Origin of the sequence: Streptomyces sp. MP131-18 (assembly GCF_001984575.1) — a bacterium.
Taxonomy (GTDB): domain Bacteria; phylum Actinomycetota; class Actinomycetes; order Streptomycetales; family Streptomycetaceae; genus Streptomyces; species Streptomyces johnsoniae.
In genome coordinates, this window is record NZ_LZNS01000001.1 from 487,139 (window position 1) to 572,903 (window position 85,765).

An 85,765-nucleotide genomic window follows, 5' to 3' on the forward strand; every position below is an offset into this window, starting at 1 on the left:
GCTGACCCCGCAGAGCAAATACCACGTCAGCTTCCCTCATCGAAGCGAAAGGGCACGTATGCGCAGAATCCGGGCCACCGTGTGGTCGTCCGCAACGGCGCCGAGGTGGGACTCAGCAGCGGTTCCTGGCGTCCGGTCGGGCGATCAGGACGGGCGGGCGGCAGGCCGCCGCCCCGGTTTCGGGTGACCGCCTGCGGCGAGGAGGTGCGGCTCAGTCCCCGGAGCCGACGATGGCGGTGACGCGGATTTCCACGCGCATCGCGGCGAGGCCGAGGACGGTGACACCGGTCTCGGTCCAGATCGGCGCGCGGCCGTCGAGGCGACGGCGGAACTGCTCGGCCATGACCATGTTGTGGTCGTCGCCGATGACGTCATCTCCCGGTGCGACCTTGTGGTACGAGTTGACGTGGATCACGTCCTTCCATGTCGCCCCGACCGTGGCGAGCGTGCGCTCCACATTGTCGAAAGCCTGGATGATCTCGTCCTCCAGCGAATCGGGGATCACCAGATCGTCATCCACCCCCGCCTGGCCGGAGATCTCGACCCGGTCGCCGACGCGGACGGCCCCGCTGTAGCCGAGGGCCTCGTGCAGTTTCTCGCCGTAGCCCGGAGTGATGCCGAAGGTGATGGTGCTCATGATGCTTCCTCTTCCCGTCCATAGGGGTGCGTCCCCTCTCGCATGAGTTCACGCGTAAAGTGACACTAGCAAGCGATGACTTCAAGCGCAAAGTGATGGCGGACTTCGCCGGAAGGGCGGTAAGAGCCGTGAGCAGCACGGAAGGGCCCATGAGCGGCACGGGCGAACACCAGGACGATGAGGAGCTGCGATGGCTCGACGAGCAGGAGAAGACGGCGTGGACGGGGCTGATCTCCCTTGTCCTGCTGCTGCCCGGCAAGCTGGAGTCGCCGCTGCGGCAGGAACACGGCCTCACCCTGTTCGAGTACCTCGTGCTCAGCCACCTCTCCGAGGCCCCGCGGCGCAAGCTGCGGATGGGAGAGCTCGCCTTCCTCGCCAGCGGGTCGCTCTCCCGCCTGTCCAACGTCATCAAACGCTGTGAACTGCGCGGCTGGGTCGTACGGACGCCCGACCCGGCCGACGGCCGTTACACCCTCGCCGAACTCACCGACGCCGGCTTCGACATCGTGCGCCTGGCAGCGCCCACACATCTGCGCGCCGTACGCCGCATCGTCCTCGACTCGCTCAACACGACCGACCAGAAGGCCCTCGCCCGCATCGCACAGAAACTCCGCATCGTTCCCGACGACTTCGGCTGACAGTCACCACAGAGCGGCAACTTCGGCCAGGTCAGGCAGATCGGCTCCGTCGACTTCGACTTCGACTTCGACGTCGTCAACGAGGAGCGGGGCCAGGAGGAACAGTTCATGCGGCGTCGGTTCAGCAGATGAGGGCGCGGCCGTGCCTGAGGCAGCAGCGCGGCGGCCCGTTCCGTCCGCCACGACGATGGCACGTTCCTTGATTGCAGCCCTCGCGACGCGGACAACGTGCGAGTCGCGTGCCGGAAGGCCGTGGCCTCGGGCAGCCGTTCCGCGGTTGCGGCCGAGGTGCAGACGTCGGCGAAGTGCTCGCAGGTGCGCCGCCGGCTCCGCCCGTGGTCCACCCCACACATCCCGCGGGCAGGAGCCTGCCCTCCGCCACACCGCCCTCCCGGCCCGACCGCGGGGCATGGCCGCGGGGCACCACCGCACGGGCTCCGCGCCCGCCGCCTGTGCGCACTTCTGAAGCAAGCTGGTACCCACGACGCCCCGGGGCGCCCCGCCCGGCCGCGCCGCGGCGTCGGGCCTGGCAGGGCGGCGGGACCGGTCGTGCCGGCTCCGCGGCCCACCCGGTCACCACGCGCGATCGGGGCTGCTCGCCGCCCCCGACCGGCGGTGCCTCGGACTCGCGTACGGTGCGTAGCGCTCGGGCCCACCGCAATTGAACAGCTTCGGCGGTGTTGCTTTAGGATGCTCAAAATCTGTTCATAGGAGGCGCCCATGGCCGACATGCTCGTCGCGCAACGACACGAGCTGCTGGTCAGAGAGCTCGAAGCATCCGGCGTCCTGAAAATCACCGAACTCGCCACCCGGCTCGGTGTCTCACGCGCCACCATCCGGCGCGACCTGGTCGACCTGGAGACCGAAGGCCGCGTCACCCGCGTCCGCGGCGGCGCCCTCCTCGCCGCGCCCACAACGCTTCAGGCCCCCACCGCCCCCGTGCCCCAGGGCAGCGGCCACACCCTCGGCCTCCTCGTCCCCTCCGCCACCTACTACTACCCCCGCGTCATAGCCGGAGTCCGTGCCGCCGCGGCCGAACGCGGAGCCCGCGTGATCATCGGTCTCACCGACTACGCGCAGCCCCGCGACCACGAGCAGATCGCGGAACTCACCGCGGCCGGCGCCACCGGCCTCCTCATCGTCTCCACCGGGGGTCACCACCTTCCCCCCACCACCCTCGACCACCTCACCACCGCGGGACTTCCCTACGTCCTCCTCGAACGCCAGCCCCAAAACCCCTACGTGGCTTGCGAATACGTCATTTCCGACCACCAGCAGGGCGCCTACAACGCCGTCCGCCACCTCGCGGAGCTCGGCCACCAGCGCATCGCCCTGTTCACCAACGGGAGCCCCACCGCTCCGCTCGTCACCCAGGGGCACGCCCAAGCCGTCCACCAGCTCGGCCTCGACCCCGCGGCCCCCACCACCGACAGCGGGCGCCCCACCCTGGGCAGCGCCGAGGCCACCACCCATTACGACCACTTCATCAACGCCTGCCGCACCACGCACACCCGTGCCGCCCTCATCCACTCCGACCACGACGCCATCGAGATCATGCGCCGCGCACGCACCCACCGCCTCCGCATCCCCGACGACCTGGCCCTCATCGCCTACGACGACGAGATCGCCTCTCTCGCCGAAGTCCCGCTGACCGCCGTCGCCCCCCACAAACACGAGCTGGGCGTCCACGCCGCCCACCTCCTGCTCGACCGCCTCACCCACCCCCGCCCCGACAGCCTCCCGATCCGGCAGCTCACGCTCCAGCCCCGCCTCATCGTCCGCACCTCCAGCGGCTCCCCGGCCCCCGCCTGACGCACCGCGCCACGTGCGCGGGAACCGTGGAAGATGTGCATCACGGCCCGTGCCAACGGCCCGCGCGACCGGGTCGGCGGCCCGCGCGACCGGGTCGGCGGAAGGGGACGTCGTGCGCCGGGGTCGTGCAACTCTCGCCCGGCGCTGCCGAATTCATTGACGGCCGGGCCCCGCATTGCCATACTCCCGGGCCACGGGCGCTGAGTAAGCGCTTGCGGCACGCACCTGTGCCAATCATCGAATCCCCCACATGCGGGCTTCGGACACCCCGTGAATGAATCGATTCACTCCCGGGGGCCCCATCCGGCGCCCGCCACATCCCCCACACACAGGAGCAACAATGGGAAGCAGAGCCGCATCCCCCGGCAAGAAGCGCAGGTTCACCCTCCTGGCCGCCGGTCTGCTGGCCGTGGTGAGTTCGGGCGTCGGCCTGACCGCGACGGCCGGCACCGCCGAGGACACGGCCGACGCGCCGGAGACGCTGGCCTGTGGCGACGGCAGCTACGACGCGGAGGTGGTCCTGGACGGGAGCACCTGGACCGCGCCGGGCTACAGCGGCAACTCGATGCTGGAGGCCATGCGCGCCGGCGTGGCCAGCCTCACCGAGGGCCGCACGAACATGGAGTCGGTCGTGGTACGCGGCTCCGGGGACGTGCCCGCCGACGCCTCGCTCGACCTGCCGAGTCACACCTCGCTCGAGGTGTGCGGAACGCTGAACGTCACCGGCGGCATGGCCGCCGACCAGGCCCCGATCCGGGTGCGGAACGCGGAGAACGTGGCCATCCCGTTCCTGGAGAACATGCACGGGGCCCCGTACTTCGGCATCTTCGTCCAGAACGCCCACGACGTGGCGATGGGCGATATCAGGATGGAGCTCTCCGGCGGCCTCGGCATCCGCATCGACAACCACGACAACACCGGCGAGCGCACCACCGGCATCAGCATCGACTCGGCGACCATCAGCGGGGCGGGCGCCCACGCGGTGGAGACCTACGGCGTCGACGGTTTCACGGCCGGGACCATCACCGCCACCGATGTCGGCGAGTCGGGGCTGCTGCTGAACGACACGGTCAACGCCGACATCGGCACCGTCAACGCCACGAACGCGGGCGCCGGGACCGGCTACGCGGCCTTCCGCATGGCCAACAACAACGGCGCCCTGAACGACTACAGCACCAACATCCACGTCGGCGAGGTCATCGCCCGCGGCGGCGGGCGCGGCATCTTCTGCGTCTCGGAGAGCGGCGGCGCGGTGATCGACCGGGTGGACATCGCGGACACCGGCAACAATGCGGTGCTCATCGAGAACTGCTACAACGTCACGATCGCGAGCGAGGGCGGCACCATCTCGGGCGGCGGAGAGGTTCGGCTCGCCGCACGTGCCGAGTTCGCGAACAACCGGGACATCACCCTGTCCAACTTCACGCTGATCGACTCCGCCCTCACGGAGAACCCGTGCGGCGACAACACCACGATCAGCAACGTCACGTTCGAGAACAGCGCCGACAACAGCTGCTGAGCAGCCGCATCCGCGCATGCACCGGCGGCAGGCCCCCGGGCCTGCCGCCCCCGGCGTTGCGGTACCCGACCGCACGTGAAACGGTTCCTGGCAGCCGTTTCGAACAGGGGGCCGTATGCATCTCGGCAGGGCGGCGCCGCCGGCTTCCGGCACGGCGCACATCACCGGGCTCGACGCCCGTCTGGTCCGGGTGCCGCTCAGCAGACCGTGGGGCCCCGACGTGCCGCGCGTCCATGTGATCGCGACCACGGTGTCGCTCTCCGACGGCACCGAGGGGCACGGCTTCTCCTGGACGCCGACCATCGGCGCCCAGGCGGTGCTCGCCCTCCTGAAGCACGACATCGCCGGGGCCGCGCTCGGCAGGACCGCCGATCCCGAGGCGGTCTGGCAGCCCCTGTGGGAGTACCTGCACGAGGCCGGTGGCGGCGGGCTGACGACGATCGCCCTCGCCGGCCTCGACCTGGCCCTGTGGGATGCCGCCGCGCGCCGCGCGGGGATGCCGCTCACCGGACTGCTGGGCCGGAGGCGGGAGAGCGTCGAGGTGTACGGCAGCGGAGTCAACCTGCACTACTCCCTCGACGAGTTGCGCGCCCAGGCCGAACGGTGGGTGGCCGCGGGTTTTGACGCGGTGAAGGTCAAGGTCGGCAGGCCCGACCTCGGCGAGGACGTCGAACGCGTCGCCGCGGTCCGGGACATTCTCGGGCCGACGCGCCGGCTGATGATCGACGCCAACCAGCGCTGGGACCTCGACCGCGCCACCCGGGCCGTCACCGCCCTGTCGGCGTACGCACCGGCCTGGGTCGAGGAGCCCCTGCGCGCCGACGACCTCGCGGCGCACGCCGAGCTCGCCCGGCGGATCGCGGTTCCCGTCGCGGTGGGCGAGAACCTGCACACGGAGTACCGATTCGCCGACTTCCTGCGTGCCGGGGCGGCCCGCATCGTGCAGCCCAACATCGTGCGCGTCGGCGGGATCACGCCGTTCCTGCGCATCGTCCGGCTCGCGCGGGAACACGGCGCGGCCTTGTACCCCCACCTCCTGCCGGAGCTGTCGGGGCAGCTCGCGCTCACCCTCGGAGCGGACGGAGCGGACGTCATGGTCGAGGAGGTGGAGGACGCGGGCTTCGGCGCCCTCGGCGTGCTGCGGGACCCCTCACCCGTGCGCGTGGCGGGCGGCCGCCTGACCGAAACCGACCACGCGGGCCTCGGACTTCGCTTCGCCGGACCCGGCGAGAACACCCCGGCAACCGCTCCTCACGCACCTGCCCCGTGACCGGCCCGGGTGGGCACTTATGGTTACTCGCTCACCGCAGGTAAGTAAGCTGTGTCCAGGAAGAACGCGCCTACCGGTGAGAGGAGTGCCCGTCGTGACCGAGCGGAGCAAGCGTCATCCCGACGACGCGGACGTGACGCGCGCCGATTCGCTGGCCCGTGAAATCTTCGTCGGCGTGGCCAATAAGTGGGCGTTGCTGATCATCAACGTCCTGGGCGACCGGACGCTGCGCTTCACCGAGCTGAGGACCGCGGTCGACGGCATCAGTCACAAGATGCTCACCCAGACCCTGCGCGGTCTCGAACGTGACGGAGTCGTGCACCGGACGGTGCACGCGACCGTGCCGCCGCGCGTCGAGTACCGTCTGACCGAAGCGGGCGAGGCGCTGCGCGAGACGGTCAACGGCATGTGCGCGTGGACGCACCGCTACCTCGACGAGATCGAGGCCGCCCGCAGCCGCTTCGACACGCGCGGCGCCGCACGCGAGTCCGCGCCCGCCCGCCGGTAACGGACGGCACGCGGCCGGCGGGCCGCACCCGGCGCCGCGGGACCGAACAGCCGGCCGCTGGAACTTCGTGGGGCAAGCTGTTTGAACGTGTGCAGATGTATTGACAGTGCGGCACGGGTTGGGAATGCTGCCAGGCACCCGGAGGACGCTTTCCCGGGTTGTTTCCGTCCACGGAAATGAATCGATTCAACACCATCCTCGACAAGGGAGTACGGATGGGCATGTTGCCGCACGGCAACCCATTGGTTCGCAGGAGACTCGTCGCGGGTGCCGCGGCGCTCGCGGCCGGGGCCGCGGTCCTGACCGCGCCCGCACCCGCGGGGGCCGCCGCCGGCGGGGGCGGCTCCCCGGAGCGGACGGTCAGGCAGATGGAATATCTCGACCGGGCACCCGTGGCGGTGCTGACGGACGAGGGGGTGTTCGTCAGCTGGCGGCTGCTGGGCCTGGACCGGAAGAACACCGCCTTCCACGTCTACCGTGACGGCGAGCGCATCACCCGCGGGCCGCTGCGCGACGTCACGAGCTTCACCGACCGGCGCGGCACGGCGGACTCGGTCTACCAGATCGCCGAGGTCCGCGGCGGTCGGCACGCGGAGCGCACCGAGGAGTTCGGGGTGTGGTCCCAGCAGTACCGGGACATCCCCGTCAACCGTCCGGACGGCGGCAGCACACCGTCGGGCGAGGAGTACACCTACCATCTCAACGACGCCTCGGTCGGCGATCTCGACGGCGACGGCCAGTACGAGATCGTGCAGAAGTGGGAGCCCAGCAACGCCCAGGACAACTCCCGTTCCGGCTACACCGGCAGCGTCATCCTCGACGCGTACACGCTGGACGGCGAGCAGCTGTGGCGGATCGACCTGGGCCGGAACATCCGGGCCGGAGCCCACTACACGCAGTTCATGGTGTACGACCTGAACGGTGACGGCCGTTCCGAGGTGCTGGCAAAGACCGCGGACGGAACGGTCGACGGCGCCGGGGTGACCATCGGCGACCCGGCGGCGGACCACCGCAACACCTCGGGCCGGGTGCTGGACGGCCCGGAGTACCTGACGGTCTTCGACGGCCGGACCGGCGCGGCGGTCGACACGATCGACTACACACCCGGGCGTGGCGACACCTGCTCGTGGGGAGACTGCTCGGGCAACCGTTCCGACCGTTTCCTGGCGGGGATCGCGTATCTGGACGGCGAGCATCCTTCGGCGGTCTTCGCGCGCGGCTACTACACGCGGGCGGCGCTGGTCGCGTACGACTTCGACGGCGAATCGCTGACGCAGCGCTGGATGTTCGACTCCGACGAGTGGGGCGAGGAGTACGAGGGGCAGGGCAACCACAACCTGTCCGTCGCCGACGTGGACGCCGACGGCAGGGACGAGATCGTCTACGGCTCGATGACGCTCGACGACGACGGCTCGCCGCTGTACAACACCGGTCTCGGGCACGGCGACGCCCTGCACCTGAGCGATCTCGACCCGTCCCGCCCGGGCCTGGAGCTGTTCGCCGTGCACGAGAGCATGTCCGCCTCGGGCAACCGCGGCGGAACGTTCCGCGACGCGGCCACGGGCGAGATGCTGTGGTCGATGCCCGCCGCCCGGGACATCGGCCGCGGTGCGGCGGGCGATATCGACCCGAGGCACCCGGGCGCCGAGTCCTGGGCGGTGACGACGACCGGCGCGTGGAACTCACGCGAGGGCGAACTGCGGGCGGCCGACGGCTCGTTGATCGGTACGGGCATTCCCCCGGCGAACTTCGTGATCTGGTGGGACGGTGATCCGCTGCGCGAGATCCTCGACCACGACTTCGACGAGTCCGCCGACCCGGCGGGCACGCCGTACATCGCGAAGTGGGACTGGGAGAACGCCGAACAGGACGTCGTGCTGGCCCCGGAGGGCGTCTACAGCAACAACTGGACGAAGGGCAACCCGGTGCTCCAGGCCGACCTGCTGGGCGACTGGCGCGAAGAGGTCCTCTTCCGTGCCCAGGACGAGTCCGCGCTGCGGATCTACACCACCACGGCCGAGACCGGCATGCGCCTGCCCACGCTGATGCACGACCCGGTCTACCGCCTTGGCGTGGCCTGGCAGAACGTCGCCTACAACCAGCCGCCGTGGACCGGCTACTTCCTGGGGAACGGGATGGAGCAGCCCGCCCGCCCCGCCATCCGCTACGCCGGCAGGTAGGGCACGGCACGCGGAGGCCCGGTTCCGCCCCGTGCGCGGGGCGGAACCGGGCCGGGAGGCCGCCTGTTCCTCAGCGGTCGAGGCGGGTGACGTTCCAGCGCTGGTTGTCGCCGGAGTTGGGTTGCCAGGCGCCTGCGGGGGCGCCGTCGTGGGTGGCCTGGCCCGGGACTTCGAGGAGTTCGCCGGTGGCGGCGTTGACGAAGGTCCAGGTGCCGTCGCCCGTGGTGGACATGATCCACTGGGCCGCGGCGCCGGCACGCCCGCGGTCGCGTTCCAGGACGAGCGCGCCGTCGCGCAGCGCCAGGCGCTGGTCGTCCGCGCTGTTGCTCAGCACATAGCGCTGTGCGTTGTCCGTGCCGCGCGTCACCTTCCGCACCTCCCACCGCTGGGCCTCGTCGGCCGGGTCGGCGGTGCGGATGACCGCGGCGCCCCCGTCGTCGGAGACGGACAGCGAACGGCCGCTCTGCACCCCGGTGAGGGAGTAGGAGGCGTCGCGCTGGATCAGCGCGGCGTCCCTGGCGACGCCGGAGGCGCCGTCCACCACGAAGGTGGTCACCGACTCGGCGGGCACGGTCAGGGTGGCGCGGTCGTCGGTGACGCGCACGGGCGAGCCGGTGACCAGCGCGCCGTCCGCATCGGTCACCACGGGCGTGACGGTCGCGCCGCGCGCGAGCCTGGCGAACTTCGACAGGTCGAGGGTCACCTCACGGTCCGAGGCGGAGTCGTTGACGTGGACCACGGTGGCCCCGTCCGCGCCGTCGACGGCCGCGACACTGGCCGGCTCGTCGGTGCCGATCAGCCGGTCCCCGGGGCGGATGAAGTGGGTGAAGTTCCGCGCCGTGTCGAACTTGGTGTTGGTGTGGATCGGGCAGCTCTCCAGCGTGTCCTCGTCCGTGCAGCTGAACGGCAGCTGGATGCTGCCCCAGTTGCCGCCCTCCTCGGACTCGCCGCCCGGCGCCATGTTGTCGAAGTCCTCCACGGGCTGCCAGAACACCCAGGCGGAGGGCTCAAGTTGGCGCAGGTCGTCGACGATGTGGCGGGCCAGGCCGAGGCCGGGGACCATGGACTCGAAGTCCTGCCCGATGTTGCCCCAGTCGCCGCCGACCTCGCTCATCCACAGCGGCTTGTCCTCCGCCTTGGCCAGGTCCCGGACGGTCGTGCGGCCGCCGGTGCCGTAGGTGTGGACGTTCATCTGGTCGACGAGCTCGCGCACGTGAGGAGGGTAGGACTGCCAGTTGGCCGCGAACGTCGTCGGGTTGGTTTCGTCCATCGCGGAGATGACGGCGTCGGTGCCGGCCGCGCCGAGTTCCCCGGCGAGGGCGCTGATGACCTCCTGCTGGAGTTCGGGGCCCATGTGAGCGCCCTCCTGCCGGCCGCCGACGGGCTCGCCGTCCGGGCCGAGCGTGGTGCTCCAGTAGTCGGTGTTGGGCTCGTTGAACGGGTCGAGAGTGTCCACCTCGATGCCGTGCGCGTCCTCGATCCGCTCGACGGCGCCGACGAGATAGGCGGCGAAGTCCTCGACCGAGTCGCGGCGCAGCTGGTCGGCGCTCGCGTCGAAGCCGCCGGAGACGTAGCCGCTCTCGGTCATGAACCACGGCGGGGAGTTGCTGAACGCCTCCCAGTGGTCGATCTCCTCGGCGATGCGGTCGATCCACCAGCGCTGGGTGGCGTCGGCGTCCGCGTTCCAGTGGGCCGGGTCTTCCGCGTTCCACCAGTCCGTGTCCTCGCGGGTGGTGCCCTCGGGCGCCTGCCACCAGCCTTCGACGGCCCCGCCGGCCCGCAGGTAGTCGGTGACGTCGGGGGCGTTGCCGCCGCCGACGTTGTAGCGGGCGATGTTGAGGGCCAGTCCTTCGTCGCCGAATACCAGCTCGGCCAGTTCCTCGCGGATCTCGTCCGGATAGTCGCCGGTGGCGTTGGCGAACCACACCAGGCTGGTCCCCCAGCCCTCGAACTCCTGGCCCTGATAGGACGGATCTGGTGTGATGGTGACCGCGTCGGCGGCCCCGGCGGTCGTCCCCGCGGCGCCCGCGGCGGGCAGCGGGCCGGCGGCGAGCGTTCCGCCGGCGGCGGCCAGCACGGTGCACGCGGCCAGGGCCCTGCGCCCCGTCCTGGCGCGGGGTGTGGTGCGGATTCTTCGGCTCATGGGTTCTCCCTCGTGCCTGTCGCTTCCTTGCGAGGTACTGCGGAGATCGTGCGGCGGCCGGGGTCAGGTGCCGGCCGGCCGCCGCACGACGATCACGCCCCGTGGGGGCAGCACGGGCCCGCCGTCCGCTCCGGCGGCGGGCCCGGCGACGACCTCGCCGGTGACGCCGTCGAGGGGCACGGGCTCGTCGGTGCGGTTCACCAGGAACCAGTAGTCCGCGTCGGGTCCGGTCCGCACGGTCAGCTCGGCGCGGCCCCGGACGGCCCGCGGCAGTTCGCCGCTCACACCGGCGGCGTCGAGCAGGCGGGTCAGCGTTCCGGCCAGCTGCCCGGGGCCGAGGCGGGTCGAGACATAGGCGGCCGAGCCCGGCCCCGCGGCGCGGCGGGTGATGGCGGGGCGCCCGGCGGCGTGGCCGGAGGCATAGCGGGTCAGGATCTCGGTGGCCGGGTCGGTGACGGTGACGAGGTCGGTCCACAGCGTGCCGGTGGTGCCGTCGTCGAGCGTGACGCGCTCGTCGTCCTGGAGCGGGGCGAACTCCTCGATGCGGATGCCGAGCAGGTCGCGCAGCGGTCCCGGGTAGCCGCCGAGCCAGACGTGGTCGTGCTCGTCGACGACGCCGGAGAAGTAGGTGGTGACCAGGTGGCCGCCGCCGTCGACGTACCGGGTCAGCTCCTTGGCGAGGGATTCGGGAACGACGTGCAGGACCGGCGCGACGACCAGGCCGTAGCCGTCCAGCGGGGTGCCGGTGGGCACCACGTCGGTGCGCACGCCCAGGGCGAGGAGCGCCGAGTACCAGTCCAGCGCCTCCTGCCGGTAGCGCAGCCGCGAGGAGGGGTGGGAGTCCTGCTCGCTGGCCCACCACGATTCCCAGTCGAAGAGGATCGCCGCGGGTGCGCGCAGCCGTTCCGTTCCGGCGGCCGGGGCGAGGTCGCGCAGGGTGGCGCCGAGGGCGGCGACCGAGCGGAACAGTTCGCTGTCGGGGCCGGCGTGGGGCACCATCGCGGAGTGGTACTTCTCGGCGCCGGCCGCGGACTGGCGCCACTGGAAGAAGCAGACGGCGTCCGCGCCGTGCGCGACGTGCAGCAGGGAGTCCCGGGCCAGTTCGCCGGGCTCCTTGGCCCGGTTGACGGGCTGCCAGTTGACGGCGCTGGTGGAGTGCTCCATCAGGAACCAGGGCTTGCCGCCCGCGAGGTTGCCGGTGAGGTTGGCGGAGAACGACAGCTCGTCCAGGCCCTGCGGGCCGGGGTGGACGTAGTGGTCGTTGGAGACGAAGTCGACCTCGGCGGCCCAGTCGGCGTAGTTCATGCCCTTGGTCTCGCCCATCACCATGAAGTTGGTGGTGACCGGCACGCCGGGGGTGATCCGCGTCAGCACCTCGCGCTCGGCGCGCAGGTAGTCCTTCAGCGCGTCGGAGGAGAAGCGCTTGAAGTCGAGCTGCTGCGTGGGGTTGGGGTGCGAGGCGGCGAGCCGGGGCGGCAGGATCTGCTCGAAGTCGGTGTAGCGCTGGGACCAGAACGCCGTGCCCCAGGCGTCGTTGAGGGCGTCGATTCCGCCGTAGCGCGAGCGCAGCCAGGTGCGGAAGGCGCGGGCCGCGTCGTCGGAGTAGTCGTAGATGTTGTGGCAGCCCAGCTCGTTGTTGACGTGCCAGGCGACCAGGGCCGGGTGGTCGCCGTAGCGTTCCGCCATGGTGGTGACCAGACGCAGGGCGTGGGAGCGGAAGACCGGGGAGGTGGGCCGCCAGTGCTGGCGGGCGCCGGGCCACACCGTCTCGCCCGTGGCGGTGACGGGCAGGATCTCGGGGTGCGCCGTGGTCAGCCAGGGCGGCGGGGAGGCGGTCGCGGTGGCCAGGTCGACGCCGATGCCGCCGTCGTGGAGCAGGCCCATCACCTCGTCCAGCCAGGCGAAGTCCCAGGTGTCCCGCGCCGGCTGGATGCGGGCCCAGGAGAAGATCGCGAGGGAGACGAGGGTGACCCCGGCCTCGCGCATCAGCCGGATGTCCTCGCGCCACACCTCCTTCGGCCACTGTTCCGGGTTGTAGTCGGCGCCGTATTCGAAGCGACGGGCGGTGCCGTCCGTGGCGGCGGGCCGGAGCGGCCAGCGGTGTGTCGAGGCGCGGGGCATGTGCTTCTCCTTGGCTGTGCGCGTGCGGTTCCCGGCACACCGGCCGGGGCGGGGCCCGGGCGGTGACGCCGGTGCACTCGAGGGTCGTTCCGGGGCCGGCCGTGGCGGGCCGCGGGCCGGGGCGCGGCCCGCCGCGGCGGTCACTCCTGGACGGTGAAGCCCTGCTCCGTGCCGTAGTCGGCGGACATCCGCTGCCAGGCGGCGAGCCCCTCGGTGAGCGTGGTCCCGGAGACGTACGCCTGGCCGACGGTGTCGTTGAAGACCGAGTTGGCGTAGACCTGGTAGGGGAGGTACGACCAGCCTTCGCCGACGTTCGCGGCGGACTCCGCGAAGATCTCGTTCGCCGTCTGACCGCCGAAGTACTCGAACTCGGTGCTCAGGAACTCCTCCGACTCCAGCTCGGCGATGGTCGCGGGGAACGCCCCGTCCTCGACGCGGACGGCGACGCCTTCACCGACGTTGGCGTACTCCAGGAAGGCGTAGGCCAGTTCCTTGTTGCCGGCGGCCGAGGGTATGGCGAGGGAGCTACCGCCGTTCTCCGCGCTGGCGTTCGCCCCCTCCTCCCACTGGGGCAGCGGCGCGACGCGCCACGAGCCGGCCGCGTTCGGCGCGCCGGACACCAGGTTGCCCGGCATCCACGCGCCCGTGGCGAGGGTGGCGATGGTGCCGTCGTCCAGGCCCTGGTACCACTCGTCGCTCCAGCCGGTGATGGGCGCGAGCAGGTCCTCGTCGAGGAGCTGCTGCCAGGTCTCGGCGAACGCCGCGGAGCCCTCGTCGGTGAAGTCGATCGCCACCTCGGTGCCGTCCACGGTGTAGGGGCGGCCCCCGGCCTGCCAGATCATGCTGGTGGCGAAGCCGGCGTCGCCGGCGTCGGCACCGATGTAGACGTCGGGGTCGGCCGCGTGGAGATCGCGGGCGGCCTGGACGTACTCGTCCCAGGTGGCCGGCACCTCGATGCCGTGCTCGTCGAAGACGTCCTGGTTGTAGAACAGCGCCATCGGGCCGGAGTCCGTGGGCAGTCCGTAGATGCCGTCCCCCACCTGCACGGTGCTCCACGGGCCGGGCGAGAAGGTGCCGTCCAGCTCGTCGGCGCCGAAGGAGGACAGGTCCGTGAGGGATTCGGAGATGGTGAACTGGCTGATGGCGTAGTACTCGATCTGCGCGACGTCGGGCACGCCGGAGCCGGCGGACATGGCGTTCTGGAGCGCGGTGTACTGGTCGGTGTTGGTGCCCGCGTTGACCAGGTCGACCTCCACGTTCGGGTGGGCGGCCTCGAAGTCGGCGACGACCTGTTCCAGGGTGGGGTCCCAGCCCCACACCGTGATCTCGCCGCCTTCCTCCAGGGCGGCCTGCACCGCGTCGGGCGATGACTCCTCACCGGCGTCGTCGTCGGAGGAGCCGCAGGCCGTGAGCCCGAGGGCCAGGGCGCAGGCCGCGGCCGCGCCGCGGACCAGGGGGCGTCTGAAGGTGGTCATGGTCGTCATCTCACTTCGTCGTCAGAGGAACCGTCAGAGAAACCGTCAGGAAAAAGGGGTGCGGACGGGGGTCGAGGGACGCGGCCGGCTCATCCCTTCACGCTTCCGGCGGCCAGGCCGGACTGCCAGTAGCGCTGGAGGAGGAGGAACGCGGCGATCAGCGGGACGATGGTGAGCAGCGAGCCGGTGATCACCAGGTTGAAGATGGCCTCGCCGCCTGCCGTGGATGCCTGCGAGTTCCACGCGTTGAGCCCCAGGGTCAGCGGGTACCAGTCGGGGTCCTTGATCATGATGAGCGGCAGGAAGTAGTTGTTCCAGGTGGCGACGATGGTGAACAGGGAGACCGTGACGATGCCGGGCGCCAGCATCGGCAGCGCGACCCGGAAGAACGTGCCGATCTCGCCGGAGCCGTCGATCCTGGCGGCTTCGAGCAGTTCGGTGGGGATCGCCTCGCTGGCGAACACCCACATCAGGTAGAGCCCGAACGGCGAGATCAGGGACGGAATGATCACCGCCCAGGGGGTGTTGGTCAGCCCCATCTCGCTGAACATCAGGAACGTGGGGACCGCGAGCGCCGTTCCCGGCACCGCGACGGCCCCGATGACCACGGCGAACACCCCGCGCTTGCCGGGGAAGTCGTACTTGGCCAGCGCGTAGCCGCCCAGTACGGCCAGGAACGTGGCACCGCCGGCGCCGAGGGCCACGTACATGAGTGTGTTCAGCAGCCAGCGGCCGAACACGCCGTCGTCGTAGGTGAAGGTGTCGGCGATGTTGCTGAAGAGGGCGAAGTCGCCGCTGAACCACAGGCCGAAGGAGTCGAGCAGGCTCGACTGCGTCTTGGTGGCGTTGATGAACAGCCACGCCAACGGCACCAGCGTGTAGAGCAGGACCAGGCCGGTGACCAGGGTCAGCGGGACGCTGCGGCGGCGCTGGCCCGGTCGGCCCGCGGCGCGGCCGGGACGGCGGGCGGGGCGCAGCCGCGGCGCGCGGCTCCTGGTGCCGTGCGGCGCGTTGACGGTCGGGGCGGGAGCGCTCATCGCCGCTCACGACTCCTTTCGCATGCCGCGCAGCTGCACGACGTAGGCGACGATCATGGTCAGCAGGCCCATGACGATGGCGACCGTGGCCGCGTAGTTGTGCTGCTGGCCGGCGAAGGACAGCGAGTAGGTCATGAGGTTGGGCGTGTAGTCGCTGGTGATGGCGTTCGGCGCCAGGCTCTGGAGGATGCTCGGCTCGTTGAACAGCTGGAAGGTGCCGATGATCGAGAAGATCGTCGCGATGACCAGCGCGCCGCGGATCGCGGGCAGTTTGATGGCGGTGATCACGCGCCACTGCCCGGCCCCGTCGATCTCGGCCGCCTCGTAGAGCGAGTGCGGGATGACGCGGAGCGCGGAGTAGAAGATCAGCATGTTGTAGCCGACGAATTCCCAGGTCACGATGTTGCCGATGGCCGCGAGTATCAGGTCGGGCGAGAGCGGGTCGGGCAGATCGGTGCCCAGGGCGTCGTTGATGTTGCCGACCAGGCCGAAGCGGGTGCCGTACATGAAGCCCCACATCAGGGTGGCGACGACGGCGGGCACGGCGTAGGGGAGGAAGATCGTGATGCGGAAGAAGTCCCTGCCGTACAGCCGGCCGCTGTCCAGTGCCAGGGCCACCAGCAGCGCGATGCAGAGCATGATCGGCACCTGGACGGCCAGGAATGTCGCCACCCGGCCCAGCGCTTCCCAGAACTGCGGGTCCTCCAGGGCGCGCTGGTAGTTGTCCAGGCCGACGAACGAGTTCCCGCCGACCAGCTGATCCTGGTAGAGGCTGAGGTAGAGGGAATACCCGATGGGGGCCAGGAAGACGAGCGCGAAGACCGCCATGAACGGTCCGACGAACGCCCAGCCCGTCCAGCGGCGCCTGCGGCGTGGCCCGGACGGGGACAGCGCGTTGCGTCCCGCTCGCGCGGGCGGGGACAGCGTCGTCATGCGGTACCTCGCTCGTCGTGTTGCTCGGCTCGTGCTGCTCGGCTCGTGCGGCCGGGGAAGATCCGCGTTCGCGCAAACATCCGGCCCGGGGCGGCGAGGGCGTTATGCGATGTTTACGCAAACATCGGTGTCGCGAGATGTTTACACTTCTCCCTGGAACGCGTCAAGACTTCGGGAGGCGGACGAACATGGCGGAGCCCGTGGACAGCGAGGGCAGTCCCTCTCCCCCGGCCGCGGGTCCGGCGGCCCGGCGGGTGCGCCGGGTCTCCATGGCGGACGTCGCACGGCTGGCCGGCGTCTCCTCGCAAACCGTCTCCCGCGTCTCCAACGGCCACCCGACCGTCGTCGAAGCGACCCGCCTCCAGGTGCTGGCCGCCATGAAGGAGCTCGGCTACCGGCCCAACAGCGCGGCCCGCGCCCTGAAGAGCGGCGAGTTCCGCACGCTGGGCGTCATCCTGTTCACGCTCTCCACCACCGGGAACGTCCGCACGCTCGAAGCCATCGCCTCCTCCGCCGCGCACGAGGGCTACGCCGTCACACTGCTGCCGGTGGCCGCGCCGACGCAGGACGAGGTGCGCGGCGCCTTCACGCGGCTCGGCGAGCTGGCCGTGGACGCCTTCATCGTGATCATGGAGGTGCACCTGCTGGACACGGCCACGGTCTCGCTGCCGCCGGGCGTGCAGGTCGTGGTCGCCGACTCCGACGCGGGCGACCGTTACAGCGTCGTCGACACCGACCAGGCCGGCGGCACCCGCGAGGCGGTGCGCCACCTGCTGGACCTCGGCCACCGCACGGTCTGGCACCTGGCGGGCCCGAAGGAGTCCTTCGCCGCGCAGCGGCGGGCCGACGCCTGGCGGGCCACCCTGACGGAGGCCGGCCGGGAGTCGCCGCCGCCGGTGCGGGGCGACTGGTCGGCCGAGTCCGGCTACCGCGCCGGGCTGCGCCTGGCCGACGAGCCCGGCTGCACGGCGGTGTTCACCGCCAACGACCAGATGGCGCTCGGGTTGCTGCACGCGCTGCACGAGAAGGGCCGGGCCGTGCCGGAAGACATCAGCGTGGTCGGGTTCGACGACATTCCGGAGGCGGCCTCGTTCATCCCGCCGCTGACCACCATCCACCAGGACTTCGCGCAGGTCGGCCGCCTGCTCGTGGAAGGCGTACTGCGCCAGCTCCGCACCGACGCACCCGAACGCGGCACCACGCTCGTGCCCACCCGCCTCGTCATCCGTTCCACCACCGCCCCACCGAACACAGGGAGTTGACGGCCCGCACGTCGACCGCACCGCGGTCCGACGGGACGAGCGGGCGGCGGGCTCGGCGAGGTGCCGCCGCGGAGGGGGGCGGCCCCCGCCTGCGGCACCCGCACCGGCACCGGCTACTTCAGGCTGCCGAGGGTCACGCCGGTGCGCCAGTAGCGTTGCATGGCGATCATGAAGAGGGCCAGCGGGATGATGGACAGCAGCGCCCCGGTGAGCACGAGCGCGGTGAGGTCGGTCCCGGCCTCGTCGCGCTTGGCGTTCCAGTAGTAGAGCCCCAGGCTGAGCGTCCACTTGTCCTCGCCGCGCAGCATGGTCAGCGGCAGGAAGAACTGGTTCCAGTTGCTGACGAAGGACAGCAGGAAGACCGTCGCGCTGCCGGTGGTCATCATCCTGGCGACGATCTGGAAGAAGATCCGCACCTCGCCCGCGCCGTCGATCCGTGCGGCCTCGATGATCTCCTCGGGGATGGCGCCGTCCACGTAGACCTTGGCGAGGTAGACGGAGAACGGACTGATGAACGTCGGGATGAGGACCGCCCAGACGGAGTCGACGAGGCCGACCTCGGCGAAGAGGAGATAGAGCGGCAGGGTCAGCATGGCGCCGGGAATGAGGAACGAGCCGATGACCGCGGCCATCGCGGCCTGCCGCCCGGGCCAGCTGAAGCGGGACAGCGAGTATCCGGCGGCGACCGAGATCAGGGTACAGACGGCGGCGCCGACTCCGGCGTAGAGCAGGGAATTGCCCATCCAGCGCACGAAGATGCCGTCGTTGTAGGTGAATACCTGATCAAGGTTGTCCAAGAAGTTGAGCTCGGCGAACCACAGGCCGTTGGAGTACAGCAGGTCCCGCTGATCCTTGGTGACCGACACGATCAGCCACCACACGGGGGCGACGGAGTACAGCGTCAGCAGGGCGAGGGCCACCAGTACCAGCACGCGGGACGAGGCCGGACGGCGGCCGCCCGGCGGGCGTTCGTCCCGGTCCTCCGCGGCGCGGCGCTGCGCCCGCCGGCGCCTGCGGTCACGGAACACGGTGGTGGTCGCGTCCTGTTCGGTGAGGGTCATGGCTGCGGCCTGTTCGTGAGCTTGTAGAAGGCGAAGGAGACGGCGCCGACGAGCATCGCGAGGATGATCGACAGGGCGGCGGCATAGCCGTAGTCGTTGCTGTCGAACGCCTGGAAGTAGATGAACATGATCGGCGTATAGCTCTTGGTCACCGTTTCCGGCGCCACCTGACGGAACAGCAGCGGCTCATTGAAGATCTGGAGCATCCCGATGATCGACAGCATGCTGGTCAGCACCAGTGCGCCCCGCACGTACGGCACCTTGATCGACATGGCGATCCTGAACTCCGAGGCGCCGTCGACCCGGGCCGCGTCGAAGATCTCCCGCGGCACCGCCCGCAGGGCCCCGTAGATGATCAGCATGTTGAAGCCGACGCCGTTCCAGGTGAGCAGATTGCCCATCGACACCCACAGCATCTCCGAGGCGAAGAAGTTGCTACTGATGCCGAGCCCGTCGAGGACGTCCGTGATCGGTCCCAGCCGTGGGCTGTAGAGGTACATCCACATGAGCGTGCCGACGATGCCCGGGATCATGTAGGGCACCAGGAACGCCAGCCGGTACCGGTGGGCGGTGCGCGTGGCGACGGTGTCGAGCAGCAGCGCCATCGTCAGGGCGAGCAGCAGCATGACCGGGATCTGGATACTCGCGAACGTCAGGACCCGCCCGATGGACAGCCAGAAGGCGCCGTCCTCGAAGCCGCGGGAGAAGTTGTCGAAGCCGACGAACACCCGCTCCCGGCCGCCGATGCCGAGGCCGGAACTCCGTTCGGAGAACAGGCTCTCGTACAGGGCGTACCCCACCGGGACGACGAACACGAAGAGGAAGCCGAGGAGGAAGGGGGCGGCGAAGCCCGCGCCCTTGGCCGCGCGCAGTGTCCGCCAGCGTGGCGATCGGCGACGAGCGGATGCGTCCGGTCCGGTACCAGCCGGCGCCGACTTGGTGACGGTAATCGTCATGGAAGGTGCCTCACCTTGTTCGGGAACCGGGTCACTCGACGACGTTGAGGCCCTGCTGTTCCAGATCGCGCACGGTCCACTCCTGCATGTGTGTCAGGACCGACTCGACGGTGATCTCGCCGTTCATCGCCTTCCCCCACTGATCGGCGAGTTCCTCGTACATGGCGGTGGAATTCGGCCCGTAGACCCAGCCCTCGGCGAATTCGGCCGCCGCCTCTTCGATGACCGGCACGGCCTGCCCGGCATGCTCGCCGAACAGATCGCGCGGTACGACGGCGTCGAGGTAGGGCCGGGAGTCGGCCACGGCCGGGTACCAGCCGGAGCCGTCGACGGGGTCGGCCATCGCGGTGACCGGCTCCTCCTGGGTGGCCAGCCACACGGCCGCCTCGACCGCCGCCTCCTGGTTCTCGCACAGCGAGGGAACCATGTAGCCCGCGGTGTCCGCCGCCGAGACCGGTGCGCTCGCGCCGGGGTCCATGAGGTTGGGCGCCGGCTCCCACTGGCCGAGTGACGCGTCCATGTTGCGCTGGTGGCCGGTGAGCTGCCAGGTTGAGACCTGCCGCATGGCGATCCTCCCCTGGTCGTACTGCTGCATCATCGCCGCGTACTCGGCGTAGGAGATGCGCTCGACCAGGTCCTCGTCCAGCAGCGTCTGCATGACGTCCGCGGCCCACAGCGACGCGTCGTTGACGAAGTCGATCTTCCAGGCGTCGCCCTCCACCTGGTACCAGCGCGCCCCGGCCTGCCAGGCGAGGCCCATGAACGTGGAGGGGTCTTCACCGGCCAGGTTGAAGATGTGGATGCCGTCCTCCTTCAGTTCCCGCCCGGCCTCGATCGCCTCCTCCCACGTCGTCGGGTAGTCGAGGCCGCGTTCCTCGAAGGCCGGTGCGTAGAACACCGAGAACAGCGGCTGGCGCTGGATGGGGACCCCGTAGACGGTGTCGGCGATCGTCAGGGCGTCCACGGCGCCTTCGGAGAACGCGTCCGTATGCGGCTCGACCTGCTCGCCGATGTCGGCGATCACCCCCTGCGCCAGCAGCATGGCGCCGTTGCGGTTGTCGGTCTGCGCCAGACAGGCGGTGCCGGAAGGATCGCCGGCCTCATGGGCGTTGTTGAGATTGTTCGGCAGGTCGGCGTTCGGGACGTTGACCCATTCGATCGTGACGTCCTCGTGCGCCGCGTTGAAGGCGGCGACCGCCGTCTCGGTGCCTGCGCGCTCACTCCACAGCTCGATCGTCACCGGGCCGGAGCCCGATCCGGAGTCGTCGTCGCCGCCCCCGCCGCACGCCGTGACGCCGACGACGAGACCGAGGGTCACGCCGCAGGTCAGGCAACGCCTCATCGCGCTCTTCATGCTCCTGCTCCCTGAGATTTCCGATCCGTGGTGCGGGCCGTCGCACGCCGGTCCCCGGCGCCGACGTGACCGTCCGTGGTGCACTTTGAAAGTAAACGTTTTCTCAAGCCGGGTGCCGATCCCCCTTCATCCATCGACGGGGAGTCGCCATCCGAGGGGGAACGCCACACCGACCCGCGGGTCGTACGGCACAGCCCCCGACGTAGAGAAATCCTTTTCTGCCGTCACGCACCGGGACCGTACCCCCGGATCGCGCCGTACCGGCACGGTAGACGCCCCTTTCACAGCGCGTCAATCCTCGTGCCCGAACTTCTCAGGCCAGGGTGGCCGGACGCGCAACGCGCGCTTACACTCGGCGAGATGGAGATTAACCTTTTCTATATGTCCGGCCGGTGAGTCCGAACGAAGGCCCCAAGACACTGCGGAACGTGGCCGAACGAGCCGGGGTGTCCGTCGCCACCGTCTCCCGGGTGCTGTCGGGGTCCTACCCGGTGACGCGGCACACGCGCCAGCGCGTGCTGCGCGCGGTCGAGGAGCTGGACTACGTGGCCAACTCGCATGCCCGCGCCCTGCGGGGGCAGGCGACCGAGTCGGTCGCGTTCGTCGTCAACGACGTGCGCGGCCCGTCCTTCGCGCTGGTCGCCCACGGGGCTGAGGAGGAGGCCGCCCGGCGCGGGCGGCTCTGCCTCATCTGCACGACCCAGGGGCACGCGGAACGCGAACTCGCCGTGGTGCGCACCATGCGCGCGCAGCGGGCGGGCGCGGTGATCCTGGTCGGCGGCGTCATGGACGACGAACGGTACCGGCGGCGGCTCGCGGAGGTCGCCCGCTCCCTGGAGGCGTCCGGTTCGCGGCTCGTGCTGTGCGGCCGGCCGCCGATCGGCGACGGGGTGCCCGCGACGGTCATCGAGTACGACAACGAGGCCGGGGCGCATGCGGCCGTCAGCCACCTCCTGGCCCGCGGGCACCGCAGGATCGTCTTCGTCGGCGCGGACCCGCTCGGCACGACGACGGCGACGGCGCGGCTGGCCGGATACCGCAGGGCGCTGCACGAGCACGGCGGCGATGCGGACGAACGGCTGGTGATCGAGTCGGACTTCGAGCGGGACACGGCCCATGACCGGATCGTCGGGAGCATCCGCGGCGGCCTGGCGTTCACGGCCGTCTTCGCCGTCACCGACAGCGCCGCGGCCGGTGCGCTGACCGCCCTGAACGACTGCGGCCTGCGCGTGCCGGAAGACGTGTCCCTGGTCGGCTACGACGATGTCGCGCCGGCCACCGATCTGCGCCCGCGCCTGACGACGGTGCACGTGCCGTACGAGGAGCTGGGCCGCGCGGCCGTGCGGCTGCCGCTGGGGCTCAGGGAGGGCACGATCTCCGCGGCGGACCAGCACCTCGTGCTCGGCACCCACCTGGTGGTCCGCGAATCCACCGCGCCCCCGCCGCCCCCGGCGCGCTCCTGAACGGCGGGCGACGGGGGCGGGGGGCGGTGCGGGGCGGTGCGGGCGTCAGACGGCGCGTTCCGCCAGTCCGGTCAGGGCCGCCAGCAGGCCGTCGGCGGCGGTGTCGACGGTTTCCTGGCCGCCGTCCGCCGCGTCGACCGCCTCCTGCGCGAGGGCGACGGCGGCGTCGAGAGCGGCCAGCGTGTCCTCGGTGTACCGGCCGCGGTCGACCGCGGCGGCGCGTTCGAGGAGCAGCGCGGCCAGGGTGAGGTCGCGTGTCCAGGACCGGAGTTCGACCTCGGCGAGGTTGGCCCGGCCGTCGTGGTCGTCGAAGATCCGGAAGAGCGGGCTGCTCACCTGCTCCGCCAACGCCACGTCGTACCAGCGCGGTTCGCCCACGCCCTGGACGGTGTGGAACGTCTCCCACGTCAGGCCGCCGTCGTTCGAGCTCTGGAGCCGGGTGCCGTTCGCCCGTGTCACCTGACCCGTGCGGGGGTGGAGGCGCACGGCGTCGACGCCGACCGGCCCGGCGTCGCCGAAGTCGACCGTGATCCAGCTGGTGGCCGCCGTGGTGTCGGTGAAGGTGGCGGTGTCGCCGTCGAAGGCGCGCCAGGCGTTGTCCTGCGAGGTGCCCCCGCCGCCCCAGGGCGGCGTGGAGGCGAGCACCATGTCCCTCGTCACCGGCACCGGCCGGAGCAGGGTGTCGCGGGGGACGAGCAGCCCGTAGGCGTCGTAGACGCGGTCGACCAGCGCGGGAACGTCGGCGTCCGGCCGGCTCGCCGCGGCCTCGACCGCGGCCAGCTCCTCGGTGAAGAGGAAGTGGCTGCCCCGGGTGTGGGCGCCCGGATCGACGTCCCCGGCACGGGCGATGACCTGTTCCAGCGGTTCGGCCTCGGCGGCGACGGGCCGGCGCGAGGTGCGGTGGCCGCCGTCGGCGAGCCGGGCGACGACCTTGTAGTACGCCTGACCGGTGCGCAGGTGGTCGGTGACGGAGGTGGCGGGGCCTTCGGCGACGCGTTCCCAGCCGTGCGGGCGGCGGGCGGGGTCGTACCGGGCGGTGCGCGCGTCGTCGGTGCGGTAGACCTCGAAGGCCACGGCGTCCTTGGGCTTGTTCCACGTCAGGGTGACGCGGTCGGCGTCCCGCCGGGCGTGGGGCAGGACGTCGTTCGGGGCGGTGCGGTCCACGTCGACGGCGGTGAACGTGCCGCTCCGGGCCGCGGTGACCCCCGCGTGGACGCTCTGCGCGAAGGGGGTGAACAGCTCCCCGGCGTACTCCCAGGTCAGGCCGTCCGCCGAGGCGAACGCGGTGACCAGGCCGGTTCTGGCGTCGCGTTGCAGGCGCAGCCAGGGGTGGGAGTCGGCGTCCATGCCCTCGGCGGGCAGGCTGAGGGGGCTGCGGACCTCGTCCTGCCAGTCGTGGCGGCTGTCGCGGGAACGGTTGGCCAGCACGAGGTCGCCGTCCTGGTCGGCGCCGAAGTAGACGTAGCGGTCGTGGCGTGTGTCCTGGTCGCGCGAGTCGCGCAGCATGACGCCGGTCGCCGGCCCCTCGTGCCCGTCGAGCCGCGCGGTGACGGTTCCCGAGCCGGTCAGCGGGCGGCTGACGTAGTGCAGCGAGTCGTCGATGTCGCGCGTGTGGAGCATGTAGTCGTCGCCCGCGCCCAGTCCTGAGCCGTTCCCGCCGGTGATGGTGATGCCGTCGCGGGAGACGCGGGCCCGTCCGGCGGTGAGGGAGCCGAGCCTGTCGTCGCGCCAGCCGGTGCCCGCGAGCCGCGGGGAGACCGGGTCGGTCAGGTCCGCCTCGACGGGATGCGACGCGGTGCCCCGGCCGTGCCGGTTGACCGGGGTCACGGAGTAGGAGTAGGAACGGCCGTCCCGCGCGTGCTCGTCCACGAAATCGGTGCCGGTGACGCGGCGGGCGATGGTCTCGAACTCGCCGTCGCCGCGGCTCGCGCGCCGGACGATGTAGTACTCGGCCCCCGCCGAGGGGTTCCAGCTGAGCGCGGTTTCGCCGTCGCCCGGGGCCGCGTGGGCGAAGTCGACGTTCGACGGCCGCCGCTCGGTGGCCGGGTCGTCGAGCCTCAGCACGACCGCGGAACGGGGCGGCACGACGACGGCGCCGTCGTGCACGCGCAGTTCGGTGCCGGAGACGAGGTCGAGCACGAGCCCGCGGGTGCCCGCGGGCAGCCGCACCTCGTGACTGGTCTCGTTGCCGTACTCGGGACGCGTGGTGTTGAACGCGAAGAAGTACTCGCCGTACTGGGCGGTCAGCAGATCGGGGTAGCCGGAGTAGGCGTGGTCCGCCTCGAAGTTTTCCCGCCGCACCTCGCCGACGCCCGGCTGGCGGACGATCGGCGCGATCTCGCCGGCCAGGGCCTGCGGGGCGTCGGCGCCGCCGGTCTGCTGGTCCTCCATGAAGTCGACGTCGATGTTGTCCATCCTGCCGTAGTAGTCCTCGTACGCGAAGACGCCCTCGGTCTCGACCTGCACGATCGCGTGGTGGTCGCCGTTCAGCACATGCAGCCGGCCGTTCCCCGCGTAGCCGCGCTGGCGTTCGTTGAGCGCGCCGAAGATGCGGGTCTCGCCGTCGCGGAGCGAGACGAACGCGTTGTCGACGTCCACCCAGGCGAACTGCTCGTAGTCGGCCGGGTCCACGCCGAGCGCGGCGATCTGGTCCTCGGTGTAACGGTCGAAATCCGTCTGCGGCAGCACCACCCGGGCGCGCGCCTCGCCGTCGAACCGCTCGTATGCGGCGCGCCCGCCGGTGACGTATGCGTAGGTCTCGGCCAGCCGCAGATCCTCGCGCCACTTGGCGCCGGTGTTGGTCGCGAAGTTGTTGAAGTACTGGTTGTCGGCGAGCTGTTGCTGCATGAAGCCGACGGCCTCCGCCGCGTACCGCCAGCTGTCCGCCCACTCCTCGCCCGCGTAGTGCCCGGCGTGGTCGGCCATGTGCTGTTCCAGGGAGGCGAAGTGCATCGGGCGGTCCACGCTGGTGTAGGCGAGCTTGCCGGGGAAGCCGGTGTTGCGCTCGTCGACGACCTGGTTCATCCGCATGACGCGGTTGCCGTCCGCGTCGGTGTCGCTGTAGCGGGTGTAGCCGCGGGCATGGAGGTTGCGCAGGGTGATCTCCAGGATCTCGTCGTTCAGCTCCTCGTCGCCCGCGTGCCCCCAGGTGCGGTGGAACCACTCGGGGAAGTAGTTGGTGGACTCGCCGTAGTTGCCGACGTAGCCGTTCTCCCGGGTGAGACCTGCCGCGGTGATCGTGGGGTAGTGCTCGCCGAGCGGGAGGCGGCGCCGGACGCCACCGTCCTCGTCGACCGCGCTGCGCGCCAGGCCCTTCATCACGATCTGCCGGTAGTCGTCGGTGTAGCGGGCGGTGCGGTCGTGCCAGAAGAGCGAGTGGAAGAGGTCGAGTTCCTCGCCCTCCGGGCCGACGAGCACCTCCTCGCCGAGGAACGGCGCGATGCCGAGCGACTCCCGCACGATGGCGTGGCTGCGTTCCTTGCCCTCGTAGAACTCGCTGCCGATGACCCGCAGACCCTCGTGGGCCTCCCAGGCTCCCTCGTAGGTGTACATGACCTGGTTGAATATGTAGGAGAGCCGGGAGCGGGCGAAGTCGAAGTTGGCCTTGAGGGTGCGCTCCCACGCCTCGCGGCGGGTCAGTTCGCCGCCGTCCCAGTCCTCGGCGGCCAGCGAGGTCTCGCCGGCCTCGGTGCCGGTGTCGAAGGGCTGGTCGAGGAAGGCGTCGAACCGTTCGCGGCCGTAGACCTCCTCGTCCGCGATGAGGTTCTCGACGATGTACAGCGCCTCGCCCAGCGCGCCGTAGTAGCCGCCCCAGTCGGACTGGTGGCCGCCGTTGCCGAGGAGCATGGTGTTGCCGTAGTAGTCGATGACGTGGTTGTCGATGGTCCGGAAGATCCGTTCGAGCGCCGCCGCCTTGTCCTCCGGTGTTTCGGCCGGTGACCAGTCCTGGGTGAGCGCGGTGGCGTAGAACCGCAGATCGTCCTTGTAGCGTTCGATGCTCAGCCGGGCGCTGCCCGAGGCGTCGACCGTCTCCGACATGGTGTGGAAGTTGTCGAGCTGGGTCTGCGTGTACCCGTCGATCAGAGCCTGCCGCTCCGCCGCCGGCAGCGCGTCCGCCACCTGCGTGGGCAGGTCCCCGGCCGGCAGTTCCTCGGCCGAGAGGTCCACCCGGGCGTCGGTGTGCGTGTATGCGCGGTAGAAGCCGCGCGAGGGCTCGGTCAGCGGGGTGGAGAAGTCGTTCGCGAAGGACGCGAGGGTGATCTCCACCTTCTCCTCGCCCTGGGTCATGGCCAGCGGCAGCATGACCGTCGCGTGGACGAAACGGTCCGGCACCGGGCGGGCGTGCCCGGGGTTGAGCGCTTCGTAGTCACCCGACCTGCGGTAGCCGAGCTGCTCGCCGTTGACGTACACGATCGACTTCTCCGTGCTGGTGTCCCCGCCCCAGAACTTGACCGTCAGGTAGTTCTGGTCGCGCGGGTCGACCGCCATGGTGAACGTCAGGTCCGCCGCCCGCGGGCCGGGCGGGTCCGGCGGCTGCGCCACCCGCGCCGTCTTCCCCGCCTCCCCGGTCTCCACCGTGGTGCCGGGCGCCACCAGGCCGTGGGCCGCCTCGGACGCCTCGTCACCGAAGGTCAGGACATCGACGTTGCCCCCGCCGGAACGGTCGTCGGCCCCCGCGGGGACCGCGGTCAGCAGCCCCGCAACCAGGACCAGCAGCGTCATCAGGCCGAGCACCGGCCGGAAGGGCGGGTGCTGCGGTCTCGGTGCGCCTCTTCGCGGCACGTGCATGTCGCTCCTCCGAACTGATGGATAGCAAACGTTTTCTAGAGGAGGAAGGTACAGGCACGCACCGACGAGGAAAACCACTTGGACACGGCTAATATGCGACCCGCTCAGGCAGTGAGAGAACGTTGATCCCAGCTCCACACGCCGGCGCGCCGCGCCGCGCGCTGTGCGCACGGGCACGGCGGGCCGGCCGCCCCGTGACGGCTCACTTCAGCACGTAGGTGAGGGTGCCGAAGCCGAGTTCGTCGAAGCCGCCGCTGGTGGTCCCGTAGTCGCCACCGCCGCCCTCCGGGCTGTTGGCACGGGCGATCTCCGCGACGTTCGGCGTGTTCAGGCCCTGCCGCCCCCAGTAGTGGTGGTAGATCCGCTCCCACACCGGCCGCACCTGGCCGCGCCCCGCGGCGGAGACGACGGTGTGCTCGCGGTAGGCGCAGTTCTGGCCCGTGCCCCAGCCGTACGTGGTGAACGGCACGTCGTGGCCCAGGTTGTAGCGGGCGACGTACTCGCACGCCTTCAGGAAGCGGTTGTCGTCCGTTCCGTAGAGGTCGACGCCCTGGTTCCACGCCATTTCGCAGATCGAACCCATCAGGCCGATGCCCATGAGGCTGTGCCCCTGGTCCCGGCCGCTCTCCTGCCACTGGGCGAGGTCGCCGTGCAGGAACGGGACGGCGTGCGGGAGGGAGCCGTTGCCCTCGCCGTTGTGGAAGTAGTCGACGGCGCGGTCGAACATGGCCTGGTCGTCGTTGAGGATGCCGATGGCCATGATGGCGGCCATGTTGCACAGGTCCCAGTTGGCCCAGTAGTTCGTGATGCACGCGTCGTTGTGGTTGACCAGGAAGTTGTCGCACAGCGGGTAGAAGACATCGGTCATCATGCGCTGGAAGCGGCCCAGGTCGAAGCCGGAGTAACCGCGCATGATCTCCGCGGCGTTGGCGAACTGGTAACCGTAGATGCCGGAGGCCAGGAACCGGTCGGCGTTGCCGGTCACCGTCGTCAGTGTGCCCGACCAGGCGTTGAGGATGTCGCGCGCCTTGTCGCCGTGCGCCGTGTCGCCGGTGACTTTCCAGCGGAGCGCGTTCTGGTACGCGGCGTGGATGTCGTTGTAGAGCTGCGGGTAGTTCTGGCCGTCGCCGCCGCGGATGATCGTCGCCGTGGGCCTGGGCGTCCAGCTCGCGGCGGAGTGGCCGTTGGCCGTGAGCCGGTTCCACCCGGCCAGCCACGGCTGGGTACCGGCCGCGACCCGGTCGGCCATCCGGTCGAAGTCGGACTGCCGGTGCAGCATCCCGGGGTGGGCGAACGCCAGCGGGCGGACGGAATCCGCGCGGGGCGCGGGCGCCCCGGCCCCCGTGGCGACCTGGGCGGTCGCGGTCAGGGCGACCGCCCCCGCGCCGAGGACGGAAGCCTTGAGCAGGCGACGGCGGCTCGTCGTCCGGCCGGGCTGCAATCGATTGTCCCGCATGAATGCGTAACCTCCTGTGTGGGGTGAGGGAGACGCCTGTCATCATCGCGCAGATGAACAGAAATCGTTCTCTGAAGTCACCATGGAAAACTTTCGATGCCCCGCGGGCGACCGCGTCCGCCGGCGCCGGTCCTGGCCCGCGGGCCGGACCGCGGAAACCAGTGGCGGCGGGCGGCCGGGTGCTGGTTGGGTCTCCGGCATGAGCGGACTCAACGACCCGTCGTTCTTCGACCGTTACGCACACGAGTACGACGAGGGAAATGCCCCCGACCCCGCGCCGGCCGTCGACTTTCTCGCCGGGCTGGTGCCCGCGGGCGGGCGGGCGCTCGAACTGGCCGTGGGCACCGGCCGGGTGGCCCTGCCGCTCGCCGCGCGGGGCGTCGCCGTCGAAGGCGTCGAGGGATCGGCGGCCATGGCCGAACGGATGCGGGCGAAGCCGGGCGGCACGGCGGTCCCGACCGTCATCGGGGACATGGCGGACGTGCCGGTGACAGGGCCGTTCGCCCTGGCATACCTGGTGTTCAACACCCTCTTCAACCTGCCGGACCAGGCCCGTCAGGTCGACTGCTTCCGCAACGTCGCCGAAGTGCTCCAGCCGGGCGGCGTGTTCGTGATCGAGTGCTTCGTCCAGGACGTGACCGAGTTCGACCGCGGCCAGCGCGTCGCGACCCGCGCCCTGTCAAAGGACGCGGTGCACATGGAGTTCCTGCTGCACGACCCGGTCGAGCAGGCGGTCACCTACCAGCGGGTGGCCTTCGACGCGCAGGGCACCACGCTGCGGCCGCTGCGGCTGAGGTACTGCTGGCCGAGTGAGCTCGACCTGATGGCGGAGGTGGCCGGGATGCGCCTGCGGCAGCGGTACGGGGACTGGGACCGCAGCCCGTTCACGGCCGCGAGCCGCAAGCACGTCTCGGTCTACGAGCGAGTCTGACGGCACCGGGGCCGAACGTTGAACGTCGATCGTCGAACGCGCGACAGGCCGGCCATGCGAAAGTTTTCGCCGCATTTCGGGGGGCCGGGGCGCCGCGCCGGGGACGAGGACACCGGAATAGTGCACACGACGCCCCTCATCACCCACACAACTCGGGCTTAATATCGGCACGCATGCCGGGTCGAGCGGAATTCCTCCGCAGGCATTGCACATGCTCCACACCCCCCATTCCTCGCACCACCTGCCGCGAATCGGAGAGATCATGCGCAGGACGAGCGCAAGGTTCACATTGGCCGGTATTGTCGCTTTCGCAACGGCGGTAAGCCTTACCGTCGGTGCGGCCGGATCGGGCACGGCGGCGGAAACGTCCGACCAGCACACCCTGGCGGTCGGCTCCCCCACCGGCTTCGGCGCCGCCACCACGGGCGGCGCCGGCGGTACCACGATCAACGTGTACAACGCCTCGGAGTTCACCTCCGCGGTCCAGCGGTCCGGTGCCAAAGAGGTGCGTGTCAACGGAACGATCAACCTCAGCAGCATGGTCAAGGTGTCCGCCAACACCACGATCCTGGGGGTCGGTTCCTCCGCGCGCATCAACGGGAGCGGAATCAACATCTCCCGCGTCAACAATGTGATCGTCCAGAACCTCACGTTCAGCAATTCGGACGATGACGGGATCAACGTCGAGTACGCGACGAACGTGTGGATCGATCACAACAGCTTCACCAACCCGAACGACGGCGCACTGGACATCAAGCGGGCCTCGGACCGGATCACCGTGTCGTGGAACCGCTCGTACGACGTCGACAAGAACATGCTGCTCGGCCACTCGGACAGCAATAGTTCGGAGGACTCCGGGAAGCTCCGGGTCACGTACCACCACAACTGGTTCGACGGGACCAACCAGCGCAATCCCCGGGTGAGGTTCGGCAACCCGGTGCACGTGTACAACAACTACTTCGACAGCGTCGGAAGTTACGGCGTCGCCTCCACGGAGAACGCGGGCGTCCTGGTCGAGGGCAACTACTTCGAGAACACCGACGACCCGTTCCACCTCGGTGAGGGCTCCTCCGACGATGGTTCGCTGGTGGCCAGGAACAACCACTTCGTGAACTCCGGCTCCGGTGAGACCGGCGGCTCGGTCGCCTCGATCCCGTACGGGTACTCGCTGGACAGCGCCAGCGGCGTCAAGTCCAGCGTCACCGCACGCGCCGGGGCCGGCAGGATCTGACCGCCCGTTTCCGCGCCCGCGGACGGCCGTTCCGTATCGCGATCGGCGATACGGAACGGCCGTATGCGCAGGCCCGGGTGCAGACCGCCACGGTGCGGACTGGACCTCGAAGGCCCCCTCGGCGTGCGGTCGTTCAGGCGCCTGCGGGCCGGGGCGGCGAAAGGAGTCCGGCCTGCTGGGCGAGCAGTCCGGCCCGCGTTCTGTTCGCACAGTCCAGTTTGACCAGGATGCGCGAGACGTGGCCCTTGACCGTCGCCTCGGTGAGGTGCAGCCGGCGGGCGATCTCGGCGTTGGACAGCCCGTGCCCCAAGCAGGCCAGGACCTCGTGCTCTCTTCCCGTCAGGGTCCCGACCAGCGCGGAGGTGCTGTCGCGGCCCGCTTGGCGGCCGACCGCGGTGTCGAGCAGCCGCCGGGTCGCGGCCGGAGAGAGCACGGTATGCCCGTCCGCCGCGACCCGGATCAGTCCGATGAGGTCCTCCGGCGGCGTTGACTTCAGCAGGAACCCGGCCGCGCCCGCACGCAGCGCCTCCAGCACGTGGTGGTCGGTGTCGAAGGTGGTGAGGGCGACGACGACCGGTGGTTTGCTGAGCGCGCTGATGTGGGCGATGGCCGTCAGGCCGTCGACGCCGGGCATCCGCAGATCCATCAGCACGACGTCCGGCCGGTACCTGGTGACGGCTTCGAGCGCTTCGGCGCCGTCGTACGCCTCGGCAGCGATCTCCATGCCGTCGGCAGTCCCAAGGATCGTCCGCAGATGTGCGCACACCAGGGGGTCGTCGTCGACCAGGAGAACGCGGATCACCGGCCCTCACCCGTCGCGCGGACGAACGAGGGCAGCCCGGCGTCGACCCGGAACCCGCCATCGGGGCACGGCCCGGCCCGCAGCGTGCCGTTGATCAGCTCGATGCGCCGCCGCAGGCCCAGCAGCCCGGCGCCGCCGCCGGCGGACGTCAACGCGGCGTCGCCCGTCCCGGTCGGCGCGGTGTTGTGAATGCTGACCTCCACTCCGGCGGGGAGATAACGCACCTCCAGCCGGACCCGCGAACCGGGCGCGTGCTTGGTCACGTTGGTCAACGCCTCCTGGACGACGCGGTACACCGTGCGGCCGACCGCGGGGGACACCAGGGCCGGGTCCCCCACCGTGCGGGTCTCCACGGGAATGCCGACCGACTCCGACGCCTCGACCAGCACGGACAGATCGGGCAGGGGCTCGCGGCCGGCGTGCGCCGAGGTCTGCGAGGGGCCGTCCGCGCTGAGCAGCCCGACGAGGTCCCGCAGCTCCGCCAGGGCCTGGCAGCCGGTGGCGCGCAGCTCCCCCGCCGCCCGCCGGGCCGACTCGTCGGCCGTGGTCAGGTGCAAAGCCCCGGCCTGGAGAACCATCACGCTCACCCGGTGGCTCACGATGTCGTGCACTTCGGCGGCCAGCCGCTGACGTTCCCTGATCCGGGCCCGCTCGGCGCTCAGCCGGTGCTCGCGTTCCCGGCGTTCTGCCCGGGCCCGGAGGTACCGGCCGAGCACCGCGGGCCCGCCGACCAGCGTCAGGACCGGGCCGATGACGATGCTGACACGTGCGGCGGGCGGCACGCCCAGGCAGGCGACGACGCCGACGACGGCCAGCGGCAGCAGGTCCGACCGACGACCGCGGCCGAAGACCTCCACGCTGTACGCGGCGAACGGTGCCGCCGCCGGCAGCAGGGTGCTGTCCGCCTCCGCCTGGGTCCCCGGCTCGGCGCCCGGCCAGATCCACACGGCTGCGACCAGCATGGCGGCGAGTCCCGCGATGAACCAGGCGACCGCGACGGGCGCCCGCCGGCGAAACCACAGCGACAGCGCGCCCGTCAGCAGCAGGCCGCCGACGATCGCGTCGTACGGCGCGCGGAATGCCGGGATCTGGGTCGCCATGTTCACCGAGGTGAGCAGGCCGGCGAGGGCCACCACCCCGACATCGACGATCTGCGCACGCCCCATGAGGGAGACGGTACCCAGCCGCGTCCGGCCGACGGCCCGGCCGCCGGTGAATCCCCTACCAAAGTCGGGTGTCCCGGTCCGTTCGAGGGGTCCTGGCCGCCGTGAACGGGTCCCTTGCGCGCTGTCGGCGGCGGCGGGTGACGGGGTGGAATCAACGCATGATCAACAGACGAGCAGTTCTCCTGGGTTCCCTGGCCGCCGCCGGGGCGATGACGACGGGCGCGGGCCGCGCAGGCGCAACGGGCGCCCGGCGGCCGGTGCGAACGGGGCATCTGCGGGTGCCGGGAGCGCGCCTGTACTACGAGATCCGGGGCTGCGGGCACCCCCTGCTGATGATCCACGGCGGCCAGCTCGACGCCGGTTCGTTCGCCGCGATCGCGCCGGTGCTCGCCGATCAGTACACGGTCATCACCTATGACCGCCGGGGGAATTCGCGGAGCCGGCTCCATGGTCCGGCGACCGACCTGCGGGTGGATCAGCAGGCGGACGACGCCCTGCGACTGCTGGCGGAGCTGACCGACGGGACACCACATGTGTTCGGCAGCAGCGGCGGAGGCGTCGTCGCGCTGGAACTGGCCGCCCGCCACGGACACCGCCTCGGCCGCGTGGTCTCGCACGAGCCGCCGTTCATCACCCTGCTCGAGGACGCCGCGGCGCTGCGGGCGAGGTACGACGCGGTCCACCACACGTATCGCACCGTGGGCGCGCTGGAGGCGTACGAGCAGTTCGCGGCGCTCGATCCCGGGGAGAAGGACCCGGCGACCGACCTGCCCTACCCGGGCGGTGACGCCGATCCGGACTTCGGCGACCGCATCGAGGGCAATCTGGAGTTCATGCTGGCGCACGAGATGCTCCCGTTCATCGGGTACCGGCCGCACCTCGACGGCCTGCGCGCGAAACTGCCGGAACTGGTGCTGGGAGTCGGCCACTACCGGGCCGAGATCGCGACCCGCATCGTCGTGGACGCGGCGGATCGGCTCGGCACCGAGGCCTTGGAGTTCCCCGGCGACCACGTCGGCTACATGTGGCGCCCGGACGAGTTCGCCGAGGGGCTGCACGCGACGCTGGCCTGAGCGGTGGCCCGGGCGGCGCCGTCAACCGGCCCCGCCGTCCCCGCTCGGGAGGCGGACGGTGATGTCGAGGCCGCCCGCGGGGCGGGCCTTGGCCGTGACCGCGCCGCCGTGGGCGGTCGCGACGGCGCGGACGATGGCGAGGCCGAGACCGGCCCCCCGCTCGGCGCGGGCGCGGTCGTCGTCGCCGCGGACGAACGGTGCGAACAGCCCGTCCGCCGCCTCGGCGGCGACGCGTGGCCCGGTGTTGGCCACGCGCAGGAACGCTTCGCCGGCGGCCGTACCGGCTTGGACGGTGATCCGGCCTCCCGGATGGTTGTAGCGCAGGGCGTTGTCCACCAGGTTGCGCGCCATGCGCTCCAGCAGGACCGGCTCCCCCCGCACGCGCGCGGGGCGGAGGCGGGCCCGCGGGGTGACGCCGCGGGCCCGTGCCTCGGCCGCCGCGTCGCCCAGGGCGGCGTCGGCCGCGTCCGCGAGGTCGGCGGGGAGCCGTTCGCGGGGCGCTGCCTGGCTGCCCGCCAGGGCGAGCAGCCCGTCCAGAGTCCGCCTGCTCTGCTCGACGGCGGCCCGCACGTCGTGGGCCATGGTGGTCAGCTCCTCGCGGCCGGGCTCCCCGTCGAGGGTGACGTCGATCGCGGTGCGCATGGTGGCCAGCGGGGTGCGCAGCTCGTGCGCGGCGTTGGCCGTGAACATGCGCTGGCTCTCCAGCGCCACGTCCCGCTCGTGGATGCCGCGCTGGATGCGGTCGAGCATGCCGTTGACCGTGGTCGCCAGGCCGGAAAGCTCATCGGCCGGGGCGTTGACGGGCACGCGCTCCGACACGTTCTCGGCGGAGACGCGGCGGGCGGTGACGGTCATGGCCCGGATGGGGCGCAGCACGCGCCCCGCCACCAGCCAGCCGAGCGCGGCGGCCAGCAGCGAGACCACCATGAGCGCGATCCCGGCCTGGGTCACGAGCGTGGCCAGTGCTTCCCCGCGCGCCCGTTCGGCGAGGCCGGGCAGCCCGGGCGGCTCGGGCGGCTCCTGCGCGGCGCCCGGGGCGGTGCGCCGTTCGACGAGGGTGCGGGTGCCCAGGCTGCGCCGCATCAGAAGGTAGATGAGCACGGTCAGCACCGCGCCCGCCACCGAGACCATCGCGGTGTGGAGCAGCGCCAGCCTGCCGCGGGCCGTGAGGCGGGCGGTCAGCCGGGGCCGCACGGCACGATCCGGTAACCGGCGCCGGTCACCGTGGAGATGAGCGGCGGATCGCCGAGCTTGCGGCGCAGGGTGCCCACGGTGAGGCGGACCGCGTTGGTGAACGGGTCGGCGTGCTCGTCCCAGACCTTCTCCAGCAGGGTCTCGGCGCTCAGCACGTCCCCGTCGGCGGCCAGGAGTTGCTCCAGCACGCCGAACTCCTTGGGGGTCAGGTGCAGCAGGCGGCCGTCGCGCTCGGCGGTGCGGCGTGCGGAGTCCAGGACGACACCGGCGGCGCGCAGCACGGGCGGCCGGGCGCGGGTGGTGCGCCGCGCGAGCGCGCGTACGCGGGCGACGAGTTCGGAGAAGGCGAACGGCTTGCCCAGGTAGTCGTCCGCCCCCAGGGCCAGGCCGTTGACGCGCTCCTGCACGGCTCCGGAGGCGGTGAGCATGAGGACGCGTGCGGTGCCGCGCGCGGCGAGCGCGCGGCAGACCGTGTCGCCGTGCACGGCGGGCAGGCCGCGGTCGAGCACGACCACGTCGTACGGGGTCAGCGCGCACTTGTCGAGCGCGGCCCGGCCGTCGTGCGCGAGGTCGACGGCGAAGCCGTGCTTGCGCAGCCCGGCGGCGATGTATCCGGCCAGGGGCCGCTCGTCCTCGACCACCAGCACCCGCATGGCAGGCAGCGTCGCAGGCGGCGCGTATGGCCCGCGTATGGAACTGCGATCGGCCGGCGAACGGCCGGGGGCCGTAGAAATGGGCCGCATGACGACGACTCGACGGTCGATTCTCGGCCTGATGGGGGCGGCTCCCGTGGCCGCCGGAAGTGTTGCGGCGCTCGCCCCGCGGGCGCACGCCGCGTCGGGGACGGGCTCGGGGCACGGGGGCGTGCCGGCCGATCTGCGTCCTGATGGCGCGCTGGACCGGTTCATCGCCGAACTGGCGGAGCGGGACGAGTTTTCCGGGAGCGTGCTGGTGGCCCGCCGGGGGCGGGAGGTGCTGGCCCGTTCCCACGGGTCGGCGAACAGGGAACGGTCGGTCCCGAACGGGCCGGACACCGCGTTCATCCTCGGTTCGATCAACAAGATCTTCACGGCGGTCGCCATCGCCCAGCTCGTCGAGCAGCGGGCCCTGCGCTACGACGACACGCTGGGTTCGCTGCTCGGCGGGTTCCCCGCGGGGACTGCGGAGCGGGTGACGGTCCACCACATGCTGACCCACACCTCGGGAATGGGCGACTTCCACGGCAGCGCGGCCTACCGGGAACGTTCGCCCGCGTGGGACAGCGCCGAGGAGGTCATGAACGGCATCACGGACGTGGTGCGCGAACTGCCGCTGCTGTTCGATCCCGGCGCCGGTCAGACGTACAGCAACTCCGCCTTCCACGTCCTGGGTGCCATCGTGCAGGAGGTCGCGGGGGTGCCGTACCACGACTACGTGCGGGAACGGGTCTTCGAGGCCGCGGAGATGGCCGGCGCGGCGTTCCTCACCCGCACCGAGTGGCGCGCGGACCCGGAGGTCGCGCGGCCCTACGCGCCGGGGCCGGACGGCGGGGAACTGGTCGAGGTGATCGACGCGCACGGCTTCATCGGCACCCCGGCGGGCGGGGCGTTCGCCACCTGCCTCGATCTGGTGCGCTTCGCACGGGCGCTGACGGCGGGCGAACTGGTCGGCTCCGCGCAGGCGGAGCTGCTGCTGTCCCCGAAGATGCCGTTGCCGGGCGGCGGGTCGGGCGGGCCCGGGGAGGGCGGTGGGCCGGGCGGCGGCGATCCGGTGGTCCCTGAGCCCGGCCGCGCCATGACGTTCGAGGGCTACGGCACGCCCTTGACCCTGTCGGGCGACACGTGGGTGGTCATACGCAGCGGCGGCTCGGCGGGCGTGTCGACGAGCCTCCAGGTCTTCCCGCCGGCCGCCGAGTGGGCCGTGGTGGTCCTGAGCAACTACGGCGAACGGGCCGGCGCGCCGATCGCCGACCTGGCGCGGCAGATCCTCACCTCCTGAGGAGACTCCCGCGCGTACCTGATGCCCATGTCCCCCGCCGGGTGGGGGACATGGGCATCGGCGATTCGGTGGCGCGGGGCGGGGGCCGCGGGGGTTCCTCTTCCGAGTGCCTCGTCTTCCGGCGACGTAACTCCGGGGCCCCCGGCGCGTTCTCACTGCGACCGGCCGGTGCGGAGCCGGGGCGAGGGCGAGGGTCTTCGGGTGGCGTCGGCCGTCGTGCGCAGCCTTCGTGCACGGTCGGCGCGGGTCCCGGCCGGGGACATCGGACCATAGGCTCGGACCACAGGCGCAGTGACGGGCTGGGGCGGTCGTTCGCGTCCCACGCCCCGCGTGGCGGCGGTCCCCGACTGTCCACCGCTCGTCCAGGAACCAGGAGCAGCCTCATGAGACTCGACCATCACCGTGTCGTCATCACCGCCGCCGGACGCGACTTCGGACGGACCCTGGCGCTCCGGCTCGCCGAGCTCGGCGCCGAGGTCTTCCTCTCCGCCCGCACCCTCGCCGCCGCGGAGCGCGTGCGCGACGAGATTGGCGACCGGGGACGGGTCCACGCGTTCGCCTGCGATCTGACGGACGCCGCCTCGATCCGTGACTTCGCCTCGCGCGTCGCCTCGCACACCGATCGGGTCGACGTGCTGATCAACAACGGGGCCCGCTATCTGGAGGGACCGGCCCTCCTGTCGGCCTCCGACGCCGACGTGGTCGACACCGTGGCCTCCGGCGCAACGGGCACCATCCTCGTCACCAAGAGCTTCCTGCCGCTGCTCCTCAACTCGGAGAAGCCGGACGTGATCACGATGGTCTCGGCCTGCGGCACCGCCGGCCATCAGCGCTCGGACGCGCACGACGCCTTCTACGCGGCCAAGAGCGCCCAGGCTGGATTCACCGAGATCCTCTCCAGGCGGCTGCGCCCCCAGGGGGTGCGGGTGATCTCCCTCTACCCACCCGACTTCGACAACGCCGACCCGCTCGCCGAGGCGTGGGAGACCGCGCCGCGGGGAGCCAAGGACGCTCTCACCGCGCAGTCGCTCGTCGAGTGCATCCTCTTCGCCGTGACCCAGCCCCGCGACTGCTTCATCAAGTCCTTCCACTTCGAGCAGGTCTGACACACCTACCGGGCCCGGCGGCGCGGCACTCCCGAGCGGCCCGACGCCTGACCGCGCGGTGCGGGTCAGCCGTCGAGGAGGGTGCCGACGCGGGCGTGTTCCTCGGCGAGGAAGCGGGCGAACGGCTCTCCTGTGAGGTAGGCGTCCTGCCAGCCGTTCTCCCGCAGGGCCTCGCGCCAGGCGTCGCTGGCGTGCAGGTCGTCCAGCAGGGCCAGCAGGTCGTCGCGCTGCCCGGGGGTCAGTCCTGGCGGGGCGAGCAGTCCGCGCCAGTTGACGACCTCAAGGTCGTAGCCCTGCTCGAGCAGGGTGGGCGCGGACAGCCCCGGCACCCGCTCCGCGCTGGTGACCGCGAGGACGCGCACTTCGCCCGCGGCGATGGCGTGGCGGTACTCGCTGATGCCGGTCATGATGAAGTCGACCCGGTGGCCGAGCAGCGCGCCGAGCAACGCGCCGCCGCCGTCGTAGCGTTCGACCGCGGCCGTTTCCTGGTCGATGCCCGCGGCCCGCGCGGTCTGGGTCAGCGCGAGGTGGTCCGGGCCGCCGAGGTGCGAGCCGATCCCGGCGGTCAGCTCGCCGCGGCCCCAGGAGCCGAGCAGCCCGCCGACCGTCGTGAACGGCGAGCCGGCCGGCACGATCAGCGCCTCCGGCTCGCCCACGAGCCGGGCCAGCGGGATGGCGTCGCTGATCCGCGCGGCGTCCGGCGTGGCACGGGTGCTGCCGACGAGCCCGAGGCCCATCAGGAGCAGCAGCCGGTCGTTGCCGCGTTCGTGCACCAGCCGGGTGAGTGCCACGGTGCCGGAGCCGCCGGTGAGGTTGAACGCCTGTACGTCGTCGGCGAGTCCGGCTTCGCGCAGCGCGATGACGAGCGTCCGTGCGGTGAGGTCGTAGCCGCTGCCCGCGGTGTTGGGCACGATCACCCGAAGCCGCCCCGCCGTGTCGGGCCCCACCGCGCAGGCGGCGACGGCGGCGAACGCGAGCAGTACGCACACCGCGGCCCGCCCCGCCCCGGCCGCCGCCACGTTCCGCCGCCTGCGCACCCGTTCAGCCCGCGGCGGCCGTGGCGCGCCGGCGCCTGAGCCGGGCGGCCACCGCCACGACGGCTCCCGCCACCAGCAGCCCGTAGAGGCCCAGCGCGATTCCACTGTCGAACAGCACTCCCACGTCGCCCTCGCCCACGGCGAGCGCCCGCCGCAGTTCGGTCTCCGCCAGCGGCCCGAGGATGACGGCGATCAGCACCGGCGCCAGGGGGAGCCCGTAGCGGCGCATCATAAGGCCGAGCAGGCCGATCAGCAGCAGGAGGACGAGGTCGAACGAGGAGGCGCTGGTCGCGTACACGCCCAGGCCGCAGCAGACGGTGATGCCCGCGTACAGGTAGTGCCTGGGGATCAGCAGCAGTTTCGCCCACAGCGGCGCGAACGGCAGATTGATGAGGAGCAGCACGCCGATGCCGAGGAACAGCGAGGCTAGCAGCGCCCACACCAGATCGCCGTTCCGCTCGAACAGCAGCGGCCCCGGCTGCATGCCGTACTGCTGGAACGCGGCGAGCATGATGGCGGCCGTCGCGGACGTCGGCAGTCCGAGCGCGAGCAGCGCGCCCATCGCGCTGCCCGCGGTGGCGTTGCCCGCCGCCTCGGGCCCGGCGACGCCCTGGATGGCGCCGCGGCCGAACATCGGCCGCTTCCGCCGCCGGTCGAGCCGCTTCTCCGTGGCGTAGGCGAGGAACGTGGGGACCTCCGAGCCGCCGACGGGGATCACGCCGAACGGCACCCCGAAGCCCGTTCCGCGCAGCCAGGCGGGGAACGCCAGCCGCACGTCCTGCCGCGACAGCCACGGCCGTCCGGCGAGGGCGGGCCGGCTCGCCTGCGGTTCGCGGTGGATGCGGGAGGCGACGTGCAGCACCTCGCCGAGCGCCAGCAGCCCCACGGTGATGACCACGATGGCGATGCCGTCGAACAGCGGCGCCTGGTCCAGGGTGAACCGGGCGGCGCCGGATGTCGGGTCGACGCCGACCAGGGCCAAGGCGAGGCCGATGGCGAGGGCGATGCCGCCCTTGACGACGGAGTCCGCCACGACGGTCGCGGTGGCCGCGAAGGCGAACGCGGCCAGCGCGAAGTACTCGGCCGGGCCGAAGAGGGAGGCCCAGTCGGCGAGCCTGGGCGCGAAGAACACCATGAGGGTGGTGGCGATCAGGCCGCCGGTGAACGCCCCGACGGCCGCGGTGGCCAGCGCCTGCGGCGCGCGCCCCGCCCGCGCCATCCGGTGGCCCTCGATGGTGGCGGCGATCGCCGAGCTGTTGCCCGGCGTGTTCAGCAGGATGCCGGTGGTGGAGTCGCCGAACAGGCCGCCGTAGTACACCCCGGCGAACATGATGAACGCGCCGGTCGGGTCGAGCCCGAACGTCACCGGCAGCAGCAGGGCCACCGCCATGGCCGAGCCGAGGCCCGGCAGCACGCCGACGGCGGTGCCGAGGAGCGCGCCCGTGACGAGCAGCAGCAGGTTGAGCGGGGTCAGTGCGGCGCCGAAGCCGTCGAGGAGCAGCGGGACGGTGTCCATCAGAAGGCTCCTTCCAGCACGCCGGCCGGCAGATCGAGGCCGAGCCCCGCGGAGAACGCCAGTTGGAAGGCGGCCGAGACGGCCAGCGCCACCCCGGTGTCGAACAGGGGCCGTTTCCCGTCCAGCGCGTAGGAGACGCCCCAGAACAGCAGCGCGGCGGACAGCAGCCACCCGGCCGGCGTCAGGAGCACGATGAACGCGGCGAACGCGGCGACCACGATGCCGACGGCCCGCCAGTCCGTGTAGGTGCGCGGGCGCCCGGCGGCGGGGGCGTCCGCGGGGGGCGGCGCCGCGGCCCGCGGGCGGCGCAGGATCTGGACGGCGAGGGCGGCGGCCAGCGAGAAGGTGAGGATGATGACGATGACGGGGAAGAAGCGCGGCCCCGGGGAGCCGGCGGTCGAGGGCACGGTCATGGTGACGGTGCCGTGGGTGAGGAAGGCGCCGAGGCCCAGCAGGAGGGCCACGACGGCGAGTTCGCCGCGCCCGGCGGGCGCGGGTGCCGGGCCTTCGGGCCCGTCGGGGCCTTCGTGGCCTTCGTGGCCTTCGTGGCCTTCGGGGTCCGGTGGGCGGCTCCCGCCGCGCTCGGCGGTGGCGCTCACAGTCCCAGCTCCTCGATCACCTGGTGCACGCGGGCGGTCTCCTCGTCGAGGAACGCCTCGAAGGTCTCACCGGTCATGAAGGTGTCGGCCCAGCGGTTGCGCTCCAGCACCTCGGCCCATTCCGGCGACCTGGCCAGCTCGGTGGCGATGTCCTCCAGCTCCGCCCGTTCCTCCGCGGTGAGGCCGGGGGGTGCCACCACGCCGCGCCAGTTGGGCAGGGCGACGTCGAGGCCCTGCTCGGCGAGGGTCGGCACGTCGATCCCGTCGATCCGCTCGTCCGCGGACAGGCCGAGCGCGCGGAAGCGGCCGGACTCGATCTGGTCGGAGAACTCGTTGTAGCCGCTGACGCCCGCCGCCACGGTGTGGGAGAGCAGCGATGTCGTCACCTCTCCCCCGCCCGGGTAGGCGATGTAGTTCAGCAGGTCCGGGTCCATGCCGGCCTCCCGGGCGAGGAGCCCGGCGAGCAGGTGGTCGGTACCGCCCAGCGAACCGCCGCCGATCGCCGTTCCCTCCGGGTCGCGCCGCCAGTCCGCCAGCAGGTCGTCCAGCGTCCGGTAGGGCGAGTCGGCGGGCACGACGACCACACCGTAGTCGTCCGCGAGGCGGGCGATCGGCGTCACGTCCCGGAGGGTGTCCTCGCTGCCGGAGACTTCGATGCCGCCGACCATGACGGTGCCGGTGATCAGCAGCAGGGAGGCGTCCCCCGCCCGGTCGACGGTCTGGCTGAGCCCGATGGTCCCGGCGGCGCCGGGCACGTTGACCACCTGGACGCTGTTGACGATGCCCGCGGAACGCATGGTCTGCTGGGACTCGCGCGCGGCGAGGTCCCAGCCGCCGCCGGGTGCCGCGGGGGCCATCAGCGTCAGGCTGTTGCGCGCGCCGCCGCCGGACTCGCCGAGTCCCGCGTCGAGCACGGCCAGCGAGACCAGCACGGTGACCACGACCCCGTAGACTCCGGCGGCCAGGGGCCGGCGGCGCGGGTGCGGATGCTTGGTGAACATGGTCGGTCATCGTGCCGCCGGGCCCTGGGGCTGTCAGTACCCGCGCGGGTTGCTGCCACTTGTGCTTGTTTTGGTCATTGTGCTCACGGGCGCGGTGGCCGCGGAGACGTTGCCGACAGGGGGTCAGGGATGGGCGTGCGGACGCCGGGTGCGCGTTTCTCCCTGCCGAGGCCCACCCTGGCCGGGCAGTTCCTGGTGCTCCAACTCGGCCTGATCGTCGTGGTGCTTGCCGTGATCGCCGCGGTGTCCGTCGCGCAGGCGGACCAGGAGTTCCGGCGCAGCGAGGGCGGCCGGCTGCTGAACGTCGCGGAGGCGGTGGCCTCGCAGGAGGCGGTCAGGGTCGGGCTGACGGACGTGGCGCGGCGCGGCATCCTCCAGGCCACGGCGGAGCACGCGCGCGGCGTCTCCGGCGCCTCCTCGGTGGAGATCGCGGGCCCGGACCTGCGGGCGCTGACCGCCGCCGACCCGCGGCGCGTGGGCCGCGAACTGCCGCTGGGCGGCAGCAACGTGCTGGACGGCCGGTCCTGGACGGGGACGACCACGGCGGACGGAGCTACGTCCCTGGTGGCGCACGTCCCGGTGTTCGCGGAGACCGGGTCGCTGCTGGGCGTGGTCGCGGTGGCGAGCGAGGCGAAGCCGCTCGCGGAGCGGGTCGCCGCCGCGGCGCCCGATCTGCTGCTGTATCTCTCGGTGGCCAGCGCGCTGGGCGCGGCGGGTTCGTACCTGCTGGCCCGGCGCATCAAGCGGCAGACGCTCGGGCTCGAACCGGGCGAGATCACCAGTCTCGTCGAGCACCGCGAGGCGATGCTGCACGGCATCAAGGAGGGCCTGCTCGGCCTGGACGGCCACGGCCGCGTGACCCTGGCCAACGACAGCGCTCGCGATCTGCTGCGGCTGCCGCGGCAGGCCACCGGCCGCGCCCTGGCGGAGCTTCTGGTGGAGCCGCGGCTGCACGACGTGCTGGCGGGCCGCGTCAGCGGGCGGGACCAGGTGGTGTTCACCGGCGAGCGCATCCTCACCCTGAACCGGATGCCGCTGGTCACGGGCGGCCAGCCGGCCGGCTCGGTCACCACCATGCGGGACCTGACGGAACTGGCGTCGCTCCAGCACCAGTTGGAGACCACGCGGAGCGTCACCGACACGCTCAGGGCGCAGGCGCACCAGTTCTCCAACCACCTGCACGTGATTGCCGGTCTGGTGGAGCTGGCCGAGTATCCGGAGGTGCTGCGCTACATACGCGGCGTCGGCGGCGCGCACGCCGAGCGCACCTCGGGCGTGCTGACGAAGGTGGCGGACCCGTCGCTCGCGGCGCTGCTGATCGCGAAGTCCAGCCTGGCCGCCGAGCAGGGCGCCACCTTGCGGATCACGGAACGCAGCAGTCTCGGCCCGGTCCCCGAGACGCTGTCCGCCGATCTGGTCACGGTGACCGGCAATCTGGTCGACAATGCGCTGGACGCGGTGCGCGGCAGCGGGCCGTCGGCGTGGGTGGAGGTGGACCTGACCGTGCGGGACGGCGCGGGCGGGCCCGAAGTGGCCCTGGTAGTCACCGACTCGGGTCCTGGGGTGGCGCCGGAGCTGGCCGAGGAGGTGTTCCGGCACGGCTTCACCACCAAGGTCGCCGCGGACGGCTCGGGCCGCGGACTCGGCCTGGCCATCACCCGGCTGGTGTGCGCCCGCAGGGGCGGCGAGGCGACCGTGGAGGGCGCCGCGTTCCGTGCGCGGCTGCCGTGGCAGGACGCCCGGCGGAACGGAGCGGGGGCGGCGCGGTGATCAGCGTGCTGGTGGTGGACGACGACTTCATGGTGGCCAGGCTGCACCGCAAGATCATCGAGCGGACCCCGGGGTTCACGGTGGCGAGCGAGGCGCACACCGGCGCCTCGGCGCTCGACGCCGTGGCCAGGCTGCGGCCCGACCTCGTGCTGCTCGACCTTTATCTGCCGGATCTCGGCGGCCTTGAGGTGCTCCGGCGGCTGCGGGCGGGCGCGGGCGGCGGCACCGAACCGGACGTGCTGGTGGTCACCGCGGCCAGGGAGGCGGAGACCGTCAGGAGCGCGCTGCGGGGCGGCGCGGTGCACTATGTCATCAAGCCGTTCGAGGCGCCGGTTCTCCAGCAGCGGCTGCGCGACTACGAGCGGCGCCACCGGCAGCTCGCCGCCATGCGGGCGCCCGGGCAGGAGGACGTGGACCGGATCTTCGGCACCCCCGCGGCTTCCCGCATGCCCAAGGGCCTGTCCCGCGAGACCGCCGCGCTGGTCCGCCGCACACTGATCGAGGCGGACGGCGACCTGTCGGCGGCCGAGTGCGCGGCCGTCAGCGGCCTTTCGCGGGGCAGCGCCCGCCGGTACCTGGAGTACTGGGCCGCCACGGGCCGGGCCGGGGTCTCCCTGCGGTACGGCGCGACCGGCCGCCCGGAGCGCCGCTTCCACTGGTCGGGCGGCTGAACGCGGGCAGCGCGCCGCCCGGCTGCCGGGGCTCCCGGGTCAGTCCCGGACGGCGTCGACGTAGCCGAGCCGCCGGTTCATCCCGATGGCGGCGGCGTTCGCCGGGTGGTGGAAGGTGCGAATCCGGTCCACGCCGCACAGCGTGGCGAAGTCGGTGCCGGCCGTCTTCATCGCCAGAGCGATGCCTCGGCCGCGGTAGGCGGCCCTGACGCCGGTCATCTCGCTGAAGACGAATCCGGCGGTGCGGTGGTCCGACAGGGCGGCGAGGCCGCACCAGGTGTCGCCGTCGAGCGCGAGCACGACCCCGCGGGGATCGTAGGAGGGGACCTCGAACCTGCGCTCCACGTACTCGGGGTAGGTGAAGAAGGCTCCCCGTTCCGGGATGTCGGCGGAGCACTCCCTGTTCAGCTCGTACAGCAGGCGCCGGTGGCGCGGGGTGTCCCCCAGCTCGGCCAGCGTGGTGAGCTGGATACCGGCCGCCCGGCAGCGTGCCACGCAGGGCGCGAACGAAGCGGCGTCGAAGGTGGACACATCGAGCTCCAGCCTGACCCAGTGGTCCGCCACGGTGCCACTCCCCCTCCCTGGGCCCGGGCGGCGCCCTCACGCGCCAGCTTCGCACGCCCGCGGCACGGCGGACAGCGCGTCCCGCGCAAACGCGTTGGCCGGCGGCACGTCCGCTTCCTACAATCGCGCCGTGATCATTACCCAGACGCCACCGGGGCCACGGAGCCGCAGGTTCCCGGCGCACCGCGTGCCGCGCCGTGTGCCGCGCCGTGCCGTCCGGTCCGGGAGGGCGGGCCGTTGACACCGGAACAGAACGTCGTCCGTCTCGTCCGCGGGGTGCTCGGTGCCGATGTCGTGGGCGCGTACTTGCACGGCTCCGCCGTGCTCGGCGGGCTGCGGCCGCACAGCGATGTCGACGTGTTCGTCGTCCTGCGGCGGCGCACCACCGCCGAGGAACGCAGGGTGCTCGTCGGCGAGTTGCTCGGCATCTCCGGGGAGAAGGCCCGCCCGGTCCCCGCCCGCCCGGTCGAGCTGACCCTCGTCGTCCAGGACGACGTGCGCCCCTGGCGGTACCCACCGCGCTGCGAGTTCCAGTACGGCGAGTGGCTGCGCGACGCGTACGAGCGCGGCGAGGTGCCGTCGCCGGAGCCGAGCCCCGATCTCGCACCGCTGATCACCATGGTCCTGCTCGGGAACGCCGTGCTCTTCGGGCCGCCGCCGGGCGAGGTGTTCGCCCCCGTTCCCCACGAGGACGTCGAGCGCGCGATCGTCGCGGGAGTGCCGGAGTTGCTGGCCGATCTGGAGCACGACACGCGCAACGTCGTTCTCACGTTCGCCCGGATCTGGACAACTCTGGCGACCGGGGTCATCCGTTCCAAGGACGAGGCCGCGGCCTGGGCGCTCGGGGAACTCCCGGCGGAGCACCGGCCCGTGCTGGCCCGCGCCCGCGCCGTCTACCTCGGCGAGGAGAAGGAGCGCTGGGATGACCTGCTCCCGCGGCTGCGTCCGCACGCCGCGTACGTCACCGGTGTGATCGAGCGCCTTGCGGCGCGTGACGGGCGGGCCGGGGGCCACGGGCGCCGGTGACCCGGGGCACCGCCGGACAACACCTCTCCAGCGCGATACACACCTCGGCGGCCAAGGCGGCACGATCGGCCTCTCTCGCCATGACGCACACCGTAGTCCGACCTCGCGTCACACCAATCCCTGCCGAAAGCGGCAGTCCCGACCGGTGATCATTTCCGGTCGGAGCACCGGACACGGAAGCCCCACACAACGGTGGGGCTTCCGCTCGCCCTCCGAGCGGAGGGTCACGCCGCAGCTAGCCGACACGCAGTACGGGAGCCGGAGTCAGACACACCGGTCGCCTTGAGCATTCCAATGCACAGGGTCCTGCTCCAATCGGTGCCCTGGCTACCAACCTCGCAGGCGTCAACCTGCTCCGGCGAAACCTTGCCCACTATCGAGTCAAGGTACCTGTAGCAGTCGCCAGCAGTGGCCTGTGCCGGGCCGGCCACCACCAGCGAGCCGCCCACAAGCGCTCCGGCGAGAGCCACGGGCGCGGCGAACCTGAACAGTCGCTTCTCCAACGGAATCCCCTCCCTGGTCTGCGCCACCTCCACGGTGACGCCTCGGCCCATCGTTGACTCGATGGGTGGAGTGTTCGTCTCATCAGTACGACGAGGCAGCACTCCGGATCATGACGTGATGTGTCCCAGGTCACATCTCATAGGTGGCCCGGCCGCCTTCGCTTGCCGTTCAAGGCCCGGGTGTCGGACGCGACTGGATCTTGATCGCTGTTCTCGCTGTTCAGCGGACGTGAGGGCGGGCTTCGTCATGACGTCGGTGCATGCGGGTGCGTCGCCAGCCTGTCCGGCGGTGACGACGAACGCGAGAGGGCGGCAGCCGGCGTCGGCGGCGAGGGGGATTCGCGTGGTCAGTCCGCCGCGGGGCCGGCCGATGGCGTGGTCGCGTGGCTCCCATTGCGTCCCGGGCCGGAACTTGAACGGTGATCTCACCACCGGCCGCCACCCTGTGGTGTTCGGCTCGGGAGCAGTGGCTCGATCCGCGCCCACTGCGCGTCAGTCAAGGGCGTGCCCGGATCACCGATCAGGCGATCGGGAAGAAGCTCAGCTTCAGGCGGCGATGTGGGCTGCGAGCCGGTCAGTGGCGGTGCGGGGCTCGCGGCCCAGGAGTTCGGCCACCAGAGGGCCGGCTTCGGCGAAGTAGCCCGCGCGGGCAGCTTGATACCAGGTGAGCATGAGTCGGGCCAGCTGCTCCGGCACACCGACCGTGATCTGGTCGGCGACCCACTGTTCGTCGCCCAGGACGATGCGCTTGATAGTCCTACCGGTGAGGTCAGAGGCGATCTTGGTGAAATCGTCGAAGGTGACGGCGGTCGGCGCAGTGAGGGTCACGGGGCCGTCGAAGGAGCGGTCACCGGCGAGAATGACCGCAGTGGCCTCGGCTATATCGGCGCGGTCGGTATACGGTACGGGGCCGTCTTCCGGCTGGGCGATCACGCCGGTCCGCTGCCACGGGCCGAGGACCTGATCGAGCGGGCCGTAGGCGCCGTTGCGCAGTGCGGTCCAGGCGACTTCGGAGTCACCGAGGATCGCCTCGGTGGCGAGGTGGATGTCCGACGGCCGGTACGGGTTGCCCGGGACGGCGCCCTGCTGGCTCGTGTAGAGAACCCGCCGGGCGCCGGCCGCGACCGCGGCTTCGATGGCATTGCGGTGCAGGCTGACCATATCGGCGGCTGGGTCGTTGCCGGACACCAGAAGGACCTGCTCGGCACCGGCGAACGAGTCGCGCAGCGTGGCCGGGTCCTCGTAGGAGCCCTGTCGCACGCGCACGCCACGGTCGGCGAAGTGCCGCGCCTTGGCGGTGTCGCGGACACTGACACCGATCTGGTCGGCGGGTATGCGCCTGAGGAGGTGCTCGACGGTGGCGCCGCCCAGCCCACCGGTAGCGCCGGTGACAACGATCACGTTCTCGACCTTCCTGAAGTCATAAGTTGACCAAGCAGGTCAGCTTCCCTTCCGTCTGCGACCGTATGTAAGCTGACCCAGCGAGTCAAATTACGGCGATGGGCGACAGGGAAAGACGGTGAGGGCCATGGCCGGTGCGACGTCTTCGGAATCCCGGCTGCGCGCCGACGCCCGGCGCAATTCCGAACAGATCCGCTCTGCCGCGATCGGCGCCTTCCAGGGACAGGGCCTGACGGTGCCGCTGGAGGAGGTCGCCAAGGCAGCAGGGGTGAGCAAGGCCACGATCTTCAACCGGTTCGGCGGGCGGATCGGCCTCATCGAAGCCGTCATCGAAGAGGTCGTGGCAAGTGAGCTGTTCGCCGTCATCGACCACACTCGGACCATCGACGACGTCGGCGAGCGGATCACGTATTACCTCACCGCGATACGCGATCTCCAGTACCGCCAGCCCGCCTTCAATGACGTCCTGTTGCAGACATATCCGCATTCGCAGCAGCTCATGGAGATCTGCCGGGCCGGAAGCGAGGCCAACGAGGAGCTCACCGCAGCGGCACGAGCCTCCGGTGCGCTGCGGCCGGAGTTCACGGCGGACGACCTCCATGCACTCGTCGTCGACAACGCCCTCGCCCTCAAGCACGGCAAGCGGCCTCCCCGGGACGACTACGACCGGCGCACCATGTACCTCCTGGACGGAATCCGAGGGCGCTCCTCCGCTTCTGGCGGACGATGACCGCGCGCTTGCCCTGGTGCCGCGCGTCGCCCTGCGGGCTCGTCTCGCTCCGGCGCAGCGCGAAATCCGTGCAGCAAGAAAGGCTCTGGGTCAGGGCCAGCTGGACGCACGGGAGTTGAAGAACTCCGGGTCGCTGTGCACGGGGACGACGCACAGCAGGTGTCCGCCGGGGGCGCGCAGGATGCGGCACTCGAGCCACTGCGCCTCCTGACGCGCGCCGAGCGCGACGAGGCGTGCGGTCTCGGCCTCGACGTCGTCGGTCTCGATGTCGATGTGGTAGCGCGCGGTGTCGTCGACCGCCTGCACCGCGGCGACGATGCCCGGCACGGCCTCGTGCAGCACGGTGAACTGCCCCTGTTCCGGGGCGGGTTCGGCGGGGGCGCCGAGGGCGGCGGACCAGAAGGCCGTCGCGTCGGACGCCTCGGCCTCCGGCGTGTCGATCAGCAGCGCGTACACACGGCTCCGGTGCATGAACCGACCCTACCTTTGCCCGGAGCACCCCGTCCGGCCCCCGGAGGGGGGACGTGCCGTACCCGGGGCCGTCCCCACCGGGCCGAGCAGTGCCTGGTCGCGCCTCCGGAACTGAACCAGGGTGGAGGGCATGACGCACTCCTCTTCTTCCTCTTCTTCCTCATCTCTCGGCACGAACCCGGGCAGCACCGGCGCCCGTACCGGCCGGCCGCTGGCCGGCCGGGTCGCGGTCGTCACCGGGGCCTCCAGCGGCATCGGCGCGGCTACGGCCCGCCGTCTGGCCGCGGCCGGGGCGGGCGTCGCACTGCTTGGCCGCCGCGAGGACCGCCTCGTCGAGCTGGCCGGAGCACTGCGCCCCACGGCCGAAGGAACCATCCTGCCGGTGACGGTCGATGTCACCCGCCCGGCAGCCCTCGACGCGGCGGCCCGGACCATCGGCTCGGCGCTCGGCCCCGTGGACCTCGTGGTGGCCAACGCCGGGGTCATGCTCGGCGCGCCCTTCGAAACCGGCGACGCCGAGGAGTGGGACCGCATGATCGACGTGAACCTGCGAGCCCTGCTGCACACTTCGCGCGCGTTCACCGGCGATCTGATCGCCGCCGCGGCCGGGGGCGGCCCCGCGGACCTCGTGTACGTCGGCTCGGTGGCCGGGCACGCCCTCTACCCCAACTGGTCGGTCTACTGCGCCACCAAGGCCGCCGTGGCCCACCTGACCCGCAATCTGCGCGTCGAACTCGGCCCGCTCGGCGTCCGCGTGCGGAACGTGGAGCCCGGTGTCACCGTCACCGAGCTGGGGGCTGACATGCGCGACGCGGGAATGCGGGAGACGTTGGCGGCCATGCGGGCCGACGGGCAGCCCCTGGCCGCGGATGACATCGCCGAGGCCATCGCGTTCTCGGTCTCGGTGCCGCCGCACGTCAATATCGCCGAACTGGTGGTCGTTCCCGTCGCGCAGGGCTGACGCGGGAGCCGGCCGGCGGGGCCGGGCCTGCTTGAGCAGGCCCGGCCCCTCACGCCGAGAGGGAGGCCGCCACGGAGCCGTGGCCGAAGTCGTCCGGGCGCGGGCGGCGCAGGAACATCTCGCTGCCGGCGCCGTTGAGTATCTCGGCCTGGAGCCGCTGGACGTCGTCCGAAGGCTGGAGGCCGAGTTCGGTGCTGAGGATCTGGTAAAGGTCCTGATATGCCTGAAGGGCCTCGCCCCGGCGGCCGACCTGGTGCAGCGCCGAGATGAGCTGGCCGTGGAACCATTCATGCAGGGGATAGTCGTGGACCAGCGTCCGCAGATCCGGCAGGAGTTCGCGATGTCTGCCCAGCAGGGTGCCGGTCTCGATGTGCAGTTCCAGAGCGCGAATGCGCAACTCCTCGACGCGGGCGACCCGGCCGGCGAGCACGCAGCCGACGGGCACATTGCTCAGCACGGGGCCGCGCCACATACCGAGCGCGCGGCTCACCTGCTCGTCCGCCCGCTCGACCCGGCCGGCGGTCAGCTCCCACTGGGCGCGTTGAATGAGCCGTTCAAAACTGATGGTGTCGACCTCGTCGTCGTCGACCTGGAGTTCGTAGCCTGGGGCACGGGTGACGAGAAGGTCCCGATCCGGCTCGGTGACCTTTTCTTCCATGAGGAGTTTACGCGCGTGGTAAACGTGGGTTTGCAGCGTTCTCAGTGCGCCACGCGGCGGATTCTCCCCCCACAACTCCTGTATCAGCAGGTCCGTCGCCACGACGCCTCTGGGCTGGAGCGCCAGCAGCGCGAGCATCCGGGAGATCTTCGGTGCATTGATTGTGTATTCTCTGCCGTCATCGGTGACGATCTCGAAGCGACCGATGAGGTTGAGCTGCATTGCACACGCTCCTGTCTTGGCGCGTCGGCGCCTGTGGGCGTCACCAGGTGATGCTGGGAACGGTGGACCAGCTCCACCGAAGACCACGTGCTACAAGGAAAGGTCACACTACCGGCCGGTTGGTATGTTCTCGTCCCCGGCGTCTTGCGCTCGGCACCACGCGACGGCCTCGTCCGCGAGGAGGCGGTCCGTGTCGGCCAGCACCGCGGCGAAGTGGGCCACTGACGCCAGCGTGACGTGGTGGTGCCAGCCCGGGTAGGAGCGGCCGGTGAAGTCCCGCACCCCCACACGTTCCGAAATCCGGTCGAAGTCGCGCTGTACGACGTCCGAAAGCCGCGTCAGGCGCAGCACGGAGGGGAGGGACTGACCGCCGGCGTTCGTCAGCCACAGCCGCACATCGCTGCGCGCCTCGACGGACCACTCCCCCACCAGCAGCAGCCCATGCGGGCCCGCGCCCAGGTCCCGGGGCCCGGAGGGCAGTTGAGGAGCGACCACGGGGACCGCGGCGGCGATGGTGTGCCCGCCCTCGATCCGCACAGGGCGGCGCAGCCTGGTGAGGGTGGCGATGAGCTCTTCGGCGCTGCGCAGGCGCTCGCCGTAGGCGGGCAGTACGGAGGCGTCGATGCGGAGCCGGGTGTCCCGTCCGGCCCTGACGATGAACGCCTGGCTGTGCCCGGCGAGTTGGTGGGCGAGGGCGACGGCGTCCGCGCCCTCGGCGTCGACCACGAGCGGCCGCGGCGCGGGGGCGACCACGCCGTGCGGGTCGGTGACCAGTTCGCGAATGCACTCCTCCGGGCTGCCGCCCCTGGCCTCGGCGGGGATGCTGGCCCGCTCGCGCACCGGCCCCTCGGTCCAGCGCCGCGGGAGCACCAGGCGCCAGTCCACCGGCACGGCGGCACGTTCCGAGGCCACCCAGGCGCCCACCGCCTGCTGCCCGTTGATGATCTCGCCCAGGTGCGGAACGTACTGCTGGTCGACCCCGATCGAGTGCCGTCCGGCCTTGGGTATGACGGTGGGCCGGACGACCCAGGCCTCGTGCCCCAGGAGGGACCGCACGTGGCGCGCGAGGGCCTGGCGCACGGGTCGCCAGTCCCAGGGGGAGACGCTGATGAAGTGGTGCACGTTCTGGAGCGTGGCGTCGCCGCCGATGTAGTCGGAGATGTTGCGCAGCGTCTTGCGGCCGCGTAACGCCAGCAGTCCGCGCACGTACTGCTCGGCTTTCAGCCGCTGTCCGGTGCGGGGCAAGGAGGTGAACAGCCGCGACCCGAGGCCGGCGGGGAGGCCGGGGGCGGACGGCTCGCGCGGCGGGGCCTGGGGCGAGGTCATCGCTCGGGCCCGGTTGATACGGGTGGGTCTGACGTCGCTATCATCACTCCCCCTTGATCCGGATGTGGGGCCGGGCTCAATAAATCAACCATTCCATTTGTTTGCCTGAGGGACGTCAACCAGCGTCGCACGACGCGGAGACCGCCCTCACCTGGGGAAACGGGTGGGTGGGGGTGCGGGCGGGGACAGCGTCGTGACGGGACATCAGGGCGCGGTGACAGCAAGTCGTCGTCCTCTGCCATAAACATACCGGACGTTCGACACTTCAACAGTAGGGCCTCCGGCCATCCGGGCACCGCACGGCGGTATTTCGGGCCCAGGACGCGCCCGAACGGGCCACGCCGGGCCCAGCGGAACGTCTGGTGGTCCGCCAGCGGCCCGTCAGCGGCCCGTCGGTGGCCCGTCGGCCGACCGGGGGCCCCGATCCTCCGCCGCCGCCCTGCTGGCCGCGAGCAGCCGTTCGGCGCGGCCGGGCGAGGTGTCCAGCTGGGCCAGGACGCCGGGGACGGCGATGCTGGGCAGCACAAGCTCCAGGAGGGCCGCGATCTCGTCCACCAGTTGCGGCGACTCGTCGAGGGAGCCGCTCACGAGCTGAACTCCCGTCCAGGAGCCGACGAACAGCCGTGAGGTAACCGCCGGATCGACATGGGCGTGCACCTCGCCGCGCGCGCGGGCCTCCGCGATCATGTCCCTCCCGAGGACGATCCAGTCCGGCCAGCGGGTACCGAACAGGCCGCGGGCCTTCGGGTCGACGGCGAGCCGGATCGAAGCGCTGAGCATCGGCTCCCTCGGCAGACGGTAGGCCAGCAGCAGGCCCACATCCACCCACTCCTGGAGCTTGAGGGTCTGCGGCACCAGCCCCTCGGAGGTGACGGCCTCGGCGAGCACGCCCCGCGCCAGCTCCTCCTTGGAGGTGAAATGGAAATACAGGGCCCCACGGGTCAATTCGGTCCTGTCGAGGATCGCGGAGATGGAGGCGGCGTCGTAGCCGCACTCGTTGAAGACCTCGGCCGCGGCCTCCAGAAAGAGCCTACGGGTCCGAATTGCCCGATCTTGCCTCGCCAACGGGGACTCCAATGACTTTTTCTTTACCTGCATCTTGCAACAGACCGGAGAACCGGTATCTTATCAGTGTTTGTTCGCCGCTTGCATCGCATCCCGGGGGGATCGTGACCGAGGCTCCTGCTGCATGTCTGCATCCATTGTCCGATCCTTTAGCCCGGCCGAGGACGTACTTCCCTTTCGGCATCTCCGCAGAAGTACGCACCGTGCCGCGGGAGTACGTTCACCTCGTACACGAGGACACTGTCTTCATCACCGGCTGGAAACGGCTGAAAACCCATAAGTTTCTGCTCACCGCCGTATGGCCGGGAAGCGCCGGAATACGGCCCTACGATCCCCGCGTTCTGTCACAGCTGATCAGACAGAGCGGCCTGGCCATCGCCCATGCGGAATACGACGTGCCGCTGGCCTATCAAACTCTGCTCCACTCCCTGGACTACGACGTCGCCGAGGGCCTCTCCCTGCCGGACGACCGTCCCACGCCCCTGGAGATCGAGGTCGTCGTGGCCGAGGCCGGGCGCAAGGGCCGCACCGCCAGGTCCCTGACCATGGAGGTCCGCCTCAGGGCGCACGGCGCCACCGTCGTCACGTCCCGCTCCGAGTTCGGGTGGGTCTCCCCCGCGGTCTACCGGCGCCTGCGCGGGGGCCGCTCCACCGCCGCCTGGGGGGCGTGGCCCCTCCCCGCCGCGCTCGCCCCCGAGTCCGTCGGCCGCGCGGCCCTCGCGGACGTGGTGCTGTCGCCGGGGCTGCGCCCGCACCACTGGCAGTTGCGCAACGACGTCGCCAACACGCTTTTGTTCGACCATCCCGTCGACCACGTGCCGGGGCTCGTGCTCGTCGAAGCGGCCCTCCAGGCCGCACAGACCCGGCTTCCCGGCTTCGCGGTACGCACCGTCCGCAGCAGCTACCAGCGGTTCGCCGAACTGGACGAACCGTGCTGGATCGAGGTCCGGCCCGCGGGACCGCCCGGCCCCGACGGCGCGGACACGCTCCTCGTGGGCGGCACCCAGGACGGCAGGCCCGTGTTCGACATCGCCCTGGGCGGCACCGTCCGCCGTACCGTGTCCCACCCGTAGGGCCTGCCCAGGAAGTACCGGTGCTCCCCGGCGCCCCCGCCCGGGGGCCCGGTCCTGGCTGCTCGCCGGGGGCTTCGCGCCGGGCCCGGGCCGGCTGTCACCAGGCCCAGGCTTCGGGCCCCGGGCCGCCCTTGCCGATGGGCGGGAAGAGGGCGTCGAGGCGCTTCAGCACCTCGTCCGACAGGATGAGGTGCGCCGCCCGCAGGGCGCTCTCCAACTGGGCCACGCTGCGCGGGCCGATGACCGGGGCCGTCACCCCCGGCCTGGTCATCGTCCAGGCCAGGCCGACCTCGGCCGGGTCGAGACCGTGTTCAGCGCACAGGTCCTCGTAGGCGGCGAGGGTCTCACGGTGGGTCTCCAGGGCCTCGGCGGCCCGGCCCTGGGCACTCTTCATCGCCTCGCCCTCGGTGAGCTTCCGCAGCACGCCGCTCAGCAGTCCGCCGTGCAGCGGGGACCACGGGAGCACGGCCACCCCGTACCGCAGGCAGGCCGGAATGACTTCCAGCTCGATGTGCCGGGTGACGAGGTTGTAGACGCTCTGCTCGGAGACGATACCGAGGAAATTGCGGCGCGCGGCGTTCTCCTGCGCCTCCGCGATATGCCAGCCGGCGAAATTGGAGGAGCCGACGTAACGCACCTTCCCTTGCCGCGTCAGGAATTCCATCGCCTGCCACACCTCGTCCCAGGGGGCGCTCCTGTCGACGTGGTGCATCTGGAACAGGTCGATCCAGTCTGTTTTCAGCCGGCGCAGCGACGCATCGCAGGAGGCGATGATGTGGCGTGCGGAGAGACCGGATTCATTGGGCCAGTCGTCCATGGGGTTGCCGACCTTGGTGGAAAGGACGATCTTTTCCCGGCGGCCCCCGCCCAGTGCGAACCAGGAGCCGAGGAATTCTTCCGTGTAGCCCTTGTACTTCTGCCAGCCGTACTGGTTCGCGGTGTCCACGAAATTGATGCCGTGTGCGAGGGCCGTGTCCAGGATGGCGTGGCTCTCCTGGTCGTCGGCCCGGACGCCCAGGTTCAGGCTGCCCAGGCACAGCTCGCTGACCTGGAGGGCGGTGCGGCCGAGACGGGTGTAGCGCATGGTTGCCTCTCTGGCTCTCCGGGGCTTTGACGCGGTGGCGGGACGGCGTGCCGGCGGAAACGTCCGGTCAGGGCCGGCTCCGGTGGCGGGCGCTCAGCCGTTCCAGCTGGGGGACGAGGTCGTGCGGGCTCGGCGTCGCCATCATCTCCTCGTGGATGCGGCGCGCCCCCGCGTGGAAGGACGGCTCGTCGAGGACGCGGGCCAGCCGCTTCGTCAGCTCCTCGACGGAGTGCGCCTTCTGGTCGAGCAGCAGCCCGGCGCCCCGCGAGAGGACGTAGGCCGAAGTGGGGCGCATGTCCATGTGCTTGTGGGTGGAGGAGGTCGTGGTGCCGTCCGCGTGCTCCACCACGATCTTGATGTCGCCGTCGACGATGAGCTGCGGCGTGCGCGTCGCGGTCGCGGCCGCGAAGCTGCCCATCCCGCCGTGGTGGATGAAGGCGGAACAGCTCGGCAGCAGTTGCGTGAGCGGCAGGTAGTCGACGGTCCGTACGTTGGGCGGCACGCGGAAGTCCGCGATCTGTGAGGCGTCCAGCGTGGCGATCACGTCGATGTCCAGGTCGGCGACGCTTTCCAGCAGGGCCCCGACGAACTCCTCGCCGCCCTTGAAGAACTGACGTACCGACACCCCGAGCGACAGCGCCACACGCGGCCGCTTCGGGGCCTCGCGCAGCCACGGGGGGATCGGCGCGGCCCCGGTGAACGGCACCCAGCGCATCGGCACCAGGACGGTGCGGGTCGGCAGCCGCATCGGGGCGGGCATGGTGTCGATGGTCCACTGCCCGAGCAGCAGTTCCTCGTCGACCTCGACGCCGTGCCGTTCCGCTACCGGCCGCACCGCCCGCGCCAGGGGGCTCTCGGCTCCGGAGGCGGAGCCGTCGGCGCGGGCGGCGGCCAGCCGTTCGGTGATCCAGCCCCAGTAGTCGGGGCCCCACAGCAGCCGGGCGTGGGCGGCGCCCGCGGCGCGGGCGGCCACCGCGGCGGAGGGGAAGGCAGGGTCCCAGATGACGAGGTCGGGCTGCCAGGCCCTGGCGTAGGCAACGAGGTCGTCGATGCCGGGCATCGGCTCGGCGGACGAGGCGCCGGCGGGATGGAACTCCCACGTCGCCGGGAGCACGAACTGCCGGAAGTCGCCCCACGGATGGTGGTCCTCGCCGTCGAGTGCCAGGGCGGCCGCGACGTTGTCGAGCTCCTCGTCCATGCCGGGCGGCACGGGCTGCGCCGCGCCGCGCGCCGTGGGCATGCCGGCGCGTTCGCCGAGCGGCAGGGCCGTGAGGCCCACCGAGGTGATGGTCGCGGCCACATCGGGGTGGGACGCGATGACCACCTCGTGCCCTGCGCTCTGCAACGCGGAGGCGAGCGGCACCACGGGGTACAGATGGGCGGTGCCTGGCCATATTGTCATGAGCACTCGCACAGAGCTCTCCCTCGGAGAAGCGCGACCACGTCGATGAGCCGCGGGCCTGAAGACGCAACAATCGGGCAAGTCAGCCTGGACGCTACAGCGGGGCACGCAACCGGGCGCCCACTCCCGGGTAACCCCGCACCGCCGCCGGCCCGCCGGCCGAGCCCCGTCACGCGTGCCGCGGCGCATCCGGGGCCCTGCACACAGCACCGTCACGCCATCTGACGGGGCATTGGCCACTGACAAAAAGGTTCGTGACAAACAAATGATGAGCAGTTGAGCGACGTCTGTGCAGGAACCATCATGGACCGGACGCCTATAACAGAGATCATTTGTGATCGAAAGCGGCGGCTTTCGCGTCATTTTCCAAAGAATCGACAGCAGATTGGAAAAAACATGGCTGAGGACAACCGCATACCCGTGACCCTCATCGGGCTGGGCTCGATGGGCGCGGCGCTGGCCGAGGCGTTCGTCGGGGCCGGGCACCCCACGACCGTGTGGAACCGGACCGCCGCCAAGGCCGAGCCGCTCGTCGCCAAGGGTGCGGTGCGTGCCGAGGCCATCGGAGAGGCCGTCGCCGCCAGCGGGCTGGTGATCACCTGTATGACCTCCTACGAGGCGACGAAGCAGGCGCTGGAGCCGGCCGCCGACGCGCTGTCCGGCCGCACCCTGATCACGCTCAACTCCGGCATTCCCAGCCACGCCCGCGAGTTCGCGGAGTGGGCCACCGGGCACGGTGCCCGGTTCCTGGACGGGGCGGTCAAGAATGTGCCCCAGGCCGTGGGCCTGGCTGACACGCTCATCTACTACAGCGGCGACAAGGCCGTCTTCGACGAGTACGAGTCGACCGTGAAGGTGCTTGGCGGCGACACCGTCTTCCTCGGCCCCGACGTGGACACCGCCAAGCTTTACGAGGCGGCCGTCGGCACCACCCTGCTACCGGCGCTCGTCGGCTTCTTCCAGGGCGCCGCCATGCTGAAGAAGCGCGGCCTCGAGGTCTCCTCCATGGTGCCGTACTCCATCAAGTGGCTCGAGATGATCAACTCCATCCTGCCGGTGCTGGCGGAGCAGATCGACTCGGGCGACTACAGCCAGGCGTTCTCCTCCATCGGCCTCTTCCACGCCGCCATCGACGACGAGTACCAGATGGGCAAGGACGAGGACGTCGACATCAGCTGGCAGGCCCCCATGCACGACCTGCTGCGCCGCGCCGTCGCCGAGGGTCACGCCGAGGACAACATCTCCGCCCTGGCGGAGATGTTCCTGAAGCCGGAGAAGAAGGACTGACCTTCGGCTCCGGCCCCCCACCGTCGGGCCCGCCCGTGCGGGCCCGCCGCCGACGGGGCCCGGTGCCGGTGCCGGGGGCTGTCCGGCGCCGGACCCGGGCTCCTCGTCATGCCCGGCAGAACGGCCGGCCCGCGGACACGCCGCGGGTCGGCCGCCGTTTCAGGGGCCGTCTTCAAAGGGATTACCCGGCTCGCGACGGCTGGCGCCCCCCTGGCCGCGTTGCCTTGCCAGCGGGGCGCCATCCGCCGCTCGCTGATCGGACGCCCCTTTGAAGACGGACCCTAAAGCACCGGGGTATCGGGCTCGAGCCCCAGCAGGGCGCGGCCGTGCACCTCCAGATTGGTGGCGGGTGCCATCATCCCGTGCAGCGAAAGTCCCTCCAGGTCCCGGTAGAAGCGCTGGAACGGCGCGCTGCGGGCCAGCGCGGACGCCCCGCTCACGGAGTGCAGCAGCTCCACGGCCTCCTTCAGGGACTGGATGGCGAAGCCGCAGCGGCCGTGCACCGTGGCGCGTTCCTTCGTGGTGGGGTACTCCCCGGCGTCCGCCCTGCGCTGGAGGAGGTCCACCACCTCGTCCGCGAGCGCCCTGGCCGCCGCGATCCGGTTCTCCGCCTGGGCGACGGTGAGCTGCGTCAGCGGGTGCCGGCTCTGGTCCTCCCAGTTGGTGTAGGCGATCGCGCGGCCCGGCAGCCGCTCGACGAACAGGTCGAAGGCCGCCTGCGCCATGCCGATGTAGACCGCCACGGCCTCCGTCATCACGAGGCCGATCAGCCCGTAATTGCGGCCGGTCGCCCCGGAGTTCCAGCGGTCCGTGAGGGTGCCCTCGACGGCCGCCTCGCCGTCGGCGATCCGGTGCTCGGGAACGAACACGCTCTTGGCCGTCGCGGTCGAACTGCCGGTGGCGCTGGCCGCGGACACGTACCAGTCGTCGGCAATCTCCAGCTCGTCCATCGGGACCAGCGCGTAGACCAGCTCCACCGAGCCGTCCGGCTTCTCCAGCAGGGCCGCCAGCATGTCCCAGTCCGCCGCGCGGCAACCGGTGTTGAAGCGCCAGGTGCCGTCGAGCAGGTACCCGCCCTCGGTGGGCGTCACGGTGCCGCCGGGGGTGAAGCCGCCCGAGACGCGGACCGTTCCCTCGGCGAAGACCTCCTCCTGGGCCGAGTCCGGGTAGAGCGTGATCATCCAGGCCGTCGATACCCAGGAGGCGGCGGTCCAGCCGGTCGAGCCGCAGCCGCGGGAGATCTCCTCCAGGATCGTGAACTGCTCGGCCAGGGGCAGGTCCAGCCCCCCGAAGCGGCCGGGCACCGCCATCCGGAAGACGCCGGCCTCGTCGAGCAGCCGGATGTTGTCCCCCGGGAGCCAGCGCCGCTCCTCGGCCTCGCGGCCGTTCGCCCGCAGGGTGGGGACGGCGGCCCTGACCGCTTCCAGTACGGATGCACCCGTCGGTTGCGTCGGCGTCATCTTCTGCTGCTCCTCAGCTGAATCGGGCGGGGTCGTCGGACGGAGGGCCCGGAGCGGGACGGCGCGGCATCAAAGCCGTTCACAGCGTCACCGCACCGGAGTTGAGCACCGCCAGGAGCGTGCGCGCCTGGACGTTCACGTAACGGCTGTGCTGCACCAGCTCGTTGAGCTGGGCCGGGGTGGCCCAGCAGAAGTCGGGCGGCGGCCGGAGGGGCGCCTCGCTCTCGTCGGCCTCGACGAACAGGTACCGGCTCTCGGCGTTGAGGAACCGCCCGCCCTCCTCGGAGTGCACGGCCTCGTAGCGGACGCGCGCCGGCTCAGCGGCCAGCACGCCGTCGAGGAACGGCGGGCGCAGCCCGCCCGTGAGGTGGGCGTAGTTGCCCGGCGTGTACTGGACGGTCGGGGCCAGTTCGACGGTGTCCAGGAGACCGGCCTCCATCCGGGCGTGCGCCAGCAGGTGCGGCACGCCGCCGAAGCGGCGGGTCAGGAAGCCGGTGACGCCGGTGCCGCGGGGCTCGATCAGCGGCTGGCTCCAGCCGCCGACCTCCCGGCTGTCCGCCTCCACGGACACGCCCACCACGCGGAAGTACCGGCCGTCCTCGTGCTCGATGCCGCTCGGGCCGCGCACCCAGTCCGCGACCTGCGCCAGTGGTTTCCGCGTCACCCGGACGTCCTGCCGCGCGCGCACGCCGGAGAACCAGGACCGCAGGTCCAGGTCCGAGTGCAGCGCGCCCTCGTCGGCCTGTCCGGTGGGAACGCAGGCCAGGACGGTACGCGCGTCCATGTTCACCACGTTGTCCCGGCGCAGCAGCTCGCCTATCTGACCGAGCGTCAGCCAGCAGAAGTCGTCGTCGAGGGCGACGTCCTCGTCGGTCTCGACGATCATGTTGCGGTTGGACTTGCCCAGGAACCAGGCACCGTGCTCCGACTGGAGGACGTCGGCCAGGATGCGGCCGCGGCCCGGCCGGACGAAGTGGTCGATGTATTTGACGTCCGCCCCGCGGTGCACCTTGGTGTAGTTGCTGCGGGTGGCCTGCACGGTCGGGGACAGCTGGAGCAGGTTGCGGTTGCCCGGCTCCATCTTGGCCTGCATCAGGAAGTGCAGCACCCCGTCGAACTCCCGGGCCAGCAGCCCGAGTATGCCCACTTCCGGCTGTCTGATGATGGGCTGTTCCCAGTGTGGGAACGGGGCGGTGCCGGTCTCCGCGGAGATGCCCTCGATGGTGAAGAAGCGCCCGCTGCGGTGGGCCAGGTTCCCCGTGTCCGGCGCGAAGGACCAGCCGTCCAGCTGCGCGAAGGGCACACGTTCCACCCGGAAGTGGTGGGCCAGCCGCCGCCCGGCGAGCCAGTCGGCGAACTCCGCGGTGCCCAGCGAGGCGGCGGTGCCCAGCGACGCGGCGGAACGGACGAACTTCTCCCGCACCCCGTCGTCACGGCGGGCCCGCAGCATGGTGACGGTGCTCATCGGCATGCCTTCCCCTCTGCCCTCGACGGCCGCGCCGCGGCGCGTGCGGTGCCGCGGTCACGCATCCGTCTCTTGCTCCTTCCGGTGCTTGGACGCCTTCCACCAGTGCACGTTGTCGCGGTACCAGGCGACGGTCTGGGCCAGGCCCTCCTCGAAGTCGACGCGCGGCGCGTAGCCCAGCTCCTCACGGATCTTGGTCTCGTCCAGCGAGTACCGCAGGTCGTGTCCCTTGCGGTCGGGCACGTGCCGGACGCGGCCGGGGTCGGCGCCGCAGAGGTCGAGCAGCCGCTCGGTGACGGCGAGGTTGGTGCGTTCGTTGCCGCCGCCCACGTTGTAGATCTCCCCCGCCCTGCCGCCGGCCAGGACCAGTTGGACGGCGCGCGAGTGGTCGTCGACGTGCAGCCACTCCCGCACGTTGAGCCCGTCGCCGTACAGCGGGACGTCCGAGCCCTCCAGCAAGTTGGTGATGAACAGCGGGATCAGCTTCTCGGGGTGCTGGTGCGGGCCGAAGTTGTTGGAGCAGCGGGTGATCGACAGGTCGAGGCCGTGGGAGCGCCAGAACGCGCGGGCGATCAGGTCCGAGGACGCCTTGGACGCGGCGTAGGGCGAGTTGGGCAGCAGCGGCCAGTCCTCCGTGGAGGAGCCCTCCGCCACGGACCCGTACACCTCGTCGGTGGAGACGTGCACGATGCGCGGCACGCCGGTGGCGACGCAGGCGTCGAGCAGCACCTGGGTGCCCACAACGTTGGTCCGCATGAAGGCACCGGGCGAGGTCAGCGACCGGTCCACGTGGGACTCGGCGGCGAAGTGGACCACCGCGTCGTGCCCGGGGAGCAGATCGCGCAGCAGGGCGCTGTCGCAGACGTCGCCCTCGATCAGTTCCAGGAGCGGGTGGCCGAGCGGCAGGTTCTCGCGGTTGCCCGCGTAGGTCATCTTGTCCAGCACGGTGACCCGGGCTCGTTCGTAACCCGGGTAGCCGCCGCCGAGCATCGTGCGCACGTAGTGGGAGCCGATGAAGCCGGCGCCGCCGGTGACGAGGACCCTCATGCCGCCACCTCCACCCGGCTGTGGTCACCGATCACCAGGCGGTGGTGGGCCGCGCCCCGGCCGGCCGGGCCGATGGTGGCGCCGCGGCCGATCAGGGAGTCCACCAGCGCGGGCACCTGGCTGACCGCGGCGCCCGCCATGACGATGGAGCCCGCGACGCGGGTGGACCGCAGCACGCAGTGGTCGCCGATGGAGGTGGCGGGGCCGATGCGGCTGTCCTCCACCAGGGTGCCGGCGCCGATGATCGCGGGGCCGGTGATGCGGGAGCGGACCACGCGGGCGCCGGGGCCGACGACGACCGGGCCGACGAGTTCGCTGGCCGCGTCCACGTCGCCCTCGACGCGCGGGGCGATGCTGCCGAGCAGCCACCGGTTGCACTCCAGCACGTCCTCGGCTCGTCCGGTGTCCTTCCAGTAGCCGGCGTACTCGGCGGCCGTGACGTCGGCGCCGTGGGTGACCAGCCACTGGATGGCGTCGGTGATCTCCAGTTCGCCGCGGGCGCTCGGCCGGATCGCGGCGACCGCCTCGTGGACGGCGGGCGTGAAGAAGTACACGCCGATCATGGCCAGGTCGCTCCTGGGCTGCTGTGGCTTCTCGACCAGCCGCAGGACGGTGCCTTCGGCGTCGAGCTCCGCCACGCCGAACGCCTGCGGGTCCGGCACCTTGCAGACCACGATCCGGGCCGTGGGGCGCTCGCTGCGGAATTCCTCCGCGATCTCCCCTATGCCCTGCGGGAGCATGTTGTCCCCCAGGTACATGACGAAGTCGTCGTCGCCCAGGAACGGCCGGGCCAGCCGGACGCAGTGGGCCAGGCCGAGCGGCCGGTCCTGCCTGAGGTAGGTCAGCCGGGCGCCGAACCTCGACCCGTCGCCGAGGACGGCGGCGATCTCGGGGCCCCAGTCACCGACGATGATCCCGATGTCCGTCACCCCCAGGTCGGTGATGTTCTCCAGGGCGTGTTCCAGAACGGGCTTGTTGACGATCGGGATGAGTTGTTTCGGCATGGAATAGCTGAAGGGGCGCAGACGGGTACCCGACCCGCCCGACAGGACCAGAGCCTTCATGTCTTCCTCACGGCGAAGGAGTGGGTGCCTTGAGTCGCTTCCCGCCAGGTGGCGAGCAGGCCGGCCGACTCGGCTTCCGCGGCGCTGCGGGCCTTCGCGTCCTTCGCTGACATCAGCGGAGGCTCGGAGAACCCCCACGGGAGCGCGAGGTCGGCGTCGAGCGGATTGATGTCGATCTGCGTGCCGGGGACGTGCTCGCTGGACAGGACGTAGCAGATGCAGGTGTCGTCGGTGAGCGCGAGAAAGCCGTGGCCGACGCCCTCGGGGATGTACAGGGCCCGGCCGGACTCGGCGTTCAGCACGTTGACGGTGTACCGGCCGAACGCCGGGGAGCCGACGCGCAGGTCGACGACGATGTCGCGCAGCGCGCCGCGGACGCAGGTGACGTACTTGGCCTGCCCCGGGGGGATCGCCACGCCGTGCAGCCCGCGCAGGGTGTTGCGGCGCGATACGGAGAAGTTGATCTGCCTGGGGACGAACGGGCGGCCGACCGCCTCGGCCAGCCGGGAGGCGCGCAGGCTCTCGAAGAACGTGCCGCGCTCGTCGGGGAGCTGGGCCGGGTTGACGACGAAGGTCCCCGGGACCGCTGTTTCTGTGATGTGCACGGACGGGCCGCCTCTCCTCCTCGCGGGCCGTCAGCCCCTCGCCTCGCCGACGCGCTGCTCGATCGCCTTGCGCAGTTCGTCGGCGACGGTCTGCACGTCCGCGTCCGGCAGGCCCTGGTGCAGGGGCAGCAGCAGCGTGGACTCGGAGGCCGCCTCGGTGCCTGGCAGCTCCCCCGCGTCGCCGCCGTAGGCGGGCACCTTGTGCAGCGGGGGGTAGCGGAAGGTGGTGTACACGCCGCGGTCGCGCAGGTCGGCGGCCACCCGGTCGCGGATCGCCGGGTCCATCTGCACCCAGTAGAAGTAGTGGGTGCCGACGTGGCCGGCCGGCAGGGCCGGGGGCAGCCGGACCCCCTCGATGTCCGCGAGCAGCTCGTCGTACCGGCGGCTGATCTCGCGGCGCCTTTCGACGAACGAGGGCAGGCGGCGCAGCTGCACGGCCCCGATCGCGGCGGTGAGGTCGTTGCCGATGACCCGGCGCCCGAAGTCCTTGACGTTCAGTTCCCACCAGCGGTCGGTCACCTTGGCAGCCGCGAAGCCGCTGACCTGTTCGATGCCGTGGTAGGCCAGGCGGCGGGCCCGGCGGGCGAGTTCCGCGTCGCGCACGTACAGCATGCCGCCGTCGCCGGTGACGAGGACCTTCATCGAGTCGAAGCTCCACACCCCCACATCGCCGAACGTCCCGCACGCCTTGCCGTCGACGGCGGAGGCGACCGCGCAGGCGGCGTCCTCGACGAGCCGGACGCCGCGGGCGCGGCACAGGTCGGCGATGGCGGCGACCTCGCCCGGCAGGCCGCCGTAGTGCAGCAGGAGGACGGCCTTCGTACGGGGGGTCAGCGCACGTTCCACGTGCTCGACGGTCGGGTTGAGGGTGCGCGGGTCAACGTCGCAGAATACGGGCCTGGCGCCGGTGGCCGCCACGGCGTTGCCCGCGGCGACGAAGCTGACCGAGGGCAGCACCACGTCGTCGGCGGGGCCGAGGCCGAGCAGTTCGGTGGCGAGGAAGAGGCCGGCAGTGGCCGCGTTGATGAAGATGGTGTGCTCGGGTTCCACCCCGAGGTGCTCCGCGAACCGCGCCTCGAAGTCCCTGGTCCTTGGGCCGTGCCCGAGCCAGTTGCTCTCGAACACCTCCTGGACGGCCTCGAGTTCCTCGGCGCCCAGGCTGGGCTGGAACACATTGATCATCGAGATGCTCCGATCGGAAATTGCGGTATTCCTGCTGCCGTTCGTCATCAGCCGCGCGCGGGTGCCGCCAGTCGCCGAATCTTGAAAAGCGCCCCCTGCACCGCCGAACGGGCTCCCACGGGGCCGAGTTGCCCGCCTGCGCGGCTATAGGGATCGCTATTCATCGGTTCTGGAACGTACACGAGCCGGCCGGGAGTGCAGTAACGGCCCGGTAACCACGTGTTCCGCAGCACCCTCAGGCCCGGCGATGACCGGTCGATGGGATAGGCCCTCATACACTTTTGAGGACGCTCACGCACCCCATCGCGGAAACGGTCATTGACAGCCGAAACACAGATGAGGAGTGGTTTCGCCGTGGTCAGCAACAGTGACGATCTCAAAAAGGAAATATTCGCGCACGTCGAGCACTACATCCGGGAGTTCAACTCGGGCGACGCAGCCGCCGTCGACCGGTTGTACACCGACGATGCCGTCTCCGTGTGGGAGCCAGGAAAGGCCGCCACCGGCGCGGAAAGGCGGGCCGGTCAGGCCGCATACCTCGCGCAGAAGCCGGTGATGAAGGCGGAGGTCATCGAGTCGTACGTGACCTCGGACACGGCCCTGCTCGCCGTCGACTGGACCATTGACATCCCCGGGGCGCCCGGCGGGCCGCAGCGGCAGCAGGGCACCGGTGTGGACGTGCTGCGCCGCGGCAAGGACGGCAAGTGGCGTTTCGCCATCGACAACCCCTACGGCACGGACCTGACGTAATTCATCCGCCTTTCCCGGGACTCGACCAGCAAACGAGGAGGCCCCCGCACCATGAGCGCGACCATCGATCTCTCTCTCACCGACGACCCGGACCAGCAGAACGACGTGTTCACCGAAGCCTTCAATTCGGGTGACGGCTCCATCTTCGACCAGCTGTACCGGGCGGACGCGATCTCCAACCTCACGGGGAAGACGCTCACCGGCCCCGCGAGGACCGAGGCCATCAAGGAATTCCTCGCCACGAAGCCGAAGCTGACCGCCACGGTGCTGAAGACTTTCCGCACCGCGGACACCATGCTCCTCATCGTGGACTTCTCCGTCGAAACCGTGGGCCCCGACGGCGAGCCGGTAAAGCTCGACGGCACCTGCACGGACGTTCTCGTCCACGACGAGAACGGCAAGTGGGTCATGGCCATCGACCGCCCGGTGATGAAGCCGGCCGCGTAAGGACCGCAGGGCCGAACGGAGACCGGGCCCGCGCCGGGCGCCGTCCGCCGGCGCGGGGCCCGTCACCGCTCCCACCGACCGGCCTCACCGGCCGGGCCGGCAGCCCCCCATCCGTAGAGAATGGATCACGATGGATTCTCTGACCGAGACTCTCCTTTCGGGTGCGTCCGCGGAGGTCGTGGCACAGGAAGAACTCCCGGATCAGTACACCGCCGCATTCCTGCGGGCCGAGGACGTCGGGATGTTCGACGGCGTTCGCGACAAGGACGTGCGCAAGTCCATCAGGGTCGGTCGCGTGCCCATGCCCGAACTGGCCCCGGACGAGGTGCTGGTCGCGGTCATGGCCAGCGCGATCAACTACAACACCGTCTGGTCGGCGACCTTCGAGCCCGTTCCGACCTTCCAGTTCCTGCGCCGCTACGGCCGGGAGGGCGGGCCCGCCGCCCGGCACGACCGGCCCTACCACGTGATCGGCTCCGACGCCTCGGGGATCGTGGTGCGCGCCGGGGCGGGCGTCCAGCGGTGGCGCCCCGGTGACCACGTCGTCCTGACCTGTATCCAGGTCGACGACCACGAGCCGGCGACGCACGCCGACGCCATGCTCGGCGCCGGTCAGCGCGCCTGGGGCTACGAGACGAACTTCGGCGGGCTCGCCCACTACGCCGTGGTCAAGGCCAGCCAGGTACTGCCCAAACCCGCCCATCTCACCTGGGAGGAGGCGGCCGGCGTCCTGCTGACGGCCGCGACCTCCTACCGCATGCTCATCAGCGACAAGGGCGCCCGGATCAAGCTGGGCGACGTCGTCCTGATCTGGGGGGCGACCGGCGGCCTCGGCGCGTTCGCGGTGCAGCTGGTCAAGCAGGCCGGGGGCGTCTCCGTCGGAGTGGTCGGCTCGGAGACCAAGGCCAAGGCGCTCCAGGCCCTGGGCTGCGACGTCATCGTCAACCGCGCCGACGTCGGCCTCGGCGAGGCCACCACGCCCGAGCAGGTGATCGAGCAGGGCAAGCGCCTGGGCCGGATCATCCGCAAGGAGGTCGGCGAGGACCCCCACGTCGCGTTCGACTACGTGGGCCGTGCCACGTTCGGCATCTCGGTGTTCGTCGTGCGCCGCGGCGGCACCGTCGTGACCTGCGGGTCGAGCACCGGCTACGTGCACGAGTACGACAACCGCTATCTGTGGATGAACTCCAAGCGGATCGTGGGCAGTCACGCGGCCAACCTCCAGGAGCAGGCCGAGCTCAACCGGCTGGTCTCCCTGGGGAAGATCTCGCCGGTGCTCTCCAGCGTGTACAGCCTCGACGAGGTCGGCGAGGCGGCCCGGCTGGTGCAGACGAACCGGCACCTCGGCAAGGTCGCCGTGCTCTGCCAGGCGCCCCGGGAAGGACTCGGGGTCACCGATCCCGCGCGGCGCGAAAAGCTCGGCGCCGCCGCCCTGAACCCGCTGCGGGGGCTGCTGTGACGACAGAACCTTCCATCGGCATCCTCGGCACCGGCTCCTACGTGCCGGGAACCGAGGTCACCAACGCCGAGATCGCCGCTCGCGTCGGCGTCGCCGAGGAGTGGATCGCGGACCGGACGCAGATCACGGGCCGTCGCTTCGCCGCGCCCGACGAGGCCACCTCGGACCTGGCGATCCGCGCCGCGGAGCGCGCGCTGAAGTCCGCGGGCGTCTCCGCGGGCGAGATCGACTACCTCATCGTCTCCACGTCCACCCCCGACTCCCCCCAGCCGCCGACGGCTTACCATGTCCAGCGGGGGATCAACGCGAACGCCGCGGCCTGCCTGGACATCAACGTCGTGTGCAGCGGCTTCGTCTACGGCCTTTCGCTGGCGCAGGCGCTGATCCGCCAGCGGCCGGGCAGCCGTGCGCTGGTCATCGGTGCCGACCTGTACTCGCGCAGCCTGGACTTCTCCGACCGCCGCACCGCCGTTCTGCTGGGCGACGGCGCGGGCGCCGCCGTCGTCGGCGAGGTCGAACCGCCCTACGGGTTCCTCGGGTTCGACCTGGCCGCCCGGGGCGACGCGCATCACCTGATCCGGGTCGAGGCAGGCGGCAGCCGCCGACCCGCGTCCGCCGAGACCATCGAGGAGGGCGGTCACTTCTTCCGCATGGAGGGCCGCGCCGTGCGGGACTTCGTGCTGGAGAACCTCCCGGACTTCATCAACGCGCTGTGCGAACGCACCGGCACCGCCCTGGAGCGGATCGACCACTTCGTGCCGCACCAGCCCAACGGGGTGCTGCTCTCCCAGCTCGTGGAACGGTGCGGGCTGACGGCGGCCGAGACGCACAGGACCCTGGACCGCTACGGGAACACGGGCAGCGCCTCCGTCGCCCTCACCCTCGACGCCGCCCACCTCGGGAACCGGCTGCGCGACGGCGACCTGGTGCTGCTCGCCGCCTTCGGCGGCGGCATGTCGCTGGGCGCCGGCCTGCTCCGCTGGCGCGTGGGCGCATGACCGCGGCGGGCGGGGACGCGTGGGACATCCACCGGGTGGGTGTCGTCGGCTGTGGTCTGATGGGCTCGGGCATCGCCGAGCTGTGCGCCAGGGCGGGGCTCGACGTCACGGTGATCGTCTCCGGGCCCGGCGCGGTCGAGCCGGGACGGCGCCGCATCGCCGACTCGCTCGGCCGCGCGGTGGCCAGGGGCCGGCTGACGGCGGCGGGCCGCGACGCGGCCCTCGCCAGGATCGCCCTGACGCCCGATCTGGACGCCCTGGCCGACCGGCAGTTCGTCGTCGAGTCCATCCGCGAGGACGAGGTGGCCAAGGCCGAGCTGTTCGCCCGGCTCGACAAGATCGTCGAGGCCCAGGACGCGATCCTGGCGTCCAACACCTCCTCCATCCCGATCGTGCGCCTGGGCCGCTTGGCCGACCGGGCCGAGCGGCTGGTCGGTGTCCACTTCTTCAGCCCCGTTCCGGTGCTGCCGCTGGTCGAGCTGACGGCCTCGGTGCACACGGACGGCCTGGTCGTGGAACGGACCGAGCGTCTGGTCACCCAGGTGCTGGGCAAGCGGGTCATCCGCTCCCCCGACCGGCCCGGATTCGTCGTCAACGCCGTGCTGTTCCCCTACCTGCTGTCCGCGATCCGCATGGTGGAGTCGGGTTTCGCCACCGCGGAGGTCGTCGACACGGGGATGGAGCTGGGCTGCTCGCACCCGGTGGGCCCGCTGCGGCTCGCGGACCTCATCGGCCTCGATGTCGTCGCCTCGACAGCGACCGCCCTGCACGAGGAGTTCGGGCAGCAGGCGTACGCCCCTCCCCCGCTGCTGCTCCGCCTGGTCGCGGACGGGGCACTGGGGCGGAAGACCCGACGCGGCTTCTACACCTACACCGGCTGATACGTGAGGACCGGCATGAGTTCTGTGACCTCAGGGGAGACCGCCGCACACCCGCGGACGACACCCGCCGACCTGCGCGAGGCGATGTCCCGCTTCGCTACCGGCGTCATCGTGCTGAGCGTCGGCGGCGACAACATCCACGCGATGACGGCCAACGCGTTCAGCTCGGTGTCCCTCACGCCGCCCACCGTGCTGTGCTGCGTGTCCCACAGCGCCGTCATGCACAAGGCGATCATGTCCGAGGGCCGCTTCGGGGTCTCGGTGCTCGGCGCCGAACACGAGTCCCTGGCGCGCCACTTCGCCGACAAGAAGCGGCCCCTGGGCGCCGAGCAGTTCGACGGCCTCGCCTGGGAGCCGGGGCCGCTGACCCGCTCCCCGCTGCTGCACGGCGCGCTGGCCTGGCTGGAGTGCGAACTCGCCACGTACCACGACTCCGGCGACCACTCCATCTTCATCGGCGACGTGGTCAGCGCCCGCAGCGGCTCGGACGGCGCCGGCCTGCTCTTCCTGCGGGGCGGCTTCCAGGCGACGCCGCCCGCGGGCTGAGGGCAGGGGGCCGGACCCGCACACCGGCCCCCTGCCGACCGATTACCGGGCCATTACCGCGCAATGGCGGGTTCATCACCGCCTTTGAATAAGGTGAGTTGGCCGCCGACAGACCGGAAGCCGGCGGCCTTGCACCGGTATGCGAGTGGCCGGCCCGACCGGCCGGCCGCGCAGACGCGCCGGTTCCCGACGGGGGATGGAAGGAGACATACGCCTCGGCTCCGGCCGTGAGCGGGCACCTCCGGCGAAAGCCGCGCTCCTGAGTGGGGCGGACGCGGGCCGACCTGCCGCTGTCCACCGCCACGCCATGCCACGGAACGCGCGGCAGCCGGGACGACCGGGCCCGCCCGCGTCCGTCGACCTGCCGAACGAAGCACCCGGGTCCCGCCGACCGACCCCTCGGCGCGCCCAGCATGTCCTTTCCGCGCTCCTGATGAGACGCCGTCGTGCGCGACGCGCATCACGCTCATCCCCCCACCGGGCGCGCACCACATGTCCGCGGCCGGCACCGGGGGGACCGGGTGGTGCACCCACGTCGCCAACCCGGCAGAGCCGTGCCACGACCGACTCCTCAAGGAAGCAGTATGAACGCCGAAGAAAAGCTGCCCACTTCCCCGACCGCGCACGCTCCTTCCCGCCGGTCGGTGCTGACGACGGCCGGGGCCGCGGCGCTGGCGGCGCCGCTCGGGATGACCGCGCTCGGCTCCCAGGCCCGCGCCGCGAGCGGCACCCAGACGCAGGCCGACGCCGTGGACGTCATCGTCATAGGCGCCGGCATAGCCGGGGTGACCACGGCCCGCGAGCTGACGGCCAAGGGCCTGAGCACGCTGGTGCTCGAGGCGCGGGACCGCATCGGCGGCCGCGCGTGGACCTCGACGTTCGCCGGCGAGCAGGTCGAGATGGGCGGCACCTGGGTCGACGAGCGGCAGCCGAACATCTGGCGGGAGGTCCAGCGCTACGGGTGGGACCTGACCTCGGACATCATTCCGACGCGCGCCGTGGCACCCACCGCGACGGGGTACATGGAGTCCACCCCGACGGACGTGTACAACCAGCAGTCGCAGCTCATCACCCCGCTGTTCGAGGGCTCGGAGCAGTATTTCGAACGGCCCTACGAGCCGCTCTTCCGCGAGGACCTGCTCGCGGACCTGGACCCGCTGTCGATGCGCGACCGGCTCGACCAGATGCGCTACTCGCCCGACGAAGAGGCGCTGATCAGCGGCGGCATCGGCGGCCTGACCGGGTCGGCCTCGACCATCGGCCTGACGACGATGGCCCACTGGTGGGCGCTGTCCGGCTGGACGTTCGACGACTACGCGGCGACCAGCACCTACCGGCCCGTGGTCGGCTCGACCGCGATGGCCCAGGCCATACTCGACGACTCCACCGCGACGCTCCGGCTGAACTCGCCGGTGGCCTCCGTCGCGGACGACGGCACCTCGGTGACCGTGACCACGAAGTCCGGGGAGACCCACACCGCGCGCGCCGTGGTCCTCGCCATCCCGGTCAACCTGTGGAACAGCATCGACTTCGCGCCGTCCCTGCCCACCGAGTACACCGCGCTGTCCACCGACGGCATCGGCGTCAGGTCCTCGCAGAAGTTCATCATGCACGTCCGCGGCGCCAACCTGGACGCGTTCTACGCCGAGGCCGCGCCCGGGGCACCGGTGGCCATGGTCATCCCGTTCAAGGAACGCTCGGACGGCAACATCATGATCGGCTTCTCCTCCAACGGCAGCTTCGACCCCAGCAACCGCACGCGGCTCCAAGCGGAGTTGCAGCCGTTCTGCGAGGGCATCGAGGTGGTCGCGGTCAAGGCCCAGCACTGGGGCAACGACCCCTACTCGGCGGGCGGCTGGGCCGTGCGGCGGCCGGGGCTGCTGACCGGCCCCTTCCGGGCGGTGCAGCAGCCGCAGGGCCGGGTCGTGTTCGCCGGCAGCGACATCGCCAACGGCTGGGCGGGCTTCATGGACGGCGCGGTCGAGTCCGGGTTCACCGCCTCGGTGCAGGCTTCGCAGATCCTCGGCCTGTAGGCACTCGGCGGCCGGAACGGCACCCAGCGGCACCGCGGACCGCGCCCGGGCAACCGGGCGCGGTCCGCCCCGTTTTCCGTGGCGCGGCGCCCCGCCGGCCCCGGGACAAAATACCCCGCCGCCTCTCCCCGGTATTTGCCGCCGGTCGATTACCGGCTCATGACTGCGCCCTTGCCCGATCCGCGTAACCTGTCGGCGAGTTCTCTCCAGCCCGTTCCGGCAGCGTATGCACGGCCCGTTGAGAGGGGCATGAATGACCGCGATGGCACCGCCGACCAGACTGTTCGAGTCCGACTTCTACCAGGACCCTTTTCCCACCTACGAGTGGCTGCGCGAAAACTCGCCCATGCACGAATTCAAGTTCCCCATGGGCGATATTCCGGTGTGGATAGCCACACGCTTCGACGACGTACAGCGGCTGCTCGGCGACACGCGTTTCAGTAACAATCCCGCGTTCGCGAGCAAGGAGTTCGTCGACGGCGGCATGGCGGTGGGGCAGGGCACGGCGGTCGAACGCATCCTCACGATGCTGGACCCGCCGGACCACACGCGGGTGCGCAAGCTGACCATGAGCACCTTCACGCCGCGGCGGATCGCCCAGTGGGAGGAGCCGACCGTCCGGATCGTCGAGGAGGCGCTCGACCGCCTGGCCGAGCAGGAGCGGCCGGACGTCATGGACTACGCCGGCGCGATCCCCGCGCACCTGATCGGCGGCATCCTGGGCTTCTCCCTCAGCCGGTTCCAGGACATGCTGCACGCCATCGAGCGGGCCTTCCACACCGACCCGGACCACGACGAGCAGAACCGGGACGCGTTCGAGGAGATCGCCGAGTACGGCCGTGAGCTGATCGCGCACAAGCGGCGCGAGCCCGGCGACGACATCACCTCCGCCCTGATCCAGGCGCGCGACGGCGACGAACGGCTGAACGAGGAGGAACTCGTCGCCACGATGGCCGTGCTGATCATGGCCGGGCTCGACACCACGAGGAACCTCATCGCCACCTCCGTCCTCTCCCTGCTGGAACGCCCCGAGCAGCGCCGGCTGCTGATGGAGCGCCCCGACCTGAAGGACAGCGCGACCGAGGAGTTCATCCGGTTCAACGGCGGCGTGGCCGTCGGCTTCTTCCGCTTCGCCCGGGAGGACCTGGAGTTCGCCGGGGTACGGCTGCCCGCGGGAACGCCCGTCATCCCCTCCATCGCCTCCGCCAACCGCGACCCGCGGCGCTGGCCGGACGCGGACCGGCTGGACATCACCCGCGACGGCCCGCGCCACGTCGGCTTCGGCCACGGGCTGCACAACTGCCTCGGCGCGGCGCTCGCGCGCCTGGAGGCGAGCGTCGCCATCCCGGCGATCCTGCGGCGCTTCCCCGCCATGCAGGCGGCGGTGCCCGCCGAGGAGCTGACGTACGACGACATGTGGCTGGTGCGCAGCATCCAGTCCTTCCCCGTCCACCTGAACGGCGACGCGCCGCGGTGAGGGGCGAGGAGAACGCCGGATGAGCAGGACGCTGCACGTCGACGGAAGAGCCTGCATCGCGTCCGGGCTCTGCGCCGCGCTGCACCCGGACCTGTTCCGGCTCAACGGCGCGGGCGTCGCGGAGCCGGTGCGGCGGGAACTCACCGACGCCGACGACATCACGTCCGCGGAGGACGTGGCCGACTGCTGTCCGAGCGCCGCCGTGTCGGTGCTCGGCGCGGAGGCCGGCGGTCCCGGCGCCTGAGGTACGGGCGCCCGAGGTCCGGGCGCCCGAGGTCCGGGCGCCCGGGCGACGACCGCCCCATCAACGACCAGCTGGAAAGGACGATGCAACAGTGGCGGACACAACCGCGGTGACGGTACTCGGACTCGGCAACATGGGGGCGGCGCTCGCCGACGCCTTCCTTGCCGCAGGCCACTCGACGACCGTGTGGAACCGGACGGCGGACAAGGCGGACCCGCTGGTCGGCAAGGGGGCCAGGCGTGCGGCCACGGTCGAGGAGGCCGTGCGGGCCAGCCCCGTCGTGGTCGTCTGCCTCCTGGACTACGACGCCGTGCACGAGGTGCTCGACCCGGTGGGCGGCGCGCTGCGCGGCCGCGCCGTGTTCAACCTGACCAACGGCACGCCGCGGCAGGCCCGCGACACCGCCGGGTGGGCGGGGAAGCTGGGCTGCGAGTACGTCGACGGCGGCATCATGGCGGTGCCGCAGATCATCGGGAGCGAGTCGGCGTTCGTCCTGTACAGCGGTCCTGGCAAGGCCGCGTTCGAGGCGGGCAGGGAACTGCTCGGAGTCCTGGGCGCGGCCCGGTTCGTCGGGGACGACGCGGGCCTGGCCTCGCTGCTCGACCTGGCCCTGAACGGCGCGATGTACGGCCTGCTGGGCGGCGCCATGCACGCCATTGCCGTGGTGGGCACGGAGGGGGTCAAGGCGCAGGACTTCTCCGCCGAGCTGCTGGTGCCCTACCTGACGTCGATGACGGGCATCATCCCCCACTTCGCCCGGCAGATCGACACCGGCGAGTACCAGGTGGACGTCGTGGCGGCGCTCGGCATGCAGCAGGTCGGGTACCGGAACATCCGCCGGGCCAGCCTGGACCAGGGCATCAGCACGGACCTGCTCGACCCGATGCAGTCGCTGATGGACCGGCGGGTGGCCGACGGGTTCGCCGACGACGACTTCTCCGCGGTGGCCGAGGTGCTGAAGAACTCGGGGACCTGATCCCGCCGCCCCCCACACGATGCGGCCTCCACGCCGGCGAAGGCGTGGAGGCCGCATCGCTGTCCCGGCCGGCGGCCGGGCCGCTCAGAGCACCGTGGTGTTCGGGTCGAGCCCGAGCAGGACCCGCCCGTACACCTCCAGATTGGCGTCCGGCGTCATCACGGCGTGCATGGAGAAGCCCTGGACGTCGCGGAAGAAACGCTGGATGGGCAGGCTGCGCTGGATCGCCGAGGCGCCGCTCGCGGCGAACAGCGTCTGGGTGGCCTCGCGCGCCAGCTTCACCGCGAAGCCGCACTGGCCGCGCAGCGTGGCCCGTTCCTCCGTGGTCAGCCGCTCGCCGGCGTCGGCGCGCTCCTGCACGATGCCGGCCTGGGCGGCCAGCAGCGCGCGGGCGGCCGCCAGTTGGTTGGCGGCGGTGGCCACCTGGATCTGCGTCAGCGGATGCTCGGCCTGGTCCTGCCACGCGGTGTAGGACAGCGGCCGGTGCACGCGTTCGAGGAACAGGTCGTAGGCGCCCTGCGCCATGCCGATCAGCGTCGAGGTCGACTCGGCCATGACGACGCTGATCAGGCCGTAGTCCCGGCCCTCGCCCGGCCCGGTGGGCTCGCCGCCGCCCGCGGCGAACGCCTCGCCCATGTCGATGGCCCGGTGCGCCGGGATGAACACGTCGGTCGCGAACGTCGTCGAACTCCCGGTGGCCGCCGCGGCCATCGTGTCCCAGTCGTCATCGAAGGTGATGTCGCCGATGGGCACCACGGTCAGCATCTGCTGGACCGTTCCGTCCGGGTGGTGGAGGTTGGTGGCGGCCAGGTTCCAGTCGGCGCCGCGGCAGCCGGTGTTGAACCGCCAGGCGCCGTTGAGCAGGTAGCCGCCCTCGGTGGGCACCAGGGTGCCGGAGGGGGTGAAGCCGCCGGAGACGCGGGCCGAGCCGCCGGCGTACACCTCCTGCTGCGCCCGCTCGGGAAAGAGGCGGACCATCCAGGCCGCGGTGATGAAGCCCTCGCAGACCCAGCCGGTCGAACCACAGCCCCTGGATATTTCGAGAAGCAGATCGATGTGCTGGGGAACGGAGAGTTCCAGGCCGCCGAACCGCTTGGGCACACCGGTCCTGAAAACGTCGGCCTTTTCGAGGAGTTCGAGATTCTGCTCCGAGATCCAGCGCTGGTCCTCGCCTTCCTTCCCGTTCTCCCTGAGCGTCGGAACAATTGCGCGCACCGCGTCCAGAACAGTCGCGGCTTCCCTCTCGGTCCCGGCCATACTGTCTCCTCTGTTCGACGTCACACACGAGTGTGGCGAAAGGCACCCATCGGACGGTCACCGCCCGGTGGTCAGCTCCCTTCCGGAGCGGGGAACCAGCCCGATTCCGCGAAGAACCGGATCTGCTTGCGCACGAGAGAGGCGGACGCGGCGGGGCAGGTGATGCCACTGCCGCCGAGTGCCGCCGCCGTGCGCGCGGTGTCGGTCGCCGGGTAGAACGACTCGCTGTCCTCGACGAGCATCTCGACCGCGTCGAGGAGCGGCGCGATGGCGTTGTCGGGGTCCGCCCGGACGAGGTCGATCCAGTCGGCGGGGTCCACCTCCGCCGGCCGGTACCCGAACGACCGCAGCTCGGCGACCATGTCGTCCATCGTCACGTGGCTCTCGTTGCCGAGGTGGAAGGTCCCGCCCGCGGAGGCGGCCCGCCGCGAGACGGCGACGAGCGCGGCGCTCGCGTAGTCCACCGGCATCAGCCGGAACAGCCCCGGCAGTGCCTTCGGCGCGGCGCCGGACTGCACGACGCCCTTGACCATCAGCCAGACGAAGTCCCGGGTCTGGCAGGCGCCGTTGCGGAGGTCCCCGGCGACCTGGTCGACGCGGTACACGTTCACCGGCAGGCCGCGCTCGCGGGCCAGGCCGACGATCTGCTCGGCGACCCACTTGCTCTGGGTGTAGCCGTTCGGCAGCGCCTCGCCCGGGCCCGTGGGGTCGGTCACCGCCAGGGGAACACCCGGGGTGACCGGCCCGGCGAACACGCCGGTGGTCGAGACGTGGTGCAGCGGCACCGTGCGGTGCCGGGCGGCGAGGCGCAGCAGTTCCTCGGTGCCCAGGACGTTGGCGGCCTTCAGCGTCGGATACGGATGAATCCAGTTGACCGAGGCGCCGCAGTGGTAGACGGCGTCGACCGTGCGGGCGAGCGCGTCGAACCGTTCCGCCGCGAGGCCGATCCCGGGCTCGGCCAGGTCGCCGACGACGATGCGCAGCCGGCCGGTGTCGACCTCGTCCCGGATGCGGTACCACTCCAGGTTGGCCAGGACCCGGCGAAGGCCCCCGGCCTCGTCCGCGGCCCGCACCAGGCAGTGCACCGTGGCGCTCGTGGTCCGCAGCAGGTCGCGCAGGACGAACGCGCCCAGGAAGCCGGTGGCCCCCGTCAGCAGGACCTCCGCCGGGTCCTCGGCCACGCGGACGACCTCGTCGGCGGGGCGGATGTCGTCGGCGAGGCGGATGTCGGCCGCGTAGTCGGTGGGCTGCGCGGCGTCCTGGTCCGCATCCGCGGGCCGCAGCTCGCCGAGCAGGTGGGCGGCCAGCTCCCCGGGCGTCGGGTGGTCGAACACCAGGCTGGCCGGCAGGCGGCGGCCGACCACGCCGCCGAGCCGGTTGCGCAGTTCGACGGAGGTCAGCGAGTCGAAGCCGAGCCCGGCGAACGGCTGTTCCTCCCCGATGCCGGCGGGGTCGGGGTGGCCCAGGACGGCGGCGACCTCGGCGCGCACCAGGTCCAGGACGGTGCGGTGGCGCTCCGCCTCCGGCAGTCCGGCGAGGAGCGCGGCGAGGGTTTCCGCGTTCATGCCGTTCTCGCGCACCGTGCCGCGCAGCGGGCTGCGGGCCAGCCGGGAGAACACCAGCGGCGCCTGGGCGGGCCGCTGCCGCAGTGTCGCCATGTCGACCGGAACGCCGACGACGGCGGCGTGGCCGAGGGCGAGCGCGGTGTCCAGCGTCCGCGGCCCCCGGTCGGACGCCACCAGCCGGAAGCCGGTCCTGACGATGCGGTCGACGTCGGTCTGGTCGAGGTTCGCGGCCATGGCACTCAGCTGCTCCCACAGGCCCCACGCCGTGGAGGTCGCGGCGAGCCCCGCGGCCCTGCGGTGCTGCGCCAGGGCGTCGAGGAAGGAGTTGGCGGCGGCGTAGTTGGCCTGGCCCGCGCTGCCGATCACGCCCGCGAGCGAGGAGAACAGCACGAACGCGGACAGTTCCAGGCCGCGGGTCAGATCGTGCAGATGCCAGGCGGCGTCCACCTTCGGCCGCAGCACCGCGTTCAGCCGCTCGGGGGTGAGGGCGGTGATCAGGCCGTCGTCGAGGACGCCGGCCGCGTGGATCACGCCGGTCAGCGGCAGGTCTTCGGGCACGGCGGCGAGGAGCGCCGCGAGGGCCTCGCGGTCGGAGGTGTCGCAGGCGGCGACGGTGACCCGGGCGCCGAGCGCTTCGAGGGAGGCGCGCAACGCGTCGGCGCCGGGCGCGTCAGGACCGCTGCGGCTCGTCAGCAGCAGGTGCTCGACGCCGTGTTCCGCGGCGAGGTGGTGGGCGAACAGCGCGCCGAGCGTTCCGGTGCCGCCGGTGATCAGGACGGTGCCGTGCGGGTTCCATGCGCCGCTGGGCGCCGTCTTCGCATCGGGCGGCCCGACGCGGTCGGCGCGCGGCACGAGCACCCGCCCGCCGCGCACGGCGGCCTGGGCCTCGCCAGAGGCGACGACGGCGGGCAGGGCCGCCGCGGACGCCTCCTCGTCGTCGACGTCGACGAGGACGAACCGGCCGGGCGATTCTGACTGGGCGGTGCGCAGCAGACCCCAGACGGCCGAGCCGGCCAGGTCCCGCACGTCCTCCTCCCCGGCCGCGACCGCGCCGCGGGTGACGACCACCAGCGGCGTGGTGCCGAGCCGGTCGTCGGCCAGCCAGTCCCTGACCAGGTCGAGGGCACGGTGGGTCGCGCCGTACACCGAGGAGACGACGTCGCCGTCCGGCGCCGGGCCGTGCCAGGAGAACACGCCCGCCATCGCCTCCCCGCTGTCCGCGGCCTTGCGCGCGGCGGCGACGTCCGGCAGGTGCTCGGCCGCGAACCGGTTGGTGCCCAGCTGCGCCCAGCGCAGCGGGACTTCGGGCCGGGGCAGGGCGACCGGCCGCCAGCCGACGTGGAACAGGTCGTCGTGGTGGCGCGCGCCCGTGCCGCCGAGTTCCTCCGCCGTGACCCCGCGGAAGGTCAGCGGCCCCGCCGTGGCGACCGGGCGGCCCTCCGGGTCCGTCATCGTCACCGAGACGGCGCCGTCGCCGGCCGGGGCCGCGTGCACGCGCAGCGCGGTGGCGCCGGTGGCGTGGAGCCGGAAGCCGCCGCCGTGGCGCACGAGGCGCGCAATGCCCTCCCGCGGGGCATCGAGCGTGAGGAGAACGGTGGCCAGGGCGCTCTCCAGCAGCACCGGGTGCATGCCGAAACCGGCGGCTGTCTCGCGGAGTTCGTCGGGCAGCCGCGCTTCGGCGAAGACCTCCTCGCCCTTGCGCCAGGCGGCGGTGACCCCGGCGAGCACGGGCCCTTCCGGCAGCCCTTCGGCCGTCAGGCGGGCGCGGACCTCGGCGGGTGGGAGCCTGAGCGCGTCGGGCGGCGGCCAGGCGGCCGGCCCGGCCCAGGGCCCGGCGCCGCGCGGGCTGAGCCGGCCACCGGCGACGCGGGTCCAGGTGACGTCGCCCTCGTCGGGCCTGGCGTGCACGGTGAACGGGCGCCCGGCCTCGTCGTCCGGCGGCCCCACCCGCAGCTGGAGCTGGACGGCCTGCCGCGCCGGAAGGACCAGGGGCGTCTCGACCGTCAGGTCGTCCACGGCGGTCAGGCCGAACTCGTCGCCCGCACGGACCGCCAGTTCGGCGAGCGCCGCGTGCGGCAGCAGGGCGGTGCCGAGGACGGTGTGGCCGCCGAGCCAGGTGCTGGTGCGGGCCGAGACCCGGCCGGTGAACAGCGTCTGGTCGGTGCCCGCCACGGCCACGGCCGCGCCGAGCACCGGGTGGCCGACGGGGGCCAGTCCGTGGCGGCCGACATCGGCACCGGTGCCGGACGCGGCGTACCAGTACCGCTCGTGCTGGAAGGCGTAGGTGGGCAGCGGGACGGTGCGCGCGCCGTGCCCGCCGAAGGCGGTGGACCAGTCCACCGTGCCGCCGCCCGCCCACAGCCGTCCCAGGGAGGCGAGGAACCGTTCGGGACCGCCCTCGCCACGGCGCAGCGTGCCGACGACGACGGCCGCCTCGGGGTTTTCCTGGAGCACGGGCGCCAGCACCGGGTGCGGGCCGACCTCGACGAAGGTGTGGTGGCCGTGCTCGGCGAGCACGTGCGTCGTCCGCTCGAACTCCACGGGGTGGCGCAGGTTGCGGTACCAGTACTCGGCGTCCAGCTCCGCGGTGTCGAGCGGGCCCGCGGTGACCGTGGAGTAGAACGGCACCGTGCCCCGCCGGGGCCTGATGGGCGTCAGGTCCCGGACGAGGCGGTCACGGATCTCCTCGACCTGCGCGGAGTGCGAGGCGTAGTCGGCGGAGAAGCGCCGGGTGCGGATGCCGTGTTCGCGGCAGTGCTCGACGAGTTCGGCGAGCGCGTCGTGGTCGCCGGAGACGACGGTCGAGCCCGGGCCGTTGACGACGGCGACGGACAGCCGGCCGTCCCACCGCCGCAGCAGCGCGGTGAGTTCGTCGCGGGAGAGCCCGACGGACACGATGCCGCCGCGGCCCGCCAGGGCGGTGGTGACCCGGCTGCGCACGGCGGCGACGCGCGCCGCGTCCGCCAAGGTCAGGCCCCCGGCGACGCAGGCCGCGGCGACCTCGCCCTGGGAGGAGCCCACGACGGCCGTCGGCTCGACCCCGTAGGAGCGCCACAGCTCGGCCAGCGAGACGGCGACCGCGAACGAGACGGGCTGGATGACGTCCACCCGCTCCAGGGAGGGGGCGCCGTCGGCCTCCCGGAGCACGTCTTCGAGTGACCAGTCCACGTGCGGGGCCAGCGCCTGGCCGCAGGCGCGGATGCGTGCGGCGAACACGGGTGAGGTGTCCATCAGTTCGCGGGCCATGCCGGGCCACTGGCCGCCCTGCCCCGGGAAGACGAACACCGTCCGGCCGGCCTGGGCGGCGTTCCCCTGGACCAGGTGCGGGGAGGCCGTGCCGTCGGCCAGGGCGTGCAGCCCGGCGATGAGGTCCTCGCGGCCCGCTCCGGTGACGGCCGCGCGGTGGCCGAGCGCCGAGCGGGTGGTGGCCAGGGACCAGGCGATGTCGGCGGTCCGCAGGTCCTCGTGCTCGGTGACGTGTGCCAGGAGCCTGCGGGCCTGGTCGCGCAGCGCGGCGGGCGTGCCGGCCGAGAGTACCCAGGGCACCGGGGGCGCGGTGGCGTCGGCGGGCGCCCGTTCGTCCGGGGTTTCCGCGGCCGGGGGCGCCTGTTCGAGGATGACGTGCGCGTTGGTGCCGCTGGCGCCGAACGCCGAGACCCCGGCCCGGCGGGGGCGGCCGGTCCGCGGCCAGGGCCGGGCCTGCGCGAGCAGTTCCACCTGGCCCGAGGTCCAGTCGACCTCCGGGGTCGGCTCCTCGGCGTGCAGCGACCTGGGCAGGATGCCGTGCCGGATGGCCTGCACCATCTTGATGATGCCGCCGGCGCCGGCGGCGGCCTGCGCGTGCCCGATGTTGGACTTCAGCGAGCCGAGCCACAGCGGGCGGCCGTCTTCCGGCCGTTCCTGCCCGTAGGTGTTCAGCAGGGCCTGCGCCTCGATCGGGTCGCCCAGCGCGGTGCCGGTGCCGTGGGCCTCCACCGCGTCCACGTCCGCGCCGCCCAGCCGGGCGTTGGCCCATGCCTGGCGGATCACCCGCTCCTGCGAGGGGCCGTTGGGCGCGGTCAGGCCGTTCGACGCGCCGTCCTGGTTCATGGCCGAGCCGCGCACGACGGCCAGCACCGTGTGCCCGTTGCGCCGCGCGTCCGACAGCCGTTCCACCACCAGCAGGCCGACGCCCTCGGACCAGCCGATGCCGTCCGCGCCGGCCGCGAACGGCTTGCAGCGGCCGTCGGCGGCGAGGCCGCGCTGGCGCGAGAAGTCGATGTGGCCCAGCGGGGTCGCGGCGATGTAGGAGGCACCGGCCAGGGCGAGGTCGGACTCCCCGGCGCGCAGCGACTGGGACGCCAGGTGCAGCGCCACCAGCGCCGAGGAGCAGGCGGTGTCCACGGACACCGCGGGGCCTTCCAGGCCCAGGGTGTAGGAGATGCGCCCCGAGGCCATGCTGGAGAGCATGCTGGTCATCAGATAGCCGTCGAACTCGCCCGGGTTCTCCAGGCTCAGGTAGCTCTGCTCGACGAGCCCGGTGAACACGCCGGTCCTGCTGCCCTTGAGCGAGGCCGGGTCGATGCCCGCGCCCTCCAGTGCCTCCCACGCGGTTTCGAGCAGCACGCGCTGCTGCGGCTCCATCGCCACGGCCTCGCGCGGGGAGATGCCGAAGAACGCGGCATCGAAGCGGGTCGCGCTCTCGATGAACCCGCCCTGCCTGACGTACGTCCGGCCCGGCTTGTCGGGGTCGGGATCGTAGAGGTTGTCCAGGTCCCAGCCGCGGTCGGTGGGGAAGTCCGTGATGACGTCCCGCTCTTCGAGGACGAGTTGCCACAGGGCGTCGGGGGACGAGGCGCCGGGATAGCGGCAGGCCATGCCGACGATCGCGATGGGCTCGTCCCTGCCGGACTCCAGCTCGGTGATCCGCCTGCGCGCCTTCTGGAGGTCGGTGGTCGCCTTCCTCAGGTACGCGAGCAGCTTCTCTTCCTGGGAGACAGTTGACATGGAAGCCTCGTTCTCCTTCGGGGAACGTCGGTACAGGCGTGCCTGGTCAGTCGGCCGGCCCGCCGGGCCGGCCGTCGAGCAGGGCGAAGATCTCCTCCGCCGACGCCGATTCGATGCCGTCGGCCGGCGCCGGGGCATCTTCGCCGCCGGTGGTTTCGGTCAGCCGGGCCAGCAGGGTCTGGAGCCGGACGACGATCGCGCCGCGTTCCCCTTCGTCCTGCGGGCCGGCGGCGAGTACCGCCTCCAGCCGGTCCAGCTCGGCGAGCGCGGGGGGCTGCGCCGCCGGCCCGGCGTCGGGCGCCAGCAGGGTGACCAGGTGCGCGGCCAGTGTCCGGGCGGAGGGGTGGTCGAACGCCAGGGTGGCCGGGAGCCTGATGCCGGTCCGTTCACCGAGGCGGCTGCGCAGCTCCACGGCGATCATGGAGTCGAAGCCCAGTTCCTTGAAGGCGCGGTCGGCCTCGATCGCGCCGGGGTCGGAGCGGCCGAGGACCGCGGCCACTTCCGCCCGGACGACGGCCAGGGCGGCCGGGTGGCGCTGTTCGGCCGGGAGCGCGGCGAGGCGTTCGGCCAGCGGGACGCCGGTGCCGGCCGCCGCGGGCCCGGCCGGGGCGCGCACCAGGCGGCGGAACAGCGCGGGGACGCCACGGCCCGCCCGCATGGCGCCGGGGTCGAGGGGGAGGGCGACGAGCGTCGCCGGCCCGGCGCGCAGCGCCGCGTCGAACAGCCCGGTGGCCTCCCGTTCGGTCAGCGGGCGGAAGCCCTCGCGGGGCGCGGGGGCTTCCGCTTCCCGGGGGCCGAGGGCCAGGGAGGTCACGGGCAGGCCGAGCGCGGCCCGGTGCAAGGCGAGCCCGTCCAGCGCGGCGTCGGCCGCGGCGCGGGCGGCCAGGCCCGGGGTGCCGGTCGCGGCCGCGGTGGAGGTGAGCAGCACGAACGCCGCCGGGTTCGAGTCGCGGGTCAGCTCGTGCAGGTGCCGCGCGGTGTCCGCCCCGGACCGCAGGACCGCGGCGAGGCGGTCGGCTGTCAGGTGTGGCAGCGGCGTCTCCTGCTCCGCGCCCGCGGTGTGGACGACGCCGGTCAGCGGCGGCGTGACGGCGGCGAGCGCGGCCCCGAGCGCGGAACGGTCCGCGGTGTCGCAGGTGAGGGCCCTGACGCGGGCGCCGGACCGGCCCAGTTCTTCGAGGAGTCCGGGCTCGGGCCAGGTGCCTTCGGCGCGCGGGTCGAGCAGGAGCAGATGGCGCACGCCGTGCGCGGCCACCAGGTGGCGGGCGAGCAGCGCGGCCTGCGTTCCGGCGCCGCCGGTGATCAGGACGGTGCCGTCGGGGTCGAAGCGCACCGCCGGCTCGGGGGCGGCGCCGCCGGGCCCGCCGGGGTCCGCGGCGCGCCCGAGCCGCGGTACGCGGGCGGCGCCGTCGAGCAGCGCGGCCTGCGGTTCGCCCGAGGCCAGCACCGCGGACAGGAGCTCGCCCGGCACCCGGCCGTCCTCGACGTCGATCAGCACGAAGCGGCCGGGGGCCTCCGCCTGCGCGCCGCGCAGCAGTCCCCACGCGGCGGCCACCCGGCCCTCGGGGCCGGTGCCGTCCGGGCGGGGCGGCGTGACGGGCGCGCCGCCGCGGATCAGGACGACGAGCGGCAGGCCGGTGACCCGTTCCTCCGCGAGCCAGGCGCGGGCCAGGTCCAGGGCCTCGGCGGGCGCGTCGGGGCCCGTTCCGAGGGCGGTGACGGCGGCGCCGAACGGGGCTCCCGCCGCGAGGGCGGCCGCGAGCCCGGCGATGTCCTCGAACGCGGCGCCCTCGACGTCCGCCGTGCCCAGCACGGCCCACGGCACGGCCTCGCCCTGCGGCGCGGGCGCGAGCGCGGTCCACTCCGGCGCGTACAGCGACCGGTCCGCGCCCGCCGCCGCGGCGAACCGGGCCTCGGGCACGTCGCGGAACGCGAGCCGGTCCACGCTCAGCACCGGCCGCCCCGCGGGGTCGGTCAGCCGCAGGGAGACGGCGTCAGCGCCTGCGTCGGCGCCCGCGTCGGCGGACAGGACCTTCACCGCGGTGGCCCCGGCGGCGTGCAGCCGCACACCGAGCCACTCGCCCGGCACGCGGACCGTACCGGCCGGTGCCGCCCCGGCGGCGGTGCGCACGGCCGCTTCCAGGAGCGCCGGGTGGATGCCGTACGCGGCGGCGTCGGGCAGCAGTTCCTCGGGGAGCGCGGCTTCCGCGGACGCTTCCCGGCCGCGGCCGGCGGCGGGGGCGGGGGCGGGCGGCTCCTCCGCGGCGCCGAGCACGCCGTCGGCGTGCAGCGTCCAGGGCGCCTCGCCGTCGCCGTGCCGGCCGTGGACCGCGAAGGGGCGCCGCCCGGCGTCGTCGGGCGGGCCGACCGCGGTCTGGAGCTGCGCGGCACCGTGCTCGGGCAGGAGCAGCGGAACGTGCACGGCCAGCCGTTCGAGCGGCCCGGCACCCAGCTCGCCGGCGGCCCTGAGGACGGCCTCGGCCAGCGCGGAGGCGGGCACCACGGGCGCGTCGGGCAGGGCCGGATCGGTCAGCCGGCCGTGGGTGTGCGGCGGCAGGTGGGTCGTGAACAGCACCTCGCCGCTGCCCGCCGCGGTCACCGCGGTGCCAAGCAGCGGGTGGCCGGTGCTGCCGGGGCCGTGGCCCGCCGCGCCCGGGTCCTGGTGCAGCCAGTAGGAGTCGCGCTGGAAGGCGTAGGTGGGCAAGGCGGCCTTTTTGGCGCCGGTGCCCGCGAACAGCCTCGGCCAGTCGAAGCCGACGCCGCGGTGGTGCAGCCGGGCGACGGCCTGCATCAGCGAGTCCGGCTCGGGCCGGTCGCGGCGCAGCACGGGGAACGCCTCGATGCCGCCGGGACTGCTCAGCGC

68 protein-coding genes and 1 pseudogene are annotated in these 85,765 nt (G+C 71.9%); 30 read left to right on the top strand and 39 right to left on the bottom strand.

The features are described from left to right. Positions 1 to 211: 211 nt before the first annotated feature. Positions 212 to 637, bottom strand: coding sequence for a Rid family hydrolase (locus STBA_RS02220; protein ID WP_077057615.1), 426 nt, complete (start codon positions 635 to 637; stop codon positions 212 to 214). A 149-nt stretch (positions 638 to 786) separates the two neighbouring features. Here STBA_RS02220 and STBA_RS02225 point away from each other — a divergent pair, with 149 nt between their 5' ends. Further along, entirely contained in the window at positions 787 to 1,275 is a 489-nt protein-coding gene (locus STBA_RS02225; protein WP_171987618.1) for a MarR family transcriptional regulator, read from the top strand. A gap of 3 nt (positions 1,276 to 1,278) precedes the next feature. Here the strand turns inward: STBA_RS02225 and STBA_RS37010 are convergent, their stop codons facing one another. Continuing rightward, positions 1,279 to 1,458: a hypothetical protein gene (locus STBA_RS37010; RefSeq protein ID WP_143659408.1), complete on the bottom strand. Its 180-nt coding sequence runs from the start codon at positions 1,456 to 1,458 to the stop codon at positions 1,279 to 1,281. A gap of 537 nt (positions 1,459 to 1,995) precedes the next feature. On the opposite strand from STBA_RS37010, the gene STBA_RS02230 reads away from it, so the two are divergent. The 5 genes from STBA_RS02230 to STBA_RS02250 all read left to right on the top strand — a co-directional run bounded on the left by STBA_RS02230 (position 1,996) and on the right by STBA_RS02250 (position 8,564). Next, a complete protein-coding gene (locus tag STBA_RS02230) occupies positions 1,996 to 3,087 on the top strand; it encodes a LacI family DNA-binding transcriptional regulator (RefSeq protein ID WP_253194489.1) in 1,092 nt (363 codons plus the stop codon). A 340-nt stretch (positions 3,088 to 3,427) separates the two neighbouring features. Next, positions 3,428 to 4,606, top strand: coding sequence for a hypothetical protein (locus STBA_RS02235; RefSeq protein WP_077057617.1), 1,179 nt, complete (start codon positions 3,428 to 3,430; stop codon positions 4,604 to 4,606). Between the two features lie 115 nt (positions 4,607 to 4,721). After that, positions 4,722 to 5,876: a mandelate racemase/muconate lactonizing enzyme family protein gene (locus STBA_RS02240; RefSeq protein WP_077057618.1), complete on the top strand. Its 1,155-nt coding sequence runs from the start codon at positions 4,722 to 4,724 to the stop codon at positions 5,874 to 5,876. A gap of 85 nt (positions 5,877 to 5,961) precedes the next feature. Next, positions 5,962 to 6,384, top strand: coding sequence for a helix-turn-helix domain-containing protein (locus STBA_RS02245; RefSeq protein WP_077057619.1), 423 nt, complete (start codon positions 5,962 to 5,964; stop codon positions 6,382 to 6,384). 176 nt (positions 6,385 to 6,560) lie between these two features. Then, entirely contained in the window at positions 6,561 to 8,564 is a 2,004-nt protein-coding gene (locus STBA_RS02250; protein ID WP_290443680.1) for a rhamnogalacturonan lyase, read from the top strand. 70 nt (positions 8,565 to 8,634) lie between these two features. On the opposite strand, the gene STBA_RS02255 is transcribed toward STBA_RS02250, so the two are convergent. From STBA_RS02255 to STBA_RS02275, 5 genes are all read right to left on the bottom strand, one after another. Continuing rightward, positions 8,635 to 10,707: an RICIN domain-containing protein gene (locus STBA_RS02255; protein WP_077057621.1), complete on the bottom strand. Its 2,073-nt coding sequence runs from the start codon at positions 10,705 to 10,707 to the stop codon at positions 8,635 to 8,637. Between the two features lie 63 nt (positions 10,708 to 10,770). After that, positions 10,771 to 12,828 (bottom strand): beta-galactosidase, encoded by a 2,058-nt coding sequence (locus STBA_RS02260; protein WP_077057622.1) that lies wholly within the window; start codon positions 12,826 to 12,828, stop codon positions 10,771 to 10,773. A 140-nt stretch (positions 12,829 to 12,968) separates the two neighbouring features. Beyond that, positions 12,969 to 14,303, bottom strand: coding sequence for a sugar ABC transporter substrate-binding protein (locus tag STBA_RS02265; protein WP_079251667.1), 1,335 nt, complete (start codon positions 14,301 to 14,303; stop codon positions 12,969 to 12,971). A gap of 89 nt (positions 14,304 to 14,392) precedes the next feature. Continuing rightward, positions 14,393 to 15,340, bottom strand: coding sequence for a carbohydrate ABC transporter permease (locus tag STBA_RS02270; RefSeq protein WP_077057624.1), 948 nt, complete (start codon positions 15,338 to 15,340; stop codon positions 14,393 to 14,395). A gap of 6 nt (positions 15,341 to 15,346) precedes the next feature. Then, a complete protein-coding gene (locus tag STBA_RS02275) occupies positions 15,347 to 16,273 on the bottom strand; it encodes a sugar ABC transporter permease (RefSeq protein ID WP_077057625.1) in 927 nt (308 codons plus the stop codon). A 188-nt stretch (positions 16,274 to 16,461) separates the two neighbouring features. On the opposite strand from STBA_RS02275, the gene STBA_RS02280 reads away from it, so the two are divergent. Next, a complete protein-coding gene (locus tag STBA_RS02280) occupies positions 16,462 to 17,535 on the top strand; it encodes a LacI family DNA-binding transcriptional regulator (RefSeq protein ID WP_077057626.1) in 1,074 nt (357 codons plus the stop codon). Between the two features lie 113 nt (positions 17,536 to 17,648). On the opposite strand, the gene STBA_RS02285 is transcribed toward STBA_RS02280, so the two are convergent. The 3 genes from STBA_RS02285 to STBA_RS02295 are packed head-to-tail and all read right to left on the bottom strand — an operon-like array spanning position 17,649 to position 20,906. After that, on the bottom strand, positions 17,649 to 18,596 hold the full coding sequence (locus STBA_RS02285; RefSeq protein ID WP_077057627.1) for a carbohydrate ABC transporter permease: 948 nt from the start codon (positions 18,594 to 18,596) through the stop codon (positions 17,649 to 17,651). Then, positions 18,593 to 19,552, bottom strand: coding sequence for a sugar ABC transporter permease (locus tag STBA_RS02290; protein ID WP_079251668.1), 960 nt, complete (start codon positions 19,550 to 19,552; stop codon positions 18,593 to 18,595). The genes STBA_RS02285 and STBA_RS02290 overlap by 4 nt, the downstream gene beginning before the upstream one ends. Positions 19,553 to 19,583: 31 nt before the next feature. After that, complete coding sequence (locus STBA_RS02295) at positions 19,584 to 20,906, bottom strand: extracellular solute-binding protein (RefSeq protein ID WP_077057628.1); 1,323 nt, start codon at positions 20,904 to 20,906, stop codon at positions 19,584 to 19,586. Positions 20,907 to 21,298: 392 nt separating this feature from the next. Here STBA_RS02295 and STBA_RS02300 point away from each other — a divergent pair, with 392 nt between their 5' ends. Further along, positions 21,299 to 22,369, top strand: a complete 1,071-nt coding sequence (locus STBA_RS02300) for a LacI family DNA-binding transcriptional regulator (protein WP_077057629.1) — start codon at positions 21,299 to 21,301, stop codon at positions 22,367 to 22,369. Between the two features lie 45 nt (positions 22,370 to 22,414). On the opposite strand, the gene STBA_RS02305 is transcribed toward STBA_RS02300, so the two are convergent. Both STBA_RS02305 and STBA_RS02310 read right to left on the bottom strand, forming a co-directional pair. Further along, positions 22,415 to 27,151 carry a fibronectin type III domain-containing protein gene (locus tag STBA_RS02305; protein ID WP_143659409.1) on the bottom strand — a complete coding sequence of 1,579 codons (4,737 nt, stop codon included), beginning with the start codon at positions 27,149 to 27,151 and terminating at the stop codon, positions 22,415 to 22,417. Between the two features lie 208 nt (positions 27,152 to 27,359). After that, positions 27,360 to 28,613, bottom strand: a complete 1,254-nt coding sequence (locus STBA_RS02310; RefSeq protein WP_077057631.1) for an alginate lyase family protein — start codon at positions 28,611 to 28,613, stop codon at positions 27,360 to 27,362. A 199-nt stretch (positions 28,614 to 28,812) separates the two neighbouring features. Between STBA_RS02310 and STBA_RS02315 the strand changes: the two genes are divergently transcribed. Continuing rightward, positions 28,813 to 29,544: a class I SAM-dependent methyltransferase gene (locus STBA_RS02315; RefSeq protein WP_077057632.1), complete on the top strand. Its 732-nt coding sequence runs from the start codon at positions 28,813 to 28,815 to the stop codon at positions 29,542 to 29,544. A gap of 262 nt (positions 29,545 to 29,806) precedes the next feature. Further along, complete coding sequence (locus tag STBA_RS02320) at positions 29,807 to 30,775, top strand: right-handed parallel beta-helix repeat-containing protein (protein WP_077063047.1); 969 nt, start codon at positions 29,807 to 29,809, stop codon at positions 30,773 to 30,775. Between the two features lie 133 nt (positions 30,776 to 30,908). Here the strand turns inward: STBA_RS02320 and STBA_RS02325 are convergent, their stop codons facing one another. Further along, the gene (locus STBA_RS02325) at positions 30,909 to 31,577 is read right to left on the bottom strand and encodes a response regulator transcription factor (RefSeq protein ID WP_077057633.1); all 669 of its coding nucleotides are present in this window, start codon (positions 31,575 to 31,577) and stop codon (positions 30,909 to 30,911) included. Further along, positions 31,574 to 32,743, bottom strand: a complete 1,170-nt coding sequence (locus STBA_RS02330; protein WP_077057634.1) for a histidine kinase — start codon at positions 32,741 to 32,743, stop codon at positions 31,574 to 31,576. Before STBA_RS02330 ends, STBA_RS02325 begins: the two co-directional genes overlap by 4 nt. A gap of 158 nt (positions 32,744 to 32,901) precedes the next feature. Between STBA_RS02330 and STBA_RS02335 the strand changes: the two genes are divergently transcribed. Continuing rightward, on the top strand, positions 32,902 to 33,816 hold the full coding sequence (locus tag STBA_RS02335; protein WP_079251669.1) for an alpha/beta hydrolase: 915 nt from the start codon (positions 32,902 to 32,904) through the stop codon (positions 33,814 to 33,816). A 21-nt stretch (positions 33,817 to 33,837) separates the two neighbouring features. On the opposite strand, the gene STBA_RS02340 is transcribed toward STBA_RS02335, so the two are convergent. Both STBA_RS02340 and STBA_RS02345 read right to left on the bottom strand, forming a co-directional pair. Beyond that, positions 33,838 to 35,010, bottom strand: a complete 1,173-nt coding sequence (locus STBA_RS02340) for an ATP-binding protein (RefSeq protein WP_216355904.1) — start codon at positions 35,008 to 35,010, stop codon at positions 33,838 to 33,840. After that, positions 34,995 to 35,663 (bottom strand): response regulator transcription factor, encoded by a 669-nt coding sequence (locus tag STBA_RS02345; RefSeq protein WP_077057635.1) that lies wholly within the window; start codon positions 35,661 to 35,663, stop codon positions 34,995 to 34,997. The genes STBA_RS02340 and STBA_RS02345 overlap by 16 nt, the downstream gene beginning before the upstream one ends. Positions 35,664 to 35,751: 88 nt before the next feature. Here STBA_RS02345 and STBA_RS02350 point away from each other — a divergent pair, with 88 nt between their 5' ends. Continuing rightward, positions 35,752 to 36,987, top strand: coding sequence for a serine hydrolase domain-containing protein (locus STBA_RS02350; RefSeq protein ID WP_077063050.1), 1,236 nt, complete (start codon positions 35,752 to 35,754; stop codon positions 36,985 to 36,987). 383 nt (positions 36,988 to 37,370) lie between these two features. Then, the gene (locus STBA_RS02355) at positions 37,371 to 38,093 is read left to right on the top strand and encodes an SDR family NAD(P)-dependent oxidoreductase (protein WP_077057636.1); all 723 of its coding nucleotides are present in this window, start codon (positions 37,371 to 37,373) and stop codon (positions 38,091 to 38,093) included. 65 nt (positions 38,094 to 38,158) lie between these two features. Here STBA_RS02355 and STBA_RS02360 read toward each other — a convergent pair whose 3' ends face one another. The 4 genes from STBA_RS02360 to STBA_RS02375 are packed head-to-tail and all read right to left on the bottom strand — an operon-like array spanning position 38,159 to position 42,246. Then, on the bottom strand, positions 38,159 to 39,130 hold the full coding sequence (locus STBA_RS02360; protein WP_077057637.1) for a tripartite tricarboxylate transporter substrate-binding protein: 972 nt from the start codon (positions 39,128 to 39,130) through the stop codon (positions 38,159 to 38,161). 4 nt (positions 39,131 to 39,134) lie between these two features. Further along, a complete protein-coding gene (locus tag STBA_RS02365) occupies positions 39,135 to 40,646 on the bottom strand; it encodes a tripartite tricarboxylate transporter permease (RefSeq protein WP_077057638.1) in 1,512 nt (503 codons plus the stop codon). Then, positions 40,646 to 41,245 carry a tripartite tricarboxylate transporter TctB family protein gene (locus tag STBA_RS02370; protein ID WP_216355905.1) on the bottom strand — a complete coding sequence of 200 codons (600 nt, stop codon included), beginning with the start codon at positions 41,243 to 41,245 and terminating at the stop codon, positions 40,646 to 40,648. The genes STBA_RS02365 and STBA_RS02370 overlap by 1 nt, the downstream gene beginning before the upstream one ends. Continuing rightward, complete coding sequence (locus STBA_RS02375) at positions 41,242 to 42,246, bottom strand: tripartite tricarboxylate transporter substrate-binding protein (RefSeq protein WP_079251671.1); 1,005 nt, start codon at positions 42,244 to 42,246, stop codon at positions 41,242 to 41,244. The genes STBA_RS02370 and STBA_RS02375 overlap by 4 nt, the downstream gene beginning before the upstream one ends. A 129-nt stretch (positions 42,247 to 42,375) precedes the next feature. Here STBA_RS02375 and STBA_RS02380 point away from each other — a divergent pair, with 129 nt between their 5' ends. Beyond that, on the top strand, positions 42,376 to 44,016 hold the full coding sequence (locus STBA_RS02380; RefSeq protein WP_077057639.1) for a sensor histidine kinase: 1,641 nt from the start codon (positions 42,376 to 42,378) through the stop codon (positions 44,014 to 44,016). Beyond that, positions 44,013 to 44,687, top strand: coding sequence for a response regulator (locus STBA_RS02385; RefSeq protein ID WP_171987619.1), 675 nt, complete (start codon positions 44,013 to 44,015; stop codon positions 44,685 to 44,687). Before STBA_RS02380 ends, STBA_RS02385 begins: the two co-directional genes overlap by 4 nt. Before the next feature lie 39 nt (positions 44,688 to 44,726). On the opposite strand, the gene STBA_RS35450 is transcribed toward STBA_RS02385, so the two are convergent. Continuing rightward, on the bottom strand, positions 44,727 to 45,251 hold the full coding sequence (locus STBA_RS35450; protein ID WP_079251672.1) for a GNAT family N-acetyltransferase: 525 nt from the start codon (positions 45,249 to 45,251) through the stop codon (positions 44,727 to 44,729). Positions 45,252 to 45,488: 237 nt separating this feature from the next. Between STBA_RS35450 and STBA_RS02395 the strand changes: the two genes are divergently transcribed. Beyond that, positions 45,489 to 46,277 (top strand): aminoglycoside adenylyltransferase family protein, encoded by a 789-nt coding sequence (locus STBA_RS02395; RefSeq protein WP_077057640.1) that lies wholly within the window; start codon positions 45,489 to 45,491, stop codon positions 46,275 to 46,277. A gap of 224 nt (positions 46,278 to 46,501) precedes the next feature. Here the strand turns inward: STBA_RS02395 and STBA_RS02400 are convergent, their stop codons facing one another. The 3 genes and pseudogenes from STBA_RS02400 to STBA_RS02415 form a co-directional block, all read right to left on the bottom strand. Further along, positions 46,502 to 46,813, bottom strand: a complete 312-nt coding sequence (locus tag STBA_RS02400) for a hypothetical protein (protein WP_143659410.1) — start codon at positions 46,811 to 46,813, stop codon at positions 46,502 to 46,504. 237 nt (positions 46,814 to 47,050) lie between these two features. Continuing rightward, a pseudogene (locus STBA_RS38600) lies at positions 47,051 to 47,161 on the bottom strand (IS5/IS1182 family transposase); the annotation flags it as partial. Between the two features lie 165 nt (positions 47,162 to 47,326). Beyond that, the gene (locus STBA_RS02415; RefSeq protein WP_077057642.1) at positions 47,327 to 48,181 is read right to left on the bottom strand and encodes an NAD(P)H-binding protein; all 855 of its coding nucleotides are present in this window, start codon (positions 48,179 to 48,181) and stop codon (positions 47,327 to 47,329) included. A 127-nt stretch (positions 48,182 to 48,308) separates the two neighbouring features. On the opposite strand from STBA_RS02415, the gene STBA_RS02420 reads away from it, so the two are divergent. Then, the gene (locus STBA_RS02420; protein ID WP_077057643.1) at positions 48,309 to 48,911 is read left to right on the top strand and encodes a TetR/AcrR family transcriptional regulator; all 603 of its coding nucleotides are present in this window, start codon (positions 48,309 to 48,311) and stop codon (positions 48,909 to 48,911) included. A 90-nt stretch (positions 48,912 to 49,001) separates the two neighbouring features. On the opposite strand, the gene STBA_RS02425 is transcribed toward STBA_RS02420, so the two are convergent. Next, positions 49,002 to 49,382, bottom strand: coding sequence for a VOC family protein (locus tag STBA_RS02425; RefSeq protein WP_077057644.1), 381 nt, complete (start codon positions 49,380 to 49,382; stop codon positions 49,002 to 49,004). A 130-nt stretch (positions 49,383 to 49,512) separates the two neighbouring features. Between STBA_RS02425 and STBA_RS02430 the strand changes: the two genes are divergently transcribed. Beyond that, entirely contained in the window at positions 49,513 to 50,343 is an 831-nt protein-coding gene (locus STBA_RS02430) for an SDR family oxidoreductase (protein WP_079252339.1), read from the top strand. 49 nt (positions 50,344 to 50,392) lie between these two features. On the opposite strand, the gene STBA_RS02435 is transcribed toward STBA_RS02430, so the two are convergent. From STBA_RS02435 to STBA_RS02445, 3 genes are all read right to left on the bottom strand, one after another. Further along, positions 50,393 to 51,223, bottom strand: a complete 831-nt coding sequence (locus tag STBA_RS02435; RefSeq protein WP_077057645.1) for an AfsR/SARP family transcriptional regulator — start codon at positions 51,221 to 51,223, stop codon at positions 50,393 to 50,395. 108 nt (positions 51,224 to 51,331) lie between these two features. Then, positions 51,332 to 52,549: a transposase gene (locus STBA_RS02440; protein ID WP_077057646.1), complete on the bottom strand. Its 1,218-nt coding sequence runs from the start codon at positions 52,547 to 52,549 to the stop codon at positions 51,332 to 51,334. A 381-nt stretch (positions 52,550 to 52,930) separates the two neighbouring features. Beyond that, the gene (locus STBA_RS02445; RefSeq protein ID WP_077063055.1) at positions 52,931 to 53,614 is read right to left on the bottom strand and encodes a ScbR family autoregulator-binding transcription factor; all 684 of its coding nucleotides are present in this window, start codon (positions 53,612 to 53,614) and stop codon (positions 52,931 to 52,933) included. Positions 53,615 to 53,817: 203 nt separating this feature from the next. On the opposite strand from STBA_RS02445, the gene STBA_RS02450 reads away from it, so the two are divergent. Further along, on the top strand, positions 53,818 to 54,687 hold the full coding sequence (locus STBA_RS02450; RefSeq protein WP_253194490.1) for a ScbA/BarX family gamma-butyrolactone biosynthesis protein: 870 nt from the start codon (positions 53,818 to 53,820) through the stop codon (positions 54,685 to 54,687). A 97-nt stretch (positions 54,688 to 54,784) separates the two neighbouring features. On the opposite strand, the gene STBA_RS02455 is transcribed toward STBA_RS02450, so the two are convergent. Next, entirely contained in the window at positions 54,785 to 55,771 is a 987-nt protein-coding gene (locus STBA_RS02455) for an aldo/keto reductase (protein ID WP_077057647.1), read from the bottom strand. Between the two features lie 67 nt (positions 55,772 to 55,838). Continuing rightward, complete coding sequence (locus tag STBA_RS02460; protein ID WP_253194491.1) at positions 55,839 to 57,173, bottom strand: nucleotide disphospho-sugar-binding domain-containing protein; 1,335 nt, start codon at positions 57,171 to 57,173, stop codon at positions 55,839 to 55,841. Between the two features lie 396 nt (positions 57,174 to 57,569). Here STBA_RS02460 and STBA_RS02465 point away from each other — a divergent pair, with 396 nt between their 5' ends. Further along, the gene (locus tag STBA_RS02465; protein WP_077057649.1) at positions 57,570 to 58,460 is read left to right on the top strand and encodes an NAD(P)-binding domain-containing protein; all 891 of its coding nucleotides are present in this window, start codon (positions 57,570 to 57,572) and stop codon (positions 58,458 to 58,460) included. 281 nt (positions 58,461 to 58,741) lie between these two features. On the opposite strand, the gene STBA_RS02470 is transcribed toward STBA_RS02465, so the two are convergent. The 6 genes from STBA_RS02470 to STBA_RS02495 all read right to left on the bottom strand — a co-directional run bounded on the left by STBA_RS02470 (position 58,742) and on the right by STBA_RS02495 (position 65,283). Continuing rightward, the gene (locus STBA_RS02470) at positions 58,742 to 59,920 is read right to left on the bottom strand and encodes an acyl-CoA dehydrogenase family protein (RefSeq protein WP_077057650.1); all 1,179 of its coding nucleotides are present in this window, start codon (positions 59,918 to 59,920) and stop codon (positions 58,742 to 58,744) included. 79 nt (positions 59,921 to 59,999) lie between these two features. Continuing rightward, positions 60,000 to 61,385: an NDP-hexose 2,3-dehydratase family protein gene (locus STBA_RS02475; RefSeq protein WP_077057651.1), complete on the bottom strand. Its 1,386-nt coding sequence runs from the start codon at positions 61,383 to 61,385 to the stop codon at positions 60,000 to 60,002. Between the two features lie 57 nt (positions 61,386 to 61,442). Next, positions 61,443 to 62,432 carry a dTDP-glucose 4,6-dehydratase gene (gene rfbB, locus STBA_RS02480; protein ID WP_077057652.1) on the bottom strand — a complete coding sequence of 330 codons (990 nt, stop codon included), beginning with the start codon at positions 62,430 to 62,432 and terminating at the stop codon, positions 61,443 to 61,445. After that, complete coding sequence (locus STBA_RS02485) at positions 62,429 to 63,496, bottom strand: glucose-1-phosphate thymidylyltransferase (RefSeq protein WP_077057653.1); 1,068 nt, start codon at positions 63,494 to 63,496, stop codon at positions 62,429 to 62,431. Before STBA_RS02485 ends, rfbB begins: the two co-directional genes overlap by 4 nt. After that, positions 63,493 to 64,101, bottom strand: coding sequence for a dTDP-4-dehydrorhamnose 3,5-epimerase family protein (locus tag STBA_RS02490; RefSeq protein ID WP_077057654.1), 609 nt, complete (start codon positions 64,099 to 64,101; stop codon positions 63,493 to 63,495). Before STBA_RS02490 ends, STBA_RS02485 begins: the two co-directional genes overlap by 4 nt. Positions 64,102 to 64,131: 30 nt before the next feature. Then, on the bottom strand, positions 64,132 to 65,283 hold the full coding sequence (locus STBA_RS02495) for a DegT/DnrJ/EryC1/StrS family aminotransferase (RefSeq protein WP_077057655.1): 1,152 nt from the start codon (positions 65,281 to 65,283) through the stop codon (positions 64,132 to 64,134). Between the two features lie 354 nt (positions 65,284 to 65,637). Here STBA_RS02495 and STBA_RS02500 point away from each other — a divergent pair, with 354 nt between their 5' ends. The 10 genes from STBA_RS02500 (at position 65,638) to STBA_RS02545 (ending at position 75,094) form a co-directional block, all read left to right on the top strand. Then, positions 65,638 to 66,033 (top strand): nuclear transport factor 2 family protein, encoded by a 396-nt coding sequence (locus STBA_RS02500; protein ID WP_253194492.1) that lies wholly within the window; start codon positions 65,638 to 65,640, stop codon positions 66,031 to 66,033. A 51-nt stretch (positions 66,034 to 66,084) separates the two neighbouring features. Beyond that, on the top strand, positions 66,085 to 66,480 hold the full coding sequence (locus tag STBA_RS02505; RefSeq protein ID WP_077057657.1) for a nuclear transport factor 2 family protein: 396 nt from the start codon (positions 66,085 to 66,087) through the stop codon (positions 66,478 to 66,480). 130 nt (positions 66,481 to 66,610) lie between these two features. Then, positions 66,611 to 67,939, top strand: a complete 1,329-nt coding sequence (ccrA, locus tag STBA_RS02510; protein ID WP_077057658.1) for a crotonyl-CoA carboxylase/reductase — start codon at positions 66,611 to 66,613, stop codon at positions 67,937 to 67,939. Beyond that, positions 67,936 to 68,937 (top strand): ketoacyl-ACP synthase III, encoded by a 1,002-nt coding sequence (locus STBA_RS02515; protein ID WP_077057659.1) that lies wholly within the window; start codon positions 67,936 to 67,938, stop codon positions 68,935 to 68,937. The genes ccrA and STBA_RS02515 overlap by 4 nt, the downstream gene beginning before the upstream one ends. Continuing rightward, positions 68,934 to 69,818: a 3-hydroxybutyryl-CoA dehydrogenase gene (locus tag STBA_RS02520; protein ID WP_077057660.1), complete on the top strand. Its 885-nt coding sequence runs from the start codon at positions 68,934 to 68,936 to the stop codon at positions 69,816 to 69,818. The genes STBA_RS02515 and STBA_RS02520 overlap by 4 nt, the downstream gene beginning before the upstream one ends. A gap of 15 nt (positions 69,819 to 69,833) precedes the next feature. Next, on the top strand, positions 69,834 to 70,364 hold the full coding sequence (locus STBA_RS02525; RefSeq protein ID WP_077057661.1) for a flavin reductase family protein: 531 nt from the start codon (positions 69,834 to 69,836) through the stop codon (positions 70,362 to 70,364). 584 nt (positions 70,365 to 70,948) lie between these two features. Beyond that, positions 70,949 to 72,397, top strand: coding sequence for an NAD(P)/FAD-dependent oxidoreductase (locus STBA_RS02530; protein WP_077057662.1), 1,449 nt, complete (start codon positions 70,949 to 70,951; stop codon positions 72,395 to 72,397). A gap of 253 nt (positions 72,398 to 72,650) precedes the next feature. Further along, a complete protein-coding gene (locus STBA_RS02535) occupies positions 72,651 to 73,874 on the top strand; it encodes a cytochrome P450 (protein WP_077057663.1) in 1,224 nt (407 codons plus the stop codon). A 19-nt stretch (positions 73,875 to 73,893) separates the two neighbouring features. Continuing rightward, on the top strand, positions 73,894 to 74,118 hold the full coding sequence (locus tag STBA_RS02540) for a ferredoxin (RefSeq protein ID WP_077057664.1): 225 nt from the start codon (positions 73,894 to 73,896) through the stop codon (positions 74,116 to 74,118). 91 nt (positions 74,119 to 74,209) lie between these two features. Beyond that, positions 74,210 to 75,094: an NAD(P)-binding domain-containing protein gene (locus STBA_RS02545; RefSeq protein WP_077057665.1), complete on the top strand. Its 885-nt coding sequence runs from the start codon at positions 74,210 to 74,212 to the stop codon at positions 75,092 to 75,094. Between the two features lie 84 nt (positions 75,095 to 75,178). On the opposite strand, the gene STBA_RS02550 is transcribed toward STBA_RS02545, so the two are convergent. From STBA_RS02550 to STBA_RS02560, 3 genes are all read right to left on the bottom strand, one after another. Beyond that, complete coding sequence (locus tag STBA_RS02550) at positions 75,179 to 76,351, bottom strand: acyl-CoA dehydrogenase (protein ID WP_077057666.1); 1,173 nt, start codon at positions 76,349 to 76,351, stop codon at positions 75,179 to 75,181. A gap of 71 nt (positions 76,352 to 76,422) precedes the next feature. Then, positions 76,423 to 82,902, bottom strand: coding sequence for a type I polyketide synthase (locus STBA_RS02555; RefSeq protein WP_077057667.1), 6,480 nt, complete (start codon positions 82,900 to 82,902; stop codon positions 76,423 to 76,425). Between the two features lie 46 nt (positions 82,903 to 82,948). Further along, on the bottom strand, positions 82,949 to 85,765 hold a 2,817-nt coding region (locus STBA_RS02560), incomplete at its 5' end, for a type I polyketide synthase (RefSeq protein WP_171987620.1).

Excerpts from the sequence above, each read along its gene's own strand:
- STBA_RS02220 (WP_077057615.1), bottom strand. The coding sequence starts at position 637 with ATGAGCACCATCACCTTCGGCATCACTCCGGGCTACGGCGAGAAACTG.
- STBA_RS02225 (WP_171987618.1), top strand. The coding sequence starts at position 787 with ATGAGCGGCACGGGCGAACACCAGGACGATGAGGAGCTGCGATGGCTC.
- STBA_RS02230 (WP_253194489.1), top strand. The coding sequence starts at position 1,996 with ATGGCCGACATGCTCGTCGCGCAACGACACGAGCTGCTGGTCAGAGAG.
- STBA_RS02235 (WP_077057617.1), top strand. The coding sequence starts at position 3,428 with ATGGGAAGCAGAGCCGCATCCCCCGGCAAGAAGCGCAGGTTCACCCTC.
- STBA_RS02240 (WP_077057618.1), top strand. The coding sequence starts at position 4,722 with ATGCATCTCGGCAGGGCGGCGCCGCCGGCTTCCGGCACGGCGCACATC.
- STBA_RS02250 (WP_290443680.1), top strand. The coding sequence starts at position 6,561 with ATGAATCGATTCAACACCATCCTCGACAAGGGAGTACGGATGGGCATG.
- STBA_RS02255 (WP_077057621.1), bottom strand. The coding sequence starts at position 10,707 with ATGAGCCGAAGAATCCGCACCACACCCCGCGCCAGGACGGGGCGCAGG.
- STBA_RS02260 (WP_077057622.1), bottom strand. The coding sequence starts at position 12,828 with ATGCCCCGCGCCTCGACACACCGCTGGCCGCTCCGGCCCGCCGCCACG.
- STBA_RS02265 (WP_079251667.1), bottom strand. The coding sequence starts at position 14,303 with ATGACCACCTTCAGACGCCCCCTGGTCCGCGGCGCGGCCGCGGCCTGC.
- STBA_RS02270 (WP_077057624.1), bottom strand. The coding sequence starts at position 15,340 with ATGAGCGCTCCCGCCCCGACCGTCAACGCGCCGCACGGCACCAGGAGC.
- STBA_RS02275 (WP_077057625.1), bottom strand. The coding sequence starts at position 16,273 with ATGACGACGCTGTCCCCGCCCGCGCGAGCGGGACGCAACGCGCTGTCC.
- STBA_RS02280 (WP_077057626.1), top strand. The coding sequence starts at position 16,462 with ATGGCGGAGCCCGTGGACAGCGAGGGCAGTCCCTCTCCCCCGGCCGCG.
- STBA_RS02285 (WP_077057627.1), bottom strand. The coding sequence starts at position 18,596 with ATGACCCTCACCGAACAGGACGCGACCACCACCGTGTTCCGTGACCGC.
- STBA_RS02290 (WP_079251668.1), bottom strand. The coding sequence starts at position 19,552 with ATGACGATTACCGTCACCAAGTCGGCGCCGGCTGGTACCGGACCGGAC.
- STBA_RS02295 (WP_077057628.1), bottom strand. The coding sequence starts at position 20,906 with ATGAAGAGCGCGATGAGGCGTTGCCTGACCTGCGGCGTGACCCTCGGT.
- STBA_RS02310 (WP_077057631.1), bottom strand. The coding sequence starts at position 28,613 with ATGCGGGACAATCGATTGCAGCCCGGCCGGACGACGAGCCGCCGTCGC.
- STBA_RS02315 (WP_077057632.1), top strand. The coding sequence starts at position 28,813 with ATGAGCGGACTCAACGACCCGTCGTTCTTCGACCGTTACGCACACGAG.
- STBA_RS02320 (WP_077063047.1), top strand. The coding sequence starts at position 29,807 with ATGCGCAGGACGAGCGCAAGGTTCACATTGGCCGGTATTGTCGCTTTC.
- STBA_RS02330 (WP_077057634.1), bottom strand. The coding sequence starts at position 32,743 with ATGGGGCGTGCGCAGATCGTCGATGTCGGGGTGGTGGCCCTCGCCGGC.
- STBA_RS02335 (WP_079251669.1), top strand. The coding sequence starts at position 32,902 with ATGATCAACAGACGAGCAGTTCTCCTGGGTTCCCTGGCCGCCGCCGGG.
- STBA_RS02345 (WP_077057635.1), bottom strand. The coding sequence starts at position 35,663 with ATGCGGGTGCTGGTGGTCGAGGACGAGCGGCCCCTGGCCGGATACATC.
- STBA_RS02350 (WP_077063050.1), top strand. The coding sequence starts at position 35,752 with ATGACGACGACTCGACGGTCGATTCTCGGCCTGATGGGGGCGGCTCCC.
- STBA_RS02355 (WP_077057636.1), top strand. The coding sequence starts at position 37,371 with ATGAGACTCGACCATCACCGTGTCGTCATCACCGCCGCCGGACGCGAC.
- STBA_RS02365 (WP_077057638.1), bottom strand. The coding sequence starts at position 40,646 with ATGGACACCGTCCCGCTGCTCCTCGACGGCTTCGGCGCCGCACTGACC.
- STBA_RS02375 (WP_079251671.1), bottom strand. The coding sequence starts at position 42,246 with ATGTTCACCAAGCATCCGCACCCGCGCCGCCGGCCCCTGGCCGCCGGA.
- STBA_RS02380 (WP_077057639.1), top strand. The coding sequence starts at position 42,376 with ATGGGCGTGCGGACGCCGGGTGCGCGTTTCTCCCTGCCGAGGCCCACC.
- STBA_RS02420 (WP_077057643.1), top strand. The coding sequence starts at position 48,309 with ATGGCCGGTGCGACGTCTTCGGAATCCCGGCTGCGCGCCGACGCCCGG.
- STBA_RS02425 (WP_077057644.1), bottom strand. The coding sequence starts at position 49,382 with ATGCACCGGAGCCGTGTGTACGCGCTGCTGATCGACACGCCGGAGGCC.
- STBA_RS02430 (WP_079252339.1), top strand. The coding sequence starts at position 49,513 with ATGACGCACTCCTCTTCTTCCTCTTCTTCCTCATCTCTCGGCACGAAC.
- STBA_RS02435 (WP_077057645.1), bottom strand. The coding sequence starts at position 51,223 with ATGCAGCTCAACCTCATCGGTCGCTTCGAGATCGTCACCGATGACGGC.
- STBA_RS02440 (WP_077057646.1), bottom strand. The coding sequence starts at position 52,549 with ATGACCTCGCCCCAGGCCCCGCCGCGCGAGCCGTCCGCCCCCGGCCTC.
- STBA_RS02455 (WP_077057647.1), bottom strand. The coding sequence starts at position 55,771 with ATGCGCTACACCCGTCTCGGCCGCACCGCCCTCCAGGTCAGCGAGCTG.
- STBA_RS02460 (WP_253194491.1), bottom strand. The coding sequence starts at position 57,173 with ATGACAATATGGCCAGGCACCGCCCATCTGTACCCCGTGGTGCCGCTC.
- STBA_RS02465 (WP_077057649.1), top strand. The coding sequence starts at position 57,570 with ATGGCTGAGGACAACCGCATACCCGTGACCCTCATCGGGCTGGGCTCG.
- STBA_RS02470 (WP_077057650.1), bottom strand. The coding sequence starts at position 59,920 with ATGACGCCGACGCAACCGACGGGTGCATCCGTACTGGAAGCGGTCAGG.
- STBA_RS02475 (WP_077057651.1), bottom strand. The coding sequence starts at position 61,385 with ATGAGCACCGTCACCATGCTGCGGGCCCGCCGTGACGACGGGGTGCGG.
- rfbB (WP_077057652.1), bottom strand. The coding sequence starts at position 62,432 with ATGAGGGTCCTCGTCACCGGCGGCGCCGGCTTCATCGGCTCCCACTAC.
- STBA_RS02485 (WP_077057653.1), bottom strand. The coding sequence starts at position 63,496 with ATGAAGGCTCTGGTCCTGTCGGGCGGGTCGGGTACCCGTCTGCGCCCC.
- STBA_RS02495 (WP_077057655.1), bottom strand. The coding sequence starts at position 65,283 with ATGATCAATGTGTTCCAGCCCAGCCTGGGCGCCGAGGAACTCGAGGCC.
- STBA_RS02505 (WP_077057657.1), top strand. The coding sequence starts at position 66,085 with ATGAGCGCGACCATCGATCTCTCTCTCACCGACGACCCGGACCAGCAG.
- ccrA (WP_077057658.1), top strand. The coding sequence starts at position 66,611 with ATGGATTCTCTGACCGAGACTCTCCTTTCGGGTGCGTCCGCGGAGGTC.
- STBA_RS02520 (WP_077057660.1), top strand. The coding sequence starts at position 68,934 with ATGACCGCGGCGGGCGGGGACGCGTGGGACATCCACCGGGTGGGTGTC.
- STBA_RS02525 (WP_077057661.1), top strand. The coding sequence starts at position 69,834 with ATGAGTTCTGTGACCTCAGGGGAGACCGCCGCACACCCGCGGACGACA.
- STBA_RS02530 (WP_077057662.1), top strand. The coding sequence starts at position 70,949 with ATGAACGCCGAAGAAAAGCTGCCCACTTCCCCGACCGCGCACGCTCCT.
- STBA_RS02535 (WP_077057663.1), top strand. The coding sequence starts at position 72,651 with ATGACCGCGATGGCACCGCCGACCAGACTGTTCGAGTCCGACTTCTAC.
- STBA_RS02540 (WP_077057664.1), top strand. The coding sequence starts at position 73,894 with ATGAGCAGGACGCTGCACGTCGACGGAAGAGCCTGCATCGCGTCCGGG.
- STBA_RS02550 (WP_077057666.1), bottom strand. The coding sequence starts at position 76,351 with ATGGCCGGGACCGAGAGGGAAGCCGCGACTGTTCTGGACGCGGTGCGC.
- STBA_RS02555 (WP_077057667.1), bottom strand. The coding sequence starts at position 82,902 with ATGTCAACTGTCTCCCAGGAAGAGAAGCTGCTCGCGTACCTGAGGAAG.